The sequence below is a fragment of the uncultured Pseudokineococcus sp. genome (assembly GCF_947495735.1).
In the GTDB taxonomy this organism is placed as follows: Bacteria; Actinomycetota; Actinomycetes; order Actinomycetales; family Quadrisphaeraceae; genus Pseudokineococcus.
The window spans coordinates 1-113763 of record NZ_CANMAA010000002.1 but is presented as its reverse complement, the minus strand read 5'-3'; the positions used below and the strand labels follow the sequence as shown (position 1 = coordinate 113763).

108 protein-coding genes, 2 tRNA genes and 1 riboswitch are annotated in these 113763 nt (G+C 76.7%); of the genes, 65 read left to right on the top strand and 45 right to left on the bottom strand.

What is annotated here, in order from left to right:
• The first annotated feature begins 208 nt into the window (after positions 1-208).
• Complete coding sequence (gene nrdR / locus Q0848_RS03470) at positions 209-727, top strand: transcriptional regulator NrdR (protein WP_299034847.1); 519 nt, start codon at positions 209-211, stop codon at positions 725-727.
• Between the two features lie 114 nt (positions 728-841).
• A complete protein-coding gene (locus tag Q0848_RS03465) occupies positions 842-3727 on the top strand; it encodes a vitamin B12-dependent ribonucleotide reductase (RefSeq protein WP_299034844.1) in 2886 nt (961 codons plus the stop codon).
• 82 nt (positions 3728-3809) lie between these two features.
• On the opposite strand, the gene Q0848_RS03460 is transcribed toward Q0848_RS03465, so the two are convergent.
• Entirely contained in the window at positions 3810-4850 is a 1041-nt protein-coding gene (locus Q0848_RS03460; protein ID WP_299034840.1) for an alpha/beta hydrolase, read from the bottom strand.
• Between the two features lie 216 nt (positions 4851-5066).
• Here Q0848_RS03460 and Q0848_RS03455 point away from each other — a divergent pair, with 216 nt between their 5' ends.
• A complete protein-coding gene (locus tag Q0848_RS03455; RefSeq protein ID WP_366146409.1) occupies positions 5067-5528 on the top strand; it encodes a very short patch repair endonuclease in 462 nt (153 codons plus the stop codon).
• A complete protein-coding gene (locus tag Q0848_RS03450; RefSeq protein ID WP_299034834.1) occupies positions 5525-6781 on the top strand; it encodes an MFS transporter in 1257 nt (418 codons plus the stop codon). The genes Q0848_RS03455 and Q0848_RS03450 overlap by 4 nt, the downstream gene beginning before the upstream one ends.
• A 40-nt stretch (positions 6782-6821) precedes the next feature.
• On the opposite strand, the gene Q0848_RS03445 is transcribed toward Q0848_RS03450, so the two are convergent.
• The 4 genes from Q0848_RS03445 to Q0848_RS03430 all read right to left on the bottom strand — a co-directional run bounded on the left by Q0848_RS03445 (position 6822) and on the right by Q0848_RS03430 (position 10072).
• The gene (locus Q0848_RS03445) at positions 6822-7307 is read right to left on the bottom strand and encodes a GNAT family N-acetyltransferase (RefSeq protein ID WP_366146408.1); all 486 of its coding nucleotides are present in this window, start codon (positions 7305-7307) and stop codon (positions 6822-6824) included.
• 78 nt (positions 7308-7385) lie between these two features.
• Positions 7386-8741 (bottom strand): saccharopine dehydrogenase NADP-binding domain-containing protein, encoded by a 1356-nt coding sequence (locus tag Q0848_RS03440; protein WP_299034830.1) that lies wholly within the window; start codon positions 8739-8741, stop codon positions 7386-7388.
• Entirely contained in the window at positions 8738-8995 is a 258-nt protein-coding gene (locus tag Q0848_RS03435) for a hypothetical protein (protein WP_299034828.1), read from the bottom strand. The genes Q0848_RS03440 and Q0848_RS03435 overlap by 4 nt, the downstream gene beginning before the upstream one ends.
• Before the next feature lie 57 nt (positions 8996-9052).
• Positions 9053-10072 (bottom strand): hypothetical protein, encoded by a 1020-nt coding sequence (locus tag Q0848_RS03430; RefSeq protein ID WP_299034826.1) that lies wholly within the window; start codon positions 10070-10072, stop codon positions 9053-9055.
• A gap of 189 nt (positions 10073-10261) precedes the next feature.
• Between Q0848_RS03430 and Q0848_RS03425 the strand changes: the two genes are divergently transcribed.
• The 3 genes from Q0848_RS03425 (at position 10262) to Q0848_RS03415 (ending at position 11719) form a co-directional block, all read left to right on the top strand.
• The gene (locus Q0848_RS03425; RefSeq protein WP_299034823.1) at positions 10262-11053 is read left to right on the top strand and encodes a DNA/RNA non-specific endonuclease; all 792 of its coding nucleotides are present in this window, start codon (positions 10262-10264) and stop codon (positions 11051-11053) included.
• The gene (locus Q0848_RS03420; RefSeq protein WP_299034820.1) at positions 11026-11181 is read left to right on the top strand and encodes a hypothetical protein; all 156 of its coding nucleotides are present in this window, start codon (positions 11026-11028) and stop codon (positions 11179-11181) included. The genes Q0848_RS03425 and Q0848_RS03420 overlap by 28 nt, the downstream gene beginning before the upstream one ends.
• A 241-nt stretch (positions 11182-11422) precedes the next feature.
• On the top strand, positions 11423-11719 hold the full coding sequence (locus Q0848_RS03415; RefSeq protein ID WP_299034817.1) for a DUF1540 domain-containing protein: 297 nt from the start codon (positions 11423-11425) through the stop codon (positions 11717-11719).
• Positions 11720-11865: 146 nt separating this feature from the next.
• On the opposite strand, the gene Q0848_RS03410 is transcribed toward Q0848_RS03415, so the two are convergent.
• On the bottom strand, positions 11866-12297 hold the full coding sequence (locus Q0848_RS03410; RefSeq protein WP_299034814.1) for an ATP-binding protein: 432 nt from the start codon (positions 12295-12297) through the stop codon (positions 11866-11868).
• 211 nt (positions 12298-12508) lie between these two features.
• Between Q0848_RS03410 and Q0848_RS03405 the strand changes: the two genes are divergently transcribed.
• Positions 12509-13687: a glycerophosphodiester phosphodiesterase family protein gene (locus tag Q0848_RS03405; RefSeq protein WP_299034811.1), complete on the top strand. Its 1179-nt coding sequence runs from the start codon at positions 12509-12511 to the stop codon at positions 13685-13687.
• 196 nt (positions 13688-13883) lie between these two features.
• Positions 13884-14705, top strand: coding sequence for an NAD-dependent protein deacetylase (locus Q0848_RS03400; RefSeq protein ID WP_366146407.1), 822 nt, complete (start codon positions 13884-13886; stop codon positions 14703-14705).
• On the opposite strand, the gene Q0848_RS03395 is transcribed toward Q0848_RS03400, so the two are convergent.
• Positions 14689-15237 carry a 2'-5' RNA ligase family protein gene (locus Q0848_RS03395; RefSeq protein ID WP_299034805.1) on the bottom strand — a complete coding sequence of 183 codons (549 nt, stop codon included), beginning with the start codon at positions 15235-15237 and terminating at the stop codon, positions 14689-14691. The genes Q0848_RS03400 and Q0848_RS03395 overlap by 17 nt on opposite strands.
• A gap of 173 nt (positions 15238-15410) precedes the next feature.
• Between Q0848_RS03395 and Q0848_RS03390 the strand changes: the two genes are divergently transcribed.
• Positions 15411-16751, top strand: coding sequence for an MFS transporter (locus tag Q0848_RS03390; RefSeq protein WP_299034802.1), 1341 nt, complete (start codon positions 15411-15413; stop codon positions 16749-16751).
• 97 nt (positions 16752-16848) lie between these two features.
• Here the strand turns inward: Q0848_RS03390 and Q0848_RS03385 are convergent, their stop codons facing one another.
• From Q0848_RS03385 to Q0848_RS03360, 6 genes are all read right to left on the bottom strand, one after another.
• The gene (locus Q0848_RS03385; RefSeq protein ID WP_299034800.1) at positions 16849-17058 is read right to left on the bottom strand and encodes a DUF2945 domain-containing protein; all 210 of its coding nucleotides are present in this window, start codon (positions 17056-17058) and stop codon (positions 16849-16851) included.
• 108 nt (positions 17059-17166) lie between these two features.
• On the bottom strand, positions 17167-18156 hold the full coding sequence (locus tag Q0848_RS03380; RefSeq protein WP_299034796.1) for an aldo/keto reductase: 990 nt from the start codon (positions 18154-18156) through the stop codon (positions 17167-17169).
• Between the two features lie 10 nt (positions 18157-18166).
• The gene (locus tag Q0848_RS03375; RefSeq protein WP_299034794.1) at positions 18167-19273 is read right to left on the bottom strand and encodes an NAD(P)/FAD-dependent oxidoreductase; all 1107 of its coding nucleotides are present in this window, start codon (positions 19271-19273) and stop codon (positions 18167-18169) included.
• A 61-nt stretch (positions 19274-19334) separates the two neighbouring features.
• On the bottom strand, positions 19335-19844 hold the full coding sequence (locus tag Q0848_RS03370) for a pyridoxamine 5'-phosphate oxidase family protein (protein ID WP_299034791.1): 510 nt from the start codon (positions 19842-19844) through the stop codon (positions 19335-19337).
• Between the two features lie 242 nt (positions 19845-20086).
• Positions 20087-20401 carry a DUF3072 domain-containing protein gene (locus Q0848_RS03365; RefSeq protein ID WP_299034788.1) on the bottom strand — a complete coding sequence of 105 codons (315 nt, stop codon included), beginning with the start codon at positions 20399-20401 and terminating at the stop codon, positions 20087-20089.
• A gap of 67 nt (positions 20402-20468) precedes the next feature.
• A complete protein-coding gene (locus Q0848_RS03360) occupies positions 20469-20885 on the bottom strand; it encodes a ChaB family protein (protein WP_299034785.1) in 417 nt (138 codons plus the stop codon).
• 210 nt (positions 20886-21095) lie between these two features.
• Here Q0848_RS03360 and Q0848_RS03355 point away from each other — a divergent pair, with 210 nt between their 5' ends.
• Positions 21096-21728, top strand: coding sequence for a superoxide dismutase (locus Q0848_RS03355; protein ID WP_299034782.1), 633 nt, complete (start codon positions 21096-21098; stop codon positions 21726-21728).
• A 215-nt stretch (positions 21729-21943) separates the two neighbouring features.
• A complete protein-coding gene (locus Q0848_RS03350; protein WP_366146406.1) occupies positions 21944-22498 on the top strand; it encodes a metallophosphoesterase in 555 nt (184 codons plus the stop codon).
• Here the strand turns inward: Q0848_RS03350 and Q0848_RS03345 are convergent.
• From Q0848_RS03345 to Q0848_RS03335, 3 genes are all read right to left on the bottom strand, one after another.
• Positions 22452-22847 carry a DUF779 domain-containing protein gene (locus tag Q0848_RS03345; RefSeq protein WP_366146405.1) on the bottom strand — a complete coding sequence of 132 codons (396 nt, stop codon included), beginning with the start codon at positions 22845-22847 and terminating at the stop codon, positions 22452-22454. The genes Q0848_RS03350 and Q0848_RS03345 overlap by 47 nt on opposite strands.
• A gap of 86 nt (positions 22848-22933) precedes the next feature.
• Entirely contained in the window at positions 22934-24451 is a 1518-nt protein-coding gene (locus Q0848_RS03340; protein ID WP_299034773.1) for an aldehyde dehydrogenase family protein, read from the bottom strand.
• 113 nt (positions 24452-24564) lie between these two features.
• Positions 24565-25755 (bottom strand): transcriptional regulator, encoded by a 1191-nt coding sequence (locus tag Q0848_RS03335; protein WP_299034770.1) that lies wholly within the window; start codon positions 25753-25755, stop codon positions 24565-24567.
• A gap of 198 nt (positions 25756-25953) precedes the next feature.
• Here Q0848_RS03335 and Q0848_RS03330 point away from each other — a divergent pair, with 198 nt between their 5' ends.
• Positions 25954-27636 (top strand): amidase family protein, encoded by a 1683-nt coding sequence (locus Q0848_RS03330; RefSeq protein ID WP_299034767.1) that lies wholly within the window; start codon positions 25954-25956, stop codon positions 27634-27636.
• Positions 27637-27694: 58 nt separating this feature from the next.
• Here Q0848_RS03330 and serA read toward each other — a convergent pair whose 3' ends face one another.
• On the bottom strand, positions 27695-28891 hold the full coding sequence (gene serA / locus Q0848_RS03325; protein WP_299034764.1) for a phosphoglycerate dehydrogenase: 1197 nt from the start codon (positions 28889-28891) through the stop codon (positions 27695-27697).
• Positions 28892-29078: 187 nt separating this feature from the next.
• Between serA and Q0848_RS03320 the strand changes: the two genes are divergently transcribed.
• From Q0848_RS03320 to Q0848_RS03300, 5 genes are all read left to right on the top strand, one after another.
• On the top strand, positions 29079-29324 hold the full coding sequence (locus Q0848_RS03320) for a hypothetical protein (RefSeq protein WP_299034761.1): 246 nt from the start codon (positions 29079-29081) through the stop codon (positions 29322-29324).
• A complete protein-coding gene (locus Q0848_RS03315) occupies positions 29321-30307 on the top strand; it encodes a Clp protease N-terminal domain-containing protein (protein ID WP_299034758.1) in 987 nt (328 codons plus the stop codon). Before Q0848_RS03320 ends, Q0848_RS03315 begins: the two co-directional genes overlap by 4 nt.
• Before the next feature lie 107 nt (positions 30308-30414).
• Entirely contained in the window at positions 30415-31407 is a 993-nt protein-coding gene (locus Q0848_RS03310; protein ID WP_299034755.1) for a putative selenate ABC transporter substrate-binding protein, read from the top strand.
• Between the two features lie 71 nt (positions 31408-31478).
• Positions 31479-32150: a phosphonate ABC transporter ATP-binding protein gene (locus Q0848_RS03305; protein ID WP_299034751.1), complete on the top strand. Its 672-nt coding sequence runs from the start codon at positions 31479-31481 to the stop codon at positions 32148-32150.
• Positions 32147-33763 (top strand): ABC transporter permease, encoded by a 1617-nt coding sequence (locus tag Q0848_RS03300; RefSeq protein WP_299034749.1) that lies wholly within the window; start codon positions 32147-32149, stop codon positions 33761-33763. Before Q0848_RS03305 ends, Q0848_RS03300 begins: the two co-directional genes overlap by 4 nt.
• A 30-nt stretch (positions 33764-33793) precedes the next feature.
• Here the strand turns inward: Q0848_RS03300 and Q0848_RS03295 are convergent, their stop codons facing one another.
• The 3 genes from Q0848_RS03295 to Q0848_RS03285 form a co-directional block, all read right to left on the bottom strand.
• Positions 33794-35983: a selenocysteine-specific translation elongation factor gene (locus tag Q0848_RS03295; RefSeq protein WP_299034747.1), complete on the bottom strand. Its 2190-nt coding sequence runs from the start codon at positions 35981-35983 to the stop codon at positions 33794-33796.
• 3 nt (positions 35984-35986) lie between these two features.
• Positions 35987-37363 (bottom strand): L-seryl-tRNA(Sec) selenium transferase, encoded by a 1377-nt coding sequence (selA, locus tag Q0848_RS03290; RefSeq protein WP_299034745.1) that lies wholly within the window; start codon positions 37361-37363, stop codon positions 35987-35989.
• Between the two features lie 104 nt (positions 37364-37467).
• Positions 37468-37563 (bottom strand) — tRNA-Sec (locus Q0848_RS03285).
• A 95-nt stretch (positions 37564-37658) separates the two neighbouring features.
• Between Q0848_RS03285 and selD the strand changes: the two genes are divergently transcribed.
• From selD to Q0848_RS03270, 3 genes are all read left to right on the top strand, one after another.
• Positions 37659-38720 carry a selenide, water dikinase SelD gene (gene selD / locus Q0848_RS03280; protein ID WP_299034743.1) on the top strand — a complete coding sequence of 354 codons (1062 nt, stop codon included), beginning with the start codon at positions 37659-37661 and terminating at the stop codon, positions 38718-38720.
• A gap of 266 nt (positions 38721-38986) precedes the next feature.
• A complete protein-coding gene (locus Q0848_RS03275; RefSeq protein ID WP_299034740.1) occupies positions 38987-39658 on the top strand; it encodes an SDR family oxidoreductase in 672 nt (223 codons plus the stop codon).
• A 113-nt stretch (positions 39659-39771) separates the two neighbouring features.
• Positions 39772-40476, top strand: a complete 705-nt coding sequence (locus Q0848_RS03270) for an aspartate/glutamate racemase family protein (RefSeq protein ID WP_299034737.1) — start codon at positions 39772-39774, stop codon at positions 40474-40476.
• Between the two features lie 56 nt (positions 40477-40532).
• On the opposite strand, the gene Q0848_RS03265 is transcribed toward Q0848_RS03270, so the two are convergent.
• From Q0848_RS03265 to fabG, 3 genes are read right to left on the bottom strand one after another with little or no spacing between them, the layout of a single operon-like run.
• The gene (locus Q0848_RS03265) at positions 40533-41078 is read right to left on the bottom strand and encodes a GNAT family N-acetyltransferase (protein ID WP_299034734.1); all 546 of its coding nucleotides are present in this window, start codon (positions 41076-41078) and stop codon (positions 40533-40535) included.
• On the bottom strand, positions 41075-41845 hold the full coding sequence (locus Q0848_RS03260) for a TIGR03086 family metal-binding protein (RefSeq protein ID WP_299034731.1): 771 nt from the start codon (positions 41843-41845) through the stop codon (positions 41075-41077). Before Q0848_RS03260 ends, Q0848_RS03265 begins: the two co-directional genes overlap by 4 nt.
• Entirely contained in the window at positions 41842-42603 is a 762-nt protein-coding gene (gene fabG, locus Q0848_RS03255) for a 3-oxoacyl-ACP reductase FabG (protein ID WP_299034728.1), read from the bottom strand. Before fabG ends, Q0848_RS03260 begins: the two co-directional genes overlap by 4 nt.
• 232 nt (positions 42604-42835) lie before the next feature.
• Between fabG and Q0848_RS03250 the strand changes: the two genes are divergently transcribed.
• Positions 42836-43927 carry an NAD-dependent epimerase/dehydratase family protein gene (locus Q0848_RS03250; RefSeq protein ID WP_299034725.1) on the top strand — a complete coding sequence of 364 codons (1092 nt, stop codon included), beginning with the start codon at positions 42836-42838 and terminating at the stop codon, positions 43925-43927.
• Between the two features lie 56 nt (positions 43928-43983).
• Here the strand turns inward: Q0848_RS03250 and Q0848_RS03245 are convergent, their stop codons facing one another.
• On the bottom strand, positions 43984-46164 hold the full coding sequence (locus Q0848_RS03245) for an ATP-dependent DNA helicase RecQ (RefSeq protein ID WP_299034722.1): 2181 nt from the start codon (positions 46162-46164) through the stop codon (positions 43984-43986).
• 210 nt (positions 46165-46374) lie between these two features.
• Between Q0848_RS03245 and Q0848_RS03240 the strand changes: the two genes are divergently transcribed.
• On the top strand, positions 46375-47352 hold the full coding sequence (locus Q0848_RS03240) for an NAD-dependent epimerase/dehydratase family protein (protein WP_299034719.1): 978 nt from the start codon (positions 46375-46377) through the stop codon (positions 47350-47352).
• A 54-nt stretch (positions 47353-47406) separates the two neighbouring features.
• Here the strand turns inward: Q0848_RS03240 and Q0848_RS03235 are convergent, their stop codons facing one another.
• Together Q0848_RS03235 and Q0848_RS03230 are read right to left on the bottom strand one after the other, a co-directional pair.
• Entirely contained in the window at positions 47407-48015 is a 609-nt protein-coding gene (locus Q0848_RS03235; RefSeq protein WP_299034716.1) for a hypothetical protein, read from the bottom strand.
• Positions 48012-49808 (bottom strand): PHP domain-containing protein, encoded by a 1797-nt coding sequence (locus Q0848_RS03230; protein WP_366146388.1) that lies wholly within the window; start codon positions 49806-49808, stop codon positions 48012-48014. Before Q0848_RS03230 ends, Q0848_RS03235 begins: the two co-directional genes overlap by 4 nt.
• Before the next feature lie 474 nt (positions 49809-50282).
• Here Q0848_RS03230 and Q0848_RS03225 point away from each other — a divergent pair, with 474 nt between their 5' ends.
• From Q0848_RS03225 to Q0848_RS03210, 4 genes are all read left to right on the top strand, one after another.
• A complete protein-coding gene (locus Q0848_RS03225) occupies positions 50283-51362 on the top strand; it encodes an iron ABC transporter permease (protein WP_366146404.1) in 1080 nt (359 codons plus the stop codon).
• Positions 51363-51396: 34 nt separating this feature from the next.
• Complete coding sequence (locus Q0848_RS03220) at positions 51397-52464, top strand: ABC transporter substrate-binding protein (RefSeq protein ID WP_299034708.1); 1068 nt, start codon at positions 51397-51399, stop codon at positions 52462-52464.
• A 41-nt stretch (positions 52465-52505) separates the two neighbouring features.
• The gene (locus tag Q0848_RS03215; protein ID WP_366146403.1) at positions 52506-53234 is read left to right on the top strand and encodes an ABC transporter ATP-binding protein; all 729 of its coding nucleotides are present in this window, start codon (positions 52506-52508) and stop codon (positions 53232-53234) included.
• 101 nt (positions 53235-53335) lie between these two features.
• Positions 53336-53704 (top strand): VOC family protein, encoded by a 369-nt coding sequence (locus tag Q0848_RS03210; protein WP_299034702.1) that lies wholly within the window; start codon positions 53336-53338, stop codon positions 53702-53704.
• A gap of 521 nt (positions 53705-54225) precedes the next feature.
• Here Q0848_RS03210 and Q0848_RS03205 read toward each other — a convergent pair.
• Both Q0848_RS03205 and Q0848_RS03200 read right to left on the bottom strand, forming a co-directional pair.
• Positions 54226-54759: a GNAT family N-acetyltransferase gene (locus Q0848_RS03205; RefSeq protein ID WP_299034699.1), complete on the bottom strand. Its 534-nt coding sequence runs from the start codon at positions 54757-54759 to the stop codon at positions 54226-54228.
• Positions 54760-54841: 82 nt separating this feature from the next.
• Positions 54842-55705 (bottom strand): ABC transporter permease, encoded by an 864-nt coding sequence (locus Q0848_RS03200; protein ID WP_299034696.1) that lies wholly within the window; start codon positions 55703-55705, stop codon positions 54842-54844.
• Between the two features lie 71 nt (positions 55706-55776).
• On the opposite strand from Q0848_RS03200, the gene Q0848_RS03195 reads away from it, so the two are divergent.
• Both Q0848_RS03195 and Q0848_RS03190 read left to right on the top strand, forming a co-directional pair.
• Complete coding sequence (locus Q0848_RS03195; RefSeq protein WP_299034693.1) at positions 55777-56730, top strand: ABC transporter permease; 954 nt, start codon at positions 55777-55779, stop codon at positions 56728-56730.
• Between the two features lie 138 nt (positions 56731-56868).
• Entirely contained in the window at positions 56869-57969 is a 1101-nt protein-coding gene (locus Q0848_RS03190) for an alcohol dehydrogenase catalytic domain-containing protein (RefSeq protein ID WP_299034690.1), read from the top strand.
• A gap of 123 nt (positions 57970-58092) precedes the next feature.
• Here the strand turns inward: Q0848_RS03190 and Q0848_RS03185 are convergent, their stop codons facing one another.
• Positions 58093-58941 (bottom strand): spermidine synthase, encoded by an 849-nt coding sequence (locus Q0848_RS03185; protein ID WP_299034687.1) that lies wholly within the window; start codon positions 58939-58941, stop codon positions 58093-58095.
• Between the two features lie 142 nt (positions 58942-59083).
• On the opposite strand from Q0848_RS03185, the gene Q0848_RS03180 reads away from it, so the two are divergent.
• Positions 59084-60721: an ATP-binding protein gene (locus Q0848_RS03180; protein WP_299034684.1), complete on the top strand. Its 1638-nt coding sequence runs from the start codon at positions 59084-59086 to the stop codon at positions 60719-60721.
• A gap of 4 nt (positions 60722-60725) precedes the next feature.
• Here Q0848_RS03180 and arfB read toward each other — a convergent pair whose 3' ends face one another.
• Entirely contained in the window at positions 60726-61202 is a 477-nt protein-coding gene (gene arfB / locus Q0848_RS03175; RefSeq protein ID WP_299034682.1) for an alternative ribosome rescue aminoacyl-tRNA hydrolase ArfB, read from the bottom strand.
• 180 nt (positions 61203-61382) lie between these two features.
• Here arfB and Q0848_RS03170 point away from each other — a divergent pair, with 180 nt between their 5' ends.
• A complete protein-coding gene (locus tag Q0848_RS03170; RefSeq protein WP_366146402.1) occupies positions 61383-62360 on the top strand; it encodes a site-specific tyrosine recombinase XerD in 978 nt (325 codons plus the stop codon).
• Positions 62361-62539: 179 nt separating this feature from the next.
• Here the strand turns inward: Q0848_RS03170 and Q0848_RS03165 are convergent, their stop codons facing one another.
• Both Q0848_RS03165 and Q0848_RS03160 read right to left on the bottom strand, forming a co-directional pair.
• Positions 62540-63337 (bottom strand): hypothetical protein, encoded by a 798-nt coding sequence (locus Q0848_RS03165; RefSeq protein ID WP_299034676.1) that lies wholly within the window; start codon positions 63335-63337, stop codon positions 62540-62542.
• Positions 63338-63408: 71 nt separating this feature from the next.
• Entirely contained in the window at positions 63409-64503 is a 1095-nt protein-coding gene (locus Q0848_RS03160) for a HoxN/HupN/NixA family nickel/cobalt transporter (protein ID WP_299034674.1), read from the bottom strand.
• Positions 64504-64625: 122 nt separating this feature from the next.
• On the opposite strand from Q0848_RS03160, the gene Q0848_RS03155 reads away from it, so the two are divergent.
• From Q0848_RS03155 to gcvP, 21 genes are all read left to right on the top strand, one after another.
• Positions 64626-65528, top strand: coding sequence for an ATP-grasp fold amidoligase family protein (locus tag Q0848_RS03155; RefSeq protein ID WP_299034671.1), 903 nt, complete (start codon positions 64626-64628; stop codon positions 65526-65528).
• Between the two features lie 293 nt (positions 65529-65821).
• Positions 65822-66661, top strand: coding sequence for an AAA family ATPase (locus Q0848_RS03150; RefSeq protein WP_366146401.1), 840 nt, complete (start codon positions 65822-65824; stop codon positions 66659-66661).
• Between the two features lie 149 nt (positions 66662-66810).
• The gene (locus Q0848_RS03145) at positions 66811-67722 is read left to right on the top strand and encodes a ScpA family protein (RefSeq protein WP_366146400.1); all 912 of its coding nucleotides are present in this window, start codon (positions 66811-66813) and stop codon (positions 67720-67722) included.
• Entirely contained in the window at positions 67719-68312 is a 594-nt protein-coding gene (scpB, locus tag Q0848_RS03140; RefSeq protein WP_299034662.1) for an SMC-Scp complex subunit ScpB, read from the top strand. The genes Q0848_RS03145 and scpB overlap by 4 nt, the downstream gene beginning before the upstream one ends.
• Complete coding sequence (locus Q0848_RS03135) at positions 68309-69736, top strand: pseudouridine synthase (RefSeq protein ID WP_299034659.1); 1428 nt, start codon at positions 68309-68311, stop codon at positions 69734-69736. Before scpB ends, Q0848_RS03135 begins: the two co-directional genes overlap by 4 nt.
• 163 nt (positions 69737-69899) lie before the next feature.
• Complete coding sequence (aroH, locus tag Q0848_RS03130) at positions 69900-70262, top strand: chorismate mutase (RefSeq protein WP_299034656.1); 363 nt, start codon at positions 69900-69902, stop codon at positions 70260-70262.
• On the top strand, positions 70259-71440 hold the full coding sequence (locus Q0848_RS03125) for a prephenate dehydrogenase (protein WP_299034654.1): 1182 nt from the start codon (positions 70259-70261) through the stop codon (positions 71438-71440). The genes aroH and Q0848_RS03125 overlap by 4 nt, the downstream gene beginning before the upstream one ends.
• Before the next feature lie 107 nt (positions 71441-71547).
• Positions 71548-72333: a (d)CMP kinase gene (cmk, locus tag Q0848_RS03120; protein ID WP_299034651.1), complete on the top strand. Its 786-nt coding sequence runs from the start codon at positions 71548-71550 to the stop codon at positions 72331-72333.
• Positions 72330-73130 (top strand): 1-acyl-sn-glycerol-3-phosphate acyltransferase, encoded by an 801-nt coding sequence (locus tag Q0848_RS03115; RefSeq protein WP_299034649.1) that lies wholly within the window; start codon positions 72330-72332, stop codon positions 73128-73130. Before cmk ends, Q0848_RS03115 begins: the two co-directional genes overlap by 4 nt.
• Before the next feature lie 2 nt (positions 73131-73132).
• Positions 73133-74728 carry a ribosome biogenesis GTPase Der gene (der, locus tag Q0848_RS03110; protein WP_299034646.1) on the top strand — a complete coding sequence of 532 codons (1596 nt, stop codon included), beginning with the start codon at positions 73133-73135 and terminating at the stop codon, positions 74726-74728.
• Positions 74729-74887: 159 nt separating this feature from the next.
• Positions 74888-74961 (top strand) — tRNA-Pro (locus tag Q0848_RS03105).
• Positions 74962-75243: 282 nt separating this feature from the next.
• Positions 75244-75885 carry a CDP-alcohol phosphatidyltransferase family protein gene (locus tag Q0848_RS03100; protein WP_366146399.1) on the top strand — a complete coding sequence of 214 codons (642 nt, stop codon included), beginning with the start codon at positions 75244-75246 and terminating at the stop codon, positions 75883-75885.
• Positions 75886-75953: 68 nt separating this feature from the next.
• Complete coding sequence (locus tag Q0848_RS03095) at positions 75954-76778, top strand: DUF881 domain-containing protein (RefSeq protein WP_299034640.1); 825 nt, start codon at positions 75954-75956, stop codon at positions 76776-76778.
• Complete coding sequence (locus Q0848_RS03090; RefSeq protein WP_299034637.1) at positions 76775-77107, top strand: small basic family protein; 333 nt, start codon at positions 76775-76777, stop codon at positions 77105-77107. Before Q0848_RS03095 ends, Q0848_RS03090 begins: the two co-directional genes overlap by 4 nt.
• Positions 77104-77985, top strand: a complete 882-nt coding sequence (locus Q0848_RS03085; RefSeq protein ID WP_299034634.1) for a DUF881 domain-containing protein — start codon at positions 77104-77106, stop codon at positions 77983-77985. The genes Q0848_RS03090 and Q0848_RS03085 overlap by 4 nt, the downstream gene beginning before the upstream one ends.
• Positions 77986-78145: 160 nt before the next feature.
• Positions 78146-78559 carry a glycine cleavage system protein GcvH gene (gcvH, locus tag Q0848_RS03080; RefSeq protein ID WP_299034631.1) on the top strand — a complete coding sequence of 138 codons (414 nt, stop codon included), beginning with the start codon at positions 78146-78148 and terminating at the stop codon, positions 78557-78559.
• Between the two features lie 97 nt (positions 78560-78656).
• A complete protein-coding gene (locus tag Q0848_RS03075; RefSeq protein WP_299034628.1) occupies positions 78657-79202 on the top strand; it encodes an FHA domain-containing protein in 546 nt (181 codons plus the stop codon).
• A complete protein-coding gene (locus Q0848_RS03070) occupies positions 79199-79942 on the top strand; it encodes a MerR family transcriptional regulator (RefSeq protein WP_299034625.1) in 744 nt (247 codons plus the stop codon). Before Q0848_RS03075 ends, Q0848_RS03070 begins: the two co-directional genes overlap by 4 nt.
• 75 nt (positions 79943-80017) lie before the next feature.
• Positions 80018-80542: a bifunctional nuclease family protein gene (locus tag Q0848_RS03065; protein ID WP_299034622.1), complete on the top strand. Its 525-nt coding sequence runs from the start codon at positions 80018-80020 to the stop codon at positions 80540-80542.
• 207 nt (positions 80543-80749) lie between these two features.
• Positions 80750-81343, top strand: a complete 594-nt coding sequence (locus Q0848_RS03060; RefSeq protein ID WP_299034619.1) for a MerR family transcriptional regulator — start codon at positions 80750-80752, stop codon at positions 81341-81343.
• Between the two features lie 65 nt (positions 81344-81408).
• A riboswitch (glycine riboswitch) is annotated at positions 81409-81518 on the top strand.
• A gap of 92 nt (positions 81519-81610) precedes the next feature.
• Complete coding sequence (gcvP, locus tag Q0848_RS03055) at positions 81611-84562, top strand: aminomethyl-transferring glycine dehydrogenase (protein WP_299034616.1); 2952 nt, start codon at positions 81611-81613, stop codon at positions 84560-84562.
• A gap of 83 nt (positions 84563-84645) precedes the next feature.
• Here the strand turns inward: gcvP and Q0848_RS03050 are convergent, their stop codons facing one another.
• The 5 genes from Q0848_RS03050 to sigK form a co-directional block, all read right to left on the bottom strand.
• A complete protein-coding gene (locus Q0848_RS03050) occupies positions 84646-85401 on the bottom strand; it encodes a hypothetical protein (RefSeq protein ID WP_299034613.1) in 756 nt (251 codons plus the stop codon).
• On the bottom strand, positions 85398-86360 hold the full coding sequence (locus tag Q0848_RS03045) for an ABC transporter ATP-binding protein (RefSeq protein WP_299034610.1): 963 nt from the start codon (positions 86358-86360) through the stop codon (positions 85398-85400). Before Q0848_RS03045 ends, Q0848_RS03050 begins: the two co-directional genes overlap by 4 nt.
• A complete protein-coding gene (locus Q0848_RS03040) occupies positions 86357-86725 on the bottom strand; it encodes a GntR family transcriptional regulator (RefSeq protein ID WP_299034607.1) in 369 nt (122 codons plus the stop codon). Before Q0848_RS03040 ends, Q0848_RS03045 begins: the two co-directional genes overlap by 4 nt.
• 152 nt (positions 86726-86877) lie before the next feature.
• Positions 86878-87591 carry an anti-sigma factor gene (locus Q0848_RS03035; RefSeq protein ID WP_299034603.1) on the bottom strand — a complete coding sequence of 238 codons (714 nt, stop codon included), beginning with the start codon at positions 87589-87591 and terminating at the stop codon, positions 86878-86880.
• Positions 87591-88184 carry an ECF RNA polymerase sigma factor SigK gene (sigK, locus tag Q0848_RS03030; protein WP_366146398.1) on the bottom strand — a complete coding sequence of 198 codons (594 nt, stop codon included), beginning with the start codon at positions 88182-88184 and terminating at the stop codon, positions 87591-87593. The genes Q0848_RS03035 and sigK overlap by 1 nt, the downstream gene beginning before the upstream one ends.
• Positions 88185-88481: 297 nt before the next feature.
• On the opposite strand from sigK, the gene Q0848_RS03025 reads away from it, so the two are divergent.
• From Q0848_RS03025 to Q0848_RS03015, 3 genes are read left to right on the top strand one after another with little or no spacing between them, the layout of a single operon-like run.
• Positions 88482-89705, top strand: a complete 1224-nt coding sequence (locus tag Q0848_RS03025) for a DNA repair exonuclease (RefSeq protein WP_299034598.1) — start codon at positions 88482-88484, stop codon at positions 89703-89705.
• Positions 89702-92353 (top strand): AAA family ATPase, encoded by a 2652-nt coding sequence (locus tag Q0848_RS03020; RefSeq protein WP_299034595.1) that lies wholly within the window; start codon positions 89702-89704, stop codon positions 92351-92353. Before Q0848_RS03025 ends, Q0848_RS03020 begins: the two co-directional genes overlap by 4 nt.
• 58 nt (positions 92354-92411) lie before the next feature.
• Complete coding sequence (locus Q0848_RS03015; protein ID WP_299034592.1) at positions 92412-93911, top strand: glutamate-cysteine ligase family protein; 1500 nt, start codon at positions 92412-92414, stop codon at positions 93909-93911.
• Between the two features lie 260 nt (positions 93912-94171).
• Here Q0848_RS03015 and Q0848_RS03010 read toward each other — a convergent pair whose 3' ends face one another.
• The 6 genes from Q0848_RS03010 to Q0848_RS02985 form a co-directional block, all read right to left on the bottom strand.
• Positions 94172-94633 (bottom strand): PPOX class F420-dependent oxidoreductase, encoded by a 462-nt coding sequence (locus Q0848_RS03010; protein ID WP_299034589.1) that lies wholly within the window; start codon positions 94631-94633, stop codon positions 94172-94174.
• 69 nt (positions 94634-94702) lie between these two features.
• Positions 94703-95536: an aminoglycoside 3'-phosphotransferase gene (locus tag Q0848_RS03005; protein ID WP_299034586.1), complete on the bottom strand. Its 834-nt coding sequence runs from the start codon at positions 95534-95536 to the stop codon at positions 94703-94705.
• A gap of 22 nt (positions 95537-95558) precedes the next feature.
• Positions 95559-96575, bottom strand: coding sequence for an NAD(P)-dependent oxidoreductase (locus Q0848_RS03000; RefSeq protein WP_299034584.1), 1017 nt, complete (start codon positions 96573-96575; stop codon positions 95559-95561).
• Positions 96572-99421, bottom strand: a complete 2850-nt coding sequence (locus Q0848_RS02995; RefSeq protein ID WP_299034581.1) for an alpha/beta fold hydrolase — start codon at positions 99419-99421, stop codon at positions 96572-96574. Before Q0848_RS02995 ends, Q0848_RS03000 begins: the two co-directional genes overlap by 4 nt.
• Positions 99418-100449: a 3-oxoacyl-ACP synthase III gene (locus Q0848_RS02990; RefSeq protein WP_299034578.1), complete on the bottom strand. Its 1032-nt coding sequence runs from the start codon at positions 100447-100449 to the stop codon at positions 99418-99420. Before Q0848_RS02990 ends, Q0848_RS02995 begins: the two co-directional genes overlap by 4 nt.
• Before the next feature lie 198 nt (positions 100450-100647).
• Complete coding sequence (locus Q0848_RS02985; protein ID WP_299034575.1) at positions 100648-101403, bottom strand: histidine phosphatase family protein; 756 nt, start codon at positions 101401-101403, stop codon at positions 100648-100650.
• A gap of 120 nt (positions 101404-101523) precedes the next feature.
• On the opposite strand from Q0848_RS02985, the gene Q0848_RS02980 reads away from it, so the two are divergent.
• Both Q0848_RS02980 and Q0848_RS02975 read left to right on the top strand, forming a co-directional pair.
• A complete protein-coding gene (locus Q0848_RS02980; RefSeq protein WP_299034572.1) occupies positions 101524-101880 on the top strand; it encodes a hypothetical protein in 357 nt (118 codons plus the stop codon).
• Between the two features lie 78 nt (positions 101881-101958).
• Positions 101959-102348 (top strand): hypothetical protein, encoded by a 390-nt coding sequence (locus Q0848_RS02975; RefSeq protein WP_366146397.1) that lies wholly within the window; start codon positions 101959-101961, stop codon positions 102346-102348.
• A gap of 10 nt (positions 102349-102358) precedes the next feature.
• On the opposite strand, the gene Q0848_RS02970 is transcribed toward Q0848_RS02975, so the two are convergent.
• Together Q0848_RS02970 and Q0848_RS02965 are read right to left on the bottom strand one after the other, a co-directional pair.
• Positions 102359-102763 (bottom strand): NUDIX domain-containing protein, encoded by a 405-nt coding sequence (locus Q0848_RS02970; protein ID WP_299034563.1) that lies wholly within the window; start codon positions 102761-102763, stop codon positions 102359-102361.
• Between the two features lie 197 nt (positions 102764-102960).
• Positions 102961-103269 (bottom strand): EthD family reductase, encoded by a 309-nt coding sequence (locus Q0848_RS02965; RefSeq protein WP_299034560.1) that lies wholly within the window; start codon positions 103267-103269, stop codon positions 102961-102963.
• A 127-nt stretch (positions 103270-103396) separates the two neighbouring features.
• Between Q0848_RS02965 and Q0848_RS02960 the strand changes: the two genes are divergently transcribed.
• The 8 genes from Q0848_RS02960 to Q0848_RS02925 all read left to right on the top strand — a co-directional run bounded on the left by Q0848_RS02960 (position 103397) and on the right by Q0848_RS02925 (position 113408).
• Complete coding sequence (locus Q0848_RS02960; RefSeq protein WP_299034557.1) at positions 103397-103636, top strand: hypothetical protein; 240 nt, start codon at positions 103397-103399, stop codon at positions 103634-103636.
• Between the two features lie 110 nt (positions 103637-103746).
• Positions 103747-104298: a hypothetical protein gene (locus tag Q0848_RS02955; RefSeq protein ID WP_299034554.1), complete on the top strand. Its 552-nt coding sequence runs from the start codon at positions 103747-103749 to the stop codon at positions 104296-104298.
• Positions 104299-104496: 198 nt separating this feature from the next.
• A complete protein-coding gene (locus tag Q0848_RS02950) occupies positions 104497-104703 on the top strand; it encodes a hypothetical protein (protein ID WP_299034551.1) in 207 nt (68 codons plus the stop codon).
• A 1327-nt stretch (positions 104704-106030) separates the two neighbouring features.
• A complete protein-coding gene (locus tag Q0848_RS02945) occupies positions 106031-107866 on the top strand; it encodes a glycerol-3-phosphate dehydrogenase/oxidase (RefSeq protein WP_299034548.1) in 1836 nt (611 codons plus the stop codon).
• Between the two features lie 90 nt (positions 107867-107956).
• Positions 107957-108700, top strand: coding sequence for an MIP/aquaporin family protein (locus tag Q0848_RS02940; RefSeq protein ID WP_299034545.1), 744 nt, complete (start codon positions 107957-107959; stop codon positions 108698-108700).
• A 76-nt stretch (positions 108701-108776) separates the two neighbouring features.
• Complete coding sequence (gene glpK, locus Q0848_RS02935; RefSeq protein WP_299034542.1) at positions 108777-110333, top strand: glycerol kinase GlpK; 1557 nt, start codon at positions 108777-108779, stop codon at positions 110331-110333.
• A 163-nt stretch (positions 110334-110496) separates the two neighbouring features.
• Positions 110497-112143 (top strand): alpha/beta hydrolase domain-containing protein, encoded by a 1647-nt coding sequence (locus Q0848_RS02930; RefSeq protein ID WP_299034539.1) that lies wholly within the window; start codon positions 110497-110499, stop codon positions 112141-112143.
• A gap of 206 nt (positions 112144-112349) precedes the next feature.
• Positions 112350-113408, top strand: a complete 1059-nt coding sequence (locus Q0848_RS02925) for a hypothetical protein (RefSeq protein ID WP_299034536.1) — start codon at positions 112350-112352, stop codon at positions 113406-113408.
• The last annotated feature ends 355 nt before the right edge of the window (positions 113409-113763 follow it).

Genomic DNA, 113763 nt, shown 5'->3' with positions numbered 1-113763 from the left:
GTGTGCCACGCCGACACGCCCGGTGGTTGCGTGCGCGTCCGCGTCGACATAGCGTTAACCCCAACATCTGGTGGTCGCACGGCTGTGGTTCGTCCACAGGTTGTGGGTGCCGAGGTCGACGGTCTCCCGTGCTGGAGAGGCCGGGCCGCGGTGCCCGCGCGCGTGCGCAGGTCCGCCCCGGTGCGCCGGGCGCGGGAGGAGGCGCGTCGTGCACTGCCCCTTCTGCCGGCACCCCGACTCGCGGGTCGTCGACTCGCGTGCCACCGACGACGGCACGGCCATCCGTCGGCGTCGCCAGTGCCCGCAGTGCGGGCGTCGCTTCACCACCATGGAGGCCGCCAGCCTCACCGTCGTCAAGCGGTCGGGCACCACCGAGCCGTTCAGCCGCGAGAAGGTCCTCTCCGGGGTCCGCAAGGCCTGCCAGGGCCGACCGGTGACCGAGGACCGCCTGGCGCTGCTGGCGCAGCAGGTCGAGGAGTCGATCCGGACCGCCGGGGCGGCGGAGGTCGAGGCCCACGAGGTGGGGGTGGCGGTGCTCGAGCCGCTCCGCCAGCTCGACGAGGTCGCCTACCTGCGCTTCGCGTCCGTCTACCAGGCCTTCGACACCCTGGACGACTTCGCGGCCGCCATCGCGGTGCTGCGCGCCGAGCGCGACGCCGCCGGGGCCGCCCCGGACGACCACGCCCCCGAGGTGCCCGACCGGCCGACAGCCGACCAGGCGACCTGACCGCCACGGAAGCGCGGCGCCCCCACCAGGCCCCGCAGCCCTCCCAGAACTCGATGCACCCGGGCTCCCCCGAGGAGCCCCGACCGACGAGCCCCAGCGATGGAAGAAGGACCCATGACCGAGACGACGCCGCGCCCCCGCTCCGCCCGCAAGGGCGGAGGCCGGGGCAAGGGCCTGACGGTCGAGCGGCTGTTCACGACCGCCGGGAGCCACCCCTACGACGAGGTGGAGTGGGAGCGCCGCGACGTCGTCCAGACCAACTGGAGGACCGGCGCCACGATCTTCGAGCAGCGCGGCGTGGAGTACCCCGCCACCTGGAGCGCGAACGCCTCCACCATCGTCACGACGAAGTACTTCCGCGGCGCCGTCGGCAGCGACGACCGCGAGACGTCGCTGCGCCAGCTCATCGACCGGGTCGTGCTCACCTACGGCCGCGCAGGTCGCGAGAACGGCTACTTCGCGAGCGAGGCCGACGCCGAGGTCTTCGAGCACGAGCTCACGTGGATGCTGCTGCACCAGGTGTTCTCGTTCAACAGCCCCGTGTGGTTCAACGTCGGCACCTCGAGCCCGCAGCAGGTCTCGGCCTGCTTCATCCTCTCGGTCGACGACTCGATGGACTCGATCCTCAACTGGTACCGCGAGGAGGGGATGATCTTCAAGGGCGGGTCCGGTGCGGGCCTGAACCTCTCCCGCATCCGCTCGTCCAAGGAGCTGCTGCGCGGCTCCGGCGGCACGGCCTCCGGGCCCGTCTCCTTCATGCGCGGCGCCGACGCCTCGGCCGGGACCATCAAGTCCGGCGGCGCCACGCGCCGGGCCGCGAAGATGGTCGTCCTCGACGTCGACCACCCCGACATCGCCGAGTTCGTCCAGACGAAGGCGCGCGAGGAGGACAAGATCCGCGCGCTGCGCGACGCCGGCTTCGACATGGACCTCGGCGGCGAGGACATCACCTCGGTGCAGTACCAGAACGCCAACAACTCGGTCCGCGTGAGCGACGAGTTCATGCGCGCCGTCGAGGAGGGCCGGCCCTTCGGGCTGCGCGCGCGCACCACGGGCGAGGTCGTCGAGGAGGTGGACGCGCGCGAGCTGTGGTCCTCCATCGCCGAGGCCGCCTGGGCGTGCGCCGACCCGGGCCTGCAGTACGACGACACCATCAACGACTGGCACACCTCCCCGGAGTCCGGGCGCATCAACGCCTCGAACCCGTGCTCGGAGTACATGCACCTGGACAACTCCAGCTGCAACCTGGCCAGCCTCAACCTGCTGGTCTTCCTGCGCGAGGACGGCTCCTTCGACGCCGAGCGCTTCGCCCGCTCGGTCGAGCTGGTCATCACCGCGATGGACATCTCCATCTGCTTCGCCGACTTCCCCACCGAGGCCATCGGCGAGACGACCCGCGCCTACCGCCAGCTCGGCATCGGCTACGCCAACCTGGGCGCCCTGCTGATGGCCTCGGGCCTGGCGTACGACTCCGACGGCGGGCGGGCGCTGGCGGCGTCCATCACCTCGCTGATGACGGGGGCGGCGTACAAGCGCTCCGCCGAGCTCGCCGGCGTGGTCGGCCCCTACGAGGGGTACGCCCGCAACGCCGAGGGCCACCAGCGCATCATGCGCAAGCACGCCGCGGCCAACGACGAGATCCGGACGCTGCACGGCACCGACGCCGACGTGCACCGCCTCGCCACGCGCACCTGGGCCGAGGGCAACGAGATCGGCGCGGCCAACGGCTGGCGCAACAGCCAGGCCAGCGTCCTGGCGCCCACCGGGACCATCGGCTTCATGATGGACTGCGACACGACCGGTATCGAGCCCGACTTCTCCCTCGTGAAGTTCAAGAAGCTCGTCGGCGGCGGGTCCATGCAGATCGTCAACCAGACGATCCCGCGCGCCCTGCTCGCCTTCGGCTACGCCGAGGAGACCGTCGAGGCGATCGTCGAGCACATCGCCCAGAACGGGCACGTGATCGACGCCCCGGGCCTGCGCCCGGAGCACTACGAGGTCTTCGACTGCGCCATCGGCACCCGGGCCATCCGCCCGATGGGGCACATCCGGATGATGGCGGCCTGCCAGCCGTTCCTGTCCGGCGCCATCTCCAAGACCGTGAACCTGCCGGAGACCGCGACGGTGGAGGAGGTCCAGGACGCCTACTTCCAGTCGTGGAAGCTCGGCCTCAAGGCGGTCGCGCTCTACCGCGACAACTGCAAGGTCGGCCAGCCCCTCGGGGACGGCAAGGCGGCCAAGGCGGACGAGGTCGTCGAGGTCGCGGCTCCGGTCGTCGAGTACCGCCCGACGCGCCGCCGCCTGCCCAAGTCGCGACCGTCCATCACGACGTCCTTCTCCGTGGGCGGCGCCGAGGGCTACCTGACGGCGGGCTCCTACCCCGACGCCGGCCTCGGTGAGGTCTTCCTCAAGCTCGGCAAGCAGGGGTCGACGCTCGCCGGGGTCATGGACGCCTTCTCCATCGCCATCTCGGTGGCGCTGCAGTACGGGGTGCCGCTGGAGACCTACGTCGAGAAGTTCACGAACATGCGCTTCGAGCCCGCCGGCCTGACCGACGACCCGGACGTGCGCATGAGCCAGTCGGTCATGGACTACATGTTCCGGCGCCTGGCCCTGGACCACCTGCCGTTCGAGACGCGCGCGGGCCTCGGCATCCACACGGCGGACGAGCGGGCCCGCCACCTGGAGACGGGCTCGTACACGCCCACCGACGACCAGGACGACTTCGACGCCGTCTCGCACTCGGTGGACACCACGCGCGCGGCGAGCTCGTCGTCGCCCGCCCCGGTGGCCTCTGCGCCGCCGGAGATCACCGAGTCCGGGGCGGGTGCGGCCTCGGCCCGGAAGGCGCCCGTGGAGGTCCACTCCTCGAGCGAGCTGATGGAGTCCCTGGGGACGGCCACGGACGCGCCGATGTGCTTCACCTGCGGCACGAAGATGCGTCCCGCCGGCAGCTGCTACGTCTGCGAGGGCTGCGGCAGCACCTCCGGCTGCAGCTGAGGCCGCCCGACAGGTCGCCCCGGTCCCCGAGGGGGCCGGGGCGACGTGCGTCCTCAGGGCGGCTCGGACGGTCCGCGGTGGCTCAGCCGGCGCTCGTCGGTGCGCCCAGGGCGCGTCCGAGGGCCCGGGTCGCGCTCTCGCGCAGCGCGGCGACCGGCGGGGCGTCCGCGGCGAGGGACCAGGCGCCGTGGTACATGCCCGGCACGACCTCGAGCCGGCACGGCACCCCCGCTGCCTCCAGGCGGTGGGCGTAGGCGACGTCCTCGTCGCGGAAGAGGTCGGGCGTCCCGACGCCGATCCACGCCGGCGGGAGACCGGAGAGGTCCTCGCGCCGGGCGGCTACCGCGTACGGGCGGTCCTCGCCGTCCTCCACCGGGTGCCCGAGGTAGGCGCCCCAGGCGACGCGGTTGCTCTGCGGCGTCCACACGAGCGTGCGCGAGCGCCCGCGGTCGAGGGCGGTGCGGTCGTCGAGCATGGGGTAGACGAGGAGCTGGAACGCCACCGGCGAGCCGGTGTCGCGGGCCTGCTGCGCCAGCGCGGCCGCGAGGCCCCCGCCGGCGCTCTCCCCGCCGACCGCCACGCGGCGGGGGTCCACGCCCAGGTCGCCGGACCTCTCCTGCAGCCAGCGCAGGACCCCCCGGGCGTCGTCCAGCCCGGCGGGGAAGGGGCGCGCCGGGGCGAGGGAGTACCGCACGCTCACCACGAGGACGCCGAGGTCGCGGGCGACGCGGCTGCAGGTGCCGTGGTCCATCACCGGATGGCCGAGCACGTAGCCGCCGCCGTGCATCCAGAGCAGGGCCCCCGAGGGCCGGGTCCGCCCGACGGGCTCGTAGACCCAGACCTCGACCGGGTCCCGACCGCCGGCGCCCGGCACGGACCGGCGCTCGACGACGACGCCGTCCACCACCGGCGCCGCGGGCACCGGGAGGGAGGAGACCAGCGCCAGCAGCGGGGGAGGGGGCAGGACGAACGACACGAGCATCGCCGCGCGCCGCAGCTCCGGGGGCACGTCGCGGAGCGCACGGGCCTGCTCCCACGTCGCGCGACCGGCGGCCGAGGCGGCCAGGGCGGCGGCCGCAGCGGCGGCGCGCCGCCGCTGCGCTGTCGTCGGGGAGCGCTCCACGGCGGCGACCGTAGACGGTCCGCCCGGCCTGCTCCCCGGGCGCCTGCCCCGCGATGCCTGCCCCGGGATGCCTGCCCCGGGGCGACGCTCCACGCGCTGTCGGTGGTCGGTGCTCGGATGACCGCCGTGGACGCCGCCGCCGCCCGACCGGTCGGGTACCGCACGCAGGTCCTCCCGGCGGCGCCGCCGCCCTCCAGCCCCGCGGCGCGGCGCACGATGCGGGCGAACCGGCGGCGCGACACCCGCTGCGAGGTGGCGCTGCGGCGCGAGCTGCACCGGCGCGGTCTGCGCTTCGTCGTGGACGCCGCCCCGCCGGGCACCAACCGCCGGCGTCGGGCCGACGTCCTGCTGCGCGGCGAGCGCGTCGCCCTCTTCGTCGACGGGTGCTTCTGGCACTCCTGCCCCCAGCACCTCCACCTGCCGCGCGCGAACCGTGAGTGGTGGCGGCAGAAGCTGGCGAGCGTGGTGGCGCGCGACCGCGACACCGACCTCGGCCTCCAGGCCGCGGGCTGGCTGCCGCTGCGCGTCTGGGAGCACGAGCCTGCGCAGGTCGCCGCCGCCCGCGTGCTCGCGGTGCTGCGGCACCGCGAGGCGAGCGGGCGCACCGGTCCGCTGGAGGCGGCCTGCGCCCGGCTCCGTGCGTCCGGGGCGGCCCCGTGCCGCACAGTGGACCCGTGACGAGCGGCAGCCCGGGGCGCACCAGCGGGACGACGGACGCCGTGGCCCCCGCGCAGGTCGCCCGGCTGGTCGGCGCCGCGCTGGTGTTCGGGCTGGTGATGGCGGGGGCGACCCTGCCGACGGCGCTCTACGGGCGCTACCAGGAGGAGCTCGGCTTCGGCCCCCTCGTGCAGACGACGCTCTTCGCCTCCTACGCCGTCGGCGTCCTGGTGGCGCTGGTCGTCCTCGGCGAGCTGTCCGACCGGGTGGGGCGCCGACCGCTCCTGCTCCTCGGCATCGGGGCGGCCGCGCTCAGCGGCGTCTGCTTCCTGGTCGCCGACGGCCTGGCGCTGCTGTTCGCCGGGCGGCTCCTCTCGGGCCTGTCCGCGGGGATCTTCACGGGGACGGCCACGGCCGCGGTCGTCGAGGTCGCCCCTCGCCCCTGGTCGCGAGCGGCGACGTCGGCCGCCACCGCCGTCAACGTGCTCGGCCTCGGTCTGGGGCCGGTGGCCTCCGCCGTGGTCGCCGAGGCCTCGCTGGCACCGCTGCGGGCGCCGTACCTCGTGCACCTCCTGCTGCTCGTCCCCGCGGCCCTGGTGACGTGGTGGCAGCCGGAGACCGCCGGGTCGCAGCGCCCGGCGGGCAGCGCGCGGGGCCGTGCCCCCGTGGCGGCGTGGCGGCCGCACCTGCTGCGGCCGTCGGTGCCGCCGCCCGTCCGCCGGGCCTTCGTCCCCGCGGCCACGGCCGGGTTCGCCGGCTTCGCCGTCTTCGGTCTCTTCACGGCGGTCGCGCCGCGGCTGGTCGTCGAGGGGCTCGGCGTCCGGGACGTCGTCGTCGCCAACGCGCTCGTGGGCCTGCCCTTCCTGGCGTCCGTCGTGGCGCAGGTGGCCACCGGGCCCGTCTCCGCGCGCCGGGCGCTGCCCTCCGGCAGCGCGGTGCTGGCCGTCGGCGCCGCGCTGCTCGTCGCCGGCCTGGCGACCGAGCACCTCGCCGTGTTCGTCACGGCGGCGGTCCTGCTCGGGCTCGGGCACGGCACCGCCTTCCGGGCCGGCGTCGCGTCCGTGCGCGCGGCCGCCCCGCCGGGCCAGACCGGGGAGGTGGTGTCCACCCTGTTCGTCGTCCTCTACGTGGCCATCTCGCTGCCCGTCGTGGCGGTGGGCGCCCTCGCGCTGGCCACCGACCTCAGCACCGCCGCCGAGGTGCTCGGCGCCGCGGTCGGCCTGCTCGCCGTGGCCGCACTGCTGGTGCTGCGTCGGCGGCCGCTGGAAGAGTGAGCCGGCGGCGCGAGGGGGGCGCCCGAGGCGCCGGGGCGCGTCAGAGCGGGCGGTGCATCACGTGCAGGCCGACGAGCCCGTGCGCGCGGGAGTCGAACGCCTCCGGCACGGTGCCGACGACGTCGAAGCCCAGGGAGCGCCACAGCGCGACCGCCCGCACGTTGGTCTCGACGACGGCGTTGAACTGCACGGCGCGGTAGTCCTCGGCGGCGAGCCGGGCGAGCACCTGCTCCCCGAGCGCCCGACCGACCCCGCGGCCGGAGGAGCCCGGCGCCACCATGAAACTCGCCGTGCCGACGTGCGCGCCGCGTCCCGGCCGGTTGGGGCCGGCCTTGGCCGTCCCCACCACCTTCCCGTCCAACAGCGCGACGAGCGCCCACCCCGGGGCCGGCTCGAGCCACAGGCCCTGCGCCTCGGTCGAGGTCAGCTCGTCCGGGTAGGCGTAGGTCTCCCCGGCCTCCACGACGGCCCGGAAGATCGGCTCGATCGCCGGCCAGTCCTCAGCGGTCGCCGTCCTGAGGGCCAGGTCGGCCTCCGGACGTCCGGCACCGCCCGCGCGCACTCCAGCCCCCACGCCCGGCACGGTAGCGGCCGACGACCCGGCTCAGTCCTCGCGCAGCACGAGCCCGGCGGCGGCGAGCGCGGGCAGGCCCTCCAGGCCCACCGCGAGCGCGGGCGTCAGGTGCCCCGTGCGGGGCGGGTCGTCGGCGCTGGCGGCCAGCAGCAGCCCGACCTCGGCCACCATCCGCGCCGTCGCCCGGTACCCGGGGTGACCCACGCCGTCCAGGACGGCCGACGCCCGGGCGCCGGAGCGGGTCAGGGCGTCGGCGCGCACGCTCCACGTCCACCCGTCGAGGACCTCGCCCCGCGGGCCGGTGCCCGAGCCTGGGAGCACCCTCGCCAGCGCGCTCGCGACCCGCGCCCGGACGGGGGACGGCAGCCGGGTCAGGCCCAGCACGGCCCGCTGGAGCGCGGCGGACGCGGTCGCCGCCAGGAGGGCCAGCGCGCCCACCGGCAGGCGCGCGGGACCAATGTCCATGCCCTCGGCCAGCGCGGCGGGGGAGTGCGGCACCCCCCGCTCGGCGGCCAGCAGCGCTGCGGTGCGGTGCAGGACGGGGGGGTCGATGAACCCCGCGGGCACGAGGGGGCCGAGCACGCGACCGCGGACCACGCGCGGCCGCAGCGACAGCGGGCTCGTCCGCCGCACCCGCCGGGCGGCGCGCTCGTCCGGGACGAGCGCGGCCGGGTCGCCGGCGGCGCGCGCGTCGTCGTCGGCGAGGACCTCCGCGATGCTCTGCAGCGTGCCTCCCGAGACGGCGTCGGACAGACCCATCCGCCGGCGCGGCGGCCTGGCCGTCGTGGTGACCGAGACGGCCACGACCGGCCCGCCGGCGCCCGGTCCGTCCCCGAGCGCGCCCGCGGTGCCGTCGGAGGCGGCGGAGGCGTCGGTCCGGGCGGCCCGGGAGCAGGCGACCAGGACCGCGAGGTCGGCGGGGAGCGCCTCGTAGCCGCTGACCTGCACGACGCGGACGCCCGCGCGCCGTGCCGGCTCGTGCCAGGCCCGCACCGAGCGGGCGACGGCCGGGATCTCACCGCTGAGGTCGACGTAGGAGGCGCCGCCCCGCACGCACGCCTCGATGACGGCGTCCGCCGTGGTCGAGTAGGGCCCGGCGAGGTCGAGCAGCACGCGCGTGCGACGAGCGGCGCGCTCGAGCGCCGCGCCGTCCTGGAGGTCGACGACGACCGAGGGCACGTGCGGCACCCCGAGCTGGGTGAGCAGCATCGCGAGCTTGTCCGGGCTGCGCCCCGCGACGGCCCAGCGGACGCCGGTGAGGGCGGCGCGCTCGGCCAGCTGCTGGGCCACCAGGCGCCCGGTGAAGCCGGTGGCCCCGAGCACCAGCACGTCGAGGTCCCGCACCCCGTCGGAGGCCCCGTCGCGCGGGGACGCGCCGTCGCTCATCGCGCGGCTCGCGTCGCGGTGATGGCTCCCACGACGTCCACCTGCACGGGCACGCCGTCCACCTCGGCGGGCAGCTCGGGCCGGTCGTCGTCGGCGACGACGTTGACGCGCACCGCGTAGGCCTGCGCCCGCCGGACCACCCCGACCCCGTTGACGCGCCGGTCACCGGCCAGGCTCGAGGCGAGGCGGGTCTTGGCGGCGCGAGCGGCGTCCCGGCTGGCGCCGGGCCCGCCGTCGGGGGGCGTCTGGCTCATCCGGGCAGTGTGCACCGCCGCACGCCCCCGCACCACGGGCGCGGACCGGAGGCGGTCTCAGCCGAGCAGGCGCGCCCCCAGCGCCTCCAGCACGCGGTCCACCGGGTTGCAGAAGGTGAGCCCGGTGCCGGCCGGTCCGCCGCGCTCGCTGCCGGCGAAGAGCAGGCCCACCGCGGCGCGGGCGACCGGGTCGTAGACGAGCGAGCCGCTGTCACCGCCGGCCGAGAAGGCCCCCGCGGAGCCCGTCACCTCGATCTGGTCGTCGAACACGACGGCGCCGCCGGGGTAGCCGACCGCCACGCCGTCGAGCTCGACGGCGGTGACGACGCCGCGCGTGAGACCGGTCGTGCGCCCGACCTTCTCGACGACCAGGTCGTCGTCGGCGGGAGCGGTCGTGGCGATGGCCCCGACCGGGTACAGCGCCTCGACGTCGACGTCGTCGGCCAGCCGCGCGAGGGCGGCGTCGGCGACGTTCGGCGTCGCCAGCTGCAGGGGGAGCGCCACGGCGAGGTCGCCGACCACGTCGGCCGCCGTGCCGCCGTCGGCGCTGCCGGGCTGCAGCACCTCCGAGCCGGGCGCAGCGCGGTCGGAGTCGGCCAGCACGTGGTTGTTCGACAGCACGTACCGCCGCTCGTCGCCCGCGAGCACCACGAAGGCGCCGATCGTGCCGGCCGTGACGGCGCGCTGGGCCACCGAGAGGCCGGGACGCAGCGGCCGCTCGCGCTGCTGGAGCACCTCGGCCGCCCAGCGACCGGGCTCCTCCGGGGTGGGGGTGCCGGCGAGCGCGCGCTCGACCGCGGGCGGCGCGCCGGGGTCGAGCCGCTGGGCCCGGCCGACCAGGGCGCGGACGGCACCGACGTCCAGCACGTCGGCGTCCTCGCCCGCCAGCTCGCGCGCCCGGGCGCCCAGCTCGGCGCCCGCGCTGCCGTCGTGGCGCACGGCGAGCCCGTACCGACCGCCGCCGTACACGCGCACCCCCACGACGAGGCCGCCCGCCGGCGCGGCGGCCGCGGCCTGGGCGGTGGCTGCCGTCCGCAGCAGCTCCCGCTTGCTCTCCCGCGCTGCCTGGATGTCCACGGACCCTCCTCGTGCACCGCGCCACCCTCAGGGGTGGTGACGGTGCGTCTGTGCTCGTCACTGGTCGACGTCGGAAGTCTGGACCCGACCGCCGACGAGAGCGGCGCGCCGCCGTGGACGCGCGCGTCGAGGGCCGGCCCCCGGCGCTCGTCCACCCCGGCCGTCGGTGGTCCGTGCTGTGCTCGCGGCGTGGACGACGAGAGCGAGGCGACCTCCCGCGGCGCCGGCGAGCCGGGCCGGCGGCCGCCGCAGCCCGACGGCTACGACCCCGCCTTCCTCGGGGTGGCCGTGCCGCTGCCACGACCGGAGGAGCCGGTTGCGCGCGAGCGCCTCGTGGAGCTGCCCAGCACGCACTTCACCGTGCTCCTGGACCCGCGGCGACGGCTCGCCGCGGCGACGGCCGTGGTCGTCGACGGGGCGCAGCTGCGCGACCTGCGGCGCTCGGGCGACTGGCGGCTCGACCCGCGCGTGCCCGAGGAGGCGCAGGCGGGCCCGGAGCTGTACGCCCGCAACGACCTGGACCGGGGGCACCTCGTGCGCCGGAGCGACCCGGTGTGGGGCTCTGCCGAGGAGGCCGCCCGGGCGGAGGCCGACACCTCCACCTACCCCAACGCGGCGCCCCAGGCCTCGGCGTTCAACCAGTCGCGCGAGCTGTGGCTCGGTCTGGAGGACCACGTCCTGTCCCGCGCCGAGGTGCTCGACCTGCGGATGGCCGTGCTCACGGGTCCCGTCCTCGCGGCGGACGACCCGTCCTACCGGGGCGTCCAGGTGCCCTGGCTCTTCTGGAAGGTCGTCGCGTGGCGGCGGCCGGCCCCGACGGGCTGCACCTGGCCGCTGTCGCGCACGTCCTCGACCAGGCGCCGCAGCTGGGCTCCGTGGACCTGCAGGTCGCCGCTGCCCGCGCCGCGCTGGTCGACGAGCCGCCGCCGCTGGGGCCCTTCCGCACCTTCGCGGTGCCGGTCGAGGACGTCGCCGGGCTGACCGGGCTCGACCTCGGCCCGCTCGTCGCCGCGGACGTGCTGGTCCTGCCGGCGGGGGATCCCGCGCCGGGGCGGCGCGGCCGGTGGCGCGAGCTGGGGTCGCTGGACGAGGTGGCGCTCGGGCGCTGACGCGGCGCCGCGCGGGGCCGAGCCAGGTGGCGGCGCCCCCAGAACGGCCTGTCAGGTAGGAACGCCTTTCCTCAGGACATCGCGCGAGGTGAGGGATGCCTTTCCTGCTTCGCCTGTCGACAAAGCCCCGAGAAGCGCTCAAGAAAGGCTTCCCTTCGGTGCGCGCCCGGCATTCTGAGGGCTACGGTCGCCCCACTGCAGAGCGCTGCCGCCGAGGTGGCCGACCCCGAGGAGACCCCCCATGTCCCTGCTCGAGATGCCCCAGGTCAGCGAGTGCGCGGTCGACGGCTGCGCGTTCAACCACGACGGGTGCCACGCGCCCGCCATCACCGTCCGCAGCGAGCAGGGCACCGCGGGCTGCGGAACCTTCTTCGACATCTCGACGAAGGGCGGTCTGGACCGCGTCGTCGGTCAAGTGGGCGCGTGCGAGCGCACCGACTGCTCCTTCAACAAGGACCTCACCTGCACCGCGCAGTCGGTCCGGGTCGGCCCCGGGCACGACCTCCAGGCCAACTGCCTCACCTACACCGCGGGCTGACCCCGGCCCCCACCCGCCCAGACGCACGAGACCCCCGGCACGAGGTGCCGGGGGTCTCGTGCGTCTGGGCCGGGACGCCGCGCCGGGCGCGTCCGCGGGACGGGCGCCCGGGAGGTGCGCCCGGCAGGCGCGCCAGGGGAGGGGCGTCAGGGCGCGCTGAGGGCGAGCTCGAACCACACGGCCTTGCCGCCCCGCACGAGCCTGCTGCCCCACCGCGAGCTCAGCGCCTCGACGAGGACGAGCCCGCGCCCCCCGGACGCGTCGAGCCGGGGCACGCGCAGGGCCGGGGTCTGCGAGGAGTGGTCGGTCACCTCGACGCGCACGAGCCGACCCTCGATCTCGACGCGGACCACCACCTCGCCCCGCGCGTGCAGGACGGCGTTGGTGGTCAGCTCGCTGGTGAGCAGGACGGCGGTCTCCACCACCGACGGCGGGGCCACCGGCGACAGCAGCTGCGCGACGAGGGCGCGGGCCGCCGAGGCGCCCCGCGGGTGCGGCTCCAGGCGCAGCTCCTCGGTCGTGCCGGCGGGGGCCGGGACGCTCGGGGCACCGGTCGGGGTGCTGCTCGCCTCGCTCACCGGTGCAGCCTAGGCGCCGGAGGCGCTCCGCGGTCACCTGGACGACGGGCGCGCCGGTGCGGGCCGCGTCGCGGTGGCATCCGCGCTCCCCGGCCCGTCACCGAGCCGTCGCGGGCTCGTGGGTCTGCCGTCGCCGAGAAGTCCCGCGCCGCGGGACGGGCGAGCGCCATGATGAGGAGCGTCTGCACCGGTACGCCCCTGAGGAGCACGCATGTCCTGGAACCGCCTGGTCGTCAGCGCCGCCACCGTCGTCGCGCTGGCCGGCGCGAGCACACCCGCGCTGCAGCGCGTGGCCGTCGACGCGGCGGTGGACGAGACCCGTCCCGCCGTCGGGACGGCCACCGGTCGCGGCGAGGGCCGCGACGTCCCGCTCGTGCTGGCCCACCGCGGCGCCAGCGGCTACGCGCCCGAGCACACCGGGGCCGCCTACGAGATGGCGATCTCCATGGGCGCCGACTACATCGAGCCCGACCTCGTGCTGAGCCAGGACGGCGTCTTCTTCGTGCGGCACGAGAACGAGATCTCCGGCACCACGGACGTGGCCGACCGGCCCGAGTTCGCCGACCGGCGCACGACCAAGACGGTCGACGGGGTCGAGCTGACCGGGTGGTTCACCGAGGACTTCACCGCCGCGGAGCTCCGGACCCTGCGCGCCCGCGAGCGGCTGCCCGAGCTGCGCCCGGAGAACACGGCCTACGACGGCGTCGAGCCCGTCCCGACCCTGGCCGAGGTCGTCGAGCTCGCCCAGGCCGCGGGCGTCGGCGTCATCCCGGAGATGAAGCACCCCACGTACTTCGCGAGCATCGGGCTGCCCATGCCGCAGCGGCTCGTGGACGAGCTGGCCTCCTACGGGCTCGACGACGAGGACGACCCCGTCGTGGTGCAGTCCTTCGACGTCACCCCGCTCCAGGAGGTCGACGCGGTCAGCGACGTGCGCACCTCGCTCAACCTCGCCGGCCCGACGTCGGTGCCGCCGGACTACGCGGCGCAGGGGCGCCGGACGACCTACGGCGACCTCACCGGCTCGGGCCAGCTCCGCCGCCTGTCCCGCTTCGTCGACGTCATCGGCGCGGAGAAGGGGTACGTGATCCCCCGCGAGGCGGACGGGTCCCTCGGCGAGCCGACCGACCTCGTGGCGCGGGCGCACCGCGCCGGCCTGGAGGTGGCCGTCTACACGCTGCGCCGCGAGAACGCCTTCCTGCCGACCGACCTGCGCGGCGGGGACCCGGCGAGCCCTCTCTACGCGCGGGCGACCGGGGAGTCGGCGAAGGAGCACCGCGCCTTCTACGAGGCCGGGGTCGACGCCGTCTTCAGCGACAACCCCGACGTCGCGGTGGCCGCGCGCCACGAGACCTTCGCCGACTCCGATCCGGACGACCCCCGCCCCTGACCAGCCCGCCCCCGACCAGCCGGAGGGCCCGGCCGGAGAGTCCGCCGGCCGGGCCCGGACGTACCGTGGTGGCGTGCCGACGCCGCCGCCCGCGCAGCCGCTCGTGCGCCCGTCGCTGGCGCTGCGTCCGGCTCGGCCGCTGCCGGGCGAGCAGGCGCCCCCGGTGGTCCGCGACGTCGAGGAGTCGGCGCGGCAGCTGGCCGAGGTCGTCGGTCGCGGGGGAGCGCTCGTGCTCTCCGGGGCGGGGCTGTCCACCGACTCCGGCATCCCCGACTACCGCGGCCCGCAGGGCTCCCTGCGGCGGCACACCCCGATGACCTACCAGGCCTTCACCGGGGCCAGCGAGGACGGCCCGACGGCCCGGCAGCGCTACTGGGCGCGCAGCCACGTCGGCTGGCGCGTCATCGCGCGCTCGCGGCCGAACGAGGGCCACCGCGCCGTGGCGGCGCTGGAGGCGCTCGGGCTCGTGCGGGGCACGATCACCCAGAACGTCGACGGCCTGCACCAGGCCGGCGGCGCGCGCGACGTCGTGGAGCTGCACGGCAGCCTCGACCGCGTCGTCTGCCTCTCCTGCCGCGACGTCTCGCCGCGCGAGCGGCTCGACCGGCGCCTGCGCGAGGCCAACCCGGGCTTCGCGCCCGAGCCGCCGGCGGGCGAGGTCAACCCGGACGGCGACGTCGACCTGCCCGAGGCCGCGGTCGGCCGCTTCGTCGTCGTGCCCTGCGAGCGCTGCGGGGCCGGTCCGCTGAAGCCGGACGTCGTCTTCTTCGGCGAGACCGTGCCGCGGGCCCGGGTGGACGACTGCTTCGCGCGGGTCGACGCCGCCCGCAGCCTCGTCGTCCTGGGCTCGTCCCTCACGGTGATGTCGGGCTACCGCTTCGTGCTGCACGCCCGGCGCGCCGGCATCCCGGTCGCCGTCCTGACGCAGGGGCCCTCGCGCGCGGACGCCACCGCGACCCTGCGCCTCGACGCACCCCTGACGCCGGTCCTCACCTCGTTGGTCACCCGCCTGGGCTGAGCCCGCGCTCGTCCCGCCCGGCCACGAGGCGCACGGCCCGGGCGTCGCCGTCGAAGCGCCGCACCCCCGTCACGCTCGCGGTCAGGTCGGCGGGGCGGCCGAGGGCGGCCAGGGCCGCGGCCACCTGCTCGCCGCTCAGCCCGCGCGCCAGCGTCACGTGCGGCGTCCACGCTCCGGGCTCCACGAGCTCGCTGCGGTCGGGGCACCCGCGCACGACCTCGGCGGTGCGGGCGTGCAGGGCGAGCAGGTCGGGGGTCGCGACGAGCAGCCGGGCCAGCACGTGCCGGCGGCCGCCGAGGACGACGAGCGGGCCCAGCCGGACCGGCAGGGGCAGGTCTCCCGCGGCGTGGCGCAGCGGCTCGTCGAGGTCGTCCGGCAGGGCGCCGGCGACGGCGAGCGTGACGTGGGGGCGGTTCGTCTCCCCGGTGTGCCGGGCCTGGCTCGGCAGGTCCGCCTCGACCAGGGCCCGCCACTGGGCCAGCACGGCGTCCTCGGTCGCCGCGTCGAGCAGGAGCTCCGCCGTCTGCGCCACGCGCGCGATGGTGCCCCACGTCGTCGGAGCGCGCCGAGCGGCGTGACGCGCGGGCGCCGCCCGTGGTGGACTGGCGCTCCCGGCCCGCGCCGGGACGGCGACGACGGGGTCGGCGAGACCCGTCCCCCGGACGCCCGCAGGGGACCGTCCGGCCCCGACACCGGAGCCGCCCCGTGCCCCCGCCGCCCACCCCGACCCGCGTCGGTCCGCCCCGCCTGCGTCCACGACGGGGCCGCCGACCGCTGCGCGCCCGCCACACGCTCGTGGCGCTGGCCGTCGGCGCCTTCGCCGTCGGCACCGCGGAGTTCATGATGATGGGCCTGCTGCCGCTCGTGGCCGCGGACCTCGGGATCTCCCTGCCGGCGGCGAGCGCCACCATCACCGCCTACGCCGTCGGGGTGGTCGTGGGCGCGCCCCTGCTCACGGCGGCCGGCACCCGGGTCCCGCCGCGCACCGCGCTGGTCGTGCTCATGGCCGTCTTCGTGCTCGGGAACCTGGCGTGCGCCCTGGCCCCGGACGCCCGGGCGCTGGTCGTGGCCCGCTTCGTCACCGCGCTCGTGCACGGCGCCTTCTTCGGGCTGGCCGCCGTCGTGGCCCGCGCGGTGGTGCCGCCGCGGCGCGCCGCCCAGTCCATCGGCCTCGTCCTCGCGGGCCTCGCCGTGGCCAACGTCGTGGGCGTGCCGTCCGCGACGGCGCTCGGCCAGGCGCTCGGCTGGCGGCTGCCGATGGCGGTGGTGGCTGCGCTCGGCGTCGTCACGGCCGTCGCGGTGCTGGCCCTGGTGCCGCGCACCGGCGTCGACCGCGGGAGCCTGCGCGCCGAGCTGGCGTCCTTCCGCGTCCCGGCCGTGTGGCTGCTGCTCGGCGTCACCCTGACGGGCTTCAGCGCCCTGTTCGCCGTCTACTCGTTCATCGCCCCCGTGCTCACGGAGCGGGCCGGCTTCACCCCGGGGCAGATGTCGGTCGTGCTCGCCGTCTTCGGCGTCGGCTCCGTCGTGGGGACCCTCCTGGGGGGCCCGCTCGCCGACCGGGCGCCCACGGGCGTGCTCGTGGGCGGCATGACCTCGACGGCGCTCCTGCTCGCCGTCTTCACCGTGACCTCGCAGTCGCGCCCGGCTGCGGTGGCGACCCTGTTCCTCCTCGGCGTCGTCACCTTCGGCGCGTCACCGGGCCTGCAGGACAGGATCATCCGCGCCGGAGGTGCCGGCGGGAGCATGGTCGCCGCGGCCAACCAGAGCGCCTTCAACCTGGCCAACGCCCTGGGCGCCTCCGCGGGGGCCGCGGTGCTGGCGGCCGGCCTCGGGCTCACGGCCCCCATGTGGGTGGGCGTCGGTGCGTCGGCGCTGGGACTGGTCGTGCTCGCCCTGGCCGTGCGCGCCGAGCGGCGCTCCGGCGCGAGCACCCGTGCGCCCGGGCGGCCAGGCGCCGGGCGGGCCGGCGGGGCCGGGGACGAGCGGGTCCCGGTGGCGCAGGAGCCCGGCGTCGGACGGGCCACGGCGGGCTCTTCCGCTCGCTGACGCGCCACCCGCGCAGCGCACCGGGGGAGTGCAGAGGGAGCGGCGGACCACCGGTCCGCCGCTCCTCCGCTCGTCCGGCCCTCGGCCGGGGACTGCGTCAGTCCGCGTCGAGCGCCGTGCCCTTGTGGACGGCTTCCTTGCCGGTCTTGTCGCTCTCGACGAGGTACTGCGGCTCGTCCTTGCTGGCTCGGACCGTGCGGCCGGCCTCCTCGGTGTCCTCGGTGATCTTCTTCTCGACCGTGCCGTGGACGGTGTTCCCGTGCGAGGACCAGGTGACGTCGTCACCCTTCTTGTACTCGTCAGCCATCGTTCTCCTCCAGTGGTCTCGTGCGTGAGGTGCCTGCGGTGGGAGCGGCGGGCAGGGTCCGGGCCCGAGGTCGGTCAGCGGTGGACGGGGCTCAGCGGTGGACGGGGCTCAGCGGTGGACGGGGCTCATGTCCGGGTAGCGGTCCCCGGCCGTGGCCAGGGCCGGGGCGGCGGCGTCGATCGCGGCGAGGTCCTCGTCGTCGAGCTCGACGTCCGCCCCGCCGACGTCCTCCTCCAGCCGCGAGACCTTCGTCGTGCCGGGGATGGCGACGACGTCGCCGCGCTCGGCGCCGACCGACAGCACCCAGGCCAGCGCCAGCTGGGCCGACGTCACGCCCTTGCGGTCGGCGATCTCGCGGACGCGGTCGACCAGCTCGAGGTTGCGCCGGAGGTTCTCGCCCTGGAAGCGGGGGTTCTTCCGGCGGAAGTCGTCCTCGCCGAAGTCCTCCTCGCTGCGGATCGCGCCGGTGAGGAAGCCGCGCCCGAGCGGGGAGTAGGCCACGAACCCGGCACCGACCTCGCGGACGGCGTCCAGCACCCCGTTCTCCTGCGGGTCCCGGGTCCACAGGGAGAGCTCGGTCTGCACCGCGGCGACCGGGTGCACGGCGTGCGCCCGTCGGATGGTCTCCGGAGCGGCCTCGGAGATACCGGCGCAGCGGACCTTCCCGGCCTCCACGAGCTCGGCGATGGCGCCCCAGGTCTCCTCGACGGCGACGTCGGGGTCCACGCGGTGCTGGTAGTAGAGGTCGATGACGTCGACGCCGAGGCGCTCCAGCGAGGCGTCGCAGGCCGAGCGCACGTACTCGGGCCGGCCGTTGACGCCGAGCCGCTCGCCGCCCGGGCCGCGCTCGTTGCCGAACTTGGTCGCCACGACCACCTGGTCGCGGCGCCCGGCCAGCGCCCGGCCGACGAGGCGCTCGTTGGTGAAGGGGCCGTACATGTCGGCCGTGTCGAGCAGCGTGACGCCGAGGTCCAGCGCCCGCCGGATCACCCCGACGGCCGCGTCGTCGTCGCCCGACGTGCCGTAGAACTCGCTCATCCCCATGCAGCCCAGCCCGAGGGCGCTGACCTCGAGCCCGGCCAGCCGTCGCGTCTCCATGGCCGGGACGCTACGTCCGGGGGGAGGCACCTGCGACCTCGGCCGCGAGGCGACCGCCGAGCTCGGTGCCGGACAGCCAGGCCTGCTCGACACCGGGGCGCTCGCCCCACCCGTCGCCGCACACGCCGAGGCCGCGTGAGAGTCGGGAGGTCTCCGGCCGGCCGCCGTCGGGGCGGGCGAAGGTCCACCGCTGCGCGCCCGTCTCGACCGGGGCGGGGGCCTCCCCGCGGCCGAGCAGCGCACCCAGCTCGGCGAGGACCGGCGCGACGGCCGCCGGCGGGTCGCCGAGGTGGTCGCGGGCCAGCTGCGGGGTGGAGTGCGCGACGAGCACGGGGGCGCCGTCGCCGCGCCGGCGGCCGTCGTCGGCGACGAACTCGACGGCGGGGGAGCCGCTCACGAAAGCGCCGTCCATCGCCGGCCACCAGGCCTCGTCCCAGCGGGCCCACACGGTGATGACGGGCGTCCACGCGCGGTCCCGGAGGTCGGCCGTCTCCTCGGAGAGGCCGGGACCCACGAGGCGCACGGCCTGGGGCTCGGGCATCGCGAGCACCACGGCGCGGCAGGGGTGGCCGTCGACCGAGAGCGCGCCCGCGGCGTCGCGGTCGACCCGGCGCACGTCGTGCTCGCGCACGGGGACGCCGTCGCCGGCGAGCGCCTCGGCGAGGTCGTCGGTCAGGGACCGGAGGCCACCCGGCGCCGACCAGCGCACCGGGCCCGGCTTCGGGGTGCTGGTGACCCGGCCGCCGTCGTCGCGGCTGACGGCGAGGAGCGTGTCCGTCCAGGGGCCCGTGACGCCCCGGGCGCGCCAGGACTCCGCCAGGGCGGTGAAGGACGTGGCCCGCGGGACGGCGTAAGAGGCCCCGACGTCCACGACGCGCTCGGCGTCGGTGCCCTTCCCCGTGCGGCGCAGCCCGAGCCGGCCGCCGGGGCTGCGGCCCCGGTCCAGCACGACGACGTCGAGGCCCCCGTCCCGGAGGGAGCGCGCGCACGCCAGCCCGGCGATGCCCGCCCCCACGACGACGACGGCGCCGGCGTCCCAGGCAGGGGCGTCACCGGAGCGCGGAGAGGGCCGGGGGGCGGAGGACGCCGGGGGGCCGGCGGAGGTGGAGGTGCTCATCCTCCGACGCTAGGGGCGGCTCCCGGGCCTCGCGCGGCGGCCGCCCCTGCGCCGGAGCACCTCAGAGGCTGACGGTCTCGTTCTCGCCACCGCTGTAGCGCTCGCCGGTGGCCCGCGCCTTGACGTAGGAGAGGAGGGTCGCCGCGCGTCCCCCGGGCGTGTCCCAGTACTCGGCGCTGTCCGCGTGGACCTTCACGAGCACGAGCCCCGGGGCCTCCGGGCCGTCGGGGAACCAGGCCTTCACGCCCTCGTTCCAGAGCTCCTTCGCCTTGTCCACGTCGCGCACGACCTCCGCGTCCCCTGCGACGGAGACCCAGGAGTCGCCGGAGGCGAACGCGACGTTGACGTGGGCGCCGTGGCGCACCTGGTCGACCTTGCGGGAGTCCCCGTCGGAGAAGAACCACAGGTCGCCGTCGAACTCGACCTCCTGCACGGCCATCGGGCGGCTGACGAGGCGACCGTCGTCGTCGGTCGTCGTGAGCATGCAGATCTTCGTGCCGGCGATCAGCTCGGCGACCTTGGCGACGCCCTCGTCGCGCGGCTGGTCGGGGGTCTGGGGTGCGGGGCTCATGGGTGCTCCTCCGGTCGGGCCGTCGAGGCCGTGGTGGCGCGCCCCTGCGGGCGCGACCGTCGGGAGCGCGGCGTGCGCCGCTGCCCCCGAGGAGTCCACGCTCCCCGGGGCGTCCTCGCCACCCGGCGCCTCCGCCTCCGGCGACGTCGAGGCGCTGCGGCCCGAGCGGTGCTGCGCCCCCACGACGTGCTGCGCCCCGGGACGTGGGGTCCCGGGGCGCAGCGGGTGGTGCAGGGGACGGTTCAGCCGCGACCCGTCTTGTCCTGCAGGCGGTCGATCTCCTCGGACGCGTGGGCCTTGGTGAGGTCGTCCGGCACCTGCTCCCCGGCCTCCTGGGCCAGCGTGCTCAGGTAGCTGCGCTGCGGGCCGGTGGCGGGCTGGTCACCGGTGACCCAGGTCTCCGGGTCCTTCTCGGCGTCGGCCGTCGTCGACCCGGGCTCCTGGCCCTCGGGGCGGCCGTCGCCGTGGGCGCCGCGGGTGTCCTCGGCGTCCTGCGCGTCTCGGAGGGCCTGGTCCGCGTCGTCGGCGGGGGGCTGCTGGCTGCTCTGCTCGGTCATGTGTTCGAGCGTAGGCGGGGGGTGCGACAGCGGCGCGTCGACCCCGTCGGGCCCGCCCGCCCCGGGGTCAGCCGCGGCTGCGCCGCGTGCTGGCGTCGTTGGCCCTCTGCAGCGCCTCGACCAGCTCGTCCTTGCTCATCGACGAGCGGCCGTGCACGTCGAGGCGCCGCGCCAGGTCCAGCAGGTGCTCCTTGCTGGCGTTCGCGTCGACGCCGCCCGCGGTGCCCCGGTCCGTCTGCGCGCCGCCCTCCGCCTGGGCGTCCGAGGGCCCCTTCTCCTCCTTGGGCTCCCAGTGGTCGCCGACCTTCTCGTGCGTGTGCTTGAGCGCCGACCACGCGACGCGGTTCGCGCGCTCGCCGTCGCCGTAGGACTCCTCGGCCGAGGCCTTCGCCCTGGCGTAGGTGCGCTGCGCCTTGGCGCCCGAGCGCTCGAGCGTGCTGGGCAGGTCGACGTCGGGGACGTCGCCGGGGTCCTTCGCGGCCATCGGTGCTCCCGGGGCGGGGCCGCGGCTCGGCGCTGCGGCGGGAGGCCCATCCTGGGCGGGCGTCGCGCTCCCCGCAGCAGCGGGCGGAGGGCCCGCGCGCCCGTCGAGCCGACGGCGGAGCGCTTGCAGCCCCCGGGACGAGGGAGCAGGGTGATCTTCGTCGGCCCCAGCGCCGGCAGGACGCACGCCCGGAGCCCCTGAGGAGGACCCATGGCCGAGTACACCCTGCCCGACCTTCCGTACGACTACTCCGCGCTCGAGCCCGCCATCAGCGGCGAGATCATGGAGCTGCACCACTCCAAGCACCACCAGACGTACGTCACCGGCGCCAACACCGCGCTCGAGCAGATGGCCGAGGCCCGCTCCACGGACTCGCTCGGCGCCGTGAACCTCTACGAGAAGAACCTCGCGTTCAACCTCGGCGGCCACACGAACCACTCGGTCTTCTGGAACAACATGAGCCCGGACGGCGGCGACAAGCCGGAGGGCGAGCTCGCGGCCGCCATCGACGCGGACTTCGGCTCCTTCGACGGCTTCCGCGCGCACTTCACGGCCAACGCGATGGGCATCCAGGGCTCGGGCTGGTCGATCCTCGCGTGGGACTCGATCGGCCAGAAGCTGATCATCGTCCAGCTGTACGACCAGCAGGGCAACGTGCCGGTCGGCATCGTGCCGCTGCTGATGCTCGACATGTGGGAGCACGCCTTCTACCTGCAGTACCGCAACGTCAAGGCCGACTACGTCAAGGCCTGGTGGGGCGTCGCCAACTGGGCCGACGTCACCGAGCGCTTCTCGCGCGCCCGCACGCAGACCTCGGGGCTCATCACGCCGACTGCGCTCTGACGCAGCGGCTCTCGCGCGACCAGCGCGTCTGTCGACGGCCGGTGCCCCTCCGGGGGGGTGCCGGCCGTCGGTGTCTGACCTAGCGTCGGGGCATGACGAGGCGATCCGGACGCACCGGCGCACCGCGGGCTCGGGCGGCCGCGCCCGACGCCTCGCACGGGAGCGCCTGAGGCGTGGGGCGGCTCCTCGACCAGGGCGAGGTCCTGCCGGGCCCGGTGCGCCTGGTGGCCCTCGCCGACACCCACCTGCCCGTGCGCGCGAAGCAGCTCCCCGAGCAGGTGGAGGAGGCGCTGGCCGCCGCCGACGTCGTCGTCCACGCCGGCGACTGGGTGGACGAGGCGACGCTCGACCACCTCCTGGAGCGCAGCGCGCTCCTGCTGGCCTGCTGGGGCAACAACGACGGGGACGGCCTGCGAGCCCGCCTCCCCGAGGTCGCCCGCGCACGGCTGGCGGGCCTGCGGGTGGAGGTCGTCCACGAGACCGGCGGCAAGGACGGGCGCGAGAGGCGCTGCGAGGCAGCACACCCCGACGCCGACGTGCTGCTCTTCGGCCACAGCCACATCCCCTGGGACACGAGCACGCCACGGGGTCTGCGCCTGCTCAACCCCGGCTCGCCCACCGACCGCCGCCGCCAGCCCCGCTGCACGTACCTGACGGCGACGGCCGACGGCGGCCGTCTCGAGGACGTCGTCCTGCACGACCTCCCGCTGGCCGGCCCCCGGGTCAGCCGCCCGCGACCACCTCGGGGAGCGCCTGCTCGGCCTCGGTGAGCAGGCGGGAGCGGATCAGGAAGCGCACGCCCTCGGGGGCCTCGACGCTGAAACCCGAGCCGCGGCCCGGGACGACGTCGACGGTCAGGTGCGTGTGCCGCCAGTAGCCGTACTGGGACGCCGACATCCAGAACGGGGCGCCGGCCACCTCGCCGAGCAGGACGTCACCGGTGCCGGTGAGGAAGTCCCCCTGCGGGAAGCACATGGGCGAGCTGCCGTCGCAGCAGCCGCCGGACTGGTGGAACATCAGCGGCCCGTGCCGGCTCCTCAGCCGCTCGAGCAGTGCCGCCGCCCCGGGGGTGATGTCCACCCGCGACGCCGTGCGCCCCTCGAGCTCGGCGGCGTCCAGCACCTGCACCTCGTCCGGGACCGCCGCGCCGCCCCCCGCGGGGGCGACGGCAGCGCCGGCGCCCCCGCGGCCGTCCCCGGCCGGCATCAGAAGAAGCCGAGCTTGTCGGGGGAGTAGGAGACGAGCAGGTTCTTCGTCTGCTGGTAGTGGTCGAGCATCATCTTGTGGTTCTCGCGGCCGATGCCGGAGGCCTTGTACCCGCCGAAGGCCGCTCCCGCGGGGTAGGAGTGGTAGTTGTTCACCCACACCCGGCCCGCCTCGATGCCGCGCCCGAGCCGGTAGGCCGCGTTGGTGTCGCGGCTCCACACGCCCGCGCCGAGGCCGTAGAGGGTGTCGTTGGCCAGGCGCAGCGCGTCGGCGTCGTCGCTGAAGCGGGTGACCGACAGCACCGGTCCGAAGATCTCCTCCTGGAAGACGCGCATCGAGTTGCTGCCCTCGAAGACCGTCGGCTCGACGTAGTAGCCGCCCTCGTAGCCCTCCACCGTGCGCTGGCCGCCGCCGGTGCGGACGCTCGCGCCCTCCTCCCGGCCGATCTGGAGGTAGCTGAGGATCTTCTCGAGCTGGTCGTTGCTGGCCTGCGCGCCGATCATCGTCGCCGGGTCGAGCGGGTCGCCGGTGACGATGGCCTCGACCCGCGCGATGGCCTTCTCCATGAACTCGTCGTAGATCGACTCGTGGACCAGCGCGCGCGAGGGGCACGTGCAGACCTCGCCCTGGTTGAGGGCGAACATGGCGAAGCCCTCGAGCGCCTTGTCGAGGAACGCGTCGTCCTCGGCCATGACGTCGGCGCGGAAGACGTTCGGGCTCTTGCCGCCGAGCTCGAGCGTCACCGGGATGATGTTCTGGCTGGCGTACTGCATGATCAGCCGGCCCGTCGTCGTCTCGCCCGTGAAGGCGATCTTGGCGATGCCGGAGTGCGAGGCCAGCGGCTTGCCGGCCTCCACGCCGAAGCCGTTGACGATGTTGAGCACGCCGTCGGGCAGCAGGTCGGCGATGAGCTCCATCACCTTGAGGATCGACGCGGGCGTCTGCTCGGCGGGCTTGAGGACGACGCAGTTGCCGGCCGCGAGCGCGGGGGCGAGCTTCCACGCGGCCATGAGGATCGGGAAGTTCCACGGGATGATCTGGCCGACCACGCCGAGGGGCTCGTGGTAGTGGTAGGCGACGGTGTCGTGGTCGATCTCGCCGATCGAGCCCTCCTGCGCGCGGACGGCCCCCGCGAAGTAGCGGAAGTGGTCGACGGCCAGCGGCAGGTCCGCCGCGAGCGTCTCGCGGACCGGCTTGCCGTTCTCCCAGCACTCCAGGACGGCGAGCTCCTCGAGGTGCTCCTCGATCCGCGCGGCGATCGCCAGCAGGACGTTGGAGCGCTCGGTCACCGAGGTGCGGCCCCAGACCTGCGCGGCGCCGTGCGCGGCCGAGACGGCCAGGTCGACGTCCGCGGACGTGCCCCGGGCGACCTTGACGAAGGGCTTCCCGTCGACCGGGGAGATGTCGTCGAAGTACTCGCCGTGCACGGGCGGCGTCCACTTGCCGCCGATGAAGTTCTCGTAGACCTCGGGGACCGAGACGAGCGAGCCCTCGGCTCCGGGACGGGTGTAGGCCATGACGTTCGCCCTCCAGCGTCGTGCGCGCCCGTCGTCGGTGACGAGCGCCGTGCCCCGACGCTAGGAGGGCGAGGTTGGCCGGAGGTTGGTCCCCGTCCGAGAGCGGGGCCGCCTCAGCGCGTCGCGCCCAGGACGCGGCGCACGACGTGCGGGTCGGCGCCCGAGGTGGCGGCGTAGGTCAGGGCGACGGCGCGGTCGCCGGTCGCGAGGACGGCGTCGCGCAGCCCCGCCGAGAGCTCCGCGTCGACCCGGCGCAGCACGGGGGAGTCGGTCCCGCCCGCGCCGGCGAGCACCTCACCGCCCCAGGCCTCGGCGGCCCCCGCCGCGTCCCCGGCGCGCAGCCGCCGGCGCACGACGTCCACGTCGGTCGTGCAGGGCAGGAGCAGCCGGTACGGGCGAGAGCCGATGCCGCCGCCGAGCAGGGTCCGCAGGTGGCTCACCTCCGCCTTGAGCGTCGAGCGCGTCACCGGCGCGTCGCCGTAGACGGCGTCGTGGAGGGCGTCGGCCGCGAGCCCGGCGGGGGAGAGCGACAGCACCGCGAGCAGCTCGAGCTGGCGCCGGGTGAGGCGCAGCTCCTCCCCGTCGAGCTCGGCCGAGCAGGCGCCCAGCAGCCGCAGGTGCAGGGCACCGGGCGCCGCCGGCCCGGGCGTCCGTCCCTCGCGGGCCGCCGCTGCGACCTCGTGCGCGAGCAGGGCCGCCAGCGCCCTCGCCGTCGTCAGGCCCAGGGGGTGCGAGCGCTCCCACGTCGTCGACAGGTCCAGCACCCCGAGCGGGACGCCGCGGGGGTCGCGCACGGGAGCGGCCCAGCACACCCACCCCTGGACCGCGGGCGCGAAGTGCTCGGCCGACCAGACGGTCGCCGGTCCGGCGGTGCGCAGCGCGAGGTCGAGGGCGTTGGTGCCGACGCTGGCCTCGTCCCAGCGTCCTCCGGCCACGAAGTTGACGCGCTCGGCCCGCTCGCGCATCACGCGCCCGCCGCACGTCCACAGGATGCGGGCGCTGGGGTCGGTCACCGCGACGACGAGGTCGCCGTCGTCGGCGACGTGGCGCAGCTCCTCCTCCAGCGCGCCGACCGCCCGCTGCAGGGGCGAGGCGCGCCAGGCCTCGGCGGTCGCCGACTCGTCCGCCAGCGGCGCCGAGGCCAGGTCGTCGTCGACCGAGCGCAGGCTGCGGCGCCAGCTGGCGCGGATGACGTCGCGCACGGGGATCGACCCGGCCTCGCCGGGGGCGGCCTCCACGAGCGCGCGCTGGCGGGCCCGCACGAGCGCGGCCCGGCGCTCGCGGGCGTCCTGCACCGTCGCCACCAGCGCACCTCCTGCAGCCCGCACCGTCGCGGGTGCCCGCACGCTACCTCCGGGACGCGCGGTGGTGACCGGTCTCCCACGTCCGGACGCGAGTCGTGCCCCACTTCGCGCTCAGCCCTCCCGCACACGACCGGGCAGACGCACCATGTCGGGCGAACCGCGTGTCGCCCGACCGCGTGACGCCCTCGAGGAGGACCCGTGCCCCGTCCATCGCCCACCGCCGTCCCACCCGCCGGTGCCCTCGGCCCCGGATCGCCCGGCGTCCGCCGTGCGGGTGCCGCGCTCGCCGTCGCCGCCGTCCTCGTCGCGGGGGCGGCGACGCTCGCAGCCCCCGCGGAGTCCTCGGCGCCCGCCCGACCGCCGGCGCTGGGCGGTCTCGACCTCGACACCGCGGGGCTCACCGAGGTCAGCGCCGCGCTGGACGGCGGCCGGACGACGTCCGCCCGTCTGGTGCGGGCCTACCTGCTGCGCATCGACGCGCTCAACAGCCGCGGCCCGGGCCTGAACGCCGTGCGCTCGCTCAACCCCGACGCCCTGGCGCAGGCCCGCGACCTGGACCGGGAGCGCCGCACCGGAGGAGCGCGCGGCCCCCTGCACGGCGTCCCGGTGCTGCTGAAGGACAACATCGACGTGGCGGGGATCCCGACGACGGCCGGCTCCGTCGCGCTGGCCGGGAGCACGCCCGACCGGGACGCGTTCGTGACCGCGCAGCTCGAGGCCGCGGGCGCGATCGTCCTGGGGAAGACGAACCTCACGGAGCTCGCCAACTTCATGACCACCGGGATGCCGGGCGGGTACAGCTCGCTCGGCGGCCAGGTGCTCAACCCCTACGACCTCGCGGACACCCCGAGCGGCTCCAGCGCCGGCTCGGGCAGCGCCGCGGGCGCCGGGCTGGCCGCCGCGACCGTGGGCACGGAGACGTCCGGGTCGATCCTGTCCCCGGCGCGGGCGAGCAGCGTCGTCGGGATCAAGCCGACCGTCGGGCTGGTCAGCCGCAGCGGCATCGTGCCGATCTCCGCGTCGCAGGACACCGCCGGCCCGATGGCGCGCTCGGTCGCGGACGCCGCGGCCCTGCTCACCGGCATGACGGGGGTCGACCCGGAGGACCCCGCGACCACGGCCAGCCGGCCGTACGCGGGCACGGACTACGCCGACGCCCTGTCCACGGACGCGCTGGACGGTGCGCGCCTGGGGTACGTGCCCGTCACCACGACCCCTCCGAGCGCGGCGGACCAGGTCTACCTCGACGCCCTCGACGTGCTCCGGGCGGAGGGGGCCGAGCTGGTCGAGGTGGAGGTCGGCGGCACCAGCGCGCCGAGCATCCTCACGTACGAGTTCGAGCGCGACCTCGACGCCTACTTCTCCCGGCTGCCCGACGGGCCTGTCCGCTCGCTGGAGGACGTCATCGCGTACGACGAGGCGCACCCCCGGGAGGCGCTGAAGTTCGGCCAGCGGCTGCTCGAGGCGTCCGCCGAGGTGGACCTCTCCGACCCGGCGACGGCGGCCGCCTACGAGGCGGCGCGCGACCAGGGGCTCCAGGAGACCCGGGCCGCCATCGACACGGCCCTGCGGCGCACCGACGCCGACCCGGCGGACGACCTGGACGCCGTCGTCTCCGCGTCGCGCACGACCGGGGTGGGCGCCCGCGCCGGGTACCCGTCCGTCATCGTCCCGGCGGGCTACACCGAGGACGTCGGCCGCGACCCCGTGGGCCTCGTCTTCCTGGGTGCCGCGTGGGAGGAGGCCCCGCTCATCGGGCTGGCGTCCGACTACGAGGAGGCTGCGGACGCGTGGCTGCCGCCCACCGAGGTCAACCCGTCGGCGTTCCGCTGCACGGCGGTCGACACCAGCTCCGCCTACGAGGGGTCCTGCCCGCCCTGACCGGCGCGGCGGCTGCAGCCCCCAGGCGCTGCAGCCGCCGTCCGTGCCCCGCACGGACTCACACGACGAGCAGGCGCACCGTCTCGGGCATCGCACGCAGCGCCTCGACGACCTCCGTCCCCACGCCCTCGGAGACGTCGGTGACGGAGTAGCCGAAGGAGCCGCGGGTCGTCAGGTGCTGCGCGTCGACGTTGACCCCGTGCTCGGCGAGCACCCGGTTCACGGTGGCGAGGACGCCGGGGACGTTCTGGTGCAGGTGCGCCAGCCGCGCCGACCCGGGCACCCGCTCGAGGGCGACGGCGGGGACGTTGACGGACAGGCTGGTGCTGCCGGTGCGCAGGTAGTCGCGCAGCTTGGTGGCGACGAATCGGCCGATGTCCTCCTGCGCCTCCTCGGTGGACCCGCCGATGTGCGGCGTGAGGATGACGTTGGGCAGGCCGCGCAGCGGCGAGGCGAAGGCGTCGCCGCGCTTCTTCGGCTCCTCGGGGAAGACGTCGATCGCCGCGCCGGAGAGGTGGCCGCTCGTGATGGCGTCGGCGAGCGCGTCGTGGTCGAGGACGAAGCCCCGCGAGAGGTTGAGGAAGACGGAGCCCTCGCGCATCTGGGCCAGCTGCTCGCGGCCGAAGAAGCCGGCGTTGCCCGAGCGGCCGTCCACGTGCAGCGTCACGACGTCGCTGTGGCGCAGCAGGCTCTCCAGGTCGGGGGAGCGGCGCGCGTTGCCCAGGGCGAGCTTCTCGGCGGTGTCGTAGTACAGGACCGACATGCCGAGCGCCTCGGCGACCACGGACAGCTGGCTGCCGATGTTGCCGTAGCCGACGATCCCGAGGGTGCGCCCGCGCACCTCGTGGCTGCCCTCGGCGGACTTGTCCCACACGCCGGCGTGCAGCGTGGAGTCCTTGACGGTCAGGCGGCGCGTGAGGGCGATGATCTCCGCGATCGCGAGCTCGACGACGCTGCGCGTGTTGGAGAAGGGCGCGTTGAAGACGACGACGCCGCGGGCCGCCGCGGCGTCGAGGTCGATCTGGTTGGTGCCGATGCAGAAGGCGCCGATGGCCTGGAGGTCGGGGACGGCCTCGAGCACCCGCTCGGTCACGGTGGTCTTGGAGCGGATGCCGAGCACCGAGACGCCCTGGAGCGCGGCGATCAGCTCGTCCTCGTCCATGGCCCCGCTGTGCTCGACGGGCGTCACCCCGGAGCCGGCGAGGATCGTCGAGGCCTGGGGGTGGAGGTTCTCCAGCAGGAGCGCGCGAGCCATGCGGCGATCATCGCCGAGGCGGCGCGCAGCGCGGACCACGGGTCCGGTCGGTGGACGTGGGGAGCGCGGATCGGCCCGCCGGTCAGCGGGTCTCGGGAGGGCGGAGGCCTTCGGGTCACCCGTGGGGCGAGCCCAGGTGCGCAACTGAGGTTGACGTCGCTCGCTCTAGCAACCTACGTTGACATCTGTGGACGCGACCCAGCTCGCCGGCGCAGCCGCCGACACCGCTGACCACTCCCGCGGTCTGCGGGCCGTGGCGGCGCTGCGACGACTGCTGGAGACGCTCGAGCTGCGCCAGGTCGAGGCGGCGCTGCGGTCGGGGGCGTCGTGGTCGGAGATCGCCGCCGACCTCGGGGTCACCCGTCAGGCCGTCCACAAGAAGTACGCCAAGCGGTTGCGGGACGTCGGTGCGGACCAGGGGGAGCGGTCATGACGAGTCAGGGGCAGGGCCGGGCGCGGCGCCGTGGAGGGCGCTCGCTGCTGCGCCAGTCGCGGTACATCAGCGCGGCGGCGATGGAGGAGGTCGCCGAGCTGGGTCACCCCGAGCTCGACGTCGACCACCTGCTCGTCGGTCTGCTGGTCACGGGGGGCCCGAGCGCGTCCTGCCTCGTGGCGGCGGGCGCGGACCTGCCGTCGCTGCGCGGGGCCGTCCAGCGGCTGCAGGAGACCGACGCCCGAGCCCTCGGCGTGCACGCGCCGGCACCTCCCGCGGTGTCACCGGACCGGACTGCCCGGACGAGCGCCGGCGTCCCCTGGGGCAGCAGGGCGCTGGCCGTGATGCGCTCGGCCGACCACGGCCAGGACGACCGCGCCCTGCTGCGGGCGCTGCTGGACGACGAGGGGCGTCGTGTCGAGCGGGTGCTGGCGGGGGCCGGCGTCGACGTCGAGGACCTGCGCGCCTCGCTGGCGACCACGACGGCCGCGGGAGACCCGGACCTGCCGGTCGAGGTGACCGCCGCGCTGGCCGCGCTCGGACCGGCGCACCGGCGGACCTCGGCCTCGACGACGCACGAGGTGCCGGTGGCCGCGGACGCGGTGTGGGCGCTGGTCGGCGACGTGCGGCGCCGACCGGAGTGGGACCCCGCCGTCACCGGCCTGAGCGACGACGACGGCGTCCTGCGCCTGGTCTACGACAGCGGCCGCACGACTCGCTCGGTGCGGGTGCTGACCGAGCGCACGGGGCCGCGCAGCGTGCTGTGGCGCGAGATGTGGCACGACGACGAGCACGTCACCGCCGTCCTGCACCTGGCCGTGGTCCCGGCCGGCGCGGGCAGCCGGCTGCGGGTGGACACGGCCACGTCCTCGCGCACGCTCCGCGGGAGGGTGCTGCGGCCGCTGGCCCGGCGGGCAGCCGGCAGCCGCGCGCGGTGGCTCGGCCAGTCGGTGGCCCGGGCGGCGGCCCGCACCGACGCGTAGGAGCGGCGGGGGCCGGGCCGTAGGACACGATGGCGGCGTCCGATCCCACCGTCCCAGGAGGCCACCGTGCCCGTCCTCGTCCTCGTCCTCGACTCCGGCGCCACGACATGAGGCGCCCCTCCGCCGTCCGGTCGGGCGGCTCCGCAGCACCGACGCGCCACCTCGGCCGGCGCGGCTTCCTGAGCGCGGCCGCCACCGCCGCCGCGGCCGCCGGGCTCGCCGCCTGCAGCGGTCGCCCCTCGCCGGTCTCCCCGGCCGCCGAGCCCTCCGGGTCGTCGTCCGCGGGCGGGGGCGCCGGCGGGTCGCTGACCATCGGCGCCATCCCCGACCAGGACCCCGAGGTCCTGCAGCGCCTCTACGGCGTCCTCGCCGGGTCGATGGCCGAGGCCACGGGCCTCGAGGTCACCTACCGCCCCGTCACCGACTACGGCGCCGCCGTCTCCCTCTTCCGCACCGGGGACCTGGACATGGTCTGGTTCGGCGGGCTCACCGGCGTCCAGGCCCGGCGCCAGACCCCCGGTGCCCGCGTCATCGCCCAGCGGGACATCGACGAGGACTTCCGCTCGGTGTTCGTGGTGAACGCCGCCACCGGGCTCGCGCCGTCCGAGGACCTCACGGAGCTCGCCGGGCTGCGGTTCACCTACGGGAGCCAGACGTCCACGTCCGGCTTCCTCATGCCGGCCTACTTCCTCGCCGAGCAGGGGGTGGACCCGCGCGGGTTCCCCGGCGACCCGGGCTTCAGCGGCTCGCACGACGCCACCCTGCAGCTGGTCGCCTCCGGCACCTACGAGGCGGGCGTGCTCAACGAGCAGGTGTGCCTCGCCCGCACCGAGGCCGGGGAGGTGGACCCCGCCGTGCAGCTGCACTCCCGCACCCCGGCCTACCACGACTACCACTGGCTCCTCGGGCCCGCGGCCGTGGAGCGGCTGGGCGAGGACCTGCCCGACCGGATGACGGACTACCTCCTGGGGCTGTCGGCCGACGACCCCGACGACGCGCAGGTGCTGGAGCTCTTCGGGGCCGGGAGCTTCGTCGCCGCGGAGCCCGGCGACCACGACCAGATCGAGCAGATCGGCGAGCAGCTGGGCGTGCTCAGCTGACCGCGGTCCTGCGGCTGTCCGGCGTCGAGGTCCGCTTCGGCGGCACCCGGGCGCTCGCCGGCCTCGACCTCGTGGTCGGGGCCGGCGAGCGTGTCGGGCTGGTCGGGCCCTCCGGCGCGGGCAAGTCGACCCTCCTCGGCCTCGCCAACGGCTCGGTGGCGCCGACCGCCGGGTCGGTCGAGGTGCTCGGCCACGACCTCGCCGCCCTGCCTCCCGGACGGGCGCGGCGCCTGCGCGCGCGGGTGGGCACCGTCCACCAGCACCTGGAGCTCGTCGGGCCCCTGCGCGTGGTCCACAACGTCAACGCCGGCCGGCTCGGGACGTGGCCGGCGTGGCGGTCGGCCTGGTCGCTGCTGCGGCCGCAGGGGGTGCCGGAGGCGGCCGCGGCGCTGGCCGAGGTCGGCCTGGAGACGCGGCTGCACGAGCGCACCGAGCGCCTGTCCGGCGGCCAGCAGCAGCGGGTCGCGGTGGCTCGCGTGCTGGTGCAGCGCCCCGAGCTCGTCCTCGCCGACGAGCCGGCGTCGGCGCTGGACCCGGTGCTGACCGACCGCACGATGGCGCTGCTCACCGGCGTCGCCGCCGAGCGGGGCGGGGCGCTGGTCGCCTCGCTGCACGACCCGGCGCTGGCCCTGCGGCACTGCAGCCGGGTGGTCGGCCTCGTCGACGGGCGGGTGGCGCTGGACGCCCCCGCGGGGTCGCTGTCCGTCGCGGACCTGACGGCCTTCTACGCGGGTGAGGCGTGAGCGCCGTCGTCGACCGGCCCGCGACGCCGGTGCTGCGCCGCTCGCGCGCCCGGTGGGCGTGGGGTCTCGGCGCCTCCGTCGTCGTCCTGTGGTCCCTGGCCGGCGCCGGCCTCTTCTCCGGGGAGGTGCTCAACCCCGCCGGCGCCCGGCAGCTCTCCCGGTTCGCCGCCGGTGCGCTCGCGCCCGACCTGTCCGGCGACTTCCGGCAGGTGCTCCTGAGGGGCGCGCTGGTGACCGTCGCCTACGCCGCGCTCGGCACCGCCCTCGCGGTGCTCCTGGGCGCGGTCGGCGCGGTCGCCCTGGCCCGCACGACGTGGGGACGGCGCCGGGGCGGCTGGCTGGTGGCCCGGGGCGTGGTCGCCGTGCCCCGGGGGCTGCACGAGGTGGTGTGGGGGCTGCTGCTGCTCAACGTCCTCGGGCTCGACCCGTGGGTGGGGGTGCTGGCCATCGGCATCCCCTACGGGGCGGTGACGGCGAAGGTCTTCGCCGACCTGCTCGACGAGGTGCCGCGCGGCGCCCACGACGCGCTGCTGGCCGCGGGCGCCGGCCGGGGCGCCGCGGCCCTCTACGGGCTGCTGCCGCCGGCCGCCGGGGGGCTGCTCGCCTACTCCGCCTACCGCCTGGAGTGCGCCGTGCGCTCCGCGGTGGTCCTGGGGCTCATCGGCGCCGGCGGGCTGGGGTACGAGCTGTCGCTGTCGTTCACCTCCCTGCGCTGGGAGCAGGTGTGGAGCTGCGTCTACGCCCTGACGCTGCTGTGCGTGGCCGCGGTCGTGGCCGGGCGCGCGGTGCGCCGCCGCCTCGCCGACCCGCCCGCCGCCGCGGGCGACCGGCCGCGCCGCGACCTCGTCCTCACGGGAGCGGGGCTGACGACCGCCGCCCTCGTCGTCTGGTCGTGGTGGTACCTGGCGGTCACCCCCGCCGCGCTGCTGGCCGAGCGCACCCGGCAGCAGCTGTCCTACCTGCTCGCGGAGGCCCTGCCGCCCGAGCTGTCCGGCTCCCTGCTGGTCTCGCTGGGCGCCGCCGCGGTCGACACCGTGCAGATGTCGGTCATCGCCGTCGCCGTCGCGACGGCCGGGGCGGTGCTGCTCGCGCCGGTGGCCGCCCGCCCGGCGCGCCGTGCCCGGCCGGTGCCGTGGGCGGCCGGCGTCGTCGTGCGGCTCGGCCTGCTCCTGCTGCGGGCCGTGCCCCCGCCCGTGTGGGCGCTGGTGCTCCTGTTCGTCCTGCGGCCCGGGATCCTGCCGGGCGCCCTGGCGCTGGGCGTCTACACCCTCGGGGTGCTCGGCCGGCTGACCGCCGAGGCCCTCGAGGAGCTGGAGCCTCGTCCCGCGCAGGCGCTCACGGCGCTCGGCGCCCGACCGGCGGCCACCTGGCTGTACGGGGTGGCCCCCCGCGCGGTGGGCCCGGTGCTGGCCTACGCCCTCTACCGCTGGGAGGTCGCGATCCGCGACACGGTCATGGTCGGCCTCCTCGGCGCCGGCGGGCTGGGCGCCCTGCTCGCCACCTCGCTGCAGGTCTTCGACTGGCCCGCGGTGACCACCACCCTCGTGGTGCTGGTGCTCCTGACCCTCGCCGTCGACCTCGTCAGCGACCGCGCCCGCGACGTCGTGCGCTGACGCCGCGGGCGCCCGAGGGGTCGGCGGTCGTCAGCGCAGGCGGCGCCGGTCGTCCGGCTGGCGCGCGGTCCGCCCGCTCGCGTCCAGCGCCTCGAGCAGGGGCAGGGCCACGCGGCGGCTCGTGCCCCACGCCTGGCGCGCCTCGCTGGTCGTGAACGGCGACGGCAGGGGTGCCAGGGCTGCAGCCGCGGCCTCCAGGGCGCCCGGCGCCAGCACGACGTCGCCGACGCGGACCAGCGCGCCGACGCGGACCGCTGCGCCCAGCTCGCGCGGGCCGAGCCCGAGACCGCGCAGGCGCTCGGCGTCCGGCGCGCGGAACGGCTCGGCCCGCAGGTCCGCCAGCACCTGGCGCACCGCGGCGGCCACCGGCGGCGGGAGCTGGTCGACGGGCCCGGGTGCCGCGGCGGTGGCGGGCGAGACGGGTCGAGCAGCCGGGGCCGGAGCCTCTGGAGCCCCCGGACGCGCGGGCGCCGGGCCGGGGCGTGCGGCGGCGGGGCCGGGGCGTGCGGCGGCGGGGCCGGGGCGTGCGGCGGCGGGGCCGGGGCGTGCGGCGGCCGGGCCGGGACGCCCGGGCACCCGGGCCGGAGGGGGGGCCGGGGCCGGGGGCGCCGAAAGAGCCGGGACGGCGCGCAGGCGCCCGTCGCGCTCGGCGAGCACCCCCGCGGCCAGGTGCCGGACGACGTCGGCGTCCGGCAGGGCGAGCCGGTGCCGGGCGGACTCCAGCGGCGTCCCGCCGGCGAGCGGGTCCCGGACGGCGTCCTCGGCGACGAGCGCGACGAGCTCCTCGCGCAGTGCGCGGGCGCGGGTCGCGTCGAGCAGCCAGGAGCCGGTCCCGCTGCCGCGCAGTCGCTCCCGCACGAGGGCGGTGGGATGGCCGGCGCTCACGAGCGCCGCGGCGGCCACCACGCCGCGACGGCGCACCTCGTCGTCGAGCAGGCGCGCGGCGCTCGCGCCGCCCGCCGCGCCCGCGGCGACCGGTCCCCGGACCTCACCGAGAGGCGCTGCGGTGGGAGCGCTCTCGAGCACGAGGTCCGCGGCGGTGCCGAGGTCGAGCGCCCGGGCGCGGGCGGCGCCGCGCCGCTCGAGCGCCGGCGGGTCGACGTCGAGGACCCGCACGCCGGCCAGGACGGCCCGGCGCCCCGGGTCGCGCAGCAGGGCGAGGTCGCCGACGCGCAGGGGGAGCGGCGTCCGCAGGCGCAGGCGGACCACCTCGGGGCCGTCCTCGCGCCCTGCGCGTCCCAGCGCGCGGGGGCGCGCGCTGACCTGCGCCGCCCCGACGTGCAGCAGCGCCTCGCCGGGCAGAGCGCTGCGGTCGGCGGACCTGACTGCCGCAGAGGCGCTGTCGTCGGCGAGCGCGCGCGCCCGCACGGCGCCGGTGAGGACGACGTCCACCTCGTCGGTGAGGCGCGCCGTGCCCGGCGCGACGAGCGCGCTGCCCCGGGGCACGTCCTCGGCGGCGACGCCGCGCAGGTTCACCGCGACGCGCGCCGGGCCGCTGACCTCCGGCTGCGGCTCCTCGAGCGACTGCAGCCCGCGCACGCGCGCCGACCGGCGCTCGCCGTCGGGCGTGAAGGCCTCCAGCTCGTCCCCGGCGCGCACCGCGCCGTCGGGGAGCGTGCCGGTGACGACCGTGCCCGCGCCGCGGATGGAGAAGGAGCGGTCGAGCCACAGCCGCACCGGCGCCCGCGGGTCGGCCGGCGGCAGCCCGCGCACCAGGCGGACGACGCCCGCCCGCAGCGCGTCCATCCCCGCCCCGGTGCGGGCGCTCACGACGACCGACGGCGACCCCTCCAGCGTGGTGCCGCGCAGGCGCTCCGCCACGTCCCGCGCGGTGGCCGCGGCGGCGGCGTCGTCGACGAGGTCGGCCCGGGTGACGACGACGAGGCCGGCCCGGACGCCGAGCGCGTCCAGGGCGTCCAGGTGCTCCTGGGACTGCGGCATCCACCCGCCGTCCGCGGCCACCACCAGCAGGACGGCGGGCACCGAGCCCACGCCGGCCAGCATGGTCGGCACGAAGCGCTCGTGGCCCGGGACGTCGACGAGGGCGACGCGCTCGGAGCCCCCCTCGCCGTCGGCCACGTCGGTCCACGCGAAGCCGAGGTCGAGGGTGAGGCCGCGGCGCTGCTCCTCCGCCCAGCGGTCGGGCTCGCGACCGGTCAGCGCGCGGACGAGAGCGGACTTGCCGTGGTCGACGTGGCCGGCGGTGGCGAGGACGTGCACCGCTCAGCCCTCCGCGCCGGGGGACGGCGCCCCCGCGCGCAGCGCGCGCAGGACGGCGGCCCGCAGCGCGTCGTCGTCCTCGGGGGCCAGGGAGCGCAGGTCGAGCAGGCACCGGCCCGCCTCCACGCGCGCCACGACGGGCGGTGAGCCCGCCCGCAGCGCCGCGGCGGCGCCCGCGGGCAGGCTCACGGCGGCGCTCGGCAGGGCGAGCCCGGGGGCGCCGCCCCCGCCGACGGCGGCGTCGCTCGCGACGACCCGCGCGTCGTGGCCCTCGGCCACCAGCGCGGCGGCCACCGCCTCGGCGCGGGCGCGCACCTGCTCGACGGGGGTCTCGAGGGCGGCGCGCACCGGGGCGGCGGGCCCGCGCAGCGTGGCCTCGAGCGCGGCGAGCACGAGCTTGTCCACGCGCATCGCCCGGGCGAGCGGGTGGCGGCGCAGCTGCCCGACCAGCTCGGCGCGCCCCAGCAGCAGACCGGCCTGCGGGCCGCCGAGCAGCTTGTCGCCGCTGGAGGTCACGAGGTCGGCGCCGGCGCGCAGGGCGCTCGCGGCGTCGGGCTCGCCCGGCAGCAGCGGGTGGGGGGCGAGCAGCCCCGAGCCGGTGTCGACGACGACGGGCACGCGCCGGCCGAGGCGCTCCGCGGCGTCGTCGACGACGCGGGACAGGCCCGCGACGTCGACGTCCGCGGTGAAGCCCTGCACGACGAAGTTGGAGGGGTGGACCTTGAGCACCATGCCGGTCTCGGGGCCGAGCGCGTCGGCGTAGTCGGCCGGCGCCGTCCGGTTGGTGGTGCCGACCTCGCGCAGCCGGGCGCCGGTCGAGGTGATGAGGTCGGGCAGCCGGAAGCCGTCGCCGATCTCCACCATCTCGCCCCGGCTCACGACGACCTCGCGCCCGGCGGCCAGCGCGGTGGCGGCCAGCGCGAGCGCCGCCGCGCCGTTGTTGACGACGTGCACGCCGCCGGCGTCGGGCACCGCCGCCGCGAGCGCCGCCATCGCGTCGCGGCCCCGCCGTCCGCGCGCGCCCGTGGAGAGGTCGAGCTCCACGTCGGTCGTGCCGGCGGCCGCGGCGAGCGCCTCGACGGCGGCGCGGGACAGCGCGGCCCGTCCGAGGTTCGTGTGGAGCAGGACCCCGGTGGCGTTGAGGACGGGGCGCAGGCTGGACGCGCTGCCGGGCAGCGCGGCCAGCACCTCGGCGACGACGTCCTCGGGCGCCACCTCGCCGGCGCGCACGCGCTGCTGCGCGGCGACGACGGCCTCCTTGACCAGGGGGCTCCCCAGCCGCTGCTGCGGGCCGGCCAGCTCCTCGGCGGCGAGGACGGCGTCGGTCCTCGGCACCCGGCGGGCGGGGGAGCGCTGGTCGGACCGGCCCGGGGTGCTCACGCCCCGACTGTAGGTCGCCGTGCGCGGCCGGCGCCGGGGCGGGCGGGGCCCGCGAGGGCGCCGTCGGGACCCGGTCCCAGCAGGGGCCGCTGCGGGAGGGCGCGTGGCGGAGGCGGACGGGAATCGAACCCGCCAGACCGAGGTGCTCGGCCTCGTCGGTGTTGAAGACCGCGGGGCCCACCAGGAACCCAGACGCCTCCACGCGCGCGGCCAGCATGCCCCATGGCGAGCCGGCGGTCCCGCCGGGCCCCGGGCGGGGCGGCGCTCGCCGCACCCACGAGGCAGACTCCCGCGCGTGACGACGACGCGGGCTCCGGACGGCACGACGGGGAACGGCGCGGCTGCGCCGGGACGCCTGACGAGCTACGCCCACGGGGGCGGGTGCGCCTGCAAGATCCCGCCCGGTGAGCTGGAGGCCGTCCTCGCCGGTCTGCCCGGCCGCGGGGAGGCCGTGGACGGCGCCGGGACGCTCCTGGTCGGGCTCGACGACGGCGACGACGCCGCGGTCGTCACGTCGCCGGCCACCCCGGGGCACGGCGTCGTGGTGACCGCGGACTTCTTCACGCCCGTCGTCGACGACCCCTACGACTGGGGCCGCATCGCCGCCGCCAACGCGCTCTCGGACGTCTACGCCATGGGCGGGACGCCGCTGGTGGCCGTGAACCTGCTGTGCTGGCCGCGCGACCTCCTGCCGATGGAGCTCGCGGCCGAGGTGCTGCGCGGCGGCGCGGACGTCGGCCGCCTGGCCGGGTGCCACGTGGCCGGCGGCCACAGCGTGGACGACCCCGAGCCGAAGTACGGCATGGCCGTGACGGGCCTCGTGGAGGTCGACCGGCTGCTGCGCAACGACGCGGGCGCGGCCGGGCTGCCGCTCTCGCTCACCAAGCCCCTCGGCGTCGGGGTGCTCAACAGCCGGCACAAGGCGACCGGCGAGGTCTTCCCCCAGGCCGTCGACGCGATGACGACCCTCAACGCGGAGGCCTCCCGCGCCGCGGTCGCCGCCGGGGCGCGGGCGGCCACCGACGTCACCGGCTTCGGCCTGCTCGGCCACCTGTTCAAGATGGCGCGCGCCAGCGGCGTCGACGCCGTGGTCGACGCCGCCGCCGTGCCCTACCTCGACGGCGCCCGCGAGGCGCTGCGCGACGGCTACGTCTCCGGCGGGACGCGCCGCAACCTCGACTGGGTGCGCCCCCACCTGCGCTGCGACCTCGCCGCGGGCGCGGAGGAGGAGCTGCTGCTGCTCGCCGACGCCCAGACCTCCGGCGGCCTGCTCGTCGTCGGCGAGGTGCCCGGCGCGCCGGTCGTCGGCGAGCTCGTGCCCCGCCGCGGCGGGGCCGCCGAGGTGCTCGTCCGCTGACCGCCCGACCGCTCGACCGGCGTGGGGTCGGCCCGTCGGGCGCTCGTCTCGCGCGGTCGGTCAGGCGCCCGCGCCCGACGGGCGTCTCGCACGGCTGCTCGTCGCACAGCCGTCGTCCCGCGACGACTCTCGTGCGGCCGGGAGGCGATGGAACAGATGGCCGGTGCGGACCGCTGGGCCCCGTAGGTCGTCCTCGCGACGACGACGCACCCGCGCCCCACCCGGCGCGCCATCGCAGCTCACGCCCCACCCCTGGAGGTAGTCCCGTGAAGGTCCTCATCGTCGGAGCCCACGGCAAGGTCGCCCGCCACCTCACCCCCCGTCTCGTCGAGGGCGGGCACGAGGTCGTCGGGCTCGTGCGCAACCCCGACCACGTCGCGGACCTCGAGTCCGACGGCGCCGCCCCCGTCGTGCTCGACATCGAGACCGCCACCTCGGCGGACCTCTCCCCGCACGTCCGCGGGGCCGACGCGGTCGTCTTCGCCGCCGGCGCCGGTGGCAAGGGCGGCTCCGAGCGCAAGCAGCACGTCGACCGCGACGGGGCGCTCAAGCTCGCCGACGCCGCCTCGGTCGCCGGCGTGCGCCGCTACCTGCTCGTCTCCGCCATGGGCCTGCAGGCGGTCGTCGACGGCGCCACCCCGGACGGCGTCGAGCCCGGCTTCGTGGAGTACCTGCGCGCCAAGCTCGAGGCCGAGGACGCCCTGCGCTCGCGCCCCGAGCTCGACCTGACGGTCCTGCGCCCCGGCCATCTGCTCGACGACGAGGGCACCGGCTCGGTCACCCTGTCGCGCAGCACGCTCGAGGTCGGTGGCGTCCCGCGCGCCGACGTCGCGGCCGTCCTGGTGGCGCTGCTGCAGGCGCCGGGCACCGCGGGGCAGACCCTCGAGCTCGTCTCCGGCGACGTCCCCGTCGAGCAGGCCGTGGCCGCTCTCGCCTGAGAGCCGTCCGCCTCGTCGGCCCCGTCCCTCCCGGGGGCGGGGCCGACGTGCGTCCGGGGCCGGAGCGGACTCGACCCGACCGCCGGGCGCCCTCGGTCGGGCAGGGTGGCCCCATGACCACGATCGGTGTCCTCGGCGGCATGAGCTGGGAGTCCACCGCCCTGTACTACCGACTGGCGAACGAGCTGGTCCGCGAGCGGCGCGGCGGGCTGGCGAGCGCCGACCTGCTCGTGCGCAGCGTCGACTTCGCCGCCGTGCGCGAGCTGCAGCTGGACGGCCGGTGGGACGAGGCCGGGGCCCTGCTGCAGCGAGAGGGGCTGGCGCTGCAGGCAGCCGGGGCGGGGCTCGTCGTCCTCGCGACCAACTACATGCACAAGGCGGCCGGACCGCTCGAGGCGGCGCTCGACGTGCCGTTCCTGCACCTCGCCGACGTCGTGGCCGCGGCGGCCCGGCGCCGGGGGGTGGAGGTGGTCGGCCTGCTCGGGACCGGGGCGACGATGACGGAGGACTTCTACGTCGACCGGCTCCGCCGCTCGGGGCTGCGCGTCGTGGTCCCGGGAGCCGAGGACGTCTCCCGGGTGGACGGGGCGGTCTTCGGCGAGCTCTGCCGCGGCGTCTTCTCCGAGGCGACGCGCGAGGACCTGCGCCGGGTCGCCGCCGGCCTGGTCGGCACCGGGGCGCAGGCGCTGGCGCTGTGCTGCACCGAGCTCGAGCTGCTGCTGCGGCCGCAGGACGCCGCCGTGCCCCTGCTGCCGTCCGCGCGGCTGCACGTCGAGGCCGCGCTCGAGGCCGCCGGCGCGGGCGCGCCGACCCGCTGACGACCCCTGCGCACGAGCCGCCCCGCCCGGCTCGGCGGGGAGGTCCTCGGGAGTGGTCAGTCGTCGAGGACCCGCTGGAAGAGGTCGTGGTCGCGCCAGCGACCGGCGATGCGCAGGTAGCGCGGGGCGTGGCCGATGCGCTCGAAGCCGTTGCGGGCCAGCACCGCCTGGGAGCGCGCGTTGTCCGGCAGGGTGCTCGCCTCGAGGCGGTGCAGACCGAGCTCCTCGCCGGCCAGGCGCACAGCCAGCGCGACGGCGGCGGTCGCGACGCCCCGGCCGCCGGCGTGCTCGGAGACCCAGTAGCCGAGGGAGGCGGACTGGAGGGCGCCCTGCACCACGTCGTTGACGGTCAGCCGGCCGACGACCTCGCCGTGCTTCAGGACGACGAGGGGCACGGTGCGGCCCGCGGCGTGCCGCTCCAGGGCTCCCTCGAGCGCACGGCGCTGCACGTCCACGGTGTAGAAGTCCTCGTCGCGCTCCGGCTCGTACGGCGCCAGGAAGTCGCGGTTGGACACCGCCAGCGCGGTCAGCACCGCGGCGTCCTCCGGCGCGACGAGGCGCAGGGCCACCTCCGCCGCGCCGCGGTCGTCCAGGGCGGTCACGCCCGACGGCCGACGAGGCCCAGGAGCTGGGCCTGCGGGTCGGCGGACTCGGTGTCCTGCGGCGTGCCGAAGCGCCCGGAGTCGGCGAGCAGCCGCTGGTGGCTGCGCACCCAGCCCAGGCAGTGCTCCGCGCACGCGGTGTCCAGGCGCTCGTCGACGTCGGCGCCCGCCACCGCGAGGGCGCGGCGGACGTCCCAGGCGTGCACCACGAGGTCGAGGAGCAGGCGCTCGGCCAGCTCGGACGCCGGGGCGTCCTCCCCGGCGATCACCACCCGCGCGTCCTCGGGCGCCGTGGCCCAGGCGACGGTCGAGGCCGCGACGAGCGCGCGCCAGGTCGGCCGCGGGTCCGGCCCGAGCGGGTCGCCGTCCGGGGCGAGCCGGGACGGCCCGCGGCCGAGCAGGGCCGGCACGCGCCCGTGCTGCGCCGCGACGTGCCCGACGACGGCGCGGACGTCCCAGCCGCTCGACGGCGTGGGCAGGCCCCACCCGTCGTGCCGGGCCGCGGCGTCCACGGCCGCGGTGAAGCCGCGCAGGGCGTCCGGGAGCAGCGCCCTCGCCGAGGCCGAGGCCGGCGTCCGCTCGTCGCCGGAGGTGGCCACGAGCGGCGCGGCGGCCGGGTCCACCGCCCCGCGCGAGGTCGTCGCGGTGGCGCTCAGCGGGGCGGCCGCCGGGTCCACCGGGCCCCGGGCGGTGGGTCCGGTGGCGCTGAGGGGGGCGGCCGCCGGGTCGGCCGCGCCCCCGGTCGACTCCGCGGCGTCCTGGCTCACAGGGTCTGGCCCCCGTCCACGTAGAGCGTCTGGCCGGTGACGAAGGAGGCCTCGTCGGAGGCGAGGAACGCCACGGCCTCCGCGATGTCCTCCGGCTGGCCGATGCGCCCCGCGGGCGTGCGCTCGGCGACCGCCTCGCGGTAGGCCTCCGGCGTCATCCCGAGCCGCCGGGCGGTGGCGTCGGTCATGTCGCTCTGGACGAAGCCGGGGGCCACGGCGTTGGCGGTGACGCCGAAGCGCCCGAGCTCGACGGCGAGCGTGCGCGTGAAGCCCTGCAGGCCCATCTTGGCGGCCGAGTAGTTGGCCTGGCCCCGGCTGCCCAGGGCGCTGACGCTCGAGAGGCTGATGATCCGGCCTCTCCCCTGGGCGACCATCGGCGCCTGCACGGCGCGGGAGACGAGGAACGCGCCGCGCAGGTGCACGGCCATCACCACGTCCCAGTCCTGCTCGCTCATCTTGAACAGCAGGTTGTCGCGCGTCACGCCCGCGTTGTTGACGGCGACGTCCACGCCGCCGAGCTCGTCGACCACGCGCTGGACGCCGCGGGCCACGGCGTCGGCGTCGGTGACGTCGACCGCCAGCCCCAGGGCGCGCGCCCCGGTGCTGCGGAGGTCGGCCGCCGTCGCCTCGGCGCGCTCCCCGTCGAGGTCCAGCAGCGCGACCGCCGCCCCGCCGGCGGCCAGCCGCGCCCCGATGGCCGCGCCGATGCCGCGACCGCCGCCGGTGACGACCGCCACCCTGTCCTGCACGCCTGCCATGACCTCTCCCTGCTCCGTCGCGGGTCGCTGCGTGTGCGGTGGTCGGGCGCCCGGGGGCGCGCGACCGCCGCCGTGCACGCTATCCGGGGCCCCGACCCGTGCTGGTGCCCGTGCTGGTGCCCGTGCCGGTGCGGCGCGGGCGCCCGGACGGGTGGCCGTCCCCGCGCCGCCGGGGGTCCCCGTCGTGCGTGTCCTGGTGGTCCCGCGGCGCCGGAGCCCGCAGGGTGGGGTCATGAAGGTCCTCGTCACAGGCGCCAGCGGCAACCTCGGGACCGCGCTCCGGCGCCGGCTGGAGCGCGAGGAGGACGTCGAGGTCGTCGGCCTGGTGCGCCGTCCACCCCGGCAGGCCGGTGGCGTGCGGTGGGTGGAGGCCGACCTCGCCTCGCCGGCGTCCGTGCCGGTGCTGGAGCGCGAGCTCGCCGACGCCGACGCCGTGGTGCACCTCGCGTGGCTGCTGCAGCCCAGCCACGACGAGGCGGTGCTGCGCGCCGCCAACGTCGACGGCACGCGGCGCGTGGCCACGGCCGCCGCCGCGGCGGGCGTCCACCTCGTGCACGCCTCGTCGGTGGGCACCTACGCGCCCCGGGCGACACCCGTGCCCGACGGCGCCGCGGGGGAGGGGGCGGACCCGCGCGACGCCGTCGGCGAGGACTGGCCGACCACCGGCATCGAGTCCTCCTCCTACAGCCGGCACAAGGTGGCCGCGGAGCGGGTGCTCGACGAGGTCCAGCGCGCGCACCCCGACGCGCGCATCGCCCGGATGCGTCCCGGCCTGGTGCTCCAGGCCGACGCCGGGTCCGAGATCGGGCGCTACTTCATCGGGGCGCTCCTGCCGCTCTCGCTCGTGCGGCGCGTGGTCCTGCCCGTGCTGCCGCTGCCGGAGGAGATCGTCTTCCAGGTCGTGCACGCCGACGACGTCGCCGAGGCGGTGCTCCGCATGCTCCGCACGCGGGCGCAGGGACCCTTCAACCTCGTGACCTCGCCGGTCGTCGACCGCATGGACGTCGCGGCGGCCCTGCGCGTGCAGCGCGTGCCCCGCCTGCCGGTGGGCGTCCTGCGCGCCCTCGCGGCGGCGACCTGGCGCGCCCGGCTGCAGCCGACCGAGGCGGGCTGGGTCGACCTGCTCACCCAGGTGCCCCTGCTCTCCTCGGCGCTCGCCCGGCACGAGCTCGGGTGGGAGCCGCGCGTGCCCTCCCAGGAGGCGCTCGTCGAGCTCGTCGACGCCCTGGGCCGCGGGCACGGCGCGGCGACGCCGCCGCTGCGACCGCGCGGGCTGCTCAGCGCCCGCAAGCCCCCCAGCGAGGGGTCCCTCGGCGGGGGGTGAGGTCTCGACCGGCGCGGCGCAGCCCTCGCGAGCTGCCGCGGCCGGTGCGGGACGGCTCACCCCACGACCGCCAGGGCGAACGGCAGCACCTGGACGCCGGCCCGTCGGAGCTGGCGGCCGGCGACGGTCATCGTCCAGCGCGTGTCCACGACGTCGTCGACGAGCAGGACCGGTCCGTCGCTGCCCGCGGGCAGCTGGGCCACGAGCTCGTCGGCCTCGCCGAAGGCGCCCCACACGCCGGCCAGCCGGAAGGCGCTGTTGCCCGAGCCCGCCCGCGCCGGCGGGTGCCCCGGCGTCGCCGGCAGCACACCGAGGTAGGGCAGCCGCCCCAGCTCGGCGAGACCCGTGGCCAGGCTCTGCACGAGCGTCGGGCGCTTCTGCGAGGGCATCGCCACCACCGCGACCGGACGCCGCGCCCAGTCCCAGGCGGCGAGGACGGGGATGCACGCCTGCAGCACGTCCGGGGGGACGGCGACGTCGCGCACCCGCTCGGGGTCGCCCGAGACGTCCCCGAGCAGGTCGCGCAGGCGCGAGCCCCAGCCGAGGTCGCTGGTGCGGGCGAGTGCTCGGCCCGTCCCGACCTGCTCGTCCGCGGAGATCTTCCCCTTGACGGGCACGCCGAGCCGGTCTGCCCCGGTGGGCCACTGGGCGCGTGCGTCGAGGGTGGTGCCCGCCTTCCGCAGGGCGGCGGAGGCCGCCTCACGGGCGTCGTCAGGCAGGTCGACGGGGTACCAGGGACCGGCGCAGCGGTCGCACCGGCCGCAGGGCGCCGCCGTGGCGTCGTCGAGGGCCTCCTGGAGGAAGGCCATGCGGCACTCGGGGGTGCGCTCGTAGGCGACCATCGACTCCTGCTCGGCGGTGCGCGTCGCCGCCACCTGGGCGTAGCGGTCGGCGTCGTAGACCCACGGCCGCCCGGTGGCCGTCCACCCGCCGCGCACGCGCTCGACGGCGCCGTCGACGGCCAGCACCTTCAGCAGCAGCTCCAGGCGGGTGCGCCGGACGTCGGCGACGGCCTCGAGCGCGGCCGCGCTGACGGGGCGCTGGGCACCCTCCAGGGCGTCGAGCACCGCGGTGGCGTCCTCCTGCCGCGGCATGCTGGCCGTGGCGAAGTACGACCACACCGCGCGGTCCTCGCGCCCCGGCAGCAGGAGGACGTCGGCCCGCTCGACCGCGCGCCCCGCACGGCCCACCTGCTGGTAGTAGCTCACCGGCGAGGACGGCGCCCCGAGGTGGACGACGAAGCCCAGGTCGGGCTTGTCGAAGCCCATGCCGAGCGCCGACGTGGCGACGAGGGCCTTGACGCGGTTCTCCCGCAGCGCCGCCTCCGCCTCGCGGCGGTCGGCGTCGTCGGTGCGCCCGGTGTAGGCGAGGACCTCGTGGCCGGACGCGCGCAGGGCCGCGGCGGTGTCCTCGGCCGCGGCCACCGTGAGCGTGTAGACGATGCCGGAGCCCGGCAGGTCGGGCAGGTGCGCGGCCAGCCAGGCCAGCCGCGCGGCGTCGTCGGGCAGGTCGAGCACGCCCAGGCGCAGCGAGTCGCGGGCGAGCGGGCCGCGGACGGTGAGCACCTCCACCGGCTGGGAGCTGCCCGGCGCCGGCGCGGACAGCTGCTCGGCGACGTCGGCCACGACCCGCTCGTTGGCGGTCGCGGTGGTGGCGAGCACCGGGGTGCCCTCGGGCAGACGGCCGAGCAGGTCACGGATGCGCCGGTAGTCGGGGCGGAAGTCGTGGCCCCAGTCGGAGATGCAGTGCGCCTCGTCGACGACGAGCAGGCCCGTGCGCGCCAGGAGGTCCGGCAGCACCTGCTCGGCGAAGGCCGGGTTCACCAGCCGCTCGGGGGAGATGAGCAGGACGTCGACCTCGTCGGCTGCGAGCGCCTGCAGCGCCAGGTCGTTCTCGTGCGCCGTGGCGGAGCTGATCTCCACCGCCCGGACGCCCGCGCGGGCGGCCGCGGCGACCTGGTCGCGCATCAGGGCCAGCAGCGGGGAGACCAGCAGCGTCGGACCGGCACCGCGGGCGCGCAGCAGCGCGGTGGAGACGAAGTAGACGGCCGACTTGCCCCAGCCGGTGCGCTGGACGACGAGAGCGCGCGCCCGCCGGTCGACCAGCGCCTCGACCGCCTCGCCCTGGCCGTCCCGCAGGACGGCGTCGTCGCGGCCGACGAGGCGCCGCAGGACCTCGGCCGCGGCGTCGGCCGTGCTGGCGGTGCTGGGGGAGGGGGCGACGACGGGGGTGTCCACGACGGCGACGCTACGGGCCGCCGCCGACGGCCCGCTGCGCTCGTCCCCAGGCGGCCGTCGTGCCGCTCCGACGGCACGGGCAGCCCTCGGACGTGACCCGCCGCGCGGCGGGCGAGAGGTGCGGCGACCGTCCCGCGGGCACGGCTGCCGGGGCGTTCGCCGAGCGCGGACGAGCGGGAGGACCCGGCCCGGAGGGGGCAGGGTCGGCGCATGAGGCTCCTGGTGCTGGGTGGGACGCGCTTCGTCGGCCGCGCCGTGGTGGCCGACGCGCTCGCGCGGGGCTGGGACGTCACGGCCCTGCACCGCGGCGTGACCGGGCAGCTGCCGCCGGAGGTCACGGTGCTGCACGCCGACCGCACCGACGGCGCGGCGCTCGAGGCCGCGCTGGCCGGCGCGCGATGGGACGGCGTGGTCGACACCTGGTCCGGCGCACCGAGGGTCGCCACCGACGCCGCTCGGCTGCTCGCCGGGCGGGTGGAGCGGTGCGCCTACGTCTCCAGCGGGTCGGTGTACCGGTGGGGCCAGCACGTCGACGAGACCTCGCCGCTCGTCGACGGCGACCCCCGCGCCGAGACGGGTGACTACCCGGCGCTCGAGCGAGGCGCCGAGCTCGGTGTCCGGCAGGTGTTCCCCGAGGCGCTGCTCGCCCGCGCGGGTCTGGTCCTGGGGCCGCACGAGGACATCGGGCGCCTGCCGTGGTGGCTGAGCCGCATCGCTCGGGGCGGGCGGGTCGTGGCGCCGGGACGCCCGGGACGACCCCTGCAGCACGTCGACGCCCGCGACCTCGCCGCCTTCCTGCTCACCGGCCTGGTCGAGGGGGTCCGCGGTCCGGTCGACGTCATCAGCCGGTCTGGCCACACCACGACAGCCGGTCTCCTGCAGGCCTGCGTCGAGGCCACCGGGTCCGACGCCGAGCTGGTGTGGGTCGGCGAGGAGGACCTCGCGGCCGCCGGCGCCGAGCCGTGGACGCACCTGCCGTGCTGGGTGCCCGAGCGCGGCGACTTCGCGGGCTTCCTGGAGGCCGACACCACCCGCGCCGCTCGCTCCGGCCTGGTGTGCCGCCCCGTCGAGGACACCGTCGCCGACACCTGGGCGTGGATGCAGGAGGAGCCGCTGCCGCCGCAGCGCCCGGACCGCGCCACCCACGGCCTGCCCGGGGGGATCGAGCGCGACCTGCTCCGCGGCTGAGGGTCTCGGTGCTCAACCCCGAGGCGCTGCGGCGTGCGCACGCGGGCGCCGTGGTCAGTGGTTGCTGCAGCAGGCGTGCTGGACGGGGGGCTCGAACGGCACCCAGCGCCCCCCGCGGGAGGGCTGGACGTCGAGGACCATCCGCCCGCCGGCCAGGCGCGGCCGGACGTGGTCGCGGGTGTCCAGCTCGGCGTCGTCGGGGACGACCAGGCCCCCGAGGCCCACGAGCGCCTCGACGGCGCCGGAGCGCAGGACCTCGGCGACGGGCAGGACGCCGAGGAGGACGTCGAGGCCCGGGTAGCGCGCCACCCGGTCCGCGTCCCCGGCCGCGGCCCGGCGGGCGACCTCCTCGCCGGGACCGGTCGCGCCGGCGGCCGCCGCCACCGCTGCGGCGACCTGCTCGGGCAGCGGTTCGGCGGTGAGCACGACGAGCCCGAGGTGCTGGGGCGGCCCGGGGACGAGGGTGCTCGCCACGAGGGCGCCCACGGGGAAGCCCGCCACCTGCGCCACGCGGGCGGCGGCGTGGTCGACCTCGGCCGGGGTGCGCAGGTGCGGCGTGGCCAGACCCAGGACGTGGCGCGGACCTGGCGTCGCGGGCGCGACCGCGGCGGCGGCCCCCGTCGAGGTGGAGGCCGCCGCCGCGGTGGTGGGGGTCGTGGTCATCGGCTGCCGCGCGTGCGGCCCTCGGGCACCACGAAGACCGGGTTCGTGTAGAACCACAGGTCCTCCCACGGGTCGGCGTCGCCCTCGACGTCCAGGGCGGGGCCCTGCGGGTCGATCGAGGCCCCGTAGATGCCGACCTGGGAGCGCTTGCCGTCGGTGCCGCGGAAGCGGACGTAGAACGGGCCGCCGACGTCGCGCACGGTGTGCGTGAAGGTGGCCGTGCCGCCCCGGGCCCGCACGCCGGTGGTGTCGAAGGACTCGACGACGCGGGTGCTGGGCGTGGTGAAGACGTCCCGGTCGGTGACCGCGCCGGTGACCTGCCCGAGGACCAGGTCCACCCGGGCGAGCTCGGGGCGGAAGGTCGCGTAGTTGGGCCCCGAGGCGAGGGCGACCGTGATGCTCACCTCGACGTCGTCGCCCTGCCGCACGCGCAGCGAGCCGCCGAGCGTGGACTCGCGCGAGGTCGCCGACAGCGCGCGCACGCGCACGTCGACGCCGTCGACGAGGCCGCCGTGGTCGACCCACACGCGGCCGTCGCGCATGGCCGACATCACCTGCCGGTAGCCGCCGCGCGCGACGCCGACGTGGGTGCGGCTGTAGTAGCCGGGCCAGAAGTCACCGCGGCCGGTCTGGATCTGGCCGCCGTAGACGGGGTCGCTGTAGAGGCCGTCGACCTCGAAGACGCGCCCGTCCGGGCCGGTGGCGTTCCGGTCGTTGCCGGTCGGGTTGACCGACCAGTCGCCGTAGTTGGAGTGGCTGTCGGAGTTGGCGGTGACCCACCAGGGCAGGCCCTCGGCCAGCAGGCTGTCCCACAGGCCGCCGACGGTGGAGGTCATCCAGTCGAAGCCGCCCCAGGTGCGGTAGCTCTCCAGGGGGTAGCCGGCGAAGGAGTCCGCGCGGGGGGAGTTGCCGTAGTAGCCGCGCGCCGAGCCGGGCCCGAGGGAGTCGGTGGGGATGCCGGCGGCCTGGTGCCCGGGGGCGCCCTCCATGCCGATGGCGATGCGCCCGGGGGCGTCGCGCCAGCCCCGGATCTCGTGGGGGGAGTCGATGCCGTTGCGGGCCGGGTGGTTGGCCAGCATCAGCGCGTCCGGGGTGCGCCCGTCGCTGACCTGGCGGGCGAGGAAGGTCAGCCCGGCGACGGCGAGGGCCTCGTCCGCGCTCGCCCGCTGCACGACGCCGTCGTAGCCCTGCTCGAACTGCTGCAGGACGGAGACCTCGTGCGGCCCGGGGGCGACGAAGACGGTGCCGTGCTCGGCGGCGGGGATGTTCCACTCCAGGCCCTGGAACACGAGCATGTCGGGGTTGTCCTGGCGGGCCTCGCGCACGTCGGGGTTGGTCTTCTCGACGCCGATCCGGGAGTGCGTCTCGCCGCCGTGGTCGGTGATGACCATCCAGTCCAGGCCGTACTGGCCGGCGGCGCGGACCTGGTCGCTGACCCGGTACATCCCGTCGGGGCTGTACTGGGTGTGGATGTGGTGGTCGCCGGCGAGCCACTGGTACCGGGTGCCCCGGCGGTCGCCGGCGGGGGCGCCGGCCGCCGCGGCCGGGCTCGCGCCGGCGGCCGCGCCGAACGCCGACAGCCCGGCGCCCAGGAGGCCCGCGCCGCGCAGGACCCCGCGACGGCTCAGCGCACCGGGGCTCAGCTCGGCGTCGGGGACGGACAGGTCCACGGCCTCGCCGAGGATCCCGCCCTCCACAGCCGTTGCCTCGTGCGTGTGCGGGTGAGTATGGTTCTCAGCAAGGTGGTCGTGGCCGTGCGTGTGGCCGTGAGCGCCGTGGTGTGCACCGGTCATCGGGGTCTCCGTTCGTGCGACGGCCCAGGTCCAGGCGGCCTGGGGCCGGGGGTCGGCGGCATCGGTGCTCCTCCCGGAACGAGTGCCGCGACCACTCTGGAGCGGGCGGGTGACGAGGGCGCAGAACTCCGGTGAACACCGTCCGCGGCACGAGCTCCGGGCGCCACCGGCCGTCCGCGACGCGGGCCCGCCCGGTGGCCGCCCTCCCGCGTCCTCGTCACCGCCCCTTCACGGGCGGTTCACCTCGCGGTCCCTCGTGGTGTCGGTCGCGCCGGGCTCGGCGGCATACGGTCCGGGCATGGATGGACGCCCGACGACCCCGCGCGACCGCGAGAGGCCCGCCGGGTCCCTCGTCGAGCCCGTTGCGTCGACGCGCGCGACCACCCCCTCGTGAGCGCGCCGGCGCCGGCCCACGACCTGTCGCTCGACGTCCCCTCCGCGGCAGGTCCGCTCGGGGACCACCCGGCGCGCCCCGTGCCGCGCCGTCGCAGCCGGGGAGGCGACCCGCTCGGGCTGCGGGCTCGTCAGCGGCGGCACGCGCTGGTCCTGTGGGGTCTCGCCGTCCTGCTGCTGCTCAGCGCGCTCGTCGCGGCCGGGCTGGGCGCGGTGGCCGTGCCCCCGGCCACGACGGCCGCGGTGGTGGGCCACCAGCTGCTCGGGTGGCCGGTCGAACCCACCTGGTCGGTGCAGGAGCAGGCCGTGGTCTGGGACGTCCGGGCTCCCCGGGTGCTGCTGGCGGCTGCGGTCGGCGCCGGTCTCGCGGTCTGCGGGACGGCCCTGCAGGCGATGGTCCGCAACGTGCTCGCCGACCCCTACGTCCTGGGCGTGAACTCGGGCGCGAGCCTGGGCGCTGCAGCCGCGATCCTGCTCGGCGCGCTGGCCGGAGCCGGACAGCTCGCCCTGCCCGCCGCTGCGTTCGCCGGTGCTCTGGGCGCGTCGGTGCTGGTGCTGGTGGTGGCGCGCGGATCAGGGGTGGTGACGTCCCTGCGGCTGCTCCTGGCCGGCGTCGGGGTCGGGTACGCGCTGTCGGCGGCGACCAGCTTCCTGGTCTTCGCCTCCGGCTCGGCCGAGGGCGCCCGCTCGGTGATGTTCTGGCTGCTGGGCTCGCTGGCCCTCGCGGGCTGGGGCCTGCCGCTGGCGGTCGTGCTGGTCGTCAGCGCCCTCACCGCGGCGGTGCTGCTCCTGCTCGGGCCGAGGCTGGACGCCCTGGCCATCGGGGACGAGACGGCGCAGGCCCTGGGCGTGGTGCCGGCCGTCCTGAGGGTCCAGCTCGTCGTCCTCGTGTCGCTGTGCGTGGGCGTCCTCGTGGCGTCCTCGGGGTCCATCGGCTTCGTCGGGCTCGTGGTGCCCCACCTCGCGCGGCGCCTGGTGGGAGCCGCGCACCGCCGGCTCGTGCCCGCGTCGGCGCTCCTCGGGGCCGTGCTGCTGATCTGGTCGGACCTGGCGGCCCGCACCGTCCTGGCGCCGCAGGAGCTGCCCATCGGCATCGTCACGGCCCTGGTCGGCGCCCCCTTCCTGCTGCACCTGGTGCGCCGCCACCACGCCACCACCTGACCCCGAGCCGCCGCGCTCCCCACGGAGGACCCACGTGCCCGCTCCTGCTCGACGCGCCCCTGCTCGGCGTGCGCCCGCCCGACGCTCCCCGGTCTCGCCCGTCGTCGCCTCGGCGACGGCGCTGCTCGTCCTGACCGCCTGCGCGCCCACCGCCGCGGGACCGGGCACCGGCGCGTCTGCGACGGCCGCGGCGCCGGGCTTCCCGCTCGTCGTCGAGAACTGCGGTGTCGAGGTGGAGCTGGAGGCGCCGCCCGAGCGGATGGTGCTCCTGGGCAGCTCCTGGGTGCCCTACCTCGCCGAGCTCGGCGCCCTGGACCGCGCCGTCGCCCGAGCGGGCGCCTTCCCGCCGGCGTACTACGACGAGGACGTCCTCGCCGCCCTCGAGGACGTCCCGCTGCTCGGCGACGACCTCGACAGCGGCGGGCACCTGCACATCTCCCGCGAGGCCGTCATCGCCCAGGCCCCCGACCTCGTCCTCGGCGACGCCGACACCGTCGACCGGGCCTCCCTGGCCGGCGCCGGCATCCCGATGCTGGAGGAGCCGACGCGGTGCGCGACCGCGCCCCGGGAGGCCTCCTTCGCCGACATCACCGACCAGCTGCCCCGCTACGGCGACGTCCTCGGGACGCCGGAGGTCGCCGAGGAGGCCGGCGCGGCGCTGGAGCGACGGCTGGAGGAGATCACCACCGCGGCGGCGCAGCAGGGCTCGGCCGAGCCCCGGACGGCGGCCGTGCTCTACCCGACCGTCGGGGGCGGGACGACCTACGCCTACGGCACCGCGAGCATGGCCCACCCGCAGCTGGAGGGCGCGGGCCTGCGCAACGTCTTCGCCGACGTCCCCGAGCGGGTCTTCGAGGTCAGCCCCGAGGAGCTCGTCGCGCGCGACCCCGACGTGCTCGTCCTGCTGCACTCCGACGGCGCCCCCGGCCCGGTCGCCGAGGCCGTGCAGCAGCTGCCGGGCGCCTCGGCCATCACCGCCGTGCGCGAGGACGAGGTGCTCGTCCAGCTGTTCAACTTCACCGAGCCCCCCACCCCGCTGGCGCTGGAGGGGCTCGATCGCATCGTCGACCGGTTCGGCGCCCCGGCGCAGGGCCGGAGGTGATCAGCGCCCGCGACCTGCACGTCGGCTACGGGGCGGACCCCGTGCTCCGCGGCGTCGACCTGCACGCCGCCGACGGGCGGGTCCTGGGCCTGCTCGGTCCGAACGGCAGCGGCAAGACGACCCTGCTGCGCGCCCTGTACGGAGCCCTGGTCCCCGACCGCGGCAGCGTGCGGGTCGACGGCGAGGACCTGTCTGCGCTGTCCGCCCGGCAGGTCGCCCGGCGCATGGCCGTCGTCGTCCAGGAGCACGGGGACCACGTGCCCATGCTGGTCGCCGACGCCGTCCTGCTCGGGCGCACGCCCCACCACCGGGGCCTGGGGGGACGCACCGAGGCCGACGTCGAGGCCGTCACCGAGGCCCTGGAGCGCGTCGGCGCGCTGCACCTGGCCGGCCGCCGCGTCGGGGACCTGTCCGGCGGGGAGCGGCAGCGGGTGCTCATCGCCCGTGCGCTGGCGCAGGCCACGCCGCACCTCCTGCTCGACGAGCCCACGAACCACCTCGACGTCAGGTACCAGCACGAGCTGCTCCACCTGCTCCGCGGCCTGGGGGCGACGGTGGTCGTCGTCCTGCACGACCTCGCCCTGGCCGCTCGCTACTGCGACGACGCCCTGCTGCTCCACCAGGGGCGCGTCGCCGCCGTCGGAGGGGCGTCGGACGTCCTCGTCCCCGAGGTGCTGGAGGACGTCTACCGGATGCGCGTCCGGAGGGCCGACGACGAGCACGGCCCGCACCTGACGTTCTCCCTCCCCGGGCTCGCCTCCCCGCCGTGAGGGTCGGCGCCCCAGCGACGTGGTCGGCGGGGGCGCTCTCGTCGCCCGTGGCTCAGGGCGCGAGCTCCGCAGAAGGCGCACGTCCCTGCGATCCTGCGGCCGTGGACGTCTCCAGCGTGACCGTCGGCCTGCCGGTGAGCGACCTCGTCCGAGCGATCGGCTGGTACGAGCGCGCACTGGAGCTGGGTGGTCCCGACCTCGAGCCCGCTGACGACGTGGTCGAGCTCCAGGTGGGGCCGTCGTGGCTGCAGCTGGGGCAGGAGCCGACGGCCCGCTCCGGTGCTGAGGTCGTCGTGCGGCTCGGGGTGCCGGACGCGGCCGGCGAGCGTGAGCGCCTCCTCGGGCTCGGCATCGCCGCCGGACCGCTGGAGCACGTCGAGGGAGTGGTGGACTACTTCACCTTCTCCGACCCGGACGGCAACCGGCTCAGCATCTACTCGATGCCGGACGGGCCTGCGGAGGCGAGGTAGCCGCCGTCGGTGGCCGCGGGGACGCCGACGAGCGACCTCGACGGGGACGCGCACGGGTGCGCCCCTCCCTGCTGTCCCGGTGAGCGGCCCCGTCAGGCTCTCGGCACCGGGCCTCCAGACCGCTCGGCTCCGCCTCGAGCCGCTGGGGGTGGCGCACGCCGAGGAGGCGGCCCTCGCCTTCGCCGACCCCGTGCTGCACCGTCACATCGGCGGGCGCCACGGCGCTGGTCGCCCACGTCCACCCGGGTGACGTCACCTCAGCCGTCACCGCTCACCGCCTCGGCATGACCCCGACCCCGGTCCTCCTCGACGGCGAGGTCGAGTGGCGCGGCGGTCTCGGGCGGCCGCTCGCTGGACGGACCCCTGCGGGACGGCCTCGCCGGTGGGCGCGGAAGCCGTCGACCACGCTGCCTCACCCTCACGGAGGGCGGGCCTGCGCAGGGCACCGCCCCCGAGTCGGAGCGTGGTGCGTCGACCGGGAGCCCGTCCCTGGTCCGACCTCCCACGTCCGAGGCCGGCGGTCAGCCCGGCAGGCGGTACCGGACCTCGTCGACGGCGTTCTCGGGCACCGCGCCGATGCCCGGCCGGCGCTGCGTGCGTCGTCGTCCGTCGGGCCGCCAGCCCTGCCGCTCGGAGAGGCCCCGCGCTCGCGCGTCGCCCTCCAGGGTCCGCAGGACGGGCGCTCCGGCACCGGTTCCGGCTCCGGCTCGGAGGTGGGACAGCGCAGCGTCCAGGAGGCGGCGGCGGAGGCCCGCACCCCACGCGCTCGGCAGCACGGAGAGGGGGTGGACGGCGCCGACCGCGTCGGCGGCGTCCTCGTCCGAGCAGGGCCCGAAGGCGCAGGAGCCGTCGACGCGGCCGGCGGCGGCGTCGTGGACGAGCACCCCGCTCCTGTGCGCCGCGGCCTCGCGCCACCGCTCCTCGCGGTCGTCCGCCGACAGCACGTCGAGAAGGGCCTGCGGGACCAGGTGCCGGTAGGCGGCCCGCCACCTGGCGACGTGGACCTCGGCGATCTGCCGGGCGTCGGAGGGCGCGTCTCGGAGGGGATCGGCCACGCCCGGCATCAGGCAGGAGAGCCTCCTGCCGTGGGGGAGCTCGCCGCGTCGACCTCCGGACGGTCGCGCCCGCAGCACGGCCTCAGCCGTGCGGTGACCGGCGCAGGCCCTCGCCGAGGAGGACGAAGCCCAGGACGGCGGCGACGAGGAACAGGCCAGGGAAGACCAGCAGGTGCGGGGCCTGGGCGAGCCGGTCCTGGGCCTGGAGGAGCAGGATCCCCCACGACTGGGTGGGGCGGGCGAGGCCGACGCCGGCGAAGGTGAGGATCGCCTCGGCGGCGATGACGACGCCGGCGTAGGCGCTCGCGAAGACGACGAGCGGCCGCACGGCGTTGGGCACGACGTGGCGGGTGACCAGGTGCCAGGGCCCAGCTCCCAGGGCGCGGGCGGCGGCGACGTGGTCGCGCTCCCGGGTCTGCTGGACCGAGGCCCGCATGACGCGGACCATCGGGGGCCAGGAGAAGGCGACCAGGACGAGGGCGACCTGGGGCAGGCCCCGGGCGTCGGAGGCGCTGAGCAGGACGATCCCGCCGAGGATGAGCGGGATGCCGGACCAGACGTCGGTCAGCCGGGACAGGACGGCGTCGAGCGGCCCGCCCGCGAAGCCGGCGACCGTCCCGACGACCAGGGCGATCAGGCCCGTGCCGAGCACGACCACCACGGCCAGCACCAGGGAGGCGCGGGTGCCGTGGACCACCTGGGCGGCGTAGTCGCAGCCGAAGACGTCGAAGCCGAACGGGTGCGCCCAGGACGGGGCCTGGACGGACCGCGACAGGTCGCAGTCCTCGGGGTCGGCGCCGGCGAAGGCGCCCGGTGCGACGGCGACGGCGGTCAGCGCGCTCAGCAGCACCACCGCCACGACGAGCTGGGCGCTGGGGCGGCCCCGCCGCCGCGGCGTCGGCGCCTCGGTCTCGGGGAGGGCCAGCGGGGCGGTGCCTGCGGTCACCCGGCAGAACCTGTCTCACCGGATGCGCCGTGTCGACCCCTCCACGCGGATCGGCGGGGCACAGTGGCCCCGTGGTGGCCTTCCTCGTGCGCCGGGGCGTGCAGATGCTGCTCAGCCTGTGGGCGGCGCTGACCCTGGTCTTCGTCGCCGTCACGCAGCTGCCCGGCGACCCCGTGCGGGCGCTGTTCGGGTTCACCCCGCCACCACCGGAGATCTACGCGGCCATCGAGGCCCAGTTCCACCTGGACGAGCCCCTGCTGGTCCAGTACCTGCTGTACCTGGGCGACGTGGTCACCGGCGACCTCGGCCGGGCGTTCCCGCTGGACCCCTACGGCGACGCCGGCGCCGGACCGCTGGTCTCCGAGACGGTCCTGGCCACCGCCCCGGTCAGCGCGGTCATCGTCCTCGGCGCCCTGCTCGTGCAGTCGGTGGTGGGCGTCGTCGCCGGGGCGCTGGCCACCTCGGGGCGCCAGCTCGGCGCCGGCGTCTACACCGTCTCGCTGCTGCTGGTCTCCACCCCGGTGCTGGTGGCGGCGTACCTGCTGCGCACCGTGCTCGGCGTCGAGCTCGGCTGGTTCCCGCTGACCGGGGCCGGCGGTGGGCCGCTGACGTACGTGCTGCCGGTGCTGGCGCTGGCGGCGCTGTCGACCGGGTACGTCGCGCTGCTGACGCGCGCCGAGCTCACCGAGACCCTCGCCTCCCCGTTCGTCCACGCCGCCCGCGCCCGAGGGCTGCGGACCCGGCGGATCGTGGCCGTCCACGCCCTCAAGCCCGCGCTGATCCCGGTGGTGACCTTCGTGGCCGCGAACGTCAGCCAGCTGTTCGTCGGCCTGCTCGTCGTCGAGGGGATCTTCGGGATGCCCGGCCTGGGCGGGACCCTGTTCGAGGCCATCCGCGACCGCGACCGCAGCCTGCTCGTGGGCCTGGTCACCGTCGTCATGGCCACCGTCATCGTCGCCAACGCCGTCGCGGACGTCGCCGCCGCGGCCCTGGACCCGCGCATCACCCTCGCCCCCCGGACCTGACCGACCACCACCTGCCGACGACCTCGCCGAGGGGCTCGTCGGCCGTCGCGGTGCTGCGGTCCGGCCCCGGGGGAGGGCCGCCAGCAGGACGCCGGCGACGAGCGTCCGGCCCCGGTGCCGACTTGTAGCGTGCAGGTCGTGCGAGCTCTGGTGCTGCGGCAGTTCGGGGTCGAGCCGGCCGTGGAGGAGGTGCCCGCCCCCCGGCCCCCGGACGACGGCGTCGTGCTGAGGGTCGGCGCGAGCGGCCTGTGCCGCAGCGACTGGCACGCCTACGCGGGCCACGACCCCGACGTCGTCCTCCCGCAGGTGCTCGGCCACGAGCTCGCCGGCGTCGTCGAGCGCGTCGGCCCCGACGTCACCCGCTGGCGCCCCGGTGACCGGGTCACGACGCCGTTCGTCTGCGGCTGCGGGCGCTGCGACACCTGTCGCGGCGGGAACCCGCAGGTCTGCCCCCACCAGCGCCAGCCCGGGTTCACCGACGACGGGTCGCTGGCCGAGCTGGTCGCCCTGCACCACGCCGACGCCAACCTCGTCGCCCTGCCCCCGGTGGAGGACGGCGGGCCGACCGACGTCGCCGCAGCCGCTCTCGGCTGCCGCACCGCGACGGCGCACCGGGCCCTGGCGCAGCGTGCCGCCCTGCGCCCCGGCGAGAGCGTCGTGGTGCTCGGCTGCGGGGGCGTCGGCCTGTCCGCCGTCGCGCTCGCGAGGGCGCTGGGGGCGGGCGTCGTCGTGGCGGTCGACGTCTCCGGCGCGGCCCTGGAGCGGGCGCGCGAGCTGGGCGCCGACGTGGTCGTGCAGGCGGGCCTCGACGACGGCGGAGCCCGACCCGGTGGCGCGGAGGGAGACCCCGTCGTCGCCGCGGTGCACGAGGCGACCGGCGGGGGCGCTGCGGTCGCCGTCGAGGCCCTCGGGTCGACGAGGACTCTCGCGCAGGGCCTCTGGTCGCTGGAGCGGCGGGGACGGCTGGTCCAGGTGGGCCTGCTGCCCCCGGGGCCGGACGGCACGGGGCGTCCGCGGGTGGCGATGGAGCGCGTCATCAGCCACGAGCTGGACGTCCTGGGCAGCCACGGCATGGCCGCTGCGGACTACCCCGGCCTGCTGGCCCTCGTGGCCTCCGGCGCCCTGCGCCCCGCGGAGCTCGTGGGCGAGGTGCTCCCGCTGGCCGAGGCCGGCCGGGCGCTCGTCGACCTGCCCACGCGGGCGGGTGCGGGTGTCCTCGTCGTGGAGCCCTGGCGCTGAGGACCTCTCGGCGCTGAGGACGGCCACGGGCTCCTCGCCGAGGCGTGCGGGTGGAAGCCTGCCGATGCGCCTGGAGGCGCTGCCGGACGGCGAGCAGCCGCCGAGGTGCGCCGCTGGCGCGGGTCAGGCCCCGGCGGGTGCCTCGTCGTCCGCGGGTGCCGGGTCGTGCTCCGGCCGGGCGCCGGCGACGAGGTCGACGAGCGCGTCGCCGTCCACCCAGCGCGTGGGGACGGGCGCGCGGGCCGCGCGGCGCACCAGCCGGTCGGCGGGCAGGGGCGCCGGGGAGGCGACGACGACCGCGTTCGCGTAGCGCCGCCCGCGCAGCAGGCCCGTCTCGGCGAGCAGGCCGACGTGCTCGAAGACCCCTGCCGTCGTGGCGATCTCGCGGCGCAGCTTCGCCAGCGGCGGACGGTCGGCGACGTTGGCCAGGTACGTGCCGTCGGACCTCAGCACGCGCGCCGCGTCGCGCACGAACTCGGTCGTGCGGACGTGCCGCGGGGTGACGTCCTTCGCGAAGACGTCGCGGACGACCGAGTCGGCGCTCGCGTCGCGCCGTGTCGCCAGCCGCTCGCGGGCGTCGCCCACCTGCAGGCGCAGCGCGGGGGAGCGCGGCAGGTCGAACCACTCGCGCACCAGGCGGGCGAGGTCCTCGTCCACCTCCACGGCGATCTGCCGCGACCCCGGGCGCGTGGCGTCGACGTAGCGGGCGAGCGCGCAGCCGGCGGCGCCGAGGTGGACGACGTCGAGCGGCGCGCCCGCGGGGTCGCGCTCGTCGAGGACGTCGGCCATCCACCGCAGGTACTCGAACTCCAGGACGGTCGGGTCGCCCGTGTGGACCGAGGAGCTGGCCACCCCGTTGACGAACACGGTCCAGGCGTCCTCGTCGCTGCCGCTGCGGGCCAGCTCGACGACTCCGCTGGCGGTGGACCAGGTCCCGGGCTCGGGACGGCGGGGCTGGCGGTCGCGGGGCACCGGACCACCCTGGCCGAGCGGGTCCCGGGCCGCGCGGCGGCCCGCGCGAGCGCCCCGGGGGCGAGGCGACGGCGCGAGCACGGGCGGGTGGACGGCGGGAAAGCTCGGGACACCCCACCGGCCTCCGCTCTAGCGTCACGCCGTGACCTCCTCCAGCGCTGCGCCCGGGCCTGACGACCTGCGCGAGGACGACTCCCCGAGCTCCACGTCCGACGGTGGGCGCCTGTCCGAGCAGGAGCGGGAGGAGGCCAGGGCCCTCGCGCGGGCGTTCGACCGCCTCGCCGACTGGGCCGGAGCGCGCCAGCAGGCGGCCAGGACGAGCCCGGTGACCGAGCGGCTGCGGGCGCACGTGGCGCCGCAGGACAGGGCCCGGTCCGTCGTCAGCCGCCAGCTGCCCGTCTTCCAGCACGTCAACGTCCAGGTCGCCCTCGACGCCTGGCGCGTCGAGCCGGGGCGCGACGTGGTCGTGGAGGGCGTCGCGACGCCACCGCACTACAGCGGCGTGGACCTGCACCAGATGCTGCACGGGGACGACCTGCCGCCGCTGCGGCTCGTGGCACCCGACCTGGTGGACCTGCCCTCGGGGCCGGGCGGGCGCACGACCGCGTGCTGGCGCGGCGCGCTGCTGCTGGTCACCGACGCCCGGGGCCGCTGGGTCCTGCGCGTCCGCGGGCCCGAGGCGCACGAGCCGCCGTCGCTGCAGCTCGAGGTCGCCGGCCTCGAGACCGCGGCGGCGCAGGCGGTCCTCGACGAGGTGGAGGCGCTGCGCTCGCGGCTCGACGTCTACCGGGGCCAGGTCGTCGAGCTGGTGCCGGGCGACATGGGCGGCGCCGAGCTCCGCTTCGCCGACCTCCCGCCGACCCGACGGGAGGACGTCGTGCTCCCCGAGGAGGTGCTGCGGCGCATCGAGCGGCACAGCATCGAGGTGGCGCGCCACCGGACGGCGCTGCGGGAGGCCGGTCAGCACCTCAAGCGGGGCCTCCTGCTGCACGGGCCGCCCGGGACGGGGAAGACCCACACGACCCGGTACGTCGTCCAGCACGTGCCGGACGCCACGGTCCTCCTGCTCGCGGGGCGCGCCCTCGGCCTCGTCGGCGAGGTGTCCTCGCTCGCGCGAGACCTCGCGCCCTCCGTGGTGGTCCTGGAGGACGTCGACCTCGTGGCGGAGGAGCGCAGCCACGGCGGGAGCGGTCCGGTGCTCTTCGAGCTGCTCGACGCGATGGACGGGGCCGCCGCCGACGCCGACCTGCTCTTCCTGCTGACCACCAACCGCGCCGACCTCCTCGAGCCGGCGCTGGCGGCGCGCCCCGGTCGCGTGGACGTGGCGGTCGAGGTCGGCCTCCCCGACGCCGAGGGGCGTCGTCGCCTGCTGGACCTCTACGCCGCGGGCGTCCCGACGTCGTTCACCGAGGGCGACCTCGCGGGCGCTGTCGCGCGGATGGAAGGGGTCACCGCGTCCTTCGTCAAGGAGCTGCTGCGCCGCGCGGTGCTCGAGGCGCTCGAGGAGACACCCGGCGCGGTGCGCGAGGTCACCGGTGCCCACCTGCAGCGGGCCCTCGACGACCTGCTCGACAGCACCCAGTCGGTCACCCGCGCCCTGCTCGGCGTGCCGGCGGACCAGACCGCGCCGCCCGAGCTCCACGCACCGGAGGAGTCGTTCGCGTGGGTGGCCGGCGGTGGCGGACGGGGCCGCCTCTACGCCGACTACCTCGGCGGCGACGACCAGGACGGTGACCGGCGCGGCGGCGGGGACGACGACGGGGACGCGGAGGTCCGCTAGCGCCTCACCCGTCGTCGGGCCTGCGGCGCAGCGCCTTCGTCCGTCCGCGGGCGGTCTTGGCGTCCGTGCGACGTGCCCGCGCGCGCCGGGACGGCGTCTTCTCGCGGCGGGGCGGGGGCGGCGGCCGCAGCCCCTCGGCGACGAGGGCCCTCAGACGCTCCCGGGCGCTCGAGCGGTTGCGCCGCTGCTCGCGGTGCTCGGAGGCCCGGACCACCAGGGCTCCGTCGACCAGCCGGGATCCCAGACGCTCCAGGACCCGCTCGCGCTGGGGCGCCGACAGCGCCCGGGAGCGCTCGGGGGACCACCGCAGCTCCACGGCCGAGTCCGTGGTGTTCACGCCCTGCCCGCCGGGCCCACCGGCCCGGCTGAACCGCCAGCCCAGCTCCGCGGACGGCAGCACCACGCCGCGCGTGACGCGCAGGTCGCCGGCGGGGTCACCGCCGGAGCCCCCCGCGAGGGCCGGGGCGGTGGGCTCGGGCACCGGCACAGGATGCCCGTCACCCGGGCGAGCCGCAGAGCCCTGCCCGACCGCACCTCGCCGCTCGCGTCCCGGGGCGCGCCGGGCGCGAGCCGTACCGTGGGCGCCGTGCAGGCACCGGCGGACGGCGCAGACCCGTCGCCCGCCGTGCCCGCCGTGCCCGCCGTGCCCGCCGTGCCCGCCGTGCCGCCTCGGCCTCCCAGCGCGGTCGACGACGCCGTCGAGACCTACCTGCAGCACCTGCGCGTCGAGCGGGGCCTGTCCGACAACACCCTCGCCGCCTACCGCCGCGACCTCGCCCGGTACGCGGACTTCCTCGCCGGGCACGGGCGTAGGCGCCCCGAGGCCGTCGAGCCCGGCGACATCAGCGCCTTCGCCGTCGCGCTGGGCACGGGCGGGGACGGGCGCGCGGTCCTGACGGCCAGCTCCAGCAAGCGGGCGGTCGTGGCCGTCCGCGGGCTGCACCGCTTCCTCGCCGAGGAGGGGCTCACGCCCGCGGACCCCTCGCGCGAGGTGCGGCCCCCGGCCGAGCCCCGCCGGCTGCCCAAGGCGATCGGCGTCGCCGAGGTCGGGCGGCTCCTGGACGCCGCCGCGGTGGGCGACGGCCCGACGGCCCTGCGCGACCGCGCGCTGCTCGAGCTGCTCTACGGCTCGGGCGCGCGCATCTCCGAGGTGGTGGCCCTGGACGTCGACGACCTCGTGGACGTCCTCGGGGAGAACGGGACGGCGGACGCCGACGGCCCACCGCCCGAGGGCCTCCTGAGGCTTCGGGGCAAGGGCGACAAGGAGCGCGTCGTCCCGCTCGGGCGCTACGCCCGGGCGGCGCTGGACGCCTACCTCGTGCGGGGGCGGCCCGCTCTGGCGGCGGGCGGGCGCGGCGGCCCGGCCCTCTTCCTCGGTGCGCGCGGGCAGCGGTTCTCGCGGCAGAGCGCCTGGGCGGTACTCCACGCCGCGGGGGAGCGGGCGCAGCTGCCGAGCGCGGTCTCCCCGCACACCCTGCGGCACTCCTTCGCCACCCACCTGCTCGAGGGCGGCGCCGACGTGCGGGTCGTCCAGGAGCTGCTCGGGCACGCCTCGGTGACGACGACGCAGGCCTACACGCTGGTCACGGCCGACGCGCTGCGCGAGGTGTTCGCCGCTGCCCACCCGCGAGCGCGCTGAGGCGTCCACGGCGATGCGGTCGCGCCCCTTGCGCCATCAGGCACGACGGGAGCGACGCCAGGAGCCCCCGCCGTCCCCCGGGCCCGGACGGCGGGCGGGGCGCCACGTCGGTCCCCTTGGCGCACGGGGAGCTGCGCCACGTCGCCGCCCACCGGTCGGAGCGGTGCTCCCACCCGGGTTCAGTGCTGGGTGATGTGGTGCACGACCAGCCCGCTGCTGCTGTCGCCCCTGTCGCCGGTGGGTGAGGTGGGGGTGAGCCAGTAGTGGACGTCGTCGGTGCCGGTCGTGGTGGTGCCGGGTCCGAGCTGGAGCAGCAGCGTCGAGGGGGATGCGGTGGCCGGGTCGGACTCGAGCAGGTCCTGGTGGGGGCGGGAGCTGGTGGGGTCGGGCCAGCCGCCGACCCGTCCGGCCAGGCCGGGTGGGGGCAGGGCGTCGGAGAGGGTCTCGAAGAGCTCGTCGGCGTCGGTGATCACCCCGCCGTCGCCGTCTTCGCCACCCCTGTCGTCCAGGGGCTCGGTGTCGGTGTCGGTGCCGGCCAGGGCTGCCATCCCGGTCAGCCCGGCCAGGGCGGGATGGCCTGGGGCACGGGTGTGCAGGTCGCGGGCGAGCAGGTCCAGGGAGTCGTAGGAGTCCTGCGCCGTGCCGGTCAGGACCACTCGGGCCAGGACGGGCACGCCCTCGGGGGAGCGGACGGTGGTGGTCGGCGTGCCGGCCGAGAGATGGACGACGAAGGTTGCCGCCGGGGCCTCCGTCGACGGCGCACCGGCGGGTGGGGCGAAGAGGACCACCTTCCCGGCGGGCCTCGCCGGGCCGTCGAGCGTGTCGGCGAGCCAGTGCCCCGCCGTCGTCACGGCGTTCGACGGGGTCGGTGCTGCGTCCGAGGGTGCCGGTGAGGGGACGGCGCGGCCGTGGCGGCGGGCGGGGTCGGCGCGGGTGTGCTGCACGTCGTGGGTCTCGCGCTCGAGGAGACGTCCCACCCGTCGCGACGGCCGCGACGCGCGGACGTGCTGCGGGCGGCTCCAGGAGCTGGGAGCCGACCTGCGGCGGGTCAGCGGGCGGCGGACCAGCGCTCCTCGAAGCGCCCGAGCCGCCAGACCGCCACGGCGACCAGCCACAGCCCCAGCGACGTGCCGACGACGACGTAGCCCACGGCGTCGAGGTCCAGCGTCCCCAGGGCGGCGAGCGGTCCGCTCGTGACGCCGAGGCGGTCCACGGCCAGCCCGGCCAGCACGACGACGCCCACGCCGAGGGCCACCACGACCGACAGCGCCGTCGTCGCGAGGTTGTAGAAGACCTTGCGGACGGGGCGCACCAGCGCCCACCCGTAGGCCCGGGCCATCAGGACGCCGTCGGCGGTGTCGAACAGGGTCATCCCCGCGGCGAAGAGGACGGGCAGCACCAGGACGGCGTACCAGGGCAGCACCGCGGCCGCCGAGCCGGCGGCGAGCACGAGCAGGGCCACCTGCGTGGCCGTGTCGAAGCCCAGCCCCATGAGCAGGCCCACCGGGTAGATGTGCGCGGGACGGCGTACCCGCCGGGTCAGCCCGCCCAGGGCGCGCGCCGCCAGCCCCCGCGAGGCCAGGTGCCGCTCGAGCGCTGCCTCGCCGTCGGCGTCCATCGGGTGGGACCTCAGCCGCCGCAGGACGCGGGCGATGCCGACGAGCGAGCCGACGTTCGCCAGGCCCAGCAGCAGCAGGAAGACGCCCGCTGCGAGCGCGCCGACGGTGCCCAGCGTCTGCTGCAGGGCCGAGTCCTGGTCCTGGACGGGGCCGGCGAGGGCGCGGACGCCGACGGCGAGCAGCAGCGCCAGCGCGAACACCACGCTGGAGTGCCCCAGGGAGAACCAGAACCCGACGCCGAGCGCCCGGCGCCCCTCGCCGACGAGCTTGCGGGTGGCGTTGTCGATGACGGCGATGTGGTCGGCGTCGAAGGCGTGGCGCACGCCGAGGAGGAAGGCGGTGACGCCGAGCCCCACGCCGAAGACGCCCTGCCCGCCGAGGTCGAGCTGCGCGGGGACGACGGCCAGCAGCAGCACGCCCCACCCGAGGAGGTTGAGCACGACCACCACGGCGACCGGGCCGGCGAGGGACACGACGTCCGAGCGGCCGAGGCCGGGGCGCGCAGCGGTGCCGGGAGAGGTCACGCCGCGAGCCTACGAGGACCCGTCCCCCCAGATCTCCGCCGCGCTGCGCCCGCGCACGGGGTGTTGACTCGCCGTCCGGTGTCGAGAGCTCGGCGCTGCCACCCCCGACCTCGGAGACCCCCGTGCGCGCGTCCAAGCTCCTCCCCGCCCCCCTGCGTCGACGCGTCTTCGACGTCCTGCCCGTGGAAGCCCGCCGCGCGCTGCTGTACCAGCGCGCGTACGGCTCCTTCCCCCGCGTGCGCCTGCCGCGGACCTTCAGCGAGAAGCTCAACTGGCGCGTCCTGCGGGACCGGCGCCCCCAGCTGGTCGAGGCCTGCGACAAGCTCGCCTCCAAGGAGGTCGCGACGGCCGCGGGGGTGGAGCCGGCTCGCACCCTGTGGTCGGGCACCGACCTCGCCGAGCTCGCGAGCGTCGACCTCGGCGAGCGCTGGGTGCTCAAGCCCAACCACCGCAGCGGGGGGATCGTCCACTTCGGCTCGGGCCGCGCGGATCCCGACGCCCTGGCGCCCGTGGTGCGGGGCTGGCTCGACGTGGGCGCCGAGGAGCTGCGCCGGGGCGAGTGGGCGTACGGGCGCGTGCGGCGCCTCCTGGTCGCCGAGGAGCGCCTCGGCACCCCCGGTGAGGACCTCGTCGACCTGAAGGTGCACGTCTTCGACGGCGAGCCCGTCCTGGTGCAGACCCACCACGACCGCTTCGAGGACCACCGCGTGCACTACTACCGGCCGGACTGGACGCCGGTCGCCGTGAACCTGCACTCGGTCGGCGAGGCGGACCTCGTGCCGCCGCCGGAGCACCTGGACGAGGTGCTGGAGGCCGCCTCCCGCCTGGGGGCCGGCTGGGACTACGCGCGCGTCGACCTCTACGACGAGCCCGAGGGCGTGCGGTTCGGCGAGCTGACCGTCTACCCCGGCAGCGGCATCACCGACTTCCGCCAGGACGCCTGGCTGGACCGCGAGCTCGGGGAGCGGTGGACGCTGCCGAGGGCCGCCGTCGCCGCCTCGACGGCCGCTCGGCGGCACGGCTAGGGTCGTCGCGCCCAGGAGGTGCGCCGACGCGACCGCGGTCCCCGCGGACGAGGTCCGCACCTGCCCGGGGCGTCCGACCACCGCACCGCCCGCACCGGGCGCGGGCCGCCGCAGGGCGCGCCCGCGCCGAAGCCCCGAGCACGGGAGAGACCGCCGTGAGCACCGACCCGAGCGCCCCGCCGACCACCGGGGCCCCCTCGGCCCCCGGCTCGCGGACGGCCCCGGCCGAGGTCCGCGCGGGCTCGGGCGCCGACGGGGTCCCCGGGCAGACGGAGCTGGACGTGCCCAGCACGATGCTGGGCCCCACCGGCCGGCCGATGCCCGACTTCCCGGTGCCGGCCCCGCTGTCCTCCCACGGACCGGCCCGCGTCATCGCCCTGTGCAACCAGAAGGGCGGCGTCGGCAAGACGACGACGACCATCAACCTCGGTGCGGCGCTGGCCGAGCTGGGCCGCCGGGTGCTGCTCGTCGACTTCGACCCGCAGGGCGCGCTCAGCGCCGGCGTCGGCGTCTCGGCGCACGACCGCGAGACGACCGTGTACACGCTGCTCGTCGACCGGCACGCGGACACCCGTGCCGCCATCGTCCCGACCCGGGTCGAGGGCATGGACGTCATCCCGGCCAACATCGACCTGTCCGCCGCGGAGGTGCAGCTCGTCTCCGAGGTCGCCCGCGAGAACCTGCTCGCGCGGGCCCTGCGCCCCGTGCTCGACGACTACGACGTCGTCCTCATCGACTGCCAGCCCTCGCTGGGCCTGCTCACCGTCAACGCGCTGACGGCGGCGCACGGGGTCGTCATCCCGCTCGAGTGCGAGTACTTCGCGCTGCGAGGCGTGGCCCTGCTCGTCGAGACCATCGACAAGGTCCAGGACCGCCTCAACCCGCGGCTGGAGGTGGACGGCATCCTCGCCACGATGTACGACTCCCGGACGCTGCACAGCCGCGAGGTCGTCGCCCGGGTCGTGGACGCCTTCGGGGACGACGTCTTCCACACCGTCGTCGCGCGGACGGTGAAGTTCCCCGACGCGACGGTGGCGGCCGAGCCGATCACCACCTACGCGAGCAACCACCCGGCGGCGGCCTCCTACCGCCAGCTCGCCCGCGAGCTCGTCGCCCGCGGCGACGCCGCCTGAGCCGGGACGTCCGCCTGACCCCGGACGCGCGCCCAGCTCCTGACGGACGCCCAGCCCCGGACGCCGGCCCGAGCGGGGACGCGGGTGCGGAGCCGACCGCCGGGGAGGCTCCGGCACCTCCTGCGGTGGCGCCCCCGGCCGACGGTGCCGTGCTCGGGCGCCGCCGTCCGGGCGGGCACCGGACGCCCTTCGAGGTGCACCTCGAGGTCTTCACCGGCCCGTTCGACCTGCTGCTCCAGCTCATCTCCAAGCACCGCCTCGACGTCACCGAGGTGGCGCTGGCGGCCGTCACGGACGAGTTCGTGGCCCACCTGCGCGCGCGCTCGGGCGAGCCCGGGACGGCGGGCGCGGGGGAGGAGTGGGACCTCGGCCAGGCGAGCGAGTTCCTCGTCGTGGCCGCCACGCTGCTCGACCTCAAGGCCGCGCGCCTGCTGCCCAGCGGCGACGTCGAGGACGCCGAGGACCTGGCGCTGCTGGAGGCCCGCGACCTCCTCTTCGCCCGGCTCCTGCAGTACCGCGCCTACAAGGACGTCTCGGCCGTCCTCGCCGAGCGCCTGGCCCGCTTCGGCGGCAGCGTCCCCCGCTCGGCCCCGCTCGAGCCGGCGCTCGCGGGCCTGCTGCCCGAGCTCGTGCTCTCGACCACGCCGGAGCAGCTGGCCGCGCTGGCCGCCGCGGCGTCCCGTCCGAGGCCGCAGCCGCCCGGCGTGGGGGTGGACCACCTCCACGGCTCGCCCGTCAGCGTGCGCGACGAGGCCCGCGTCGTGGCCGGCCGCCTGCGCCGGGAGGGCAGCGCCAGCTTCCGCGACCTGGTGCGGGACGCCGGCTCCGTCCTCGTCGTCGTCGCCCGCTTCCTCGCGCTGCTCGAGCTCTACCGCGACGGCGCCGTCGCGCTCGAGCAGGCGGACGCGCTCGGCGAGCTCTCCGTGCGCTGGGCCGGGCCGCAGGACGGCGACCTCCCGGACGTCGGCGAGGACGACGACCGGGACGACGCCGGCGAAGGGGACGACGCCGGCGCTGCGGCCCCGGCCGGTGACGGGGCGCGGGAGGATTCCTCCTCGTGAGCGAGCAGGAGCAGGTCGAGCAGCCCGACCTCGAGGAGCTGCCCGGCGGGGCGCGGGCGGCGGTCGAGGCGGTCCTCATGGTCGTCGACGAGCCCGTGGAGGAGGCCGCGCTCGCGGCGGCCGTGCGGCTGCCGGTCGAGCGCGTGCAGGAGCTGCTCGCCGAGCTCGAGCGCGAGTACGCCGAGCAGGCGAGGGGGTTCGAGCTGCGCCGCGCCGGGGCGGGCTGGCGCGTGTACAGCCGGGCGGACCTCGCGGAGGTCGTCGCCCGCTTCGTGCGCGACGGGCAGACCGCCCGCCTGACGCAGGCGGCCCTGGAGACGCTGGCGATCGTCGCCTACCGGCAGCCGGTGAGCCGCGCGCGGGTCTCCGCGGTCCGCGGGGTGGACGTCGACGGGGTCGTGCGGACCCTCGTGGCCCGCGGCCTCGTGGTCGAGCAGGGCAAGGACCCCGCCACGGGTGCGATGCTCTACGGCACGACGCCCTCCTTCCTCGAGCGGATGGGGCTGCGCAGCCTCGACGAGCTGCCGCCCCTGGCCCCGTTCCTGCCTGAGGGCGCGGACCTCGAAGACCTGACGGAAGGACTGCTGTGAGCGACGACGGACGCGGGCGCGGAGCCGGGGGCCGAGGAGGCCGCCCCGGAGGTGCCCGGGGAGCGGGCGGCGGACGCCCGTCGTCCGGGGGAGCCGGCAGGAGCGCCTCCGGCGGCGGCCGGGGAGCCCCCGGCGACGGCGGGGGCACCGGGCGCGGCGCGTCCGGTGGCCGCGGGCCGGCGAGCGGCGGCGGACGCCCCGGTGGGGGACGCGACGGCGGTCGGCCCGGCGCGAGCCGTGACGGCGCCGGGCGGCCGGACAGCCGCCGCGACGCCGGCGGTCGTCCCGGGGCTCGGCGTGACGAGGGCGGACGGCCCGGCGCGAGCCGTGACGGCGCCGGGCGCACCGGGGCCCCCGGTCGCGGTGCCCCGGCCCGTGACGGCGGCCGTGACGGGCGCGGGAGCGGGCGCGGGGGCGACCGGCGCGACGAGCGCTGGGGCGAGCGCGACGCCGCGCCGCGCCGCACGGCCGACCGCCAGCGCACGCCCGAGGAGATCGCCGAGGAGCGGCGCCGCAACCACCGCGGGCCGGGCATCGGCCGCGGCCAGCAGGGCACGAGCGGGCGCGGCGTCGCGGCGCGCGGGGCGTCGTCGCGGGGCCCCGCGGGCACCGGTCGTGCCGCGCGCGGCGGTCGGGACTGGGCCGCCCGGAGCGGTGGCACCCGGCCCGCGCCGGGCGCCTCGGCCGACGTCCACGTCGCCGACGGCGTGCGCCTGCAGAAGGTGCTCGCCCAGGCGGGTGTCGGCTCGCGCCGCACGTGCGAGGACCTGATCGCCGCCGGGCGCGTGAGCATCGACGGCGTCGTGGTGAGCGAGCTCGGGCTGCGGGTCGACCCCGAGCGCCAGGCCATCCACGTCGACGGGCTGCGCGTCGTCCTGGACGACACCAAGGTCTACCTGGCGCTGAACAAGCCGCTCGGCGTCGTCTCCACGATGTCGGACCCCGAGGGTCGCCCCTGCATCGGCGACCTGCTCGAGCAGCGGGAGCAGCGCCTCTTCCACGTCGGCCGGCTCGACGTGGACACCGAGGGCCTGATCCTCGTCACGAACGACGGCGAGCTCGCCAACCGCCTGCAGCACCCCTCGTGGGAGATCCCCAAGACCTACATGGCGCAGGTGCCCGGGCCCATCCCGCGCGAGCTCGGGCGCCGGCTGCGCGAGGGCGTCGAGCTGGAGGACGGGCCCGTGAAGGTCGACTCCTTCCGGCTCGTGGACTCCCAGCCCGGCCGCGCGCTCGTCGAGCTCGTCCTGCACGAGGGGCGCAACCACATCGTGCGCCGCCTCCTGGCCGAGGTCGGCCACCCCGTGGAGCAGCTGGTCCGGACGCGGATCGGCCCGGTCGTGCTCGGCGACATGCTCCCGGGGCGCTCTCGCCCCCTGGCCCGCCCCGAGCTGGGCAGGCTCATGGCGGACGTCGGCCTCTGACCCGGGCCGGGTCGCCGCGGCGTCCCCCGTCCGCCCAGCGGTCGGGGGAGGCCGGGACCGCAGGGGCCTGGCTAGCCTCGCCGTGCCGCCCGGGGTCCTCCACGGGCCCGGGCGGCGGACGGTGCGGGTCCCCGCCCCGGACGGGCGACGAGAGGGGTGCGCGGTGGCGGTGCGGGCGGTGCGGGGCGCGACGCAGCTGGACGTCGACGAGCGCGAGCACCTGCTGGCGTCGACGCGCGAGCTCCTGACCGCGGTGCTGGCGGCGAACCCGATGGGTCCCGAGGCCCTGATCTCGGTGGTCTTCACGGTGACGCCGGACCTGCGCTCGGAGTTCCCGGCGGTGGCGGCCCGCGAGCTGGGCCTCGGCGACGTCCCGCTGCTGTGCTGCACGGAGATCGACGTCCCCGGGGCCATGCCGCGCGTGGTCCGGCTCATGGCCCACGCCGACCTGGACGCGCCCCGCGCCGAGGTGCGCCACGTCTACCTGCGGGGGACCGTCGCGCTGCGGCGGGACATCGCCCAGTGATCCCCCGGGAGCCGGCGCACGACGAGGGCCCGGCGCACACCGAGGGGACCGTGCTCGTGGTCGGCACCGGGCTGCTCGGGGCGAGCGCGGGGCTGCGGCTGCGCGCGTGCGGCGTCGACGTCGCCCTGGACGACCCCTCGCCGACGGCGCGCGCGCTCGCCCGCGACGTGGGCGCCGGCCGCCTCGCGGGCCCGGACGAGGAGCCGTCCCTCGTCCTCGTGGCAGCCCCGCCCGACGTCACGGCGCAGGTCGTCGCCGACCAGCTGCGGGCGCACCCGGGCGCCGTCGTCACCGACGTCGCCAGCGTCAAGGGGGCCGTGCTCGACGGCGTGGCCGCGGCGCTGGCGCGCGAGGGCGCCGCGGGGGCCGCGGCGCGCTACGTCGGGGGCCACCCGATGGCCGGGCGCGAGCGCTCGGGGGCCACCAGCGCGCGCTCGGACCTGTTCACCGGGCGCCCCTGGGTGCTGGTGCCGCCCCCGGTCGTCGACGACGCCGACGGGCGCGGGCAGGAGGGGGGAGTCCGGGCCGAGGAGGCGCTGCAGCGGGTCCTCGCCCTGGTCTCGGACTGCCGCGGCGTGCCGGTCATGATGGGCGCCGCCGCCCACGACGAGGCCGTGGCCCTGGTCTCCCACGTCCCGCAGGTGGCGGCCAGCCTCGTGGCGGCGCGCCTCCTCGACGCCCGCGACGAGGCCGTCGCCCTCTCCGGGCAGGGGCTGCGCGACGTCACGCGCATCGCCGCGAGCGACCCCGCGCTGTGGGTCCAGATCCTCGGGGCCAACGCCCTCCCGGTCGCGCGGGCGCTCCACGCCCTGCGCGCCGACCTCGACGACCTCCTGGGAGCGCTCGACGCGCTCGCCGCCGACGGGGCCGCGGTGGGGGCCCGGGCGCGCGTCGCCCGCGCCATCGACGAGGGCGGCGCCGGGGTGGCGCGCGTGCCGGGCAAGCACGGGACGGCGCCGGTGCCGTTCGAGGTGGTCTCCGTCCTCGTGCCGGACGAGGCCGGCAGCCTCGCGCGCCTGTTCGCCGACGTCGGCGACATCGGCGTCAACGTCGAGGACTTCCGGCTCGAGCACGCGCCCGGTCGCCTCGTCGGCCTGGCCGAGGTGTCCGTCCTGCCGGCCGGTCGGCCGCGCCTGGAGGCCGAGCTGCCGCGCCGGGGCTGGCGCGTCGCCGGGTGACGGGAGGGCGGCCCGCGGCCAGCCACTACCCTGAGGGGGACCAGAGCCGCTGCGCGCCCGAGCGCGGGCGGGCCGGTCCCCCCGCCCGCGCCGACGTCAGGACCCGCATGCCCGCTCCTCGCCCAGCCGCCGTCGACCCCGCCGCGGTCGTCCCCGTCGTGGTGGCCGTGGACGGACCGTCGGGCTCGGGCAAGTCGAGCGTCAGCCGCGCCGTCGCGGCCCGCCTCGGCACCGCCTACCTCGACACCGGGGCCACCTACCGCGCCGTCTGCTGGTGGTGCCTCGAGCACGACGTCGACCTGGACGACCGCGTCGCCGTCGCCGAGGCCGCCCGCCAGCTCGACCTGCAGCTCGGCACCGACCCCGCGGACCCGAGCGTGCACGTCGAGGGCCGGCTCGTCACCGACGACCTGCGCGCGAGCCGCGTGTCGTCCGCCGTCAGCGCCGTCGCGACCAACCTCGACGTCCGGGCCGAGCTGCGCCGCCGCCAGCGCGAGGTCGTGGACCGGGCCCGGCAGGAGCGGGGCGTCGTCGCGGAGGGGCGCGACACCACGACCGTCGTCGTCCCCGACGCCGACGTGCGCGTGCTCCTCGTCGCCGACGAGGAGGCGCGCCTGCGCCGCCGGGCCCGGGACGTCCACGGCTCCGACGACGACGCGGCGCGCGAGCGCACCCGCGACGAGGTCCTGCGCCGCGACCGGGACGACTCCACGGTCTCGGAGTTCTCCGTGGCCGCGGACGGCGTCGTGACCGTCGACTCCTCCGAGCTCACCCTGGAGGAGACGGTCGAGGCCGTGCTGGCCCTGGTCGCCCGCGCCGTCCCCGGGGCCGTGCCGGCGGGCCTGGCGCCCGAGCGGGTCGTCGAGCGGGCCGCCCGGGCGGGAGCTCGATGAGCGGCGCCCCCGCTCCGGCCCGGCGGCCGACGTCCTCCCAGCGGGAGGTGCCCGGGACGTTCGGCCCCAAGTGGGGGAAGCCGGTCGGCTGGGTGCTGTCCCGGACGCTGTGGAGCGTGACCCGGCACGGCCTGGGCAACGTCCCCGCCGACGGGCCCGTGCTGCTCGCGAGCAACCACCTCGGCTTCCTCGACGGACCGCTCCTCATGGGCATGTCCCCCCGGGGGACCCACTTCCTCGTGAAGCAGGAGATGTTCACCGGGCCGCTGGGCGCCGTCCTGCGCGGCTGCGGGCAGATCCCGGTGGACCGCACCGGCGACCGCGGGGCGCTCGTGACGGCCGTCGCCGTGCTGCGCCGCGGCGGTGCCGTCGGCGTCTTCCCCGAGGGCACCCGGGGGCGCGGCGACGTGCGGGCGATGCAGTCCGGCGTGACCTGGCTGGCCCTGCAGACCGGCGCCCCCGTCGTGCCCGTCGCGCTGCTCGGCACCCGGGGGGCGGGCCGGTCCGGCTCGGACCTGCCGCGGCCGCGGCAGCCCGTGCACGTCGTCTTCGGCGAGCCGCTGGAGCTGCGGGCGCGGGCGGGCGTGCCCCGCCGCCACGCCCTCAAGCAGGCCACCTCGGACCTGCAGAGCGCGATGACCGCGAACGTCCACGCAGCGGTGGACCTGACGGGCATGCCGCTGCCCGACGACACCGAGCGACCCGACGACACCGAGCGACCCGACGACACCGACCGCCCCGGCGACACCGCGCGGCCGGGCGACACCGAGCGGCCCACCGGGCCCGGGAGGCCGTGACCGTGCCCCAGCAGCCCCAGGACGACGCACCCGAGGACGACGTCGTGGAGGACGACGCCCTCCAGGACGACGCCCTCCAGGACGACGTGACCCAGGACGCCCCGACCCAGGACGGCTCCGCCGAGGTCGACCCGCAGGACCCGGCCGAGCCGGGGCCGGAGGTCGTCGACGGCGTCGAGCGCACCACGGCCCTGCGCGCGGGCCTGGAGGACTACGACCTCTCCGAGGAGGACTACGCCCTCCTCGGCGTCGAGGCCGGCGACGCACCCGCGGAGCCGCCGGAGCTGCTGCCCGTCGTCGCCGTCGTGGGGCGCCCCAACGTCGGCAAGTCCAGCCTCGTCAACCGCATCCTCGGTCGGCGCGAGGCCGTGGTGCAGGACGTGCCCGGCATCACGCGCGACCGCGTCAGCTACCCCGCGGAGTGGACGGGGCGCCGCTTCATGCTCGTGGACACCGGCGGCTGGGAGAAGGACGCGACCGGGCTGGACGCCCGGGTGGCGGCCCAGGCGGAGGTGGCGATCGAGCTGGCCGACGTCGTCGTCTTCGTCGTCGACGCCACGGTCGGCGCGACCGGCACCGACGAGGCCGTGGTGCGGCTGCTGCGGCGCTCCGGCAAGCCGGTCGTCCTGGCGGCCAACAAGGTCGACGACCAGCGCGGCGAGGCCGACGCCGCCCTCCTGTGGTCGCTCGGGCTCGGCGAGCCGTACCCGGTGTCCTCGGTGCACGGCCGCGGCTCCGGCGACCTGCTCGACGCCATCCTCGACGCCGTCCCCGAGGAGGTGCTGGCGGCGCGCCAGCGCCCGTCCGGCCTGCGCCGCGTCGCCCTGCTCGGGCGTCCCAACGTCGGCAAGTCGAGCATGCTCAACAAGCTGACGGGCAGCGACCGCGTCGTCGTCGACGCGACGGCGGGCACGACGCGCGACCCCGTCGACGAGGTGGTCGACCTCGGCGGCCGCGAGTGGCAGTTCGTCGACACGGCCGGCATCCGCCGCCGCGTCCACCAGTCCAGCGGCGCCGACTTCTACGCGTCCCTGCGCACGCAGGCCGCGCTGGAGAAGGCCGAGGTCGCCGTCGTCCTGGTGGACGGGTCGGAGACGCTCACCGAGCAGGACACGCGCATCATCTCGATGGTGGTCGAGGCCGGCCGGGCGCTCGTGCTGGCGGTCAACAAGTGGGACCTGCTCGACGAGGAGCGCCGCCACTACCTCGAGCGCGAGCTCGAGCGCGACCTCGTGCAGGTCCAGTGGGCCCCGCGCGCCAACGTGTCGGCGCGCACCGGCCGCCACCTCGACCGCCTCGTCCCCGCGATCGACGTCGCGCTCGACTCCTGGGACACGCGCGTGCCCACGGGCAGGCTCAACAGCTTCCTGGGCCAGGTCGTCGCCGAGCACCCGCACCCGGTGCGCGGGGGCAAGCAGCCGCGGATCCTCTTCGGCACGCAGCCCTCGACCCAGCCGCCGCGCTTCGTCATCTTCGCCTCCGGCTTCCTCGAGGCCGGCTACCGCCGCTTCCTCGAGCGCCGGCTGCGCGAGGAGTTCGGCTTCGAGGGCTCCCCGATCGAGCTGAGCGTCCGCGTGCGGGAGCGCCGCCGCCGCTGACGCAGCAGCCCGGCCGCGCCGACGGGGCGCGGCCCCGGGCACCCGTCGTCCCGCCTCGCGGGGGCGGAGGGCAGCGCCTGCGGTGCGGTAGTGTCTGCGGCGCCGCGGCAGTCCGGTGGCGCCCGTCCGCGGGCGCCGGACGGGGAGCCGTCGGCAGCTCGGGATGTGGCGCAGCTTGGTAGCGCACTTGACTGGGGGTCAAGGGGTCGCAGGTTCAAATCCTGTCATCCCGACGCACAGGCCCTGGTGGGAGCACGAATCCCACCAGGGCCTTCGTCGTCTCCGGAGCAGGGGCCCTGGTGGGAGCGCGACTCCCACCAGGGCCTTCGTCGTCTCCGGAGCAGGGGCCCTGGCGGGGCAGGACCCGGGGGCGCTGAGCCCCCGTAGGCTGGCCCGTGGCAGCGGGACGTCGTCCCGAGCGGTCGGCAGGGGAGGTGCGCGTGGCGGGCACGAGCGACCCACGGCGCAGCAGCGGCGGCGGCTCGCCGGCCCTCAGGGGATCCACGTCGGACGAGATGGACACCGACGAGGTCTTCACGATCCCCAACGCGATCTCCTTCGCGCGACTGCTCCTCGTGCCCGTCTTCGCCGTCCTCATCGCGACCGAGCGCGACGGCTGGGCGCTGGCGGTGCTCTTCGTGTCGGGCGCCTCGGACTACCTCGACGGCTACCTGGCGCGCCGGTGGCACCAGACCTCGCGGCTCGGGCGCGTGCTCGACCCGGCGGCCGACCGCCTGTACATCGCGGTGACGCTGGTGGGCCTCGCCTGGCGCGACATCGTCCCGTGGTGGCTCGTCGCGCTCATCGCGCTGCGCGACGTCGTCCTGGGCCTGACGGTCCCCGTCCTGTCCCGGCACGGGTACGGCACGCTCGAGGTCCACTACCTCGGCAAGGCGGCGACCTTCTGCCTCCTCTACGCCTTCCCCCTCATCCTGCTGGGCCAGGTGGCCGCGGGCGTCGGGGCGGTGGCGGAGCCGCTGGGGTGGGCCTTCGCGTGGTGGGGGACGGGCCTGTACTGGTGGGCCGGCCTCCTCTACGTCCACCAGGTCCGCCTCCTGGTCCGCGACGACGCAGCCCGGGCGCGGGCCGGTCTCCCGACCGCCGCCTCCGGCCCGTCCTCGGGCGAGAGCTCGTCGACAGCGCGGGCGGACGCGTGAGCCCCTCCGGCCCGGCGGCCTCGCCCCGCCCGACCTCCCCCCGGCCGTCCGGACGCCCGGACGCCTCGATGACCCTCCTGCGGGAGGTGATGGAGCGGCCGCTGGACCCCAGCTACGCCGCGGCGACCGCCGCCCGTCGCGCCGGGCTCTCCTCCGCGCCCACCTGGTCGCGGCGGACGACCACGGTGGCGCTGGGCCTGCTGGCCGGGCTCGTGGCCGTCGTGGGCGTCGTGCACCTGCGGGCGCCCGGCGCCGAGCGCACCACGGTCGCCCTGCGCGAGGAGGTCGAGCAGCGCCAGGAGGAGGTCGACGCCCTCGCCGCGTCGGTCGAGGTCGTGCGCGGCCGGGTCGTCAGCGCGCAGGACGCCGTGCTCGGCCCCGTCGGGGCCGAGCTGGGCGAGACGGCCGAGAGCCTGGGCGTGCTCACGGGCAGCGCGCCCGTGAGGGGCCCGGGGCTGCGGGTGGTCGTGGACGACGCGCCGTCGACCGGTGCGGACGCGTCCGGCTCGCCGCGCACGGACGCGGCTGCCGACGCCGGCCGCGTGCGCGACCGGGACCTCCAGGTCGTCGTGAACGGCCTGTGGGAGGCCGGGGCCGAGGCGGTGGCCGTCGGGGGCCAGCGCCTCACGGCGAGGACGGCCGTCCGGGGGGCGGGGGAGGCCGTGCTCGTGGGCTACCAGCCCCTCGCCCCGCCGTACGCGGTCGAGGCCGTGGGGGACCCGGACGACCTGGCGACGGGCTTCGCCCGCTCGGCCGGCGGCCGGTACGCCGCGGGCCTCGCGGACTACGGCATCTCCGTGGAGGTCGACGAGGCCGAGGAGCTGCACCTGCCCGCGGCGCCGGGCGTGCGCCCGGAGACCGCCCGGGTCCTCGAGGAGGAGGAGGGGTCGTGATCGCCGTCCTGGGGCTCGTCGTCGGCGTCGTGCTGGGCCTGGTGCTGCAGCCGACCGTGCCCGCCGTCGTCCAGCCGTACCTGCCGATCGCCGTGGTGGCGGCGCTGGACGCCGTCTTCGGCGGCCTGCGCGCCGTCCTGGACGGTGTCTTCGACGACCGGGTCTTCGTCGTCTCCTTCCTGTCCAACGTCGTCGTGGCCGCGCTGGTGGTCTACCTCGGCGACCAGCTCGGCGTCGGCGCCCAGCTGTCCACGGGCGTCGTCGTCGTGCTCGGGATCCGCATCTTCTCCAACGCCGCCGCCATCCGGCGGCACCTGTTCCGCGCATGAGCTCTCCCGAGGAGCCCGGTCGCGACGCGCCGGCGGCCGAGACGTCCCGTGCGGACGAGCCGGACGGGGCGCGCGCCGACGGGCCGGGCGGGCGAGGCGCCGAGGACCGGGCGTGGGCGCCCGCCGGCGTCGCGTCGGCCCAGGACGTCCGCCGTCGGCTCGCGGCGGCCCTGCGGCCGCGGGCGACGCGCGGCCAGCTCTTGGCCGGGGCGCTGTGCGCCGCCCTCGGCTTCGCGCTGGTGGTCCAGCTGCAGGCGACGCAGGAGAGCGGGCTCACGCAGCTGCGCGAGCCCGACCTCGTGCGCGCGGTCGACGACCTGGGCGACCAGCGCCAGCGCCTGACCACCGAGTACGGCGAGCTCCTCGCGACCCAGCAGGCCCTGGAGGCCGAGGGGGACCAGCGCCAGGAGGCCCTGCGGTCGGCGGAGCAGGCCCGGGACGCCCAGGTGCTCCTGGCCGGCACGGCGCCGGCGGTCGGCCCGGGCGTCACGGTCAGCGTGCTGGACCCGGACGCCCGCCTCACCGCCATCCGCGTGCTCGGGACGGTCCAGGAGCTGCGCGACGCCGGCGCCGAGGTCCTGTCGGTCGGGGACGCCCGCGTGGTGGCCTCGACCGCGTTCACCGACGCCGCGGGCGGTCTCGAGGTGGACGGCACCCCGGTCACGTCGCCCTTCACCATCCGCGCGATCGGCGACCCGGCGCGGCTCGAGGCGACGATCGGCATCCCCGGCGGCGTCCTGGACCTGCTGGAGAACCAGGGCGCGACGGTGCTGGTGCAGCGCCAGGACGAGGTCCGCATCACCGCCGTCGCCGAGGCCCCGCAGGCGCGGGTGGCCGAGCTCGACCCCGATCCGGAGGCCGCGGGCGACGGAGGCTGAGCCCGCGGCGGCCGAGCGCTCCGGCCGCGGCGCGCGGGTCGCCGGGCGCGGCCCCCGCCGCCCCGCTCGGCTGGCATGATCGGCACCGCCCGACCCGCACGCCGCGGCGCCCGCCGCCGCGCGCCGTCCCGCGCACCAGCGCGCCGACCCCAGGAGCACCGTGGCCGACGACACCCCCTCGGAGGGCACCTCCGAGCTCCCCTCCGCGCTGCGCTACACGGCCGAGCACGAGTGGGTCCGCCCGCCGGACGCCGACGGCGTCGTGCGGGTCGGCATCACCGCCTACGCCCAGGACGCCCTGGGCGACGTGGTCTTCGTCCAGCTGCCGGACGCGGGGTCCTCCGTCGAGGCCGGCGCGAGCATCGGCGAGGTCGAGTCCACCAAGAGCGTCAGCGAGGTCTACGCCCCACTGACGGGCGTCGTCCGCGCCGTGAACGAGGCCCTGGAGGCCAACCCCGAGCTCGTCAACAGCGCCCCCTACGGCGAGGGCTGGATGTTCGAGCTGGAGGGCGTGGACGCGGCGGCGGTCGACGCCCTGCTCGACGCCCGGGCGTACCGGTCGATCACCTCCTGAGCGGGCGCCCGCGGCGGCGGCCACCAGTAGGGTCGGCCATCCCGGAGCGGGTCGTGACGCGCAGCGAGCGCTCCGTCGAGCACGCAGAGGAGAGGCGATGAGCACGCAGGACGTCGGGCCGCAGGACGCGGACGGCCCGCGGGAGGGCACCACCCGGTCCGCCGGCTCCCACGACACCACGTCGAGCCACGTGCTCCCCGACCTCGGCGGGGCGCCGGAGGGCGTCGCGGACCGCGACACGGCGGCCCACGACGACGCCCCCGTGGTCGGCCTGACCACGGACGAGCAGTCCGCCGTCGCGGCCCTGCCGCCGGGCTCGGCCCTCCTCGTGGTCCAGCGGGGCCCGAACCAGGGCGCCCGCTTCCTCCTCGACGCGGGCCGCACGACGGCCGGTCGCAACCCGGACAGCGACATCTTCCTCGACGACGTGACGGTCTCCCGGCGGCACGCGGAGTTCCTCCGCGAGGGCTCCGGGCCGGCCACGCGCTTCCTCGTGCGCGACGCCAGCAGCCTCAACGGCACCTACGTCAACCGCGAGCGGGTCGACGAGGTGGGGCTGTCGGCCGGGGACGAGGTCCAGGTGGGCAAGTACCGCCTGGTCTTCCACCCCTCCGCGGGCGACGACGCGGGTGCGGGGGCGTGAGCGCGACCTCCCCCCGCCCCAGCGCCGCCGTCGGCGGCGGTCGGCCCGGGCGGCTGCTCAGCATCGGCGAGGTCCTCGGCGAGCTGGTCGGCGACTTCCCCGAGATCTCCCACTCCAAGATCCGCTTCCTCGAGGAGCGGGGGCTCGTGGAGCCCCAGCGCACGGCGTCCGGCTACCGGAAGTTCTCCACCGCGGACGTCGAGCGGCTGCGCCTGGTGCTGGAGCTCCAGCGCGACCGGTACATGCCGCTGAAGGCCATCGCCGAGCACCTCGACGCCCTGGACCGCGGCCTGCAGCCGCCCGCGCCGGCGGGGGCGCCGCTCATGGCGCCCCAGGCGGTCGCGGACCCGGCCCCGTCGCGGCTCGCCCCGTCGCCGCGGCTGCGGCTGCGGCGCTCGGAGCTGCGCGAGGCGGCCGGGGTCGGCGAGCAGCTGCTGGCCGACCTCGAGGGCTACGGCCTCGTCGTGGCCGAGGACGGCCACTTCGGCGCCGACGACCTGGAGGTCGCGCGAGCGGCCGGCGAGCTGGCCGCCTTCGGGATCGAGGCCCGGCACCTGCGGGCCTTCCGGACGGCCGCGGAGCGCGAGCTCGGCCTCGTCGAGCAGGTGGTCGTCCCGCTGCGCCGCCACCCCTCCCCGGGTGCTGCGGGCCGCGCGGCCGACGCCGCGTCCGAGCTCGCCGCGCTGTGCCTGCGCCTGCACACCTCGCTCGTGCGGGCCGGGCTCGACCGCCTCACCTGAGCGCGCGTCGTCCCACCCCGCGCGAGACGGGTCCCCGATCCGCCGCCCGTCGCGGACGGGGCTACCGTGGCGCTCGTGCGCGAGCTCGAGGTCGTCGGAGTCCGGGTCGAGATGCCGTCCAACCAGCCGATCGTCCTGCTGCGGGAGGCGGAGGGGGAGCGGTACCTGCCGATCTGGATCGGCGCGCCCGAGGCGAGCGCCATCGCCTTCGCCCAGCAGGGCGTGGTGCCGCCCCGCCCGCTGACGCACGACCTCCTCAACGACGTCATCGGCGCCCTGGGCCGCGAGCTCGAGCAGGTCCGCATCGTGGCCGTGCGCGACAACGTCTTCTACGCCGAGCTCGTGCTCTCCGGCGGTGTCGTGGTGAGCGCCCGCTCCTCCGACGCCATCGCCCTGGCCCTGCGGGCGGGCTGCTCCATCCTCGGCGCCGACGAGGTCCTCGAGTCCAGCGCCGTGGGCGTGCCCGAGGAGGAGGGCGAGGCCGAGGACGAGGTCGAGCGGTTCCGCGAGTTCCTCGACCAGGTCAGCGCCGAGGACTTCGAGTCCTCCGAGGGCGACGACCCGGACGACCCGAGCGGTCCCGGCGGCGCCCGACCGTGAGGGTCCCCACGTCCGCGGCGGACCGTCGACCTCAGGTGGAGGGTTCGCTCCCGCGACACGCCGGGGCGCCCGGGCGCCCGGTCGTTGACCCGGGTGGGGGCCCTGCGTACGTTCGGTCGCACACGACGTCCGCGGCGGGCCCCGAGCCCCGACGCTCGAGCCTCGAGCAGCCGGCCCCGCGCCGCAGGACCCGCGATGGAGGCCGGTGTGAGCACCACGGGTGACGCGAGCGGAGCGGCGCCTCGCCGTCCCGCGCCCCGGGCGGCGCAGGGCGTCCTCTTCTCGGAGGACCTCCCCGTCCTCGACGACGAGGTCGGCTACCGCGGCGTCACGGCGTGCCGCGCCGCCGGCATCACCTACCGCCAGCTCGACTACTGGGCCCGCACCGGCCTCGTCGAGCCGGGCGTGCGCCCGGCCACCGGCTCGGGCACCCAGCGCCTCTACGGCTTCCGCGACATCCTCGTCCTCAAGGTGGTCAAGCGGCTGCTGGACACCGGCGTCTCGCTGCAGCAGATCAGGGCGGCCGTCGGCGCGCTCCGCGAGCGCGGGGTCGAGGACCTCGCGCAGATCACGCTCATGAGCGACGGGGCCAGCGTCTACGAGTGCACCTCCGCCGACGAGGTCATCGACCTCGTCCAGGGCGGCCAGGGCGTGTTCGGCATCGCCGTCGGCCGGGTCTGGCGCGAGGTCGAGGGCACCCTCGCCTCGCTGCCGGGCGAGCGCGCCGACGAGGGCGCGGAGGCGGCCGTCGAGCCCGCGGACGAGCTGTCCGCGCGCCGGGCCGCCCGTCGCACGGGCTGAGCCGCCGGCGCCGCGCAGCGCGGGCCGACCGACCGGTGCTGCCGGGGTAGCCTGGCCGCGCTGATCGACCCCGCGCGGGAGAGTCCCCGCACCCGCCGCCCACCGGCGCGGGGAGTGGGGCGCCGAAGGGGCAACCTCCCCGGAACCTCTCAGGCGCCAGGACCGCGCGGGCAGGCATCTCTGGAGCCGAGGGCGACAGAGGGGGAGCCCCGCCCACCGGCGGGGACGCCGTCCGCGCCGCGCGCGCCGACACCCCCGGAGCCGTCGATGACCACGCCCGTCGACCGAACGCCCGCCACCAGTCCTCTCGAGGACGCCCCCGACGGGCCCGGCGAGCTCCTGCGCACCGGCACCTCCGGTGCGGCGGCCTTCGCCGACCGGCACGTCGGCCCCTCGGCGGACGAGGTGCGCCAGATGCTCGCCGTCGTCGGCCAGCCGTCGCTGGAGGCGCTCGTGGACGCCGCCGTGCCGGCGTCCATCCGCAGCGACCGGCCGCTGGACCTGCCGGCGGCCGGCAGCGAGCCCGAGGTCACCGCACGGCTGCGGGCCGTCGCCGACCGCAACACCGTGCGGCGCTCGATGATCGGCCTGGGGTACTCGGGCACCGTCACGCCGCCGGTGATCCGCCGCAACGTGCTCGAGGACCCGTCCTGGTACACGGCGTACACGCCCTACCAGCCGGAGATCTCCCAGGGCCGGCTCGAGGCCCTCCTCAACTTCCAGACCGTCGTCGCCGACCTCACCGGCCTGGCGCTGGCCAACGCCTCGATGCTCGACGAGTCCACGGCCGCCGCGGAGGCGATGACGCTCCTGCGCCGCAGCAGCCGGGCGCCGAAGGACGCGGCGTTCGTCGTCGACGCCGACGTGCTGCCGCAGACGCTCGCCGTCCTGCGCACCCGGGCCGAGGCCATCGGGATGCCCGTGGTGGTCCACGACACCCGCGAGGGTCTGCCCGAGGGAAACCTCTTCGGCCTGCTGCTGCAGCACCCCGGCGCCTCCGGCGTCGTGCGCGACGACGCGGCGCTCGTCGAGGAGGCCCACGCCCGTGGTGCGCTCGTCGCCGTCGCGGCGGACCTGCTGGCGCTGACCCTGCTGCGCCCCCCGGGTGAGATCGGCGCCGACGTCGCCGTCGGCACCAGCCAGCGCTTCGGCGTCCCCATGGGCGGCGGGGGGCCGCACGCGGGCTACATCGCGGTCCGCGAGGGCCTGCAGCGCACCCTGCCCGGGCGCCTCGTCGGCGTCAGCAAGGACGCCGACGGCAACCCCGCGTACCGGTTGGCGCTGCAGACCCGCGAGCAGCACATCCGCCGGGAGAAGGCGACGAGCAACATCTGCACCGCGCAGGTGCTGCTGGCCGTGATCGCGAGCATGTACGCCGTCCACCACGGCCCCGACGGCCTGCGGCGGATCGCCACCGCGGTGCACGAGCGGGCCGTCGAGGTGGGCCGGCAGGTGCGCGCCCGCGGGCTCGAGGTGGTGCACGCCGACGTGTTCGACACCGTCCTCGTGCGGGTGCCGGGCGAGGCCGACGCCGTGGTCGCCCGGGCGCGGGAGGCCGGCTACTGGCTGCGCCGCGTCGACGGCGACGTGGTCGGCCTGTCCTGCGACGAGACGACGACGCCCGCGGACGTCGAGGCCGTGATCGCCTGCTTCCCGTCGGCGGGGGAGGCGGTCGACGGCGCCGAGGTGTCGCTGCCGGCGGCGCTGCGCCGCACCAGCGGGTACCTGACGCACCCGGTCTTCGCGCTGCACCGCAGCGAGACGGCGATGCTGCGCTACCTCAAGCGCCTCTCCGACGCCGACTACGCGCTGGACCGCGGGATGATCCCGCTGGGCTCCTGCACCATGAAGCTCAACGCGACCGCCGAGATGGAGCCCATCAGCTGGCCGGCCTTCGCCGACACCCACCCCTTCGCGCCGGCCGAGGACCTCGCCGGCACCGCCCAGCTCGTGGCCGAGCTGGAGGCGCAGCTGGCCGAGATCACCGGGTACGACGCCGTGAGCCTGCAGCCCAACGCCGGCAGCCAGGGCGAGCTGGCCGGCCTGCTGGCCATCCGCGCCTACCACCGCAGCCGGGGGGACGAGGCCCGCACGGTCTGCCTCATCCCGACGTCGGCGCACGGCACGAACGCCGCCAGCGCCGTCATGGCCGGGCTGCGCGTGGTGACGGTGGCCACGGCGCCGAGCGGTGACGTGGACCTGGACGACCTCGAGGCCAAGGTCGCCCAGCACGGCGAGCAGCTGGCCGCGGTGATGGTGACCTACCCGTCCACGCACGGGGTCTTCGAGGACGGCATCACGCGGCTGTGCGAGGTCGTGCACGCCGCGGGGGGCCAGGTGTACGTCGACGGCGCCAACCTCAACGCGCTCGTCGGCGTCGCGCGCCCGGGGGAGTTCGGCGCCGACGTCTCCCACCTCAACCTGCACAAGACCTTCTGCATCCCGCACGGCGGCGGCGGTCCGGGCGTCGGCCCGGTGGCGGCGCGCGCGCACCTGGCGCCGTTCCTGCCGTCGGCCGAGGTCGCCGGCGGGGTCAGCGCGGGCACGACGGACGCCGGGGGCACCGGTCCCGGGGGCGTCGGTCCCGTCTCGGGGGCGCCGTTCGGGTCCGCGGGCATCCTGCCGATCTCGTGGACGTACCTGGCCCTCATGGGGCCCGACGGGCTCGTGCGCGCCACCCAGGCGGCGCTGCTGACGGCCAACTACGTCGCGGCCCGGCTGCGCGAGCACTACCCCGTGCTCTACACGGGCGGCAGCGGCCTCGTGGCCCACGAGTGCATCCTCGACCTGCGGCCCCTGACCGCCGCCACCGGCGTCACGGTGGACGACGTCGCCAAGCGCCTCGTCGACCACGGCTTCCACGCGCCGACGATGTCGTTCCCCGTCGCCGGGACCCTGATGGTCGAGCCGACGGAGAGCGAGGACCTCGCCGAGCTCGACCGCTTCTGCGACGCGATGATCGCGATCCGCCGCGAGGTGGAGGAGGTCGAGGAGGGGCGCTGGTCGGTGGAGGACTCGCCGCTGCGGGGCGCGCCGCACACCGCGGCCATGCTCGTGGGGGAGTGGGACCGCGCCTACGACCGGGCGACCGCCGTCTACCCCGCCGGCGTCACGCCGCAGCGCAAGTACTGGCCGCCGGTGCGCCGCATCGACGGCGCCTACGGCGACCGCAACCTCGTCTGCTCCTGCCCGCCGGTCGAGGAGCTCGCCGGGCTCTGACGCGGGCGACCACGACGACGGGGACCGGCGCCGGCCGGTCCCCGTCGTCGTCCTGGTGCGGTCGCGCTGGCTCGTCGCGGTGGTCAGCGCACCGCGGCGCGGCGCAGGGCCAGGGTCTGCACGAGCGCGCACAGGGCGATGACCCCGACGGCGAGCACGGCGAGCCACCACAGCCGGAACGCGTCCGCGGCCTCGACCACCTCCGGGACGACGAGGGCGGCCGCGAGGGCGAGGACGAGCACGACCCCGACTCCGGCGGCGAAGGTCACCCGCGGGCCGTGGCGCACCCACACGGCCGCGAAGGCGCCCCCGACCGACAGCGCGACCAGCTGGCCGAGGAACAGGATCGCCACGAGCCGCACCGGGTCACCGCCGCCGAGGAAGAGGCTGTCGAGCAGGTGCAGGCCCGTGAACCACCGGTCGGTCAGGTGCTCCAGGCCGAGCAGCGCCAGGGCCACCAGCGTGACGTGCGCCGACACCAGCACGTGGTGGGCCGCGGTGCCCGCCGTGAAGGCGGCCCGGGTGCTCCCGAGCGTCAGGGCCAGCGGGAACGTCGTGGCCACGGACTGGACGCCGTTGTAGACCATGTACCCGACCAGCCACCACAGCACGAGCTGCAGGCCCCGGCTGACCTCGACCCACGTGCCGGAGCCCTCGGGTGTCGCGCGCCAGACGACGAGCGCGACGAGCGCGGTGACGAGGAGCGCGGTCGCCAGGACCACCAGCGGGGAGCCGAAGGTCTCGAAGCGCTTGGTCGTCTGCAGGCGCAGGACGGCGAGGGCGGAGGCCCCGGGGCCGTGCGTCGCGCGACCGGCGCGGGGGGCGGTGGCGGTGGTCATCGAGACGCTCCGGAGACGGTGGTCGCGGACGGGGCGGGGGCGGTGACGGCGGCCTCGGGGGACGGCGGGTCCCCCGCGCCGAGGGCGGCGACGAGCTCCTGCAGGCCGGCGGGGCGGACCTGGAGCCCGGCGGCGCCCGCCGACCGGGTCGCGGCCGCGGTGGCCGGGCCCTCCAGCACGACCTCGGCGAAGCCCCCCACGCGGCGCGAGGCGAGCGTCCGGGAGCCCGCCGTCGCGCGCTCGACGGCCTCCGCGGGCCCGAGCACCACGTGCGCGCGCTCGCGGGCCTCGTCGACGTCGGCGTCGAGGACCAGCCGCCCGCGGTCCAGGACGAGGACGCGGTCGAGGGCGCCCTCCATCTCGTCGACGAGGTGCGTGGACAGGACGACCGTCCGGGGGTGCTCGGACATCTCGCGCACGAGGAGCTCGCGGAAGTGGGCCCGCGCGGTGGCGTCCAGGCCGAGCGTCGGCTCGTCCAGGATCGTCACGGGGGCGCGGGCCGCGAGGCCGAGCAGGACGCCGAGGGCGGAGCGCTGCCCGCGGGAGAACTTCTTCACCGGGGGCTTGGCCGGGATCCGGAAGCGCTCGACCACCTCCGCGGCGAGCGCTGCGTCCCAGGCCGGGTGGAAGAGGGGGCCGACGCGCAGCACGTGCGCGAGGTGGAAGTCGTCGGGGTAGCGCTGGTCGTCGCGCACGAGCAGGGAGGTGCCCGCGGCGCGCGGGTTCTCGAAGGGCTGCTCGCCCAGCACCTCCACCGTCCCGGCGTCGGGGCGGTCGTGCCCGGCGAGCAGCGACAGGAGCGTGGTCTTGCCCGCCCCGTTGCGCCCGAGCAGGCCGCACACGCGGTCCCGGGGGACGTCGAGGGTGACGTCGTCGAGGGCGGCGGTGCCGGCGAAGCGCCGGGAGGCGCCGCGGACCCGGACGGCCGGGCCGCTCCGGGCGGCGGTGGTCGTGCTCATCGGAGTCCCTCCTGGTCGAGCTGGTCGATGAGGCGGTGCACGTCGTCGAGCTCCAGCCCGAGCGACCGGGCCTCCTCGACGAGGGGGCGCACGTACGTGGCGGCGAGCTCGGTGCGCCGTCGGGCGACGAGGCGCTCGCGCGCCCCCTCGCTGACGAACATGCCGAGCCCGCGGCGCTTGTGGAGGACGTCGTCGGCCACGAGCAGGGCCAGGCCCTTGCCGACCGTCGCGGGGTTGATGCGGTGCAGCACGGCCAGCTCGGTGGTGGAGGGCACCTGCGCGCCCTCCGGGAAGGTGCCGGCGACCACGCCGTCGGCCACCTGCTGGGCGATCTGCTGGAAGAGGGGTCTGCCGTCGTCGAGCATCTGGCTCCTTGGTTCGCTACTCGACTCATGAACCAGCACGGTGGGCGCGCGTCAAGGGGCGGCGGGGACGTCGCGGCCGGATCTCGAGCCGGACGCATGAGACCGCCGCACCCCGGGCGGGGGTGCGGCGGTCTCGGTGGCGGGGCGGCGGGTCAGGTCTCGACGTGGGCGAGGACCTCGCTGGTGGGCTGCTCGGAGCCGCCGACGGGCTCCTCGCTGATGCCCAGCACGGCGCCGGGCTCCCAGTCGCCGACCTCGCCGACGAAGCTGCCGTCGGGTCCCTGCTCCAGGAAGCCGGCCGGCACGGGGTCGGCGGAGCCCTCCACCGACCAGAGCTGGTACACGCGGTCCTCCGCCGGCTCGGGGACGCCCTCGCCCACGACGACGTACTCGCCGTCGACCTCGAGCAGCGCCGCGGTGCCGCCGGCGAAGTCGCCCGCGGCCACCAGCGCGGGCCGCGCGTCCTCGCCCCCCAGGACGAGCGCACCGAGGCCGATGCACCCGGCGAGGAGCACGCCGCAGGCGGCGGCGAGGAGGCGGACCGCGCCGCGGCTCGCCGGCCGCTGGTGGCGCGCCGGCCCGCCCGAGGCCGCCGCGGGGGCCGCCTGCCGGGTCCGGGAGACCTCGTCGAGCACGCGAGCCCGCAGGGCCGTCGGCGCCGGGGCGGCGGCGGCCACGGCCAGCCGGGAGGCCGTCTCGGCGAAGGTGACGTGCTCGGCCGCAGCGTCGGCGTCCGTGCGCAGCAGGCGCTCCACGCGGGCCCGCTCCACGTCGTCGACGGCGTCGAGGGCGTACGCGGCGAGGAGGTCGCGGGTGCCGGGGTCCTCGCCGGACCGGCGGGCCCCCGAGGGCGGGATGATCGTCATCACGCCACCACGCCCATCTCGTCGCGGAGGCGGATGAGGCCGTCCCGCAGACGCGTCTTGACCGTGCCGAGGGGGATCCCGAGGATCTCCGACACCTGCCGGTGGGTGTACCCGCCGTAGTAGGCGAGCTCGACCGACTCCCGCTGGAGGTCGGTGAGGACGTCGAGGGAGCGGCGCACCTGCTCCGCCTCGAGGCGGTGCTCGACCTCCTCGGAGACGACGTCGAAGGCGCGGGCGGTGTCGCGGGCCGCGACGCGGTCCTCGCGGTCCGTGCTGGCCTGGGCGGAGCGCACGCGGTCGACGGCCCGGCGGTGCGCGACCGTCAGCACCCAGCCGCGGGCGCTCCCGCGGGAGGCGTCGTAGCGGGGCGCCTGCTTCCAGATCTCCACCATGACCTCCTGGGTGACCTCCTCGGACTGCGCGGGGTCGCGCAGGACCCGCAGGACGACGCCGTAGACGGGCCCGACGACCGCGTCGTAGAGCGCCTCGAACGCCTGCTCGTCGCCGCGCGCGACGCGGCGCAGGAGGGCGCCGAGCGCGTCGGCCGCCGTCTCCGGCTCCGGCTCGCGGGAGCGACGGCGCTCCGGCCTCAGGAAGGACACCTCGCGCACTCTGCCACCCTCCCGACGCGACCAGCGGCAGCGCCGCCCCGGTCGGCCCGTGGTGGACCGCTCCGACGCCGGGGGTTCGCCCCCGGGCGCCCTCCGGGATTGGACGCCGGGTCCTCGGGCACCGGGACCACCCGTCCGGGTGAGACGCCCGGGCCCCGCGCTCGAGCGCGGAGGCCCGGCGCGGTGCGGGCGCCCGCGCGTGCTGACCGGGGTCGTCCGACCCCGCGGCTACCGTCGGCCCGGTCGGGCGAGGGCCCGGCGAGCCGGGGGGTGAGCCCGGTGTCCACGAGGGAGGGCGCGCGCGTGCGGTTCCTGCACACGGCCGACTGGCAGCTGGGGATGACGCGGCACTACCTCTCGCCGGAGGCCCAGGCGCGCTCCACCGAGGCGCGCTTCGAGGCGGTCAGGGCGCTGGGCCGCGTCGCGCGCGAGCACGGGTGCGCCTTCGTCGTCGTCGCGGGCGACGTCTTCGAGACCAACCAGGTGGGGCGCGACGTCGTCGCCCGCGCCTGCGAGGCGCTGGCGGAGGTGCCGGTGCCCGTCCTGCTGCTGCCGGGCAACCACGACCCCCTCGACGCCGGCAGCGTGCTGTCCTCCGAGCGCTTCCGACGGCTGGCCCCGTCGCACGTGCAGGTCCTCGACGGCGAGCCGGTCGAGGTCGCCGGCGTCCAGGTCCTGTCCGCGCCCTGGCGCAGCAAGCGCCCGGTCGAGGACCTGGCCGCCCGCGCGTGCGCGGGTCTCGCGCCGCAGCCGGGGGTGCGCCGCGTGCTCGTGGCGCACGGCGCCGTGCAGGCCTTCGGCGCGTCGGAGCCCAGCGCGTCCACGATCGACCTGGCGACCCTCGAGGGGCTGCTGGAGGCCGGTGCGCTCGACGCCGTCTGCCTGGGGGACCGGCACTCCACGACGGACGTCGGGCGCACCGGGCGGGTCTGGTACGCGGGGGCGCCCGAGCCGACCGACCACGACGAGCTCGACCCGGGCAACGTGCTCGTCGTCGACCTCGGGGAGCCGTCGGCGGGGGCGCCCCGCCCCGACCTGGGGGTGACCCGCGTGCGCGTCGGGCGCTGGAGCTTCCGGCGCACGCACCTGGAGGTGGCCTCCGACGAGGACGTCGACCTGCTCGAGGAGATGCTCGCCTCCCTGCCGGACAAGTCCCGCACGGCGCTCAAGCTGAGCGTCGTGGGCACCCTGTCGCTGGCGCAGAAGGCCCGCGTGGACGCGCTGCTGGAGCACTCCGCCGACCTCCTCGGCGCCCTGCAGGTCTGGGAGCGCCGCAGCGAGCTCGTGGTCCGCCCCGACGCCGTCGACCTGGACGCCCTCGGGCTCACCGGCTTCGCCCTCGAGGCGGCCGAGCGCCTGGCGGTCCGCGCGCAGGCGCCGGCGGCGGCGGACCTGGCCGCGGGCGGGACCGGCGGCGAGCGCGGTCGGCTGCCGGTCACGGCCGACGCGGTGGCGGCCCAGGACGCGCTGTCCCTCCTGCACCGGCTGGCGGCGACCGGATGAGGCTGCTGCGCCTGCGCCTGGAGTCCTTCCGCGGGATCGCCGAGCACGAGGTCGAGCTCTCGCCGACGGGCGTGACGGTCGTCGTCGGGGACAACGAGATCGGCAAGACGAGCCTGGTCGACGCCCTGGACATGCTCCTGGACCAGTACGACTCCTCGAAGCGGAAGTGGGTGGCGGCCACCCAGCCCGTGGGGCAGGACGTGCCGACCCTCGTCGAGGCCGAGGTGCGGGCGGGGCGGTACCGCTTCACCTACCGCAAGCAGTTCCACCGCCAGCCCTCGACGCGCCTGGTCGTCCACGAGCCGGCGCCCGAGCAGCTCGCCGGGCGCGAGGCGCACGACCGCGCGCTGGCGATCCTGGGCGAGGAGGTCGACCTGCCCCTGTGGCGGGCGCTGCGGCTGCAGCAGGGCGTCCCGCTCGACCAGGCCGACCTGGAGGCGCGGACGTCGCTGGCCTCGGCGCTCGACGCCACAGTCGCCGAGTCGGTGGGCGGTGAGCGGGAGGAGACGCTGGTCGCCCGCGCCGAGGAGGAGTTCGGGCGGTACTGGACGCCGACGGGAGCCGTCCGCACCGAGGGCAGGGCGCTGGCGGGCGAGGTCGAGGAGGGGGCGCGCCGCGTGGGCGCCCTGGAGGCGGCGGTCGCCGAGGTCGAGCGCGTCGTCGACGCCCTCGGGCGGGTCCGCGCCGACGCGGTCGCCGAGAGGGCGGCGGGGGAGCGGGACGCCGCAGCCCTCGCGCAGGCGGACGCCCGGGTCGAGGCGCTGCACGAGGTCGTGCGCGACGCCGAGCGCGCCCGCGCGGGCCTGCACGCCGCCTCCTCCGCGCACGCGCTCGCCGAGCAGCGGGCCGCGGCGCGGGCGTCCGCAGCCGCTCGCGCCGTCGAGCTCGCGGCGGAGGTCGGGGAGCGGACGGGCGCCGCCGAGGTGGCCGGGGAGGACGAGCGCGAGGCCCGGGAGCGCCTCGCGGCGGCCGGCGCGGTGCTGGACGCGGCGCTGGAGGAGCAGGCCGGGTGGCGCGAGACGCGCCTCCGGGCGGCCCGTGCCGAGGAGCGGGCCCGCGAGGCGGCCGAGGTCGAGCGCCTGCGCGGCCTCGTGGACCGGCACGAGACGGCCCTCGCCGCCGTCACCACCGCCGAGGCGGTGCTGGCCGGGCACCGCGTCGACGACGAGGGGCTCGCGGAGGTCGAGTCCCTCCACCGCACGTGGGCGGCGGCCTCGGCGCGCGCCGGGTCGGCGGCCCCCGTCGTCCTCCTGCGCGGCGCGGGCGAGCGCGTCGTCACCTCCGACGGCGAGCACGTCGTGGGGGAGGACCCGCTCGAGCTGCGCCTCGGAGGGGGCACCTGGTTCGAGGTGGGCGGCGTCCGCGTCGAGGGGCGGCCCACGCCCGACCAGGAGCGCGCCGAGGCGGACGAGCGCCGCAGCGCCGCTGCCCTCGCCGGCGCCTGCCGCGACCTCGGGGTCGAAGGACTCGAAGGAGCCATGGCGGCGGCCCACGCGCGGCGCGCCGCGCAGGGCGAGCAGGACCGGGCGCGCGCCGCGCTCCGGGACCTCGTCGCGGGCTCGGACCCGGAGACGGCCCGGCGTCGGGTCGCCCGCTGGGACGAGGCCCGCGCCTCCGAGGACGAGGGGGACGGTGCCGGCGGGCTGCCGAGCGGGTCGGGGGACGACGCCTGGTCCGCGCGGGCCGTCACGGCCGCCCGGGCGCTGCGGGAGGCGGACGAGGGCGCGTCCGCCGCGGGCGAGCGCGTCGCCACGGCCACCTCCCGCCACGAGGGCGCCCGCGCCGCGCTCGACCTGGCGGAGCGCCGGCTCGCGGAGGCCCGGGCCGCCGTCGACGCCGCGGCCGCCCGACGCGAGCTGGTGGAGGAGGACCTGCAGCGCGAGCGCGAGGAGGTCGGCGACGAGGCGCTCCTCGGCGGCGTCACCGCGGCGGCGGAGGAGCTCGCTGCGGCCCGGCAGCGCAGGGAGCTCGCGGCGGAGGCCGTGCGCGAGGCCGGGGTGGAGGGGGCCGAGGCCGAGGCCGAGGTCGCCCGCCAGCGCCGCGACGACGGCCGCAAGCGCCTGCGCTCGCTCGAGGACGAGGCCGGGGCGCTCGCCGCCGTCCTCGAGGCGCGCGGTGGTGAGGGGCTCGTCGAGGACCTCGCCGCGGCGCGGGCCGCGCACGAGCGCGCGCGCCGGGCCCTGACCTCCTGGGAGCGCCGGGCCGCCGCGGCGCGGACCCTGCGCGACGCGCTGGACGCCGCGCGCCGCGAGGCGCACCTGGCCTACGTCGAGCCGCTGCGGGCCCAGCTGCAGCGGCTCGCCGCGCACGTCTTCGGGGCCGACGTGCGGGTGGACGTGGGTCCGGACCTGCGGATCACCTCGCGGACGCTGGGGGGCGTCACCGTGCCGTTCGAGCAGCTCTCGAGCGGCGCCCGCGAGCAGCTCGCCGTCCTCGGGCGCCTGGCCTGCGCGATGCTCGTCAGCGGGGGCGCCGGCGTGCCCGTCCTGCTGGACGACGCGCTCGGCTACTCCGACCCCCGTCGGCTCGACGGCATGGCGCGGGCGCTCGCCGCGGCGGGGGAGTCCTGCCAGGTCGTCGTGCTGACGTGCGTCCCCGAGCGCTACCGCCTCGTCGCCGGGGCGAGCACGCAACGGCTGCGCGGCTGACGCGGCTCCTCGGTGACCGCCGGTGGCGGTGGCCGCCCCGGGATGGTCGGATCCCCTCGTGGGAGATGACGTCTCGGGCACGGTCGCGACGCCGGAAGGTCGACGGCGCTACCGCGAGCGCCTGCGCAGCCAGCTCGACGTGCTGCGCCGGCTGCTGGACGAGGGCGCGTTCACCGCCGACGACACGATGACGGGGATGGAGGTCGAGCTCGCCCTCGTCGACCCCGGCGCCCGGCCCTCGCGCGCCAACCGCGACGTGCTCGCCACCCTGGGCGACCCGGACGTCACCACCGAGCTGGGCTCGCACACCATCGAGCTCAACGTGCCGCCCGCGCGCCTGCAGGGCGACGGGGCGCGGGCGCTCGAGGACGACCTGCGCGCCCGGATGGAGGCGGCGGACGCCGCCGCCCGCGCCCACGACGCCCGGGTCGTCATGATCGGCATCGTCCCGACGCTCCTGCCGGACGACCAGACCGACGGGTGGATGACCCGCTCGCCCCGGTACCGCGCCCTCGACGAGGCCGTGCGCGCGCAGCGCGGGGAGGACCTCCTGCTGGACATCCGGGGCGAGCACGAGCGGCTGCTGGAGCACTCGCCGTCCATCGCCCCGGAGGCGGCGTGCACGTCGGTGCAGCTGCACCTGCAGGTCGCGCCCGAGCAGTTCGCGGCCGTCCACAACGCCGCCCAGCTGCTCGCGGGACCGCAGGTCGCGCTCGCGGCCAACTCGCCGTTCTACGCCGGGCGCAGGCTGTGGGACGAGTCCCGGCTGCCCGTCTTCGCCCAGTCCACCGACTCCCGCCCGCCCGAGCTCGCCGCGCAGGGCGTGCGCGAGCGCGTGCTCCTCGGGGACCGGTGGACGACGTCGGCGCACGCGCTCTTCGAGGACGCCGTGCTGCACTACCCGCCGCTGCTGCCCGAGCTGGCGGAGGAGGACGCGCTGCGGACGCTGGCGCGCGGCGGGGTCCCGGCGCTCGCGGAGCTGAAGATGCAGAACGGCACGGTGTGGCGCTGGAACCGGCCCGTCTACGACGTCGCCGGCGGCGCCCCGCACCTGCGCGTGGAGAACCGGGTGCTGCCGTCGGGGCCGACGGTGGTCGACATGGTCGCCAACGCGGCGTTCTGGTTCGGCGCCGTGCGCGGGCTCGTCGCGCAGGACCGCCACCCGTGGGACGGCGACGCGCTCCCGTTCTCCGCCGCGCAGGCGTCGCTGGACGCCGGGGCGCGGCGGGGCCTGCGCGCCGTCGTGCCGTGGCCGGACGCCCGGACCGGGCGGCCCGAGGAGCGCGAGGTGCCCGACCTGGTGCTGCGGACCCTCCTGCCGCTGGTGCACGAGGGGCTGACCAGCTGGGGCGTGGGCCAGGACGCGTGCGACCGCTACCTCGGGGTGCTCGAGGAGCGCGCCCGTACCCGCCAGACCGGTGCCCAGTGGCAGCACGACGCCGTCGCCGCCGCCGAGGGGCGCGGTGCGGACCGCCACGAGGCGCTGCACGGGATGCTCATCCGCTACGCCGAGCTCATGCGCGACGGCGCCCCCGTCGCCACCTGGCCCGCCGGCTGACGACCGCTCCGCTCCGCCGTCGCCCGCGCACTTCGGCGACGAAGTGCCCTTCTCGCGCGTCCCTCAGCGCACTTCGGCGACACAACGCCCTTCTTCAACGGCGATTCACGGCACTTCGGCGACGAAGTGCCCTTCTCGCGCGCCCCTCAGCGCACTTCGGCGACAGAACGCCCTTCTTCACCGGCGATTCGTGGCACTGCGGCGACGAAGTGCCAGTGTCGAGCGCCGTCGGCGACGACGTGCTGGGGGAGGCGCGGGCGTCAGGCCAGGCGCGCGGGGAAGCCGCCGGTGGCGACCGGGCTCCAGCGGGTGGGCGTGATGCGGACGAGCGCCTTGCCCTGGCGGGTCATGGCCTCGCGGTACTCGTCCCAGTCCGGGTGCTCGCCGGAGATGGACCGGAAGTAGTCCACGAGCGGCTCGAGCGCCTCGGGCAGCTCGAGCAGCTCGGCGTCGCCGTCGACCTGCAGCCAGGGGCCGTCCCAGTCGTCGGAGAGGACGACGAGGCTCGCCCGGCCGTCCGCGCGCACGTTGCCGGCCTTGGCGCGCTCGGGGTACGTCGAGACGACGAAGCGCCCCTGCTCGTCGACGCCGCACGCCACGGGGGAGGCCTGCGGGCCGCCGTCCGAGCGCCGGTGCGTGATGAGGACGGCGTGGTGGCGGGTGCGGGCGAAGGCGAGCATCTCCTCGCGCGAGACGGTCGTCGACGTGGCGGTCTGCGGCATGGGTCGCACGCTACCCAGGGCCGACGGCGCGCTGCGTGACCTCGGGACCGGTCCCTGCCCGCGGCGCGGTCAGGGCCCCGCGTCCCACAGCGCCCGGTAGTAGGCGACGCGCACGGCGTCCCGCTCGACGCCGTAGGCCTCCAGGAGCAGGTCCTCGTAGCCGGGGCCGACGTTCCAGGCCGTGCTCCAGGACGCGACGGCGAGGTCGGCCCAGCGGTCCCCGACGCCCAGGGCGCCCACGTCCACGTGCGCGGAACAGGTGCCGTCCTCGGCCAGCAGCGTGTTGGGCATGCAGGCGTCCCCGTGGCAGACGACGAGCCGGTCGACGTCCGGCGTCCGTGCGAGCTCCGCGCGGACGTCGTCGTCGACGTCGGGCCGCACGCGCGCGAGCCGGTCCTGCGCCGACCAGGTCCACGGGCACGCGTCGACGGGCAGGGCGTCGTGCAGGGCGCGCAGCCCTGCACCCACGGCCGTCACGGCCCGCACCGGGTCGGCCAGCCAGCGCGGGTCGACGGCGCTGCGACCGGGAAGGGTCCGGGTGACCAGGAGCGCGCCCGCGTCGTCCCGCACGAGGGCCTCGACGGCGGGGACGGGCGTGCGGCCCGCGAGCCAGCCGAGCCGCTCCGCCTCGGCATCCAGGTCGAGGCCGCTGCCGGCGGGGGCCCACTTCGCGTGCAGGCCGGGGCCCGCGGCGTCCTCGGCGCGCCACGTCGTGCCGCCCACCTGGTTGACCCAGACGGGCACGAGCTCGCGGCCCGGAAGGGTGCGGCGGACCAGGGCGGGGACGGCCACGGGACCGCGGGGGACCGCGGCGACGGGCGGGCGCCCGGAGGCTGCGGGCGGACGGGCGTCCCCCGCGCCCGCGGGGGACGCCCGAGACGCGCTCGCGTCGTCACCGCTCATGTCGTCACCGCTCCACGAGCGCTCAGCCCCGCGCTGCGGCGGCCAGGCGGGCGAAGCCCTCGTCGAGGCCCACCCGCGGTGCCCAGCCGAGGAGGCGTCGCGTCTCGCGCTGGTCGAACCAGTGGGCCGTGGACAGCTGCTCGGCGAGGAAGCGCGTCATGGGCGGCTCGTCGCCGCCGCCGAGACCGGGACGGACGGCCCAGGCCGCCTCCACGAGCGCGCCGAGCGCCCGTGCCGCGCCGGCCGGCACCGAGCGGGTCGGCGCGGGCGCGCCGTGCGCGCGGCACAGCGACGCCAGGAGCTCCGCCACCGTGCGCGGCTCGCCGCTGCTCACCACGAGGGCGCGCCCGTGGACGTCGTCCCGGTCGGCGCGCGCGCAGGCCGCGACGAGGGCGTCGGCTGCGTCGTCGACGTAGGTGGAGTCCACCAGGGCCGTCCCGCCGCCGAGCAGCGGCAGGCGGCCGGAGCGCGAGCGCTCGACCACCCGGGCGACCAGCTGGGCGTCCCCGGGACCCCAGACGAGGTGCGGGCGCACGGCGACGACGGCGAGCTCGGGGGAGTCGGCGGCGAGCGCCGCCCGCTCGGCCAGCGCCTTGCTGCGGGCGTAGCGCCCGCGGGCGCCGGCCGGGTCGGCCGGACCGGCGGGCGCCCCGACGAGCGAGTCCCCGGCGTGGGCCACGGAGGGGGAGGAGACCTGCACGAACCGCCGGACCCCGGCGGCGCGGGCCGCCTCGAGCAGGCGCTCGGTCCCGTCGACGTTCGTGCGCCGGTACTCGAGCCAGGGCCCGGAGACCGACACCTTGGCGGCGAGGTGCACGACAGCCTCGGCGCCCTCGAGCGCCTGCACCAGCGCCGACGGGCTGCCGGCCGCGAGGTCCAGGCGGACGTCCTCGACGTCACCGGCACCAGAGCCGACCAAGCCGCTGGGGCTGCGCTGGAGCGTGCGGACCGGGGTGCCGCCGGCCGCCAGGGCTCGGGCCACCGCCCGTCCGAGCATCCCGCTGGCCCCGGTGACGACGACCCCGCGGCGGGCGATCACCGGCGTCCGCGGGGGAGGAGCCCGCGCAGGCGGCCCCCCGGCGTCCAGGGCGGCGGCACGGGGCGCCCGGCGAGGCGCTCGCCCGCCCAGGCGCCCACGAGCGCGCGGTCGACCTTGGAGTCGTGGCGCACGTCCGTGGGCAGCGAGGGCACGAGCAGGACCGCGGCGACCTCGGGCCGCCCCGGCACCGACCGGACGGCGTCGCGGACGGCCTCCACGAGCTCGGCCGGGGCTCCGGCGGCGCGGCGGGTCGGCGGGTCGGTCTCGACGACGACGACCAGCGCCTGCGTGCCGGCCGGCCCCACCCCGGTCGCCGCCGCCCGGGCGACGCCGACGCCCTCCACCGGCGGCACCGACTGCGCCGCCAGCTCGACACCCACGGGGGTGACCACACCGGCCGCCGTGCGCACGAGGTGCGCCGTGCGCCCCTGCACGCGCAGGCGCCCCCGCGCGTCGAGGTGCCCGACGTCGCCCGTGCGGTGCCAGACGACCGTCCGGTCCCCGTCGGTCTCGACGAGGCGGCTCGCGTCCTCGGTGACCCACAGCTGGTCGTAGCGCGCCTTCAGGTGCGGCGCCCGCACCAGCAGCTCGCCGACCACGCCGGGCTCGCGCGAGACCTGCTGCGTGGCACCGCCGCTCGCGTCGAGCGGTGCGACGGCCACGTCGACCCCCGCGAGGGGTCGACCGACGAGGACGCCGTCCTCGACCTCGTCGGCGGCCTCGGCCAGCTCGGCGAGCTCGACGTCGGTGACGGGCAGGACCTCGGTCATGCCGTACGGCGTGTGCAGCGACGCCGAGGGCAGCAGCTCGCCCACCCGGCGCAGCAGGGCGGTGGGCACCGGAGCGCCCGCCGAGAGCAGGCGGGTGACCCCGGACAGCGCGGTGCGCGCCCGCGCGTCGAGGACGCCTCCGGTCGCCACGACGTTGGCCAGCGCTGCGGGAGAGGCGAAGACGACCGTCGCGTCCACGGCGGCGACGGCGTCGGCGAGCGCGGTCGCCGTGAGCGTGGCCGGCGCGGTGACGTCCATGGCCGGGCTCGCCGAGACGGCGCCGAGGGCCGGTCCGAGGAGGGCGAAGGGGGCGAAGGCCGCGACGAGCGCGGTGCCGCGGTCGACGTCGTAGGCGGCCGCGACGGCGTCGCGCATGCCGGCGAGCCGCTCAGCGGTGTAGACGGCTCCCTTCGCCGGACCGGTGGAGCCAGAGGTGAACAGCACGGCGGCGTCGGCCCGGGCGTCGGGCTCGGGCAGGCGCAGCGTCGCGAGCGTGGGCCGCCCCGCCGCGGGACCGCCGTCGACGCCGCCCAGCGCGCTGCGGCGCCCGGCGGCCGCCACCTCGGGCAGCGTGGTGGCGCACAGGCGGGCTCCCAGCGCCCCGAGGCGACCCGTGCCGATGCGCTGGCCGGGCCATCCCAGGGCGGCGGCCGCGACGAGGCCCTTCTCGACGGCGACGAGGTGGCGCGGGCCCGCGCCGCGGACGGCGCGGGTCAGGCCGCGCAGACCCAGCCCCTGGTCGGCGACCACGACGACGGCGCCCAGGCGCAGGCAGGCGTACAGGGCGGTGGTGAGGTCCGCCCCGGGGGGCACCAGCAGGCTGACTCGGTCACCGGGGCGCACACCGCGCTCGTGCAGCCCCACGGCCACCTCGGCGACGCGGTGCCCCAGCTCACGCCACGAGAGCACGGCCGGCGCCGCCCCCGCGGTGCCGCCCATCTCGACGACGGCGGGGGAGTCGTCCTCGGAGCGGGCCTCTAGCTCGGCCCACAGCGCACGAGGTCGTCCCTCGACGGGCGCGGCCGGCGCCGGTCCGGCAGCAGCGCCGTCGCCGACGCCGCGGACCGAGAGCCAGTGCAGGAGCAGCGGTCCCAGGTCGACGTCCTCCGGGACGAGGTGGCCCGTGCCCTCCACGCGGTGGACGTCCGCCCGCGGCAGGCGCTCGCGCAGGTCGCGCAGGTACCGCTCGCCGAACACGGGGTCCTCGGTGCCCCACACGAGCAGCGCGGGCGAGGCGTCCTCGCCGCGGCCCAGGGCGCTGACCCCCGCGGCGACGCGCTCGAGCGCGGGCCTGCTCGGGGAGCCCGCTCGCCAGGGGATGTCGGTGACGAAGTCGGCGACGCCGCGGCGCTGCGCCGTCGTGCGGTAGGGCGCCCCGTAGGCGCGGCGCACGTCGGCGGGAGGGCGCGGGCGCACCTGGGAGACGGCCGCGCGGACGAAGGCGTCCGTGCGCCGCGTCAGCAGCTCGTGCGCCGCCGGGGCGCTGACGACCTGGAGGGCGGCCGGCAGCGCGGCGTCCGCTGGTGCGTGGACGGCGGTGTTGGTCAGCGCGAGCGCCGCCACCTGGTCGGGGTGCTCACCGGCCCAGCCGCTGACGACGACGCCGCCCCAGTCGTGGCCGAGGGCGACGAGGGGACCCGTGACGGGTGGCCACCCGTCCGGCTGCTCCGCCCGCAGGGCGTCCACGAGGGCGCCGAGGTCGGCGACCCGGTCCGCGAGGCGCCAGAGGTCGCCACCCTCCTTCGGGCGGCGGTCGGACAGCCCCATGCCCAGCTGGTCGACGGCCACGACCCGCCAGCGGCGCCCGTCGGCGTCGCCCGCGACCCCGGCCGCGACGACGTCGCGCCACAGGTAGGACCACGTGGGGTTGCCGTGGACGGCGAGGACCGTCCCGACGGGCTCCTGCCCGTCCAGCGAGCCCGCGCCGTCCAGCAGGTGCCAGGTGCGGCGGGTGCCGTCGGACGCGGGCGCCTCCAGGGTCCGGGACCAGCGCGGGTCCACCCCCGGCAGGGCCGAGAGGTCGACGTCGGGTGCCGAGGGGGCGGGGGAGCGGGGCGGGAGGGGGGCGCCCCTCACCAGCGGATCTCCGTCATCGCCGTGTTGAGCCCCGAGCCCACGCCCATGCACAGCACGCGGTCGCCGGGGCGCAGCGACGGCGCCTCGGCGGCGAGCGTCATCGGCAGGGCGGCCGGGCCGACGTTGCCCCAGCGGGGGAACGTCAGCGGGACGCGCTCGGGGTCGATGCCGATGCGCTCGACGAGGGCGCGCGTGTGGACCGTGCTGACCTGGTGCAGGACGTAGCGGTCCATGTCCTTCCACTCCCAGCCGTCCGCCTGCGCGTCGTCCCAGGCGTCGCCGATGAGCTGCATGCCCTCCTCGAGCAGGCCCCGCGCGTCGGTGACCATGCCGTCGTTGCTGCCCACGCACAGCCCGTGCGCCGAGCTGCGGGCGCGCGAGATGCCGCCCAGGACGCGCGGGGCGTCCGGGTGCTCGGTGGCCGGGCCGAGCACGGCGGCGGCGGCGCCCGAGCCGAGGGTCAGGGTGGCGAAGGCGTCCATGTAGTCGCGCCGGGTGGCGCCGTCCGCCGACAGGCGCGTCAGCGTCGACTCGTGCACCGGACGGGCGTCCTCGCCGTCGACCACCAGCGCGTAGCGGATGTGGCCGGCGTCGATCATGGTCGCCGCGAGGGTCAGCGCGTTGACGAAGCCGAGGCAGGCGTTCGTGATGTCGAAGTTCAGCGCGGAGGTCGGCAGGCCCAGCTCGTGGTGGATGCCGACGGCGACCGACGGCTCCAGGTGCGCGCGGAACACCGAGGTGTTGACCAGCAGCCCCACCTGGTCGGGCTCGACACCGGCGGCCTCGAGGGCCTGGCGCCCGGCCCGCGCGGCGCCCTGGGCGGCGCCCTCGTCCTCGTCCCACCACCGGCGCTCCTCGATGCCCGCCAGGGAGGACAGGGTGCCGGGGCGCATCCTGAGGCGCTCCAGGGTGGGCGCGAGGCGCTCCTCCATGGAGGCGGAGGTGACCACCACGGGAGCCTCCACCGCGCTCGTCCCGAGGAGAGCGGTGCCCTCGTGGTGGAAGGAGGTGTTGCCCGACACGCGCATCGTCCGTCCTGGTCGAGGAGTGCGCGCCCTGCGGAGCGCGGCCGGGGCCGCGCCCCGGCGCACGATCGAGGAGTCTGCCACTGCTGGGGCGATGCGCCCCCCGGCGCGGGCGCCCCCCGCAGGACGCCCGTCGCCCCCCGGTCACCCGGCCGTCACCGGGGTGCGGTCAGGGACGGGGACGAGCCCGGGCAGACCGGTTCACAGGGGGCTGAGGTTCCAGCGGCGGACGGTCGGCACCCGGTGGTTCTCGCCGAGCACGCTCAGGGAGCCGGCGCTCAGCTCCAGCGCCGCGGCGGTGCTCGGCGGCAGGCCCAGGTAGGTGGCCGCCAGGATGCGCAGCGAGTGGCCGTGCGCCACCAGGCAGACCGGGCCCTCGTCCAGCAGCGGCCGCACCCGGGCGAGGGCGTGCGCGGTGCGGGCCGCGACGTCCTGCACCAGCTCGCCGGGCGTGCGCCCGGGGGCCACGCCGTGGTCGAAGATCTTCCACTCGTAGCCGAGCTCCTCGCGCACCTGCGGCGTCGACTTCCCCTCGACGCTGCCGTAGTCCCACTCGACCAGGTCGGGGTCCTCGACCAGCTCGAGGGAGTCGCCGAGACCCGCCAGCTCGGCCGTCCGGCGCGCGCGCTGCAGCGGGCTGACGCGGACGGCGCGGACGTCCCACTCCGACAGCAGCCCTCGGAGGGCCCGCGCCTGGCGCTCGCCCTCCTCGGTGAGCGGGATGTCGGTGCGCCCGGTGTGCCGGCCGTCCAGGGACCACTCCGTCTGGCCGTGGCGGACCAGGATCAGCGGGTGGCTGCCCGGGCCGGTGCTGTAGGCGTGCGCGCCGGCGGACAGGGGACCGATGACCCCCTCGACGGTGGACCTCGACCGGCCGTCCGCGGGGGCGGTGAACTGCGCCGTCCCGCTCGCGTCGTCCGCGGCGGCGGCGTCCTGGGGCTGGTCTGCGGAGCTCATGCGCCGACCCTAGGGAGGACCGTCGCCGGGCGCCCCCGCGCCGGAGGTCCCCGCGCCGGCCGACTCCGGGGCCACCGGGCGCGCCCGGTGGCCGCTCTGCGCCCTCCTACGCTGGCCCCCGTGATCGCCCCCCTCGCCGTGGTGCTCGGCGCCATGTCGGTCGCGCTCGCCGTGTGGTCGATCGTGGGCGCGCTGCGCGCGGCCCGGCCCTCGGGCGGGCAGCTCCTGCTCGCCGCGGCGCTCGAGCTCGCGATCCTCGTGCAGGCCGTCATCGCCGTCGTGCTCGTGGCCACCGGGACGCGGCCCGTGTCGGTGGTGACCTTCGTCGGCTACCTGCTGACGATCGTCGTGCTGCTCCCCGCGGGGGTCTTCTGGGGGCTGGCCGACCGCAGCCGGTGGGGCAACGGCGTGCTCGCCATCACCGCCGCCACGACCGCGGTCCTCGTGCTGCGGCTCGAGCAGATCTGGAACGGGTGACCCGTGACCTCGACGCCCTCTCCGCCCCCCGGTGGTCGACGAGCCGCTGCGCACCCCGCACCGGCCGGGCGCCCCGCCCTGCACTCCGGCCCGGGGCGGCTGCTGGTCGCCGTCTACGCCGTGTTCGCGCTGTCCGCGAGCGCGCGGGCGCTGGTGCAGATCGCCACCGACTTCTCCGCGGCACCCGTGGCCTACCTCCTCTCGGCGCTCGCGGCGGCCGTCTACGTCGTCGCCACGGTGGCCCTCGTCCGCTCCAGCGAGCGCTCGCGCCGCGTGGCGCTCGTCTCGGTGGCGGTCGAGCTCGTCGGCGTGCTCGCCGTGGGGCTGCTCAGCGTCGAGGACCCCGTGGCCTTCCCCGAGGCGACGGTGTGGTCCGGCTTCGGGGCCGGCTACGGCTACGTGCCGCTGGTCCTGCCCGTGCTCGGCCTGTGGTGGCTGCGGTCCCAGCGGCCGCGCGCCCCCCGCTGAGCGCCGCGGATCAGCGGGCGAGGACCCGGCGCAGCAGCGCCCCCAGGTCGGGGTGGGCGAGGGCCCTGCCGTCGAGATCCGCTGCGCCGCACCAGGCCAGGTCGTCGTGCTCGTCCGGTGCGCGGTTGGTCACGCCGCCGCGCCACTCCTCGACGACCCACACGTCCATCACCAGGTCGTCGGCCAGGAGGCGACCCACCGGCTCACCGAAGACGCTCGCGTTGATGCCCAGCTCCTCGCCGAGCTCGCGGGCCAGCGCCTCCCGCGGGTCCTCGCCGGGCTCCACATGACCGCCGGGCAGGTCCCAGACGTCCGGGTAGAACTCCCGGCCGGGAGAGCGGTGCGCGAGCAGGACCCTGTCGCCGCGGCGCAGCGCGGCGGTCACGACGACGTGCTGCTCGGGTGCGCTCGACACGAGAGCTCACCCTGCCAGGTGCGCGACGCCCCCAGCGCGGCTCCCGTCGCCGAGCACCCGGGTGGCCCTCCGGCGGCGGCGCGGGGGAGTCCCCGGCCCCCGCCGTGCCGGTGCGGGCACGACCGGCGGGGGACGACGCACGAGGGCCCGGGGAGTGGTGGTGGTCACCACGCCCCGGGCCCTCGTCGGACGAGCGGTCAGAGGCCGACCTGCTGCAGGAGCATCCGGTAGCCGCCGGTGGACATGGTGTCCACGTCCTGCGCGAGCGCCTGCCCCTCGGGGGTGGCGAGGGCGGCGACGGCCGTGGCGTAGTCGACGAAGTAGATGTCGGCGGTGCGGTACGCCGGCGTGGGGGAGCCGTCCTCCTTCGGGAAGACCTTCCCGGTCTCCACGCGCTGCACGTCCGGCAGCTTCGCGGCGAGCTCGGCGTGCGTGCTCCCGTAGTGCTCCTCGAACGCGTCCGGGTCCTTCGGGTTGTCGTAGACGACGGTCAGCTTCACGGCCATGCCGGAACGCTAAGCCGCTGGCGGACCCGTCGCACGGCGGCCGGTGGCCGGTGCGCCGACGCCACGTCGGGCTCGTCCGGCGGGGCGGGACCGGCGTCCGGCCGTGGCGGGCCCTACCCTCGCTCGCGTGAGCAGCCACGAGATCCACCAGTCGCCCGCGACCCTCATCGTGCGCCGCGTCGTCGCGGTCCTCGGCGTCCTCGCGCTCATCGCGGGCGTCGTCTTCGCCGCCCTGGAGCCCACCGACTACCTCGGCTGGGTGTGGACGGCCTTCGGGCTCGTCCTGGTGACGCTCACCGCCCGGCGCAAGCAGCAGACCGGTGACGGCCTGGTGCTGCGGCGCACCAGCCTGCGCTCCAAGGGCTGACGACGGGGCGGGACCGGGGCAGGTCCCGCCGTGCGGTTCGGGCCGGTGGCGTCCAGGCTGGGGTCACAGCCCGCACGCACCGGTCGAAACGCATCTCTCGGAGGAAACCCGTGGTCTCCAACACCGTCTCCCGCACCCTGCACGACGTCGGCCTCGCCGCCTGGTTCGGCGGCACGCTCGCCAACGCCGTCGCCCTCAACGCCGCCGCCGCCCAGGCCGGCAGCCCCCAGGAGTCCGGCAAGGTCGCCAACGCCGGCTGGGACCGCTGGACGCCCGTCAACGCCGTCGCGATCGGCGCCCACCTCCTCGGGAGCGTCGGCCAGGTCGCCGGCAACCGGAAGCGCATCTCCGAGCAGCCCTCGGTCGGCGCGCTGAGCATCGGCAAGACCGCCGTCACGGTGGCCGCCCTCGGCGTCACGGCCTACAGCCGCGTGCTGGGCAAGAAGGTCTCCGAGCACTCCGACGTCCCGGTGAGCGGTGGCACGACGCCGTCGGCGCAGACGCCCCCGGACGTCGCCGACGCGCAGCGCCAGCTCGACGCGCTGCAGTGGCTCATCCCGTCCCTCACGGGGACGCTGGTGTGGCTGAGCTCGCTGGCCGGTGAGCAGCAGCGCCCGCCGAACCGCGCCACGCAGCTGGTGGACCGCGCCTTCCGCCGCTGATGCCGGGTCCGGCCTGCCGGACCCGCTGACGACGCCGCCGCACCCGCTGGGTGCGGCGGCGTCGCGCGTCTGGCGGAGTGGCCGCGCAGCTGGGCCGGTCTCTCGCAGCGGCCGGTCCGAGACCTCGCCCGTGTTGTGGAACCACCCGCTTGCGCCCACAGTCGACGGGTCACCCGAGGTCGGTGCACGAACCGTTGCGTGGGGAGGAAGATCATGAAGCTCGTCAAGAACACCCTGATCCTGGGGGTCGGGTACGTCCTGGGTGCTCAGGCCGGCCGGCCGCGCTACGAGCAGCTGAAGGAGCAGGCCACCAAGCTCCTGCAGCGACCTGAGGTCAAGCAGGCCGGTGACCGCGCGAAGGATGCCGTGGCGCAGAAGCTGCCCGGGAACGGCGCTCAGGACTGAGCGCACGCAGAGCGAGGTGAGGGGAGCCGGAGCTGCGACAGTCCGGTTCCCCGCCTTTCCGTGACTGCGATCAAACCCCGGGCCGGCAGGTCGCCGACGACCGACACCGCAGCCGGGAGGGTGGAGCCCTGCTGAGCTGCACCCTGCAGACCCGGTCCACCCGCGCCACGGGGCGATGCGGGGTCGACGTCGGATTCGTGGATCGCTGGCGGCGGACGCCCTCGGTCCTGGGCTGGCGACGTGCACCGAGGCGGGAGATCGCGTGCTGGCGGCCATGCCGTCCCTGAGCGTGTACAGACCGTCTCCTCGAGGCGTCCGCGGCCCGGTCAGCCGGCACATCTCGGGGGCAGGCTCCCGGGGAGCTCGAGCGGGGGCGCGGGGGAGTCGCTACCCCTCATCCCGACGGGCCGCTCCATGCCCACAGCCTGTTGATCACGCCCCGAGGGGCGTACTCCGCGCAGCCGTCACCCGACGTGCAGGGGCCGAGCTCTCTCTTCCTGCAGTGGAGGGGGTCGGCGAGGTCCACACGGCAGTGCATGTTGCGCGAGTGACCACAACCGCACTCAGGCATGTTGCTGAAGCGTCTGTTCTCGACCACCGTCGCCAGGCTAGCGAGGTGCGAAAGGGCGCTCTGAGGCCGGCGGCCCTCATCTCTGCGTGCGCTGACCGGACTCGGCGTGGCTGGTGATGTGCGTCATCGTCGCGGCTCCGGTGGCTCTGCTCGTTGGTCGCGCCACGGACCGGGCGGTCGGGCGCGAGACCTGACGCCAGTCGCGCGCGGTGTCGACCCATGCAGCTTCGGCTGCGACGCCTCGGTGACGTCTCGCGAGCGGCGCCCGGGCGCTCCGATGCCTTGGCGACGCTGCAGGAGCGGGTCGGGGAGAGGGCTGCGAGGACTGAAGTAGGGGCACCGCTCAGCGCCGAGGTGTCATAACGTCGGTTATCGGCACAGTTGGCATGCGAGGCGAGCTAGGTCGGCCAACCCCGACAGATGTCGGCGCAGTCGCAGTCAACCTCGGAGCCGCGAAGGCGCGCGCTCGTTGCAGACGTGGGCGCGAGCGACGGCCGCACCCGTAAACCAAGCCGCCGATCTGAGCGCGCGCCCACCCGAAGCCAACCCGTGGACGCTGAGCACCGTCGTTGACGCACGAACGTGCACGACGCCTCACGCCTCGGGCGTTGAAAGCGGGTCCCTGACGACGACAGGTCCTCTCACGAACCTTCCTAGTGCACGTTCGTGCACAAACGCACCTTGTTTCATGGGCGGGTCGTAGACACCTCCCGTGTCGCCGGGCAATCGTCGGCCGCCGTAGACGAGGAGGTCTTCATGACAGGAGCAGTCTTGTCCGGCGCCTCGCGCGCCGAGGCGCTCGAGCGGATGAGCACCGAGCAGCTGGACGTCCTCGTCGTCGGCGGGGGCGTCACCGGCGCCGGCGCCGCCCTCGACGCCGCCAGCCGCGGCCTGACGGTCGGCGTCCTCGAGCGCCGCGACTGGGCCGCGGGCACCTCCAGCCGGGCCAGCAAGCTCATCCACGGCGGCCTGCGCTACCTGGAGATGCTCGACTTCCACCTCGTCCACGAGGCCCTGCGCGAGCGCGGCCTGCTCGTGGACCGCCTGGCGCCGCACCTCGTGCACCCCGTGCCGTTCATCTTCCCGCTCGAGAAGCACTGGCAGCGCGGCTACATCGGCTCCGGCATCGCGCTCTACGACGGCATGGCCGGCGTCTTCGGCCGCGGCGGCGGCAGCGGGAAGCGCACCGTCCCCCTGCACCGCCACCTCACCCGCGCCGGCATCCAGCGCCGCTTCCGCGGCTTCCGCCGCGACGCCGCGGTGGGCGGCATCCAGTACTGGGACGCCAAGGTCGACGACGCCCGCCTCGTCCACGTCCTCGTCCGCACCGCGGTCGGCCACGGCGCGCTCGCCGCCGCCCGCACCCAGGTCACCGGCTACCTCGAGGAGGGCGGCCGCGTCGTCGGCGTCCGCGCCGTCGACCTCGAGACCGGTCGCGAGCTCCAGGTCCGCGCCCGCCACGTCATCGGCGCCACGGGCGTGTGGACCGACGAGATCCAGGAGCTCTTCCGCACCCGCGGCCTCGAGGTCAAGGCCTCCAAGGGCGTCCACATCGTCGTCCCGAAGGACGCCGTGGACGGCGACTCGGGCCTCATCCTCCGCACCGAGAAGAGCGTCCTGTTCGTCATCCCCTGGGAGACGCACTGGGTCATCGGCACCACCGACACCCCGTGGGACCTCGACAAGGACCACCCCGTGGCCACGAGCGAGGACATCGAGTACCTCCTCGAGCACGCGAACGCCGTGCTGACCCGGCCCCTCGCCCGCGACGACGTCATGGGCGTCTACACGGGCCTGCGCCCGCTGCTGCAGCCGACCGCCAAGGGCTCGCTCCCCGGCGAGGGCGGCGAGAAGGGCGGCAAGGGCGGCGGCGACCCGACGACCACGACGAAGGTCTCGCGGGAGCACACCGTCGCGACGCTGCGCCCTGGCCTCACCGTGGTCGCCGGCGGCAAGTACACGACGTACCGCGTCATGGCGCGCGACGTCGTCGACGCCGCCCTCGCCGACGCCGCCCCGGGCGACCGCACCGCCGGGCCCTCGCTCACGGCCGACCTCCCGCTCGCCGGCGCCGAGGGCTACCCCGTGCGCTGGGCCCAGCGGCACCGCATCGCCGAGGAGCGCGGCTGGTCCCTCGAGCGGGTCGAGCACCTGCTCCACCGCTACGGCGGCGACGTCGACGAGGTGCTCGAGCTGGTCGACGTCGACCCCTCGCTCGGCGAGCCCCTCGAGGGCGCGCCCCACTACCTGCGCGCGGAGGCGCTCTACGCCGCCACGCACGAGGGCGCGCTGCACCTCGAGGACGTCCTGACGCGCCGCACGCGCCTGTCCTACGAGCAGGCCGACCGCGGCACCGCGAGCGCCCGGGCCGTCGCCGGCCTCATGGCCGGCGCCCTCGGGTGGGACGACGCCCGCGTCGAGGAGGAGGTCTCCTCCTACCTCGCCCGCGTCGAGGCCGAGCGCGCCGCCGAGGTCGAGACCGACGACGAGGCCGCCGAGCGCCGTCGCCTCGAGGCGCCCGACATCCGCCCGGTCCTGCCTACCGCGCCGCCGGGACGCGACAGTCAACCGCTCACGGTCACCGCCGCCTGACCCGAGCGAGGAGACGCCGAGCAGCTCCCCCCGCTCGGCGTGCGAACGCCTGCCCTTGGGGCCGGCACACCCCTGACGAAGGAGTCACGTATGCCCACACTTGCCCAGATCGCCCTCTCCGAGGTTCTCGGCACCGCCACCCTCACGCTGCTCGGCTGCGGCGTCGTGGCCAACGCGCTGCTCGCGAAGACCAAGGGCTTCGCCGGCGGTCCGCTCTTCATCAACTTCGGTTGGGGCCTCGCGGTCTTCGCCGGCGTCTACGTGGCCTACGCCTCCGGCGCCCACCTCAACCCGGCCGTGACCATCGGCCTGCTCGTCTCCGGCAACGACTACGCCCCCGGCGTCTCGCCCGACCTGGCGAACACCCTCGTGTACTTCGCCTCCGAGTTCGTCGGCGGCGCGCTCGGCGCCGTCGTCGTCTACCTTGCGTACAAGAACCACTTCGACGCCACGGACGAGCCGGCCCTCAAGCTGGCCGTGTTCTCCACCGGCCCGGAGATCCGCCGCTACGGCTGGAACGTCGTCACCGAGGTCATCGGGACCTTCGTCCTCGTCTTCGTCATCCTCCTGTTCGGCAACACGCCCGCCGGGCTCGGCCCCCTCGCCGTCGCCCTGCTCGTCGTCGGCATCGGCGCCTCGCTCGGCGGGCCGACCGGCTACGCGATCAACCCGGCCCGCGACCTCGGCCCCCGCATCGCCCACGCCCTGCTGCCCATCCGCGGCAAGGGCTCCTCCGACTGGGCCTACGCGTGGGTCCCCGTCGTCGGCCCTGTCATCGGGGGGGTGCTGGCTGCGCTCGTCTACTACGTGATGCCGATTGCGCAGACCACCTGAAGCGGCCCTGCACCTACCCCAGCTCGACTTCCTGTTTGCCATCCACCCACCTTCCGGAGAAGGACACTGACGTCCCATGAGTGAGACCACCACCGCGGCGAGCGGCACCGGTTCCAGCAGCGCCCGCTACGTCGTCGCCATCGACCAGGGCACGACGAGCACCCGCGCCATCGTCTTCGACCACGCGGGGACGATCGTCTCCACCGGCCAGCTGGAGCACGAGCAGATCTTCCCCCGCGCCGGCTGGGTCGAGCACGACCCGAAGGAGATCTGGCGCAACACCCGCGAGGTCATCGGCCAGGCCCTCTCGCGCGCCGACGTCACCCGCCACGACGTCGCCGCCGTCGGCATCACCAACCAGCGCGAGACCACCGTCGTGTGGGACAAGAACACCGGCGAGCCCGTCTACAACGCCATCGTCTGGCAGGACGTGCGCACCCAGCCCATCGTCGACCGGCTCGCGGCCGACGGCGGCGTCGACCGCTTCCGCCAGGTCTGCGGGCTGCCGCTCAACCCCTACTTCGCCGGCACGAAGATCATGTGGATCCTCGAGAACGTCGAGGGGGCCCGCGAGCGCGCCGAGGCGGGCGACCTGCTCTTCGGCACGACCGACTCGTGGGTCGTGTGGAACCTCACCGGCGGCACGGACGGCGGCAAGCACCTCACCGACGTCACCAACGCCTCGCGGACGCTCTTCATGGACCTGAGGACGCTGCAGTGGGACGACGACGTGCTCGCCGCCATGGACATCCCCAAGGCGATGCTCCCGGAGATCCGCTCCTCCTCCGAGGTCTACGGCACCGTCGAGGCCTCGAACCTGCTGCGCGAGACGCCGATCGCGGGCATCCTCGGCGACCAGCAGGCCGCCACCTTCGGCCAGACGGCGTTCAGCCCCGGCGGCGCCAAGAACACCTACGGCACGGGCAACTTCCTCATCGTCAACACCGGTGAGGACCTCGTCTTCAGCGACAACGGCCTGCTGACGACGATGGCCTACCGCCTCGGCGACGAGAAGCCGGTGTACGCGCTCGAGGGCGCCATCGCCGTCACGGGCTCGCTCGTGCAGTGGCTGCGCGACAACCTCGGGCTCATCTCCTCGGCGCCCGAGGTCGAGACCCTCGCCGCGACCGTCGAGGACAACGGCGGCGTGTACGTCGTGCCCGCCTTCTCGGGCCTCTTCGCGCCGTACTGGCGCGGCGACGCGCGCGGGGCGATCGTCGGCCTCACGCGGTACGTGACGAAGGCGCACATCGCCCGCGCGGCCCTGGAAGCCACCGCCTTCCAGACCCGCGAGGTGCTCGACGCCGCGAACGCCGACTCGGGCGTCCCGCTCGAGGAGCTGCGCGTCGACGGCGGCATGGTCGTCAACGACACGCTCATGCAGTTCCAGGCCGACGTCCTCGGCGTCCCCGTCGTGCGCCCCGTCGTCGCCGAGACGACGGCGCTCGGCGCCGCCTACGCGGCCGGCCTCGCCGTCGGCTTCTGGTCCGACCTCGACGAGGTCCGCGCCAACTGGGCCGAGGACAAGCGCTGGGAGCCCCAGATGGAGGAGGCCGAGCGCGAGCGCGTCCTGCGTCTGTGGAAGAAGGCCGTGACCCGGACCTTCGACTGGGTCGACGACGACGTCCTCTGACCCACCCCAGCGACGACCCGGGCGCCGGCACTCACGCCGGCGCCGGAACCACCCACGTCCGGCACCAGCGGGAGGTGATCACCACAACCAGCGCCACCCCGGCGACGCGCCCCCAGCGCGCGTTGCCCGCACGCCCACCTCAGCGACGAGGAGAAGCACGCTGATGCACACCAGCATGAAGGCCGCCCGCAGGGCGGCCCTGGCCACCGGCATGGTCACCGCCCTGGCCGCCGCCACCGTCCTGCCCGCCACCGCGGCGCCCCCCACCGCAGCTCCCGAGAAGGGGGCTTCCGACACCGCCTCGAGCACGGCGTCGACCAACAAGGGGAAGGGCCCCACCGAGCCGGCGCAGGCCATCGACGGCGAGCGGGCCCAGGTCACCGGCCCCCTGCCCTCCTCGGAGGCCTCCCACCCCTTCGGTGGAGCCGCCTACCAGGAGGTCCCCCAGGACCTGTCCGAGGTCGGCTACGTCGAGGAGGAGTACCTCGCCAGCGGCGAGTCGGACGTCTACTCCTGGCCCGCCGACGCCCCCGCCGTCGTCCGCACCCAGGACGCGCCGTACACGACGCGCGTGCTGGTGCGCCGTCCCGCGGACGCCGACGACTTCAGCGGCAACATCGTCGTCGAGATGCTCAACCCCTCGAACCTCTTCGACCTCAACATCGGGTGGGCCCTCGCCCACGAGCAGATGATCGCCAACGGCGACACCTGGGTCGGCATCACCGCCAAGCCCATCGCCGTGGACGCCCTGAAGAGCTTCGACGCCGACCGCTACGGCGACCTGTCCTTCGCCAACCCACTCCCGCTGGACGACCCCGCCAACTGCGAGACCGTCGCGGCCGACAGCTCTCGGGACACCGAGAACGGGCTGGTGTGGGACATCTACACCCAGGTCGGCAACTGGCTGCGCAGTGACGACGCCACCAACCCGCTGACCTACGGCACCGGCGCCACCGAGGTCAGCAAGGCCTACGGCCTGGGCTACTCCCAGACCGGCGGCTACCTCATCAACTACATGAAGGCTATCCACCCCCTCGTCGTGCAGTCCCAGGGCCGACCCACCTACGACGCCTACCTCGTCGGCGTCGCCGGTGGCGCCTTCGCCGGCGCCTACCCGATGAACCAGTGCGAGCCCGCCCCGCCCGCGGGCGACTCCCGCCGCACCATCTACGGCGTCGGGGTCCCCGTCACCCAGCTGATGTCCCAGTCGGACTACCTCACCGGCATCGGCTCGCGCCGCCCGGACAGCGACACCGCCCCCGACCAGTTCCGCCACTACGAGATGGCCGGCGCCGGGCACGCCACCCCCGACGAGCTCTACTACTCCGCCCGCTCGCAGGACATCGTCGCCGCCGACCGCGACGTGCCCCCGCAGGGCTGTGACCAGGGACCGCGTAGCCGCTTCCCCAGCGACATCTTCTTCAACGCCGCCCTGCGCAACCTCGACCGGTGGGTCCGCGAGGACGTCCCGCCCCCGCACGCCGACCCGATCGTCGTCAAGTACGGCCAGCCCGTGCTCGACGAGTTCGGCAACGTCCAGGGCGGCATCCGGTCGCCCTACCTCGAGGTGCCCACCAGCACCTGGTACGGCAACGCGACCGGCGCCTCGTTCTGCCGCATCGCCGGCTGGGAGGACCCCTTCGACCAGGACCGGCTGGCCGAGCTCTACGACGTCCGTCGGGGCCGCAGCTTCGACTACGCCCTCCAGGTCCGCCGCAGCGCCCGCCAGCTCGAGCGCGCAGGCTTCCTCACCTCCTTCGACGCCGACCAGATCGTCCAGGAGGCCCGCACCACCGACATCTTCCAGTGAACGCGCGGCGGCCACGACTCGTCCGCTGATCACCGCCAGGGCTCGGGACCGGCACGGCCGGTCCCGAGCCCTGGCGGGACCAGACTCACGCCCCTCCCGCCAAGCGATCTCCCAGCGCAAGGGCCACCGACCTCGCACTGGTCGTCACGTCACCCCAACTTCCCGAGCGACGAAGGGCCCCTCGCGGGGCCGTCGAAGGAGCCTCCATGAAGCTGATCAGCGCCCTCACCGCCGGCACCCTCATCGCTGCCGGCGGCGTCGTGGCCGTGGCGGGCCCCGCCATGAGCTCCTCGGGCCTCACGACGCGCTGCAACGGCACCGCCGACGGCGTGACCATCCCCGGCGACCTCGTCGTCCCCCGCGACGCCTCGTGCGACCTCACCGGCGTCACGGTCACGGGCACGACCCGCGTCGCCGCGGGCGGCGACCTCGTCGCCGAGGGCACCACCTTCCAGGGCGCCGTCACCGTCGCCGAGGACGGCTACGTCGGCCTGGTCGACTCCAGCGTCGCCGGCCGCGTCACCTCCCGCCAGGGCTTCGGCGTGACCCTCGAGGGCAGCAGCGCCCAGTCGCTCGTCACGCGCGCCGTCGAGGGCTCCCAGGTCGAGACCGTCACGTGGGTCGAGGCCGGCAGCACCGTCAGCGGTGCCGTGGACGCCCGGGCGGGCGAGCTGCTCCTGTCCTCCTCGGTCGTCACCGGGAACGTGCGCGGCCTCGGGACGCTCTACACCGACGTCGTCGACTCCGTCGTCGACGGCACCCTCGAGGTGCGCGACAACGTCGAGGGCGGCGTCTTCTGCGAGAGCGAGGTCTACGGCGACGCGACCTACGCCGGCAACATGTCGGTGCTCCAGCTCGGCGCCGACGGGCCGGTCGAGGTCTGCGAGCAGATGAGCGTCTGGGGCGGCGACGTCACGGTCGTCGACAACGAGGCAGAGATCGTCCTCGACCAGAACATCGTCCGCGGCGACGTGACCCTCACCGGCAACGACCCGATGCCGACCGTCGGGCCGGACAACCGCGTCCGCGGCACCGTCAACGGCATACCGCAGTCCGAGGCCGAGGCCGAGGCCGAGGCCATGGTCGCGCCGCAGGAGCTCGCCCGCTCCGTGCAGAAGGCCGCTGCGTCGCCCATGGCGCGCACGGCCGTCGAGGCCCCGACGGTCGAGTCCGTGCTCGAGCGCGAGGACGGCCGCCGCGCCGCCGTCGAGCAGCGCACCGCCGACGCCGAGGCCGCCGCGGCCGCCGCGGGCCCCATCGCCTGACGCCGGCCGCCGGTCCACCCGGCAGCACCACCCGGGGCCGCCCGGTCCGCCCCTCCCGGGGGCGGACCGGGCGGCCCCGCCGCGTCAGCAGCCCGAGGACGTGGTCGTCGACTCACTCACCGGAGGGCGCGCCGCGGCGCCAGACGTGGGGTGTCGTGGTGGTGACGGGCACCAGTCCCCGACCGCTCGAGCCCGGCCCGCTCGCGCCCGGCCCGGGAGTCGGGGCTGCAGTCGCTGTGCAGGAGCCCCCGCCTCTTGCCTTCAAGCATCCCAAAAACCGATTCCCATCTGAACGCCGGTCGAAGGGCCGCTGCTGTCGCTTCGTGCGGGCCTTCGCCAGGTCCTCGAAGACGTG

Bases quoted from the DNA above. Each gene is read 5' to 3' on its own strand.
- Q0848_RS03385 (WP_299034800.1), bottom strand. From the start codon at position 17,058: ATGGCTGACGAGTACAAGAAGGGTGACGACGTCACCTGGTCCTCGCAC.
- gcvP (WP_299034616.1), top strand. From the start codon at position 81,611: ATGACCACGCCCGTCGACCGAACGCCCGCCACCAGTCCTCTCGAGGAC.
- glpK (WP_299034542.1), top strand. From the start codon at position 108,777: ATGAGTGAGACCACCACCGCGGCGAGCGGCACCGGTTCCAGCAGCGCC.
- Q0848_RS03415 (WP_299034817.1), top strand. From the start codon at position 11,423: ATGTCCCTGCTCGAGATGCCCCAGGTCAGCGAGTGCGCGGTCGACGGC.
- Q0848_RS03240 (WP_299034719.1), top strand. From the start codon at position 46,375: ATGAGGCTCCTGGTGCTGGGTGGGACGCGCTTCGTCGGCCGCGCCGTG.
- Q0848_RS03040 (WP_299034607.1), bottom strand. From the start codon at position 86,725: ATGCTCGACGACGGCAGACCCCTCTTCCAGCAGATCGCCCAGCAGGTG.
- Q0848_RS03035 (WP_299034603.1), bottom strand. From the start codon at position 87,591: ATGACGATCATCCCGCCCTCGGGGGCCCGCCGGTCCGGCGAGGACCCC.
- Q0848_RS03310 (WP_299034755.1), top strand. From the start codon at position 30,415: ATGAGGCGCCCCTCCGCCGTCCGGTCGGGCGGCTCCGCAGCACCGACG.
- Q0848_RS03010 (WP_299034589.1), bottom strand. From the start codon at position 94,633: ATGCCGCAGACCGCCACGTCGACGACCGTCTCGCGCGAGGAGATGCTC.
- Q0848_RS03230 (WP_366146388.1), bottom strand. From the start codon at position 49,808: ATGACCGGTGCACACCACGGCGCTCACGGCCACACGCACGGCCACGAC.
- Q0848_RS03355 (WP_299034782.1), top strand. From the start codon at position 21,096: ATGGCCGAGTACACCCTGCCCGACCTTCCGTACGACTACTCCGCGCTC.
- Q0848_RS02945 (WP_299034548.1), top strand. From the start codon at position 106,031: ATGACAGGAGCAGTCTTGTCCGGCGCCTCGCGCGCCGAGGCGCTCGAG.
- Q0848_RS02925 (WP_299034536.1), top strand. From the start codon at position 112,350: ATGAAGCTGATCAGCGCCCTCACCGCCGGCACCCTCATCGCTGCCGGC.
- Q0848_RS03050 (WP_299034613.1), bottom strand. From the start codon at position 85,401: ATGACCACCGCCACCGCCCCCCGCGCCGGTCGCGCGACGCACGGCCCC.
- Q0848_RS03365 (WP_299034788.1), bottom strand. From the start codon at position 20,401: ATGACCGAGCAGAGCAGCCAGCAGCCCCCCGCCGACGACGCGGACCAG.
- cmk (WP_299034651.1), top strand. From the start codon at position 71,548: ATGCCCGCTCCTCGCCCAGCCGCCGTCGACCCCGCCGCGGTCGTCCCC.
- Q0848_RS03095 (WP_299034640.1), top strand. From the start codon at position 75,954: ATGACCCTCCTGCGGGAGGTGATGGAGCGGCCGCTGGACCCCAGCTAC.
- Q0848_RS02965 (WP_299034560.1), bottom strand. From the start codon at position 103,269: ATGGCCGTGAAGCTGACCGTCGTCTACGACAACCCGAAGGACCCGGAC.
- Q0848_RS03085 (WP_299034634.1), top strand. From the start codon at position 77,104: ATGAGCTCTCCCGAGGAGCCCGGTCGCGACGCGCCGGCGGCCGAGACG.
- Q0848_RS02985 (WP_299034575.1), bottom strand. From the start codon at position 101,403: ATGAGCTCCGCAGACCAGCCCCAGGACGCCGCCGCCGCGGACGACGCG.
- Q0848_RS03100 (WP_366146399.1), top strand. From the start codon at position 75,244: ATGGACACCGACGAGGTCTTCACGATCCCCAACGCGATCTCCTTCGCG.
- Q0848_RS03405 (WP_299034811.1), top strand. From the start codon at position 12,509: ATGTCCTGGAACCGCCTGGTCGTCAGCGCCGCCACCGTCGTCGCGCTG.
- Q0848_RS03115 (WP_299034649.1), top strand. From the start codon at position 72,330: ATGAGCGGCGCCCCCGCTCCGGCCCGGCGGCCGACGTCCTCCCAGCGG.
- Q0848_RS02990 (WP_299034578.1), bottom strand. From the start codon at position 100,449: ATGCGCGTGTCGGGCAACACCTCCTTCCACCACGAGGGCACCGCTCTC.
- Q0848_RS03235 (WP_299034716.1), bottom strand. From the start codon at position 48,015: ATGACCACGACCCCCACCACCGCGGCGGCGGCCTCCACCTCGACGGGG.
- Q0848_RS03020 (WP_299034595.1), top strand. From the start codon at position 89,702: ATGAGGCTGCTGCGCCTGCGCCTGGAGTCCTTCCGCGGGATCGCCGAG.
- Q0848_RS03360 (WP_299034785.1), bottom strand. From the start codon at position 20,885: ATGGCCGCGAAGGACCCCGGCGACGTCCCCGACGTCGACCTGCCCAGC.
- Q0848_RS03465 (WP_299034844.1), top strand. From the start codon at position 842: ATGACCGAGACGACGCCGCGCCCCCGCTCCGCCCGCAAGGGCGGAGGC.
- Q0848_RS03005 (WP_299034586.1), bottom strand. From the start codon at position 95,536: ATGAGCGGTGACGACGCGAGCGCGTCTCGGGCGTCCCCCGCGGGCGCG.
- Q0848_RS03315 (WP_299034758.1), top strand. From the start codon at position 29,321: ATGACGAGTCAGGGGCAGGGCCGGGCGCGGCGCCGTGGAGGGCGCTCG.
- Q0848_RS03270 (WP_299034737.1), top strand. From the start codon at position 39,772: ATGACCACGATCGGTGTCCTCGGCGGCATGAGCTGGGAGTCCACCGCC.
- Q0848_RS03045 (WP_299034610.1), bottom strand. From the start codon at position 86,360: ATGAGCACGACCACCGCCGCCCGGAGCGGCCCGGCCGTCCGGGTCCGC.
- Q0848_RS02930 (WP_299034539.1), top strand. From the start codon at position 110,497: ATGCACACCAGCATGAAGGCCGCCCGCAGGGCGGCCCTGGCCACCGGC.
- Q0848_RS03380 (WP_299034796.1), bottom strand. From the start codon at position 18,156: ATGGAGACGCGACGGCTGGCCGGGCTCGAGGTCAGCGCCCTCGGGCTG.
- Q0848_RS03250 (WP_299034725.1), top strand. From the start codon at position 42,836: ATGAAGGTCCTCGTCACAGGCGCCAGCGGCAACCTCGGGACCGCGCTC.
- Q0848_RS03150 (WP_366146401.1), top strand. From the start codon at position 65,822: ATGCTGGGCCCCACCGGCCGGCCGATGCCCGACTTCCCGGTGCCGGCC.
- Q0848_RS03075 (WP_299034628.1), top strand. From the start codon at position 78,657: ATGAGCACGCAGGACGTCGGGCCGCAGGACGCGGACGGCCCGCGGGAG.
- fabG (WP_299034728.1), bottom strand. From the start codon at position 42,603: ATGGCAGGCGTGCAGGACAGGGTGGCGGTCGTCACCGGCGGCGGTCGC.
- Q0848_RS03375 (WP_299034794.1), bottom strand. From the start codon at position 19,273: ATGAGCACCTCCACCTCCGCCGGCCCCCCGGCGTCCTCCGCCCCCCGG.
- Q0848_RS03435 (WP_299034828.1), bottom strand. From the start codon at position 8,995: ATGAGCCAGACGCCCCCCGACGGCGGGCCCGGCGCCAGCCGGGACGCC.
- serA (WP_299034764.1), bottom strand. From the start codon at position 28,891: ATGGCTCGCGCGCTCCTGCTGGAGAACCTCCACCCCCAGGCCTCGACG.
- Q0848_RS02940 (WP_299034545.1), top strand. From the start codon at position 107,957: ATGCCCACACTTGCCCAGATCGCCCTCTCCGAGGTTCTCGGCACCGCC.
- Q0848_RS03340 (WP_299034773.1), bottom strand. From the start codon at position 24,451: ATGGCCTACACCCGTCCCGGAGCCGAGGGCTCGCTCGTCTCGGTCCCC.
- Q0848_RS03440 (WP_299034830.1), bottom strand. From the start codon at position 8,741: ATGAGCGACGGCGCGTCCCCGCGCGACGGGGCCTCCGACGGGGTGCGG.
- Q0848_RS03370 (WP_299034791.1), bottom strand. From the start codon at position 19,844: ATGAGCCCCGCACCCCAGACCCCCGACCAGCCGCGCGACGAGGGCGTC.
- Q0848_RS03455 (WP_366146409.1), top strand. From the start codon at position 5,067: ATGCGGGCGAACCGGCGGCGCGACACCCGCTGCGAGGTGGCGCTGCGG.